Here is a 113,520-nt window from a genome sequence, read left to right on the forward strand (position 1 = left end):
CGATGATCGCCAGCAGGCGAAGTGTTCTTTGCATTGGTTCTCTCCCTAGACGCATCGCAGCCGCTTTTGCATGACGCGGCGCATTCGAGAATCATGATGAGCGGCCGCGCCGGATTTCGCAATCGCGTTTGCAGTCCGGCATTCCGTCGCGCGGCAGGTCGGAGCCGCTTCGAAACAAAAAACGCGAAAACAACCCCATGCACAGTAGCCGACACCTGCGAGAACAAGGACTTGCGCGGACAGGGATTTGCACGAACGAGGATTGCGCGCTTCGCAATCTTCGTTTGACTCGTCGGGCAAAACACCGGCAGAATGCCATCATCGCAAAAATCGCCAGCGTCCACGCCGCCCGACCACGGGCGCCGCGCGGCGATTGCGCGTAAACCCTTCATCGACATCTCGAAAATCCCACAGGCGCGCAGCGAGCGATCGATGTCGCGCGCAATGAGCCCGCACGGGTTAGAGGACACAGCACATGACGACATCTGCGAAACGCCACAGCACGCCCCCGGTTGCGGCAAACGATCGCAGCGGCTCCGCCGCGAGCCCGCGGGTCAAGCTCTACAAGCGGGGGATTGCGATCCTCCATGCCGACCCGCAAGCCGGCGAACGGCTGCTGGCCGAGGCGCTCGGCGCCGCTGATTGCGACGCGCTCCATGGTCTCCTCAGGCAATTGGTGAAGGCCAGCATGACCGGACGGAAACCCGATGAAGCCAATCTCGCCTTCCTGATCTCGCTGGTGAAGAGCATCGCGCCGAAGGACTCGATCGAGGCCATGCTCGCGGTGCAGATGGTGTCCGTTCACGCCGCAGCGATGCGCTCTGCCTGCCGCCTCGCTCTCACCGATGACATTCCGCAGCAGGAGAGCCTCACACGCGCACTGGCCCGGCTGGCCCGCACCTTCGCAAGCCAGATCGAGGCACTCAGCCGCCACCGCAACAACGGCGAGCGCGCGATCACGGTCCGGAATTTGTCGGTGCAGGATGGCGGCAGGGCGATCGTGGGTAACGTCACGCAACACGCGAGCCTGATCGTCGCGGAGCCGAACGTTGACGTAGAGGACGGCGCCATCGCATGAGCAGCGATCACGTTCGCAATACCAGCCCGATGCAAGCGAGCCGCCGCTGCGGCGCAAGGGCTCGTAGTGGTACCCCCTGTTGCGCGCCGGCGATGCGCGGCAAGAGTCGATGTCGCATGCATGGCGGCGCCGCAAGGACGGGCGCGCCGCCCGGCAACCGCAATGCGCGGAAGCATGGGATGTTCACGGGGGAAGCGGTCGCGGAGCGGAACAACGTCCGGACGCTGCTGGATCAGGCAGGCGAACTGCTTCACGAACTAAGCCGCCCCAGTCCGTCGGTGGAATGACAGCGGACGGCTGTTGCGCGTAGCGTCGATCACGACCATGGATATCCGGAGGTCACGGCGACCATCGATCGTGCTCCTCGCGATAGGCATGCTCGTTGAGACGCTCGGCGATCTCCTCCGCCACCGGCTCGCTTTCGGCGTCCGCAAGCGGTTCGCCCTTGTTGGTCTTGACGGTCGTTTTGCTGGTCTCAACCGGGAAGTCATCTGGATGGATCGCGGGCTTTTTCATGGCTCGTCTTTCCGTGGGGGTTCGTCAACCAATTCAAACATCGGCTCGAGATCATCTCTCGCCTGCCTCAAGACGCTGGCCGCGCGCTGCGCATCGGCACCGCCGCTGTCGACGAGATTCGCGTGCCAAGTCATTCCGGCGCCGGTGATCTCAACCGGCGTGATCGCGATCTCCTTCACGAACTCGCAGCCAGGATGCGCATGGACAATGGCAAGCACCCTGGCCGTGAGCTCTCGAACGGTGATCGCGGTTCCGGACATCGACGTATTGCTCTCCGATCAATCGCTGCGGCAAGCCTGGCTCTCGGCGGTATCCGCCCCGGCCCATCCTTCAATCGTGGTGCTGCTACTCAATCGAGCACGCTGGCGCCTGTTCCGTGAAGTTTCCATGACTTGCGGCGCCCTTAATCGCCGGCCGCGTTGAAATCCTCGCAGCATGGGAACTTCCCGCGGGGGCGCCACTTTGAATGGGCAACTGAAAGATCCAGCCATGAATGCAGAAACGGAACTGAAATTCCGGATTTCACCGCAAAAACTGTCGTCGGTGTTGCGGGGCGGCGCGGCGGGCCAGCGCCGCGACAAATCCGAGCAGACGCTGGTGTCGACCTACTACGATACGAACGGGTACAAGCTCAGGCGCCACGGCCTGACGCTGCGCGTTCGCAAGATCGAGGACCGCTACGTGCAAACCGTCAAAGCAGGCGGCGCGGGCGGCGTAAGGCGCGGAGAATGGGAGCACGAGGTCTCCGGCGCAAATCCCGATCTTGCCAAGACCAGCCATACACCGCTCCGGCGCCTTGCGACGGGGAAACTTCCCCGCAAGCTGAAGCCGGTATTCCAGACCGACATCCGTCGGATGGCGCAGGCCCGCCGCGTACGAAAGAGCCAGATCGAACTCGCCGTCGACCGGGGCCGCATCAGCGCCGGGCGGCGGTCACGGCCCGTTGCCGAACTGGAGCTGGAACTCAAATCCGGACATGTCGCGGACCTGTTCCGCCTCGCGCGCGATCTCGAACGCCGAACGGGGGCCGAGCTTGATCTGCGCTCCAAGGCCGAGCGCGGTTACCAGCTCGTCGCGGACAGCGGCGGCGGCGCGCAACATGCCGAGGCGATCGAGCTCATTCCCGAGCAATCGCCCCACGAGGCATTCCGCGTGATCGCGCATTCGACGCTGCGTCACATCACGGCGAACGCCGATCCGGTGCGTGACCTCGATGCCGAGGGCGTTCATCAGATGCGCGTTGGGCTGCGGCGCCTGCGCGCGGCGATTTCGCTGTTCGGCGACATCCTGCCGCGAGCGAGCACGGCGCGGATCAAGGCCGAGCTGAAATGGCTCACCGACGAACTGGCGCCTGCGCGTGAAATCGACGTGTTTCTGAAGGAGAGCATACAGCCGATCACCAGGCATGGCGTCCCGGCACGCGGGGCACGGGCGATCCGCGAGAGGTTCTCAAGGCAAAGGATGGCGGCTTTCAAGCGCGCCCGCGACGCGGTCGCGGCGGCGCGTTACCGCCGCCTGCTGATCGATACGATCGAGTGGATCGAAGCCGGACGGCCTCGCGTCGATGACGACCGCTCGATCGCCGCCTACGCCGCGGAGGTGCTGGATCGGCGCATCAGGAAGGCGCGAAAGCAAGGCAAGCGACTGAATGATCTCGATCCGGTGCAACGCCACAAGCTGCGGATCAAGATCAAGAAGGTTCGCTATGCAACCGACTTCTTCAGCAGCCTTTACGGCGATCGCGGCCGGAGGGAGCTTGCAGCTCTTTCCGGTCGGCTGAAGCAGATTCAATCGGCCCTGGGATCGCTGAACGACTTCATGACACACCGCAAACTGGCGACCGAGGCTGCGCTGACGGCGCCGCCTGCGCACCGCCGCGCCCAGGCTTTCACATCGGGGGTCATCGTCGGCCAGGAACGCGAGGCCGCCGATGGGCTGATGAAGGACGCGGCAAAGGAGCTGCACCGGTTGCGCCGGCTGCGCGCCGTGCCCAGCGGCTGAGCTGAGGCTCCCATGGATTTCCTGATCCGCCGGGATCATCGCTGACAGACTGACCGCCGAGCTATCCCCATGTCCGATCTCGCACTCAACGATGCACGTCCGGTCGCGCAAGCCGCCGCCAAACCCGACCTCCACAAGAAACCCCATGTCAGCATGGTGGCGGTCTTCCTGCTCTTCCTCGTCAGCGGCATCGGCTATGCTGCCTACGGCATCTTCACCGATACGCAAAGCGTCGGCGAGCCGCTCGCGATCAGTGCGCTGCTGCTCCTCGGCGTTGCCCTCATGATCGCACTCGGCTTCGAATTCGTGAACGGCTTCCATGACACCGCCAACGCGGTCGCAACCGTCATCTACACCCACAGCCTGCCGCCGCTGACCGCGGTGATTTGGTCGGGCGTGTTCAACTTCCTCGGCGTGCTGGTTTCCACCGGCGCGGTGGCCTACAGCGTGATCACGCTGTTGCCGGTCGACCTGATCCTCCAGGTCGGCAGCACCGCCGGCTACGCCATGATCTTCGCCCTGCTGATCGCGGCAATCATCTGGAATCTCGCGACCTGGTCGATGGGCATCCCGAACAGCTCGTCGCACTGCCTGATCGGATCGATCATGGGCGTCGGGCTTACCAACGAGCTTCTCGCCCCCACCGGGCAGGCCACGTCGGGGGTCGACTGGACCCAGGCCATGAGCGTGGGCAAGGCGCTGCTGTTCAGTCCGGTCGTTGGCTTCGCGTTGTCGGCCTTGCTGCTGCTGTTGCTGAAGGCCGTCGTTCCCGTGCCGAAGCTGTACCAGGAGCCCAAGGGCAAGACGCCGTGGTGGATCCGCGGCATCCTGATCCTGACCTGCACCGGCGTGTCCTTTGCGCATGGCGGCAATGACGGGCAGAAGGGCATGGGCCTCATCATGCTGATCCTGATCGGCGTGGCGCCGACCGCCTACGCTCTGAACCGGACCATGCCGGATTCGAGCACGCCGGCGTTCGTCGACATCACCAGCAAGGCGAAGTCGGTGTTCGCGGCGCGTGCACAAGGCGCTCAGCAGGTCAGTCCGAACGATGCACGCGGCCTGGTTGGGACCGCGCTCAAGACCCGGGACCTGAACCGGCCGGACGTGTTCGCAGCGCTCGCAAGCCTGTCCGACGAGGTCGCCAATGGCGTGAAGAGCTACGGATCGATCAGCCGGGTTCCGGCGGCGGCGACGCCCAACATGCGCAACGACATGTACCTGGCGGCCGACGCCATCCGTCTGCTGCCCGACGCGGGCGCCAAGCTCGAGCCGGGCGACGCCGCTGTCCTGAAAAGCTATCGCACCAGCCTGGAAGACGGCACGCGCTTCATTCCCACCTGGGTCAAGGTCTCGGTCGCGATCGCGCTTGGCCTCGGCACCATGGTCGGCTGGCGCAGGATCGTCGTGACGGTCGGCGAGCGTATCGGAAAGCAGCACCTGACCTACGCGCAAGGTGCTTCGGCCGAGTTGGTAGCGGCCGGCACCATCCTCGGCGCTGAGTTTTACGGCATGCCGGTGTCGACCACGCATATCTTGTCCAGCGGAGTCGCCGGCACCATGGCGGCTAACGGCTCGGGGCTGCAGACGGGGACGATCAGGAACATCGTATTGGCATGGGTTCTGACATTGCCCGCGGCCATGCTGATCGCCGGCCTGCTGTACATGATTTTCCACGCTGTGATCTGACCCGTTCGCCATCTGCAACGATGGTCTGTCGGCGCGCCATTTGCGCACGGGCCGTCCGATCGTGTAACGCCACCGAAAAACTGATCGGGACGGGAGGTTGATGGGGACCGCCGCCACCAACGACGCGGGCGGTGCCCGCGCGCTGATCCTTGCGTTGCTCGCACTGGAAGCGAGATCAAAATAGCTGTCGTCTCACCCGCAGTGCACGGCAAATCCCGCTCATGCACGGCGGAGCACGGAAGTCTGTGATGGCTTTGGTCGGCTACGCCGTCATGAGCGGACAAGCTCGGCGCCAGCCCGGAGGTCGGTTAAGGGCAAGCTAGGCCAAAGAAGCAGCTGCACTGACCTTTAGTTGAAACGTTGTCGTGTTTGAACCTTCGCTCGAATTGCCGGACTCACGTCAGTGGGCGATGGCAATGACCTGTCCCATCACAGCATCGAGCGATTGTGGCTATCGTCACTCATCAGCGGCAGTTGCAACAGACTTGGTTTCCGGGTTGCCAGCCTAAGCCGCAGCAAGCCAGCGGATCGGCCGGCGAATATCGCGGAGGCAAACAGATGTTTCCAGCGAAACTTGCGGCATCGTTGTTGGGTTCAGCGTTGCTACTGACGCCGGTACTTGCACGCGACGATGGCCGATACGACCATTCTCCGCTGAAGTCGTGGTTTGAAAGCTTGCAGAGCGAATTTGGAAAGTGCTGTACCGATGCCGATGGATACATCGTGTCCGATGCCGATTGGGAGTCCAGTCGGGGCCGTTACCGCGTCCTCATTGACGGCGAATGGGTGCTCGTACCTGACGGTGCGGTTGTCACAGAACCAAACCGCTTCGGCCGTACAATGGTCTGGAGGCATTACATAGACGGCCATCCGCGCGTCCGATGCTTCATGCCTGGCATCATGACTTGAATTCACTTTCAAGGTGCTCGGCTTCGGGTCATTCGCGTCGATTTGCCCGCGTATTCTCGATGCCCGCTATGGCCCTAGTTGCCGGCGTGCCGGACACTTCGCTTTCGGACCACAAGCAGACATCGGCACCCGATCGATCGCCTCGCTAGCAGCAGGAACGACCCGAGCGCGTCGTTGACGATGTAAAGTGCATCCGCGCGACCAGCGACGGTGAAGCCCCGCTCGCCCGCGGGTGCGGCAACTCCTGCTAACCACTCAACGGGAATTCACTGGTGCCTGCGCCCGCTCGGCTTCGGCGGTCGCGGTGCCCATGTATTTCGATTGGAAATGAGCAACCCGCTCGCGCCACATTCCGACGAACGCCTCCGACGTCAGCTTCTCCACGGATTTCCACGCCTCTTTGACGGCCGGAAGAGTATTGCCCCAGATCGCGCGCCTGCACCATTTTTCGCCCTTCTCCCTGCCTTCGCTGGTGGCGCACATCGATTTCCAGGCGATGCGATTGGGTTGGCTGAGGTGCTCCGCGGCGCCTTCCCAGCCCTGCTGATGGATCAGGTAAAGATCGTTCAAGTCCGGCTTCCGGTGCGTCACCCACTGGAATAGAATGCCTTCCGTGATGACCTTGTAGGCTGCCGCAACGGCATTATCGCGGGGATTAAGAATGTCTCCGGAGCCGAATTTTCTGAACTCGTATTTGCTCAGCTGGAACAGCCCGATATACGACCCGGTGCGTTGCTTGGGGTCGAACCCGGACTCGACCTTGGCCACCGCCTTCATGAAAGCGAAATCCAGACCGAAAGCGTCGGACGCGCGCTTGATCTCTTCCACCGGCGTTCCGACCGGGATGTCCTTGAACGAACGCAAGACGATCGCAGCCGGCTTCTCGGCAGGCGGCAGTTCGGACCAGACATAACAAATGAGATACCGGAAATCCTGCGGCCCCGTGCTGGAGGCACCGCCGGATGCACCGCACGTGGTCGGCGCCAGCTGGGCGACATCATGGTGGGCCAAGTCCACCGAGTCCTGCGCAGGCGGTAAATCGGCCGACAACGTTTGCGACGGATCGGGCAACGCGGCCACGACGATCGATTCCGATTTATCCGAGGCCGCCGTCGTGTCGGTGGCCGTCCCCGCCGCGGGCTCAGCGGCCGTCGCCACTTCGGCGCTAGCGACAGCGGCGTTCGCGGGTCCGGTGTTGCCCATTGCGATTGCCTGCGGTTCATCCGCGAGCCTCGCGTTGGCGGCGAGAGATGCTGCGCGCTCCTGGATTGTCACTGCGCGGGCGTTTTCGGTGCCGGCCGGACCGAAGCCAGCCAGCCAGCCAACGATCCACCCCGCGAGAACGACCGTTCCGCAAAACGTCGGCACCACTATCGTAAATCGCCGCGGGTTCATGATGCCGTCCCCCCATGGGCTCCACCGGAGCCGTGTAGAAAAGCCAAGCATGCGAAGAGGCTCATTCTTGGGTTCAATGTGGGTCGCGCAATGGCGCGAACGGCCGCTCGTCAATTTTTCCGAAACGTGTTGCCCGATTGCAACGCGTCGATCACAAGCAATCGCGCCCGTCTCAGCGGCAACTCCCACGGCAATTGTGAGTACGGTCCAATTTTCGACCCACTGCGACCAGATTTGGAGGAGAGGCTTGGTGCGCTGTCAGGATGACGCATCAGGCTTCGGCTTCGCGCATCGTCTCGAAACGATGGAATGGCGCCTACGGGGACCGGGCGATGTTCGTTAAGGAATTGCCAGCAATGCAGCGCGCGATAACAACCGCTGTATTCGCCATTTTCATGCTCCCTGCGGGGATCGCACACGCTCAATTTCTGCTTGGACCCCAACACACGTTCTGGCGAAGCCAATACGCTCCGTACAAAGACAAGCACCACCACCGGCAGACAAACTCTGAAACGGCGAAGAGCGTTCGGCCCGAGCCCCTTCCGAAGGGCCCGCTCCAGATCATCATCTCGATAGCAGACCAACGGATCTCGCTTTTTGACAACGGGGCCCTGATTGCACGCTCTTCGGTGTCCACGGGAATGGAGGGGCATCCGACGCCCCTCGGCGTGTTCAGCGTCATCAGCAAAGAACGATGGCACCGTTCAAATATTTATAGCGCCGCCCCCATGCCCTACATGCAACGCATCACCTGGTCAGGGATAGCGTTGCACGCCGGTGTCGTGCCCGGGCATCCAGCGTCACACGGCTGCATCCGTTTGAAGAATGATTTTGCCGTTCGACTCTGGCATCTCACGAAGCGCGGCACGCGCGTGATCATTGCGCATGGTGATGTCCAGCCGGTCGAGATAGCCAATCCGCAGCTTTTTCAACCGAAAGCCGCGTCCGGTTCGTCCGAATTCCAGAGTGCCACCGTCGCAACCAAGAGCATCGGTGCAGCCGCGGCAAAGCAGGGATCACTGGTGTCAAACGCCGAGACTCCAGAAGCCGCCAGTCTCCAGGAGCCGGGCTCGGCTCCCGCTGCAAGCGTGCCTAAAAAGATCGTCCCGATCTCCATCTTCGTCAGTCGTAAGTTGAGCAAGCTGTTCGTGCGTCAGGGCTTCACGCCGTTGTTTGATGTCCCGGTCAAGATCGAAAATCCGGAGGAGCCGCTGGGAACGCACGTGTTTACCGCAATGGAATTCCAGAACGAGGGAACGGCTATTCGCTGGAGCGTCGTGTCGATTCCAGAGGGATTGCCCCGTATGTCCGAAGCTGCCACGAAACGGCGAGAAGCGCCCGCGCAGCAAACCGCGCCGGGACCGTTACCCGACAAAGCCAACGCTGCGCTCAACCGCATCGAAATGCCCCGGGATACGGTTGAGAAGATCTCTGAACTCCTGACGCCGGCCTCTTCGTTGATTGTTTCCGACAACGGAATTAGCCAGGAGACGGGAAAAGACACGGATTTCATCGTGGTAACGCATTGACGCGCCGGCGCAACCCACCAACGCACGATGCCGCTGCGCAACCCGCTGGAATTGTCCAACCGCAATTCTGGGCCAACAACGGACTCACTCACAAACGGCACGGCGCCGACGGACGATGAGGAAAAGGAGGCGTTGGCGTTACCCAATCCCCTGGCTCGCTGGCGGGACTACGTACAGCGTCAGCGCAAAGACCGCGTAGATGAAGATAAGCAGGGCGCCGACGAACCAGGCCGAGCGCCCGCTGCTCGTAATGAAGCTCGCGGTCACGGTCGCAATCATAACCATGGTGACGGCGCCCGGCCAGAACTGCAGGCTCATTGGCGACGGCCCGACGACATAGCTGAGCAGCACCAGTGCGGGTGCGACGAACAGCGCGATCTGGGAAGCGCTGCCGAGCGCGATGCTGACGCTCATGTCGAGGCGGTCCTTGCGCGCCGCAGAAAATGCCACGGCAAACTCGGCGGCGGCGCCGACCATTGAGACGATGATAAAGCCGACAAAGGCTGGGCTCATTCCAAACGTTTCCGCCGCCTTCTGTACGGACTCGACAAAAATCTCACTCACTAGTGCAACCAACAAAGTGACGACCAGCAGCGTGCCGACCGCAAGGCCAATCGGCCAATGTTCCTCACCCTCGCTATGGTCGGCACTTGCGAACAATTCCTTGTGGGTCTTCAGTGAGAACAGCAGGCCGAGCGCGTAAGCGACGATGAGCAGTATGGCGAGACCGACGCTGAGCTTCCGCATGACAGCGTCGCCTTGTACGAGATCGAGGTCGGCGACCGCCGACGGGGCGAGCAGGGCGACGGTGGCCATCAGCAAGAGACCGGAGTAGAGCCGCGCGCCGGCACGATTATATTCCTGGACGTGATAGCGCAGGCCGCCGAGCAATAGACAGGCACCTAGCATGAACAGGGCGTTGGTGACAATCGCGCCGGCAATCGACGCTTTCACGAGCATATACTGGCCGGCCTGAAGCGCGGTGATCGCGATGATCAGCTCCGTTAAGTTTCCCAGCGTCGCATTGAGCAGCCCCCCGACTGCATCGCCAGTCTTGGCGGCGACCGCTTCGGTCGCGTGGCTGAGCAGGGCGGCTAGCGGCACGATGGCGAGTACCGAAAGCACGAAGAGCAGCGTATGGGAATGCGGTGCAACCGCTTCCGCCACCAGCACGGCCGGAACGAAGATCAGCATCCAGAGCAGCGGGCTGTGCAGGATTTGCTTGAGCAGGGGTTTCATAGCGGGCGCCCTATCCATACTGAGTGCGACGGCGGAAATTCGGCCTCGTCGCGGGATCGGCATTGATCTGGCTCAACACGGGCCCGAAGGCCGGGAAAGGCGCGCTGGCCGTTGTCCGCCAGCCCCGCAAAAAAAGTGTCGTCGTGGGGTCATTCGCGTCGGTTGGCCGGATCATGGCGACTTCCGGTCTACCCCGGTGAACGGACATTTTCAGAATAGGCGGGCATGTCTCAAACGGGCCAATAGCCGCCCTGAAGAAAAATGAGGTCACCCAACTGAGAGATGGCCTTACTCCGCTTTCTCTGGGGGCAGATACCACGGGCGAGCCGGAGGCCTCTTTTTTGCGCGGCTGATCCATAGTCCGAGCAACATCGCGACCAAAATCGGTGGGGAGTACATCAGCAATTCTTCTTCATGAAACCTGGCCGACTGATTTGGAGCGATTATCTCGGAGGCCGCAAACCCCAGAAGGGCTGATCCAGCAACCAACAATGCTCCGCACACCCCTGTGGGACACGGAATTTTCCCAACCAGCCAGCCAACAATGGCGCCCGGAATGAAGGTGACCATGAGTATTGTGCCCCACACAAAAAGGATCATGGCGTTCTCCTAGAGGATATTAAGGCGTGAACGTCTACGGCTTGGTGCCGATCACTCAAAACACCTGCAAGTTAATCCCGCGTTTCGTGGAGGGCCAAGGTCCGCTTGGGGTCACAGCTGAACTCTTGCATTGAAACTCAGGGGGCCGCTTGGTGTCGAAAAGCGGACGTCGGCTGGTCGAGCCTGCGAATATGATGAGAGACGAGATTGAACCTGTGACCACAAGACCATGAGCCTAACGAGAGCGCGGCCGACCCGGTCAACCGCTGCACGCCCAGCTAGCACCACGCCACGCGAGCCGACCAGCGCCGCACCCGACGCCGGCCGTCTTCCGCCTGCTACTGCGAGCGGTCCGAGGTCCAGCCCTTGTACTCGCCGACATTGTCGCGCGTCACGAGTTTCGACGGCAGCAGCTCGACTGTGGACGCCGGCTTCTGGCCGTTGAGAATGTTGACGCCGACCTGCACGGCGCGGCGGGCCATGAAGAACGGGTCCTGCGAGGCGGAGGCCTGGATCTGCTGCGACTGCGGGTCCTTGAGGGCTGCTTCGATGTCGGGTGCCCCGTCGACCGCGGTGATGACGATGCCGGTGCGCTGCTGCTGGCGCGCCGCAAGGTCGGTGCCGATCGCCTGAGGATCGTTGATGGCGAAGATGGCGTCGATCTTGGCGAAGCGGGTCAGATAGCCCTGCGCCACCGTGAGGCCGCCTTCGCGCGAGCCCTTGCCGTCCTGGTCGTTGGACAGGACCTTGATGCCGGGGTTCTTGCCGAGCACGTTCTTGCAACCGACGACGCGATCGATCACCGCGGAGACCTGCGGGCCGTTCTCGATGATGACGTCGCCCTTGCCGCCGAGCTTGTCGACGATGTACTGGCAGGAGATCTCGCCGGCCTGGACGTTGTTGGTGGTCACCGTGGCGTCGGCGCCTTCGGCCGCGGTGTCGACGGCGACGACGACGATGCCGGCGGCCTGCGCCTTCTTGATCGCCGGGCCGACCGCCTTGGGATCGCCGGGGTTGAGCAGGATCAGGTCGACGCCGGCAGCGATGAAATTGTCGATCTGGGTGACCTGCTTGCCGAGATCATATTCGAACCCGACGGTGGTGATCTTCACGTTGGGGTTGGTTTTCTTGGCCTCAAACTCGGCGCCCTTCGACAACGCGACGAAGAACGGATTGCCGAGCGAACCCAAGGAAACGCCGATCGACTTGAGCTCCTTGGCGAAGCACGGCGCAGAGCTCAAGACGAGCGCCATCGCGGCGCCGGCAAACGAGATCGACTTCAACATTGGCTTCCTCCCTGGTCTGTTCGAAGCTCCGGCACGGCGACCAGTTGCCGTGACGAAATGGACATGACGGCGCGGCGCCCGCTGCATTTCTATCTTGCTCAGGTCCGCGCCGAGCCCTGCAGCCGATAACGGTCGAGTGCCACCGCGCCGATGATCACCAGGCCCTTGATCACATATTGCCAGACGTCGGACACGCCGATCAGGATCAGGCCGTTCGACAGCACCGCAATGATCAGCGCGCCCACCAGCGTTCCCCAGATCGAGCCGATGCCGCCGACAAAGGAGGTGCCGCCCAGGATCACGGCGGTGATGGCGTCGAGCTCGTAGGACTGGCCGAGCTGCAGGCCGTTGGCGGCGTAGAGGCGCGCCGCCTGCATCGCGCCGCCGAGGCCCGCCAGCAGGCCGGACACGCCATAGACGAAAATCAGCACGGCCCAGACCTTGATGCCGGCGAGCCGCGCCGCGCTCTCGTTGCCGCCAACCGCGTAGATGTGCACCCCGAGCACGGTGCGCTTGAGCACCAGCCACGATACCAGGATGACCAGCAACGCGATCACCCAGAGCCAGGGAATCGACAGGACGCCGGGAATGAGGGTCAAGGCGCCGTTGCCGATGAAGGCATAGGGGATCGACGGATTGAACACCGTGGTGTCGGCGCCGAGCAGCCGCGCCGCGCCGCGCACGGCGGTCAACGACCCCAGCGTGACGATGAAGGGCGGCAGGCGCAACAGCGCAATCAAGCCGCCGTTGAGAATGCCGAAGACCGCGCCGGTGAGCACCGCGGCCGGCAACCACAGCACCCCGAGATCAGGGAATTTGGAGATGATCAGCCCGGCCATCGCCGACGCCGCCAGGATCGAGCCGACCGAGAGGTCAATGCCGCCGGTGAGGATGACGAAGGTCATGCCCGCGGCCAGCACGGTATTGACCGCGGACTGCTGCACCACGATGCCGATGTTCTGGCCGGTGAAGAAGCGCCCGTCCGACAGCACATGAAAGCCGATGCACAGCAACAGCAGCACCGGCAGCATGCCGACCGCGCGAATGATCATCCGCGTCCGCTGCCGCTTCGTCTCCTGCGCGGCGGCTAGACCGGGCGCGACGGGGGCGGTGCTGGACGAGGCGCCGTTCTCAGGCATCGAGCTGCTCCGTTCCGGTGGCGAGGGCCATGATCTCCTCCTGACTGAGCGGCGATGTCGCGTTGCGCCGGATCTGGCCCGCGATATGTCCTGCGCGCATCACGATGACGCGGTCGCAGATGCCGATGATCTCGGGCAGGTCGGACGAAATGACGAGAACCGCGGTGCCCGACTTCGCGAGATTGTCGATGATCGAATAGATCTCGGACTTGGCGCCGACGTCGACGCCGCGCGTCGGCTCGTCGAGGATCAGGATTTTCGGGCCGATCGCGAGCAGCCGCGACAGCAGCACTTTCTGCTGGTTGCCGCCGGAGAGCCCGCCGGCGGGAACACCGATATTGGCAGCGCGGATGCCGAGCCCCGCAAACGCGCGCTTGGCGCGGTCGCGGGCCTTGTTGCGGTCGAGGATGCCGCCGAATTTCGCATCCCGGCCGAGCACCGCGAGATTGATGTTGTCGAGGCAGGACATGTCGAGAAACAGGCCGAGCGCCTTCCTGTCCTCGGTGAGATAGGCAATGCCGGCGTCCAGCGCCTCACCGGGCGTGCGGATGGAGACCGCGCGGCCCTCGATCTCGACATGGCCCGCGGCCATCGGCGCGGCGCCGATGATGAGATGCGCAAGCTCGGTGCGGCCGGCGCCGACCAGGCCGGCAAGGCCGACGACCTCGCCCGCATGCACCGTCAGCGAACATCCCTTGACGCGCCTGCCGTCGGCAATGTCGATGGCCGCAAGCACGGGAGCGCCCGACTGTGCGTTGGGATCGTTTCTGGGATCATGCTCCTTCTTGTAAAAGGACGAGACGTCGCGTCCCACCATCATCCGGACGATGGTGTCGGCGCGGATGTCGCCCTTGTCGAGCGAACCGACCAGCGTGCCGTCGCGCAGCACCGTGACCCGGTCACCGAGCGCGTAGACCTCGTCCATGCGATGCGAGATGTAGATGATGGCGAGACCTTCGGCGCGCAGCTGGCGGATCAGCGCGAACAGCCTTTCACTTTCACCGGCCGACAGCGCGGTGGTCGGCTCGTCCATGATGAGGATCCTGGAGCGAGCGTGCAGCGCGCGCGCGATCTCGACCAGTTGGCGCTGGCCCATCGAGAGATTGGCGACCTGCGTCTGCGGCGTGAAATCCGCGCCGAGCCGCGCCAGGATCGGACCGACGCCGGCCTGCATCGCCTCGCGCGCCAGCAAGCCGCCGCGGGAGAGCTCGCGACCGAGATAGATGTTCTCCGCAACGCTCAGATTGGGGGCGAGCGAGAGTTCCTGATAGATGATCGCGATGCCGGCCGCGCGGCCGCCGAGCGGCCCGCTGATCTGCACGGGTTGACCGTCGATGCGGATTTCGCTGCCTGGGTCCGGCCGGTAGGCGCCCGACAAGATCTTCATCAGGGTGGATTTGCCGGCGCCGTTCTCGCCCATCAAGGCGTGGATCTCGCCCGCGTAGACGGTGAGGTCGACGTCGCGCAGCGCCTTGATGCTGAAGAATGATTTGGAGACCCGGCGCATCTCGAGGATGGGCTCGCTCATCACACCTCTCCGACGCGCCGATAGCGGCATCGCAATCTCACCCGCGTCTCGTTGGTCCCTGGCGCGGGTGCGCGCATTAAACAAAAGGTTGTGGCGCAGGGCAATACCTCCCGCATGCGGACGAACGCTCCGGCGCTGCTTTTATCTTTTGCAGACGGAACCGATCTCGCGTGCGATGCCTTTTCTTCGCCACATCATCGCGTATCGCGATCAGCCCCGCGGCCGGTACAGGCGGCGCCATTCCACAAGCCGCTCGGCATAGGCGTGCGCGAGCGCCGGCTCAGGCTCGAACGTCTCGACGCGCCGTGGCGCGGTGCAGACGGTCTCGATTGCCTCACCGGTGACGGCGAGGCGGCCGAGCCGCGCGGCGCCAAACGCCGCGCCGGTCTCGCCGTCGGCAAAGCGATGCACCGGCACGTTCAGGACATTGGCCAGCACCGCAAGCCAGAACCGCGACCGCGAGCCGCCGCCGATGACATCCGCCTCCGCGATCGCCAGTCCGGTCTCGGCGAGAACGTCCCGGCAATCCGCAAGCGCGAAGGCGACGCCTTCGAGCACGGCTTGCACGATCGCGTCGCGATTGGTGGCGTGACTGAGGCCATCGAGCATGCCGCGCACATCCGGATCATCGTGCGGGGTGCGTTCGCCGGAGAGGTACGGCAGGAAGCTGACCGGCGACGGCGCCATCGGGCGCAAGCCCAGCGGCGCCAGCAGGTCGGCCTCGGATGTCCCCAACAGCCGCGCGATCCAGGCCAGGCACGATGCCGCCGAGAGGATCGCGCCGGCTTGAATCCACCTGCCCGGGACGGCATGACAGAACGTGTGCACGACCCGCTCCGGGTTAGCCGCGATCGTCTCGGTCGGCACCAGTAATGCGCCGGAGGTTCCGAGCGAAATGAAGGCTGCGCCGGGATTGATCGCGCCGATGCCGACGGCTCCCGCCGGATTGTCGCCAGCCCCGCCGGCGAGCATCGGTCGCCCGGTCATGCCCCACCGCTGCGCCAACTCGCTCCGCAGCCGTGCCGCCGGCGCGCAGCCCTCGACTAGAAGCGGCATCTGTCGGCGCGAGAGAGAAGTCGCGGCGAGCCCCTCGTCAGACCAATCGCGGCTGGCAACATCGAGCCACAGCGAACCCGAGGCGTCCGAGACATCCTCGATCGCCTCGCCCGTCAGCACCAGGCGCAGATAGGCCTTTGGTTGCAGCACGAGTTTTGTCGCCGCGAAGATCTCCGGTTCGTGCCTGGCGACCCACAGCAGTTTTGGCGCGGTGAATCCCGGCATCGCCTTGTTGCCTGTCGTCGTCCGCAAGGCGGGCCAGCGCCGCTCAAGTTCGGCGCATTCCGCAAAGGACCGTCCGTCATTCCAGAGAATGCAGGGCCGCAACGGCGTGTGACCGGCATCGAGCAGCGTCGCGCCGTGCATCTGGCCGGACAGGCCGATGCCCTCGACCTCGGCCAGTTCGCGCGCGTGATCCGCCTTCAAGGCGTCCAGCGTCGCGAACGTAGCTTCGATCCATTGCGCCGGGTCCTGCTCGCAATGGCCGGGACGCGGCGAAGAGACCGTCAGCGACCGGCTCCGGCTCGCCACCACGCGCTGCGCGTCGTCGACCAGAACGATTTTGACGGCAGAGGTGCCGAGGTCGATGCCGAGATACATGATGTCACTTGCCTTGTGCATCCATGACTTTGCGGGCATGGCGTTCCGATGTTGGCATGCACCCGCCAATCATGTAACCCCACCCGAAACCTTCCCGGGACGCAACGCCCATGACCACCGCCGCCACCAACGGCGCGGGAGCCACCCGCGCGCTGATCCTTGCGCTGCTTGCGCTCGCCTGCGGGCACATGCTCTCGACCTTGCTGCGCACCATTCCGGCGGTCAGCCTCGATTTGATGGCGGCGGACTTCGGCATCGAGCCACAGGCGCTGGCGAGCCTCACCTCGGTCTACCCATTCGCGTTTGCGGCCGCGCAGATCCCGGTCGGTGCGGCGATGGACCGCTTTGGCGTCCGGCCGGTGTCGCTGAGCCTGCTCGCGGGAACCGTGGTCGGCGCCATCGCGTCCGCGTTCGCGACGGGGCCCGAAAGCTTCGCGGTCGGCCAGGTGCTGCTGGGCGTCGCCACCTCCGGCATGCTGATGTGCCCGATGACCTTGGCGGCCAAGCAATTGTCGGTCGCGCGCTTCGGGCTGTGGTCGGGCGCGATCCTCTCGATCGGCAATATCGGCATGCTGTTGTCGTCGAGCCCGCTCGCCTTCGTGGTCGACACCTACGGCTGGCGCGCCGGGTTCTGGATCTCGGCGCTCGGCGGCGTCGCCGTGGCGTTCGCGGTGTTCCTGCTGGTGCCGAACCAGCCGGCCGAGCACAAGGACGAATCCTCGCCGCTGTCGCAGATGATCGAGGTGCTCAGGCTCGGATTGTCGCGGCCCTTGCGCGGCCTGATCGCGCTGGCGCTGGTGTCGCTTGCGACCTCGCTGGTGCTGCGCGGCCTGTGGGGCGGGCCATGGCTGATGCAGGTCAAGGGATTGTCGCGGGTCGAGGCCGGCAACCAGCTCGGCGCGTTCACGCTGGCGATGATTGCGGGTCCGCTTGTCATCGGCATGATCGACCGCAGGATCGGCCGCCGCCGCGCGCTGGTGGCGGGAACGCACCTGGCCGGCGCATTGCTGCTGGCGCTGATGGCGTTAGGGGCGCCGCACTATGCCGTCTCGATGCTGCTCGGCCTTCCCGTGATGCCGCCGCAATACGACCTCGTGCTGTTCGTGCTCATTGGCCTGGCGACCTCGGCGCAGCCGCTGCTGTTCGGCATGTCGCGGCAGTTGGTCGACGCGCAAGTGGCAGGCAAGGCGCTCGCGGCGATCAACCTCGCCTTCTTCCTCGGCGCGGCGCTGATGCAGTCGATCACCGGCGCGGTGGCGGCGTTCGCGGGACTGCCGGCGGTGCTGCTGTTCATGGCAGCCATGCTTGGCATCGGCTCGCTGATCTTTTTGACTTATGCATCGTCGCGTTCGTAGTTCGTCGGGTGGGTCGAGCGGAAGGGAAAGCCATCGTATCGACCAGGTCGCGGACCACCGGAAGCCGCCCCATCGAACGGCTTCCGGATTTCGCATCAGCCCGAAGATCGTTCGCGCGCCGCAAAACGAATGGCGCGGGCCTTCGCGCTCTTTCCCGCCGCGCGCGCGGCGATCATGCTGCGTGCCTTGCCGTGGGTGCTCTTCCGGATCAGGGACGCAAGCCGCTTGCGTGCGCGGCTGGTCGTCAGCCGGGCTGCCAATTGCTCGGCCTTGCGAATGATGGTCGTGACAGAGGGCGTCAGGTTCACCGGAACCCAGGCGACATCTTTCGTCTTGGACAGGCTGCCGATGCCCTCGCAGGGCGCCTCGCGCGGCAGGTCGATCCGGATCGCGAGGGCTTCCGCGCGCTCGGTCCAGTCCTCGGCCTTGGTGCCGGTGATGATGCGGACATAGTCGCGTGTCTCACGCGGCAGTTCGCTCTCTTTGGCGAGCCATTTCTGGATCCGGCCGGGGCCTGCGTTGTAGGCGGCTGCGGCAAGTCCGAGATTGCCGAAATCGTCGCGCAGCTTGCGCAGGAATTTGGCCGACGCCGGCAGCGCCTTCATCGCATCGAACGGATCATCCAGCCCGACCTCCGCTGCCGTTTCCGGCATGAACTGTGCGACGCCTTGCGCGCCGGCCTGGCTCACTTCGTTCGACTTGAAGCGGCTCTCCTGCCAGATCAGGCGCGCGAAGAACGGCACCGGAATGCCGCTGGCTTCGGCGGCTCCACGGAGCGCGTGGCAGAAGCGCTCCGTCGGCGAAGCCGGCGCCTGCGCGACGGGTTCGACCGCGCGCGGCGGCTCGGGTGTCTCCTCATGGGACGCGCGTGCATTGGCGAGCTCGAGGGCCTGCACGCTTGCAAGGAACAGCTCGACCACGGGAACAAGTGGCGAGGCCTGAGTGTTTTGAAGAACGGCACGGTCGAAAGCTGATGTTTGGCGGGACGCCGACGGATCGAAGTCGCACATCAGAATCATGAACGCGGCGCAAGCCGCGACGACAAATCGCATTGCTGGAGCAACCTCGAACTGTGGGTGAACGGCCAGCGGTGCGCCGGCGATAAGGAGTTCTTAACCCTGCGATTGCGGCAAAGCTGCGGTCTCGCAGGTTCCGCAGGTGTTACTACGGTGTTCCCGCCGGGAAACACTTCTCTCCGCGATTTTGCGGGCATTGCGAATTGGACGAGCGAGATGATGCGGTGGATGCTTGGCGCGGTGATTTCGCTGTCGGTGATTTCTCCGGTGCTTGCGGGCAATCTCGATGCAGCAGCGGTGAACGATGCTTCGCGTCCCGCAAAGAAAATTGCCAGCGACAAGCTCAACGCCGCGATCGTGAAGCTTCAAATTCTGCTCGACCGTGCGCGGTTCTCGCCCGGGGAGATCGACGGCAAGCTCGGCGAGAATGCGCAGAAGGCGCTCAAGGCATTCGCCGAGCAGAACGGCGTTGCATCCGACAAAACGATCGTACCGGAGCTTTGGGACAAGTTGAATGCCGCGAGCGAAGGCCCTGTCCTCGTCGAATACAAGATCACGGACGCGGATGTGAAGGGCCCGTTTCTGAAGGAGCTGCCCGGCAAGCTCGACGACATGAAGCCGCTGAAGGCGCTGAGCTACACCAGTCCGCTCGAAGGCCTTGCCGAGAAATTCCACATGAGCGCCGATCTGCTCAGGACGCTCAACCCGGACAAGGCCTTCGACCAGGTCGGAGAGACCATCGTCGTTGCAAACGTTCCGGCGAGGCGTGAGTTGTCGCAGATCGCGCGGCTCGACGTCGACAAGAAGAACGGCACGTTGAAAGCATTCGATGGGGGCGGCACCCTGATTGCATTCTTTCCCGCGTCGATCGGAAGTCCGGATCGTCCGACGCCGAGCGGTACGCTCAAGGTCACCAGCACCCACGAGAATCCAGTCTATCACTACAACCCTGACTACAAGTTCAAAAGCGTCAAATCGAAACAGCCGTTCGATGTTCAGCCGGGCCCGAACAATCCGGTGGGAGCATACTGGATCGGCTTGTCCGCGCAGGGTTACGGCATCCACGGAACGGCGGAGCCCGACAGGGTCAGCAAGTCCGCGTCGCATGGCTGCGTCAGGCTGACCAATTGGGATGTGCGCGCGCTGGGCGAACACGTCAAGCGCGGCACGCCGGTGGTCTTCCTGGATGCGCCGACGGACTCCTCGTCCAGGCAGCAGGGGAAGTCCGGCGGCAGGCGCGCCTCGAATTAGTCTTTGGGAAAGTCCTTGCGCATCGCGATCTCGGCGGCATCGCCGGGCGACAGCACGGTCTGATCGAACGCTGCTTGCGGCCTCGTCATGATATCGTAGAGCGAGATGCCCTTGATCGGCTTGCCCATGAGCTCGCGGACGCAGTCGGCGAGCGTGCCGTTGTAGACGAGATAGGGCGGACCTCGATCCTTCTGCCTCTCGCCTTTGAGCGACGGCCACTTCTTCAGTTCGGCCGGCGCGTCATAGGCGATCGGCGATTTCTCTTTGAACATGCGCTTGGCCCCTGAAGGCGCGGGTAACCCAGAAGCCTAGGGCGGCCCGGTAAACGCTTGTTAAAGAATTAGTTCAAATCAGCCGGCAACAAAGGCGAGCAGGGTACCGTTCGCCTTGGCCGGCGGCACGCAGATCGCAGACCCGCTGCGCACCGCTGCCGAACCAAGCGCCTTCTCGGTGGCCGCAAGATCGCCACTCACGAGCACCAGGGCAGCGCCACCGCGTTCGGAAAGACCCGCGAGCGGCACCCCGGGATAGCGTTTGCCGAGCTGCTCCAGCGTCAAGTAAACGAAATCGGCACGATTGCCACCGGACGCCACGGTCACTGCGCCGTCGGCATCAGCCTTTGGCTCGCGGTCGATCAGCCGTCCCAGATGCCCGGCTTCCTTCGCGGGCTCGGGGGTCGCGATCAATGTCTGCTTGATGCGCTTGGCCGCATTGGCGTGCTTCATCAGCTCGGGAATCCACACCGTCTCGCGCGTCTTGTGCTGGCAGGCGAAAATGCGCACGCCGCCGGGCGCTTCCGCGGTCGGCCACATGAAGGTGCGGAATTTCGCCGCCGAGATCGTGCCATCAGGCAGCGTCACGGGCCTTTCGAAATCGGTCGGGCCGATCGGCTCCAGGCCACGTGCGCGGATTTCCTCCGCGCCGGCGGTGGAGTCGACCGCGGTGAAGGCGATGCGCTCGATGCCTTCGCCGCGCTTGTCGAGGAAGGCACGCGCCGGCGCGTTGTGCTCGGTCGCCGCGAGCACGCCGAGCAGCTCCATATAATCCGGGTCGAACATGATGGTGTAGTTGCCGGTGCCCATATGTGCGCTGTGAGTGCCGCGCGGCGAGATGGTGAAGCCGAGCTGCCGGTAATTTTCGGCGGCTTTGTCGAGGTCCTGAACCATGACCACGGCGTGGTCGATACCGATAACGTTCTTGAGGGCCACTGTTCTTTCCCCGAATGCAAACTGACTGGGCCGCCGTCGGCGGCCGCAAATCCTGTCTACGCCGGATAGGCGGCCAAGTCATTTTCAAATCGGCGGGACATGCGGAAATTTCATTCCGCGAAACGCGATATCGACGCGCGATGGCGTCAGCGCGCCTGCTCGATATAGGCGGCGAGGATGGCGCGCTCCTCGCTGGTCATTTCGGTGATGTTGCCCGGCGGCATCGCATTGGACCAGGCGGCGACGCGGCCGATCAGGCGGATGTTGCGATGGATGTGCTCGGGCGCGTCGAGCAATATGCCCTTCGGCGCGGTGACGATGCCGGCCCAGACCGGCTCGGCCGCGTGGCACATGCTGCAGCGGGACATCACGATCTCCTCGACATTGGCAAGCGTCGGCTGCGCCGACAGCGCGCTTGTCTTGACTTCGCGCGGGCCGGCCGCGGAGAGGAAGAGAATTGCGATCACGCCCGCCGCTGCGATGCCCCACACCCACCACGGCGATTTGCGCCCGGCATGCCGCTCGTTGAAGAAGTGGCGGATCACGGGGCCGAGCGCCAGGATGATCGCGACGATGATCCAGTTGAAGCGGGTGGCGTAGAGCAGGGGATAGTGGTTGCTGATCATCAGCACGACGACAGGCAGCGTCAGATAGTTGTTGTGGACCGAGCGCTCCTTGCTGGTCTTGCCGAGCTTCGGATCGGGCGCCTGTCCTGCGAGAAGGGCGGTTACGATCTTCTTCTGGTTCGGGATGATCAGCGTGAAGACGTTGGCGACCATGATGGTGCCGATGATCGCCCCGATCTGGTTGAAGGCGCCGCGGCCGCTCAGCACGTGGGTGAAAGCATAGGTCAATGCGACCAGGAACAGATAGCCGCCGATGGCGAAGGGCAGTTCGCGCTGCGCCAGCCCGGTGCGGCAGGCGCCTTCATAGAGCAGCCATGCCAGCGCGAGGCTGCAGAGGCTGAACAAGCCGGCCTGGAATGGCGTGAGGTCGAGGATCGACTTGTCGACCAGGAACAGATCGGCCTCGAGATAATACACCACCACCATCAGCGCGAAGCCGGACAGCCAGGTGGTGTAGGCCTCCCATTTGAACCAGGTCAGCTCATCCGGCATCTGGGCGGGCGCGACCAGATATTTCATGATCCGGTAGAACCCGCCGCCATGGACCTGCCAGGCCTCGCCCTGCACGCCGTCCGGTAGATCGCTCCTGGGCTTAAGGCTGAGATCGAGGGCGATGAAATAGAAGGAACTGCCGATCCAGGCGATCGCGGCGACCACGTGCAGCCAGCGGAGCAGCAGGCTCGCCCATTCCGATATGATGGATCCCCACATGATCACCCCAACAGATGCGACACCAATGCCGCAGCTTGATGACCGCGACCGGCGGTCCCGCCCTTACAATGTGTCGCACCGATCAGCCGCATTTTCCAGTACGATGGGCTGCGGCTGATGCACATCGTGCGGGCATGAGCTGACGTGGGATTCGGCAGGCATTTGACCTGTCGCAGAACGTTTGCGTGTTGATCGGCGTTGATACGCCAGACGTAACGGCCGGGAGGGAACGACGTGAAGAACAGGATTTCGTTCGTGGCGATGTCCGCGGGATGGCTGGTCGCTGTCGCGACCTGCGCACAGGCGGAGCCGGTGCTGCAAGGCAAGGACGCCTACGGCGATTGGCAGGCCGACAAGCCCGGCACGGTCAGGTTGATCCGGCCGCGGGATCTGGTCAGACCCGGGGCCACGCGGTCGGTTGCGAGTTCATCGCGCGTGGTGCCGCGCCCGGCGGAGGGGGCGCTTCAGGTGCCGGCCGGCTTCAAGATCGAGCTGTTCGCCGAGGGTCTGCGCGCCCCGCGCATCGTGCGCGTGGCGCCGAACGGCGATGTCTTCGTCGCCGAGACGCGCGCGGGCAACATCCGCGTGTTGCGCGCCGGCGAAGGAGGCAAGGTCGCGACCAACGAGGTGTTCGCTGCCGGACTGAGGCAGCCGTTCGGCATCGCCTTTTTCCCGAACGGCGACAATCCGCAGTGGGTCTACGTCGCCAACACCGACAGCGTCGTCCGCTTTCCCTATCAGGCCGGCGATCTAAAGGCGCGCGGCAAGGCGGAGGCGATCGTGGCGAGCCTGCCGCACGACGGCGGCCACTCTACCCGCGACATCGTGTTCACGCCGGACAACAAGCGCATGCTGGTATCGGTCGGCTCGCTCAGCAATGTTGCCGAGGGCATGGGCTCGCCGCCGGGTGGCGTGGAAGCCTGGTCGAAAGCGCAGCCGCTCGGTGCGGCCTGGGCGAGCGAGACCGAACGCGCCACCGTGCTCGCCTTTACCCCCGAGGGCAAGGAGCGGAAGATCTACGCCACCGGGATCCGCAACTGCGTCGGTCTTGCGATCCAGCCGCAGACCGGGCTGCCCTGGTGCTCGACCAACGAGCGCGACGGCCTCGGCGACGATCTCGTGCCTGACTATGTGACCAGCGTGAAGGAAGGCGCGTTCTACGGCTGGCCGTGGTTCTATATCGGCGGCAATGAAGACCCCCGCCACGCCGGCGCGCGGCCGGACCTCAAGGACAAGGTGACAGTGCCCGACGTGCTGGTGCAGCCGCACTCGGCCTCGCTCGGCATGACTTTTTATCAGGGCACGCAGTTTCCATCCGAATACCAGGGCGATGCCTTTGCCGCTGAGCACGGCTCCTGGAACAGGTCGAAGCGCACCGGCTACAAGGTGATCCGCATCCGGATGAAGCACGGCAAGCCGACCGGCGAGTACGAGGATTTCGTCACGGGATTCGTGGTGAGCGACACCGAGGTGTGGGGGCGGCCGGTCGGAGTTGCGGTGGCGAAAGATGGATCGCTGCTGGTGTCGGAGGATGGCAACGGGACGATCTGGCGGGTGACAGGCGTGCGCTGAGCCGCGGCGCAGGTGCACCCTCGCCCCTTGCGGGAGAGGGTGGCTCGCCGCGCAGCGGCGAGACGGGTGAGGGGTTCTATCCGCGAGTCCCTTTGCCAGTTGAGTTCATGGATGCAACCCCTCATCCGGCGCTTCGCGCCACCTTCTCCCGCAAGGGGAGAAGGAAGAGCAGCGTGCTTGGGATGTCTACCCCCTCCGCACACTCGCTCCGCCATCCACCGGCAACGTCACACCGGTGATGAAATTGGCCTCGTCCGATGCCAGGAACAGCGCGGCATTCGCGACGTCCCAACCCGTGCCCATCTTCTTGCGCAGCGGCACCTTGCTGTCGCGTTCGGCTTCGACTTCGGCGCGGGTCTTGTGCCATTCGCGGGCGCGGGTGTCGACGGCCATCGGCGTGTTCATCAGGCCCGGCAGGATGACGTTGGCGCGGATGCCGTATTCGGCGTTCTGGTAGGCGAGCTGTTCGGTGAAGGCGATCATCGCCGACTTCGTCGCCTTGTAGGCGACATAAGGGTAGGTGGTGATCGCCGCCATCGAGGAGATGTTGATGATCGCGCCGCTTCCTTGCGCACGCATGATCGGGATCACCTCTTTCGCCGCCCAAATGCAGCTCTTCAGATTGATGGCGACGACGCGGTCGAACGCCTCCTCGGTGATTTGCAGCAGCTCGGCGTCGCCGCCGGACAGGCTGACGCCGACATTGTTGTGCAGCACGTCGATCCGGCCCCAGCGCGCCTGTGCCTCCGCGACCATCGCCTTGATGTCGGCGGACTTGGTCACGTCGGCCTTGAACGCCGCGGCGGTGCCGTTTTTCTCGGCGATCAGGCTGACGGTTTCCTGCGCCGATTCCAGATGATGATCGACGCACAACACCTTGGCGCCCTCGCGCGCGAAGGTCAGCGCAGTGGCGCGGCCGTTGCCCATGCCTTCGCCGGGGCTTTGCCCGGCCCCGACCACGATGGCGACCTTGTCGTTCAGACGCATGACGTTTTTCTCCCTGCTTTTCCATTACGATAGCACGGGCTGTCAGCGGTCAAAGGCCGATCATGCCGCCTGATGGTCGCATCGGATGCACGCTGTCCCGCCGAACATGCATGGCTGCGTCGTCAGCGCGAAAGCACATGCACGCCAATGGCTTGCTGCTGCGCAGGAACCGACCTCGCACGATCGCGTTTGTTGCGGAGCCTTTCCCGCGCTAGGCTCTGTCCCGGGGCTTCCCAACCGCCAGTGGCTTGCCGATGAATCTGCTCGATCCACAAGGGCCTGTGGCTGCGGCCAACAGCACTATCCTGGTCGATTCCGTCTTCATCATGCTCGCGATCGTGGTGCCGACCATCATCGCCATCCTGGCCTTCGCGTTCTGGTTTCGCGCCTCCAATCCCAAAGCAAAATTTCAGCCCGACTTCGTTTATTCCGGGCGGGTGGAGATGGTGGTGTGGGCGATCCCCGCGCTCACCGTGATCCTGCTCGGTGGCGTCGCCTGGATCGGCTCGCACCAGCTCGATCCCGCAGCGCCGGTGCCCGGCACCGGCAGCCCGGTCCGCATTCAGGCCGTCTCGCTCGACTGGAAATGGCTGTTCATCTATCCGGACCAGCGCATTGCCACCATCAACACGCTGACGGTGCCGGCTGGCGCCGAACTGAATTTCCAGCTGACGTCGTCGAGCGTGATGAACACCTTCTTTATCCCGCAGCTCGGCAGCATGATCTACACCATGAACGGCATGGTGACGAAGCTGAACCTGCGCGCCGACAACGAAGGCAAGCTGCAGGGCCTGTCGGCGCATTTCTCCGGCGACGGCTTTCCGGACATGATGTTCGACGTCAACGTGGTCTCGCCGCTCGCCTTTCCGGAATGGGTCGCGACCACGGCGAAGAGCGATGCTGTCCTCAATGAGGATAGCTACAAGAAGTTGATGCAGCAGGGCATCGAAAAGGGCAGGCCGACCTACCGGCTCGACGATCCCCGGCTGTTCGACCTGATCGCGACCCAGCACATTCCGCCAGGACCGGGTCCGGAGCTCGCATCCGAAGCAGGCCGGTCGCACAGTGGAGGCCATGATGCTCGGTAAGCTCGATTGGTCGGCCATTCCGTTCGACCAGCCGATACCGCTGATCGCAGGCGGCGTGGTGTTGGTCGGCATTCTCGCCGTGCTGGCCTGGGTCGTGGTGAAGGGGCATCTGCCCTATCTCTGGCACGAATGGATCACAAGCGTCGACCACAAGCGGATCGGCGAAATGTACATCCTGCTGGCGTCGGTGATGCTGCTGCGTGGCGGCAGCGACGCCATCATGATGCGGATCCAGCAGGCGGTCGCCTATCAGTCCCAGGGCTATCTGCCGCCGGAGCACTACAACCAGATATTCTCCGCGCACGGCACCATCATGATCTTCTTCGTGGCGATGCCGTTCGTCATCGGGCTGATGAATCTCATCGTGCCGCTTCAGCTTGGCGTACGGGATGTGGCTTTCCCGACGCTCAATTCGGTCGGCTTCTGGCTGACCGCGACCGGTGCGCTGCTGGTCAATCTCTCGCTCGTGATCGGCGAGTTCGCCCGCACCGGCTGGCTCGCGTTTCCGCCGCTGTCGGAGCTGTCCTACTCGCCGGGTGTCGGTGTCGACTATTACGCGTGGTCGCTGCAGATCTCCGGCGTCGGCACGCTGGTGGCCGGCATCAATCTCGTGACGACGGTGCTGAAGCTGCGCACCAAAGGCATGAACTATCTGCGCATGCCGATGTTCTGCTGGACCACGCTGGCCTCGAACCTCCTCATCGTCGCGGCCTTCCCGATTCTGACCGCCACCCTCGCGATGTTGCTGCTCGACCGCTATCTCGGCTTCCACTTCTTCACCAACGAGGCCGGCGGCAATGTCATGATGTTCATGAACCTGATCTGGGCCTGGGGGCATCCCGAGGTCTACATCCTTGTGCTGCCGGCCTTCGGCATCTTCTCCGAGGTGGTCTCCACCTTCTCGGGCAAGGCGCTATTCGGCTATCGCTCGATGGTGCTGGCGACCATGGCGATCTGCGTCATCTCCTTCATGGTCTGGCTGCATCACTTCTTCACGATGGGCGCGGGCCCCGACGTCAACGCCATCTTCGGCATCGCCAGCATGATCATCGCGATACCGACCGGGGTGAAGATCTACAACTGGCTGTTCACGATGTACGGCGGACGCATCCGCTTCGAGACGCCGATGCTGTGGTCGATAGGCTTCATGGTCACCTTCATCATCGGCGGATTGACGGGCGTGCTGGTCGCGGTGCCGCCGGCCGATTTCATCCTCCACAACAGCATGTTTCTGGTCGCGCATTTCCACAACGTCATCATCGGCGGCGTGCTTTTCGGCGCCTTCGCCGGATTCGAGTACTGGTTCCCGAAGGCGTTCGGCTTTCGCCTCAACGACCGCTGGGGCAAGCTCGCGTTCTGGTTCACTTTCCTCGGCTTCTACGTCACCTTCATCCCGCTCTACGTCGCTGGCATGCTCGGCATGACACGGCGCATGCAGCACTATGACGTCGCGGCGTGGCGGCCCTGGATGCTGGTCGCAGCCGTCGGCATGGCCGTGCTGACGATTGGCGTGATCTGCCAGATCGTGCAGATCGTGGTCAGCATCCGCAACCGCGAGGCCCTGCGGGATCGCACCGGCGATCCCTGGGACGGCCGCTCACTGGAATGGGCGACGTCGTCGCCGCCGCCGGTTTTCAACTTCGCTTTCAATCCCGATGTGCGCGGCGAGGATGCCTATTGGGACATGAAGGCTCATGCCAAGCAGCAATCGCTCGATCATGATGCGCCCGAGTATCAGGACATCGAGATGCCCAGGAACTCGCCGACCGGATTCGTCTGCGCGTTCTTCGCCACCGTCATGGGGTTTGCGCTGATCTGGCACATCTGGTGGATGGTGATTTTGGGCGGCATCGGAGCGTTCGCGACCTTCGTCGTGTTCGCCTGGCGCGACCATGACGAATACGTCATTCCGGCCGACGAAGTCGCGGCGATAGACCGCGTCAATCTCGAGGAGCGGCGCAATCTTGTCAGCATGGCGGGGACAGTCTGATGTCAATGACCGCGACCGCCGGCCGTGCGCACGCCGATCCCCATCACATCGGGCTCGTCATCGAGCATCCCGGCCCGGCGCCGAAGCGCATCGTGACCGCCTATGGCTTCTGGATATTTCTGCTCTCAGACATCGTGATGTTCTCCTGCTTCTTTGCGGCCTACGCGGTGCTGGCCGACCAGACCGCCGGCGGCCCGAAGGGTTCGGAGATATTCGAGCAGCGAAACGTCGCGATCGAGACGGTCTGTCTGCTGCTGTCGAGCTTCACCTGTGGCATGGCGAGTATCGCGGCCGATGTGCGCAACCGGTTCTGGTTCTATCTCGGGATGGCGGTGACGTGTTTGCTCGGCCTCATCTTCCTGGTCATTGAGTTTCGCGAGTTCGCCGATCTCGTCGCGCGAGGCTATGGCCCGTCGCGCAGCGCCTTCCTCACAGCGTTCTTCTCGCTGGTCGGCTGCCACGGCCTCCACGTCTCGGCCGGCATCTTGTGGCTCCTCACCATGATGGCCCAGGTCTTCGCAAAGGGTTTTCGTGCCGACGTGCTGCGCCGGATGATGTGCTTTGCGTTGTTCTGGCATGCGCTAGACATCGTCTGGGTCGGGGTCTTCTCCGTCGTCTATTTGCTTGGGAGTGGCGTATGAGCGATCAGGCACATATGCGGACCGAACACGACCTCGCGCCGGGCGAGGAAGAACAACACAGTGTCGGCACCAGGATCCTCGGCTATGTGGTCGGCCTCGTGCTTGCGCTGCTGCTCACGGCGACCTCGTTCTTCATCGCCGGCACCGATCTGGTCTGGCAGCCTTCCATTCCCGTCGCGCTGATCGTGCTGGCCATCGCGCAGATGGGCGTGCACCTCGTGTTCTTCCTGCACATCACCACCGGCCCCGACAACACCAATAACGTGCTGGCGCTGGCGTTCGGGCTGCTGGTCGTGTTCCTGGTGGTCGGCGGCACCGTCTGGATCATGGCGCATCTGAATGCGAACATGCCGGCGATGGATCAGATCATGCCGATGCGCCGCTAGGAGCGCACAAAAAAGAAGAGCCGCTTGTTGTGACAAGCGGCCCAAGTCTAGGGAGGAAACGCCCAAGCAAAGCAATCGGACCGAAGCCGGATTGCCGCCAAGGAAACGCTCGCGCAAAGCGCTTGCGTACGCTTACAAATGCAGCAACTCCCGATAGAGTTCAATTCCGGATGAATACTGTCTCCGGCTGCCGCTCACGGCTGCGTGATGGGCTTCGTTATTTCGGCCGCCGGCAATTGTAGGCCTTGCGGAAGCCCGCAGCCTGGGCGTCATCCTCCGAGCAGAACCAACGGTCCGGCTTGGTGGTCGCGGGGTAGCTCGGGCAGCCCCGCAAATGGTAGATGCCGATATTGCCGGTGACGCGCGCGCGCACCGCAAGCTTGCCCTTGATGCCACAGCTCGGCGGCATCGTCAGATCCTCGGGAAACAACACCGCGCGAATCTCCTTGTCGCGGTCGGCGCGGCAGGCGGCGCCCAGGAGCGCGCCGTCCTTCTTGCCGGTGCGGAATTCCTGCGGTGCAACAAAGCAGCCCTTCCAGATTCCGGCCGAGGTTGATTTCGCGTCGGCCGCGGCCGACTTGACGTTCGCCTTGACCGGCTCGCGGGCAATGGCATAGCCGAGCTTGACCAGCTGCTCGTTCAAGCTGGTCTTATCGCCCTCGGCCGTGCAGATCGCGCGGTGCCGCTTGCCAAAGCTCTTTTCCGGTCCGACATCGTCGCAGCGCACGGATCGCTTGCCAATCAGCTTGGCGAGCTGGTCGCGGGCCTCGATGCCGCAGGTCCAGGGATCGGCGTGATCGTCGATGCAGACCTGGTCCAGCTCGGGTGCGTCGACGCCGTCGAGGCGGTAGGTGACGTCGCCGAGCTGGATGGCGTTGCCGTCGCGGACCGTCGCGGCGGCGGTCAGCGCGGAGGCGGGGCCGGAGGTGCCCAGAAATCCGGACAGGGCAAGAAAGGAGACGAGCGCAAAAGCGCGGGCGCTGGCAAAGGATTTTCGGAAGGACATAAGGTCTCGCTATCGATGGCTCGTGCGCCTTGTTCCTAGCATCCGGATGTGGCGATACCAATGGTCTGCGCCCCGGGAAGTGCGACATTCCGGCCTCGTGGCTTTACTCGGCCGTAGCTCTGATCCTATCGTTCGCCGGCCTTGCGGAGCGGAGGCCGAATCGCCCGGGAAGCGGCGAAGGGAGGAAAATTTCGCGATGAAAGACCCCGTGGACGTCCTGATCATCGGCGCCGGCGCTTCAGGCGCGGCGGTGGCGTGGTCGTTGGCAGAGACCAAAATGCATATTCTCTGCCTGGAGCAGGGCGGCTGGATGAACCCGGCGGAATATCCCAGCACGGGCCGGGACTGGGAGGCCAAGTTCTACGGCGAGTGGTCGTCCAGCCCCAACGTCCGCGGCCGGCCCGAGGACTATCCGATCAACGACGACAATTCGCCGATCAAGGTCGTCAACTACAATGCGGTCGGCGGCTCGACGGTGATGTACACCGCGCACTGGCCGCGGCTGCATCCCTCCGATTTCAAGGTGAGGACGCTCGACGGCGTCGCCGAAGACTGGCCCATCGACTACGACGCGCTGACCCCGTTCTTCGAAGAGAACGACCGGATGATGGGCACGTCTGGCCTCTCGGGTGACCCGCTCTCACCGCTGACGCATCCGCCGATGCCGCCACAGCCGATGGGATTGTCGGGCGCGATCATCGGCAAGACCATGAACAAGCTCGGCTGGCACTGGTGGCCGTCGGATACGACGGTCGCGACCATGGACTACGAGGGCCGCGCGCGCTGCATCAATCTCGGCCATTGCACGCCGGCCTGCGCGCAGGGTGCGAAGTCCTCGACCGACATCACCTATTGGCCGCATGCGGTCCGCGCCGGCGTCGAACTGCGTACGCACTGCCGGGTGCGCGAGATCACCACCGACGAGAACGGCATGGCCACGGGCGTGGTCTATTACGACAAGGACGGCGTCGAGCAGTTCCAGCCGGCGCATGTCGTCATCATCGCCTGCAATGGCGTCGGCACGCCGCGGCTGCTGCTGAACTCAGCGTCGAACCGCTTTCCGAACGGGCTTGCCAATTCGTCCGGCCTCGTCGGCAAGAACCTGATGTTCCATCCCTATGCGCAGATCTACGGCTATGTGAAGGAGCCGACCGATAGCAACCGCGCGCCGCCGACCTGCCTGTGGAGCAAGGAATGGTACGACACGGACCTGTCGCGCGGCTTCGTCCGCGGCTACGGCGTTCAGTTCGTGCGCGGCGCTGGGCCGGTGTTCGAGGCTGTCGTCAGCGAGCAGAAGGGGATCCTGCCGTGGGGCGCCGATCATCACCGCGTCTTCCGCAAGCTCAACGGCCACCGGCTCGGGTTTTCCGCGATCTGCGAGGACCTGCCAGAGGAGCATAACCGGGTCACGCTCGATCCGGTCTTGAAGGACGGCCACGGCATTCCCGCGCCGAGGATCGACTACACGATCAGCGAGAACAGCCGCAAGATGATGGAGCATGCGCTGGCGCGCGGGCGGGAGATTCTCGAAACCGCGGGGGCGAGCGACATCTGCGTCAACTCGCCGATCCCGTGGGGCGGCTGGCACTTGCTCGGCACGGCACGCATGGGCACCGACCCGGAACGCTCCGTCGTCAACGAATGGGGCCGCTCGCACGACGTGAAGAATCTCTTCATCGTCGACGGCAGCATCTTCGTCACGTCGGGCGGGGTGAACCCGACGTCCACCATTCAGGCCCTCGCGCTCTACATCGCCGATCAGATGAAGCAGCGCCTCGCCAATTTGTTCGATTGAGGCCGCCATGTCCGCAGACAATCAACTGACACGCAACCAGCGCGACGACCTCCGCGCTATCGCCGCGATGATCGTTCCCGCCAGCGATGAGTACAAGGTGCCCGGCGCCGACGACCCCGCGATCCAGGCCGACATGCTGGCGACGCTCGGGCGTGACGCCAAACTGGTGGCGGCGGCGCTGGACCATCTGGCGCGGCTCGCGGGCCGACCGTTCGCCGAGCTCGATGCTGCCCGGCGCGATGCGGTGGCGCGGGAGTTTCGCAGTTCCGGAGGTGCGGCTGCGGCCACGCTCGTCCGCGTGGTGCTGCAATGCTATTACCGCGACGATCGGGTGCTGCGCTCGCTCGGGCTCGAACTACGCGCGCCATTTCCCAAGGGCTATGTGCTCCCGGAGGGAGACTGGTCGCTGCTCGATCCGGTCAAGGCAAGGGCAGGCACGCTGCGACGGGCGCCCTAGCCACCTGGGCAGTCCAGCCTTGCGCCCCGGGCGGGTCCCTTGCGCCTCGCGGAGCAGGCCACCATCTGTGTGAGCCTCAAGGACTCCTATCATGCTGGATTTCACCTCAGATACCGTCGATGACGCCGCGTCATCGCGAACGGAAACGGCCGCTCCGGTCGATGACCGGGCCCTGCTGGACGCCTATTCCAATGCCGTGATCGACGTGACCGACCGCGTCGGTCCTGCCGTCGTGCGCGTCGAGACCGGACCGAAGGTGCCGAACGGCCGCGAGCGCGGCGGGCTCGGCTCGGGCATCGTGATCTCGCCGGACGGGCTCGTGCTCACCAACAGCCACGTGGTCGGCTCCTCAAAGGAGATCCGGCTGCGCGACGTCGAGGGCCATGTCGGCGACGCCCGGGTGCTCGGCGTCGATCCCGATACTGACCTTGCGCTGCTGCGCGCCAACGGTGTGCGGGACTTGCCCTATGCGGCGCTCGGCAATTCCAAGACCTTGCGGCGCGGCCAGCTCGTGATCGCGATCGGCAATCCGCTCGGCTTTGAATCGACCGTCACCGCCGGCGTGGTCTCGGCGCTCGGGCGCTCGATCCGCTCGGTCAGCGGCCGTACCATCGAGGACGTGATCCAGACCGATGCTGCGCTCAACCCCGGCAATTCCGGCGGCCCGCTGGTATCGTCGAATGCCGAGGTGATCGGCATCAACACGGCGATCATCAATGGCGCGCAAGGGATCTGCTTTGCGGTCGCCAGCAACACCGCGCAATTCGTGCTGTCGGAGATCATCCGCCACGGCTATGTCCGTCGCGCCTATATCGGCGTGGCCGGCCAGACGGCGCCGATCCCGCGGCGGCACGCGGTGCTGGCCGGCGTCGAGAACAAGATGGGCGCGCTGCTGGCGCAAATCGAGCCGGACGGACCGGCGGCGAAGGCGGGCCTGTTGTCCGGTGATGTCGTGATCGGCCTCGACGGCGTCGAGATCAACGGCGTGGACGATCTGATCCGCGTGCTCGACCGCGACCGGATCGGCCGGCGGCTGGCCATGGACGTGCTGCGGCTCGGCCGCCTGCGGGCGATCGATATCGACCCGGTCGAGCGCAAGCCGGCGCGCTAGCGTGTGGCCGCCCAAGCGGAGTATGACGGTGTCATGCCTCGCCTCGGGAACCCCGCCGCATGATGCCGGCGCATGAGACCTACGATGTCATCGTCGTCGGCGCCGGCGCCGGTGGCATGACGGCCGCGGCCGTCGCCGCCGCTGAAGGCCTGCGCGTGCTGGTGATCGAAAAGACCGCTTTCGTCGGCGGCACCACCGCATGGTCCGTCGGCATGGTCTGGATTCCCGCCAATGCCAAGATGAAAGAGGCGGGGCTCTCCGACAGCGTCACGGACGCCGTGCAATATTTGTCGAACACGGTGCCCGAGCCCGCCAATGCGGGCCTTCGCGCCGCCTTCCTCGCGCGCGGACCGGAGGCGGTCGCCTATCTCGAAGCCAACACGCAAGTGCGCCTCCAGCCGGTGAAGGCCTGTCCGGACTATTATCCGGAGCGATTGGGCGCGACGCCGGGCGGGCGCGTGCTCGAGCCGGTCGTCTTCGACGGCACGCGGCTGGGCGCGCATTTCGCGCGGCTGCGCGCGCCGCTGCCGGAGTTCACGCGGTTCGGCGGGATGATGGTCAACCGCCGCGACATCCCGCATCTGCACCGGGTTGGAAAATCACTGGGCTCGACTGTTCGCGCGGCGCGGCTGGTTTCGGAGTATGCGTGGCAGCGGCTGCGGAGCCCGCGCGGCACGACGCTGCATCTCGGCAATGCGCTCGCCGCGCGGCTGTATGCCTCGCTGCTGGCCCGCCAGGTCGAGATCCTCTTCAGCGCGGACGTCGAGGATTTGTCGATGCAGGGCGAGCGCGTCGGCGGCGTGGTCATCCGTCACGGCGCGCGCGATCGGCTGATTGCCGCGCGACGCGGTGTGGTGCTCGCGACCGGAGGCTTTTCGCACGACGCCACCTTGCGCAAACGCTTCTTCCCACCCGCGGCCGGCTTCATCTCGGCGACCCACACGTCCGCTACGGGCGACGGGCTCCGCCTTGCGACTGCAACCGGCGCAGCGCTCAATACGGATGCGACGAGCCCGGCCTATTGGGTGCCGGCCTCGCTGTTCCGGCGCGCCGATGGAAGCCGAGGCGTTTTCCCGCACACCGTGACCGACCGCGCCAAGCCCGGCGTGATCGCGGTCAATGCGGCCGGCCGGCGCTTCGTCAACGAGGCGCTGTCCTACCATGAGTTTGTGCTCGCGATGCTGCGCGATGGGGACGGCGAACCGGACCGGCCGTTCTATCTGGTCTGCGACCGCCCGTTCCTGTGGAGCTACGGACTTGGCCGCATCAAGCCGTTCACGCGCAGTGTCCGGCGTTATGTGGCGAGTGGGGAGTTGGTCGAGGCCGCTGATATCGCGCAGCTCGCAGCGAAGATCGGCATCAAGCCGTCTACACTCGCGGCGACGATCGCGAGCTACAATTCCGATGCGAAGGAGGGCCGTGATCCGGAATTCGGTCGCGGCAGCACCATCTATCAGCGACATCTCGGTGATATCAGCCACAAGCCGAACCCCTGCGTCGCGCCCATCCTCTGCGCGCCGTTCTTTGCGATGCGGATTTATCCGGCGGATCTCGGCACGGCGATCGGCATGAAGGTGGATGCCCAGGCGCGCGTGTTGCGCGAGGACGGCACGCCGGTTGCGGGGCTTTACGCCTGCGGCAACGACATGGGCTCGATCATGAACGGCAATTGTCCCGGGCCGGGCATCACGCTCGGTCCGGCACTGACGTTCGGGTACATCGCGGGGCGGCATCTGGCGGAGGGGAGTGTGGCCGGGGCGAGTACGGCCACAGCGTTGGTCTAGCCGTCACCACTGCCGTCATTGCGAGCGCAGCGAAGCAATCCAGATTTTTTCCGCGGTGGCGGTCTGGATTGCTTCGTCGCAAGGGCTCCTCGCAATGACGCGGAGAGAGCTTGCACCTCCGACAGCTACTCCGCTGCCGCTGCAAACCGGCTGTTCTCCAGTTCCGCTTCCAGCCGCGCCTTCTCCGCCGCCGCCAGCTTGATGTTGGCTTCCTTGACATGACCGAAGCCGCGGATCGTCTCCGGCAGCCGCGCGAGCCTCGTCAGCAGCGGGATCTGCTCCGCCTTCAGCCCGGAGATCCGCTGATCGATCATGCCGAGATAATCCGCGACCAGCTTCCGCTCGGTCCGACGCTCCTCGGTACGGCCGAACGGATCGAACGCGCCGCCGCGCAGGAATTTCAGCCTGGCGAGGACGCGGAAGGCATGGATAATCCAGCCGCCGAATTCCTTCTTCTGGAGATGTCCGGTGGTCTTGTCGCGCTGTGCGAAGATCGGCGGGGCCAGATAGAACTTCAGCTTGAAGTCGCCGTCGAATTTCTCCGAGACCTTCTTGGAGAAGCTGCCATCGGTATAGAGCCGCGCGACCTCGTACTCGTCCTTGTAGGACATCAGCTTGAACAGGTTTTTCGCGACGGCCTCGGCCAGCTCCGTGGACGCGGGCGAGGCAGCTGCTTCCGCCTTGCGCACCTTGGCGACGGCGGCGAGGTAACGGTCGGCGTAGTCCTTGTCCTGATAGCCGGTCAGAAACTCCGCGCGCGTCGCGATGATGTCGTCGAGCGACTTCGTCGGCGCGGATGCCCGGCTCCTGAATTGCAGCACGCTGCGCACCCGCGACATGTCGTGGGCGGCGAGGCGTCCCCAGGTGAAGGCGAGCTTGTTCATTTCAATCGCGGCGCCGTTGATCTCGATGGCGCGGAGCAACGCGTCCAGCGATAGCGGGATCGCGCCCTTCTGGAAGGCGAAGCCGAGCATGAAAGGATTTGTCGCAATCGAATCGCCCATTAGCGCGGAGGCAATGCCGGTGGCATCGATGATGTCGAGGTTCTTATCGCCGACGGCATCGCGCAGCACCGTCTGCATCGCGCCCATCTCGAAATCGAGATCGGGGTTTTGCACGAAGCTCGCAGTCGGCTGCAGGTCGGCGTTGACATAGGCCTTGGTCACGCCGCGCTCGGCGCGGCTGAGTGCGGAGGGACCGGCCGAGACGATCATGTCGCAGCCGAGGATGACGTCGGCACCGCCGGTGGTGATCCGGACCGCGGAGATGTCCTCCGGCTTCGCGGCGATGCGTACATGGCTCATCACGGCGCCGTTCTTCTGCGACAGGCCGGTGAAGTCCAGCGCCGAGCAGCCGCGGCCGTCGACATGGGCGGCCATGCCGAGCAGCGCGCCGATGGTGATGACACCGGTGCCGCCGATGCCGGTGACGAGGATGTTGTAGGGCGCATCCAGCTCACGCGCGGGTGGCAGCGGCAGGTCGGCAAACAACTGGCCTGAGTCCACCGCCGAGGTCTTGATCCGCTTGAGCGTGCCGCCGTGCACGGTGACAAAACTCGGGCAAAACCCCTCGACGCAGGAAAAGTCCTTGTTGCAGTTCGACTGGTCGATCTGGCGCTTGCGGCCGAACTCGGTCTCCAGCGGCTGCACCGAGACGCAGTTGGACGCTTGCGAGCAGTCGCCGCAGCCTTCGCAGACGAGCTCGTTGATGAAGGCGCGCTTGGCGGGATCCGGATACAGCCCACGCTTGCGGCGGCGGCGCTTTTCCGCGGCGCAGGTCTGGTCGTAGACGATGACCGTAAGGCCCTTGATGTCTCGCAGCTCGCGCTGCACGGCGTCGAGCTCGCGGCGGTGATGGACGGTCGCGCCTTGCGGGAAGTAGTTGGCTTCAGGGTATTTGGTGGGATCGTCTGAGACGATCGCGAGGCGCTTGACGCCCTCGGCCCAGACCTGGTGCGCGATCTGGGCGACGTTGAAGGCGCCCTCGGCCGGCTGGCCGCCGGTCATCGCGACGGCGTCGTTGTAGAGGATCTTGTAGGTGATGCTGATGCCGGCGGCCGATGCCGCGCGAAGGGCAAGTAGTCCGGAATGGGTGTAGGTGCCGTCGCCGAGATTCTGGAAGATGTGCTGCTCGGTGGTGAAGGGCGCTTGTCCGATCCAGTTCACGCCCTCGGCGCCCATATGCGAGATCAGATCGGTGCGGCGGGTCGGCATGCTCAAAGCCATGCCGTGGCAGCCGATGCCTGCCATGGCGCGGCTTCCCTCGGGCACGCGCGTCGAGGTGTTGTGCGGGCAACCCGAGCAGAAGAACGGCGTGCGCGCGAGCTTGATTTGCGCGGAGGCCGGAACAGGAGTGTCGAACGCTTCGAGCCGGGCGAGGCGCTGCTCCAGCACCGGGCTGTGGTGGCCGAGCTTGCGCAGCCGCGCCACCAGCGCGGATGCAACGAGGGTCGGCGTCAGCTCGCCCTCGCTCGGCAATAGCGGTGCGCCGCGCTCGTCGCGTTTTCCCGTCACGGTCGGGCGCTTGGACGCATCGATATTATAGAGGATGCGCATCAGCTGGTCTTCGATGAAGCCGCGCTTCTCCTCGACGACCAGCACGTCCTGAAGTCCTTCGGCGAAGCGCTTGGCCCCGCTTTCCTCAAGTGGCCAGGTCAGTGCGACCTTGTAGATGCGCAAGCCCAAATCCTGCGCGTCCTTGTCGGTAATGCCCAGATCGGCCAGCGCCTGCCGCAGATCGAGATAAGCCTTGCCGGTCGCGACGATGCCGAGGCGTGCCGGTCTGGAGTCGAGCACGATGCGGTCGAGCTGGTTGGCGCGCGCAAAGGCCTGCACCGCCGCCATCTTCGGGCCGAACAGGCGCCTCTCCGCGTCGAGCGGCGGATCGGGCCAGCGGATGTTGAGGCCGCCGGGCGGCATCTCGAAATCGTCGGGGAGCCTGATCCGAATGCGTTCGGGATCGCTGTAGATCGAGGCCGAACTCTCCACCGTCTCGCTGATCGCCTTGAAGCCGACCCAGCAGCCGGAGAAGCGCGACAGCGCAAAGCCGTAGAGGCCGAGATCGAGATAGTCCTGGAGCGTCGCCGGATTGATGACAGGGATCAGCGCCGCCGCGAACACCTGTTCGCTCTGGTGCGCCAGTGTTGAGGATTGGCAGCCGTGGTCGTCGCCGGCAAGCGCGAGCACGCCGCCATTGAGCGAGGTGCCGGCGGCATTCGCATGCTTGAGCGCGTCGACCGAGCGATCGACGCCGGGCCCCTTACCGTACCAGATGCCGAACACGCCATCGACCTTGGCGCCGGGAAACAGGCCGACCTGCTGGCTACCCCAGACGGCGGTCGCCGCCAGGTCCTCGTTCAGACCGGGGACGAAGGCGATGTCGTGCTGCTGGAGGTGTGACTTCGCGCGCCACAGTGCGTGGTCGTACATGCCGAGCGGGGAACCGCGATAGCCCGAAATGAAACCGCCGGTGTTGAGGCCCTGAAGTCGGTCGCGTTCGCGCTGCAACATGGGCAACCGGACCAGGGCCTGCGTGCCGGACAGGAAGATCCGCTTCGATTCGAGCCGGTATTTGTCGTCCAGCTCGACCTGCATCAGCGTCATTTCAGAAGTCCTCGTCTTTTGTTTCGGCTCTTATTCGACTTGGGGTTTGCGCTGCGGGAGGGAGGAGCGGCTGCGCGACGCGAATTGTGACAGTCAAAGGCATGCGCAGACGAAGTCAATATCGCTCACCGCATCCGTGGCGCTCCTGCTGGTCATGGCTTGCTCACGGAGAACACGATGGCTGCAAGCGCGTTCAATACCGAAATCACGGAGACGGCTGAGGCGCTGATCGGGCCATGGCACCACCCGCGACTGATGCTCCACGCAGATGTATTGCGCGGCATGGCCGATATCGTTGGTGCGCCGACAGCCCTCGACAGACATCTTCGCGAACTCAAGCCGCTGGTCGACCCCGTGATCCTCAAGACCTGAAGGTCGCTTTACATGGCGACGCTGAAGGCCTCTTGCGCGCCTTATGGGGAGCAGAATCGGCAGCTGTGAAGCGGGTCGCTAACGCCACGTTCGTCACTCCGGGGCGCATGTAGCGCGAGCCCGGAAATCCATTTCACCGCGTGTTTAGCCGCCCGATGGCTTCCAGGTTCGACGCTTACGCGTCGCCCCGGAATGACGACGGAGAGCGCTCATCCTTTGGGCAAATGCACGTCGCAAAGCCGCCGCACAGCGAATAAGCAGACCCCGGCTTTTCCAATAACGTTCTGACAGTGCAGTGAATTTTCCTGCGCCGTCGGCTCAACTCCAATTGTACACAATGGCATGGCGCTTGCAGAACTCCTGAAGAGAGAGTTCTCGCGGGGGCCTTGAGTCATGTTGAGCTCAACCAAGCCGACACTGGGTGTCATCAGCGCCGAGCCGGAGCCGGTCAAGCTCGACTGGCCCGCCACCGCGCTCCTCATCATCGACATGCAGCGCGACTTCATGGAGCCCGGTGGCTTCGGCGAGACGCTGGGCAACGACGTCAGCCAGCTCGCGCGCGCGGTGAAGCCGATCGGTGCGGTGCTGAAGGCTGCGCGGGATACCGGCATGCTGGTGATCCACACGCGCGAGGGCCATCTGCCCGATCTCTCCGACGCGCCGCCGGCGAAAGTCGAGCGCGGCGCGCCATCCTTGCGCATCGGCGACCCCGGTCCGATGGGACGCATTCTCATTCGCGGCGAGGCCGGCCACGACATCATCCCGGAGCTCTATCCGCTCGACAGCGAGATCGTGATCGACAAGCCCGGCAAGGGCGCGTTCTACGCCACCGAGCTCACCGACGTGCTGGAGAAATACGGCATCGAGAATCTGCTGGTGTGCGGCGTTACCACCGAAGTGTGCGTCAACACCACCGTGCGCGAGGCCAACGACCGCGGCTATCGCTGCGTCGTCATCTCCGACGGCTGCGCGTCCTACTTTCCTGAGTTTCACGAGATGGGCCTGAAGATGATCAAGGCCCAGGGCGGCATCTTCGGCTGGGTCGCAAGCTCAGCCGCGGTTCTGGAGGCGATGAAGATTTCCACATCAGCGTAGGGGCATCACGATGAGCACAGGCACGACGGGGACGGCCGGCACCTCCGAGTTCAAGCCGGCACTATGGACACCGGGCGACTGGAACGCGTTTTTCGGCTTCGGCACCAACATCCTCGTCAACATGCTGGTGCTCACGGGCCTGTTGCGCTTCGTGCTGAAGATGCCTGACAGTCTCGTGTTCGGCCGTATCCTGCCCGCGCTCGGGTTGATGATGTGTCTCTCCACCTTCTACTACGCATACCTCGCCTATCGTCTGGCGCAGAAGACCGGCCGCAACGACGTCTGCGCGCTGCCTTCGGGCGTCAGCGTGCCGCACATGTTCATTGTCACCTTCGTGATCATGCTGCCGATCACGATCAAGACCGGTGATCCGCTCAAGGGCTGGTCGGCGGGCCTGGTCTGGGTGTTCTTCCAGAGCTTCATCCTGATGATCGGCGGCTTCATCGCGCCCTTCATTCGAAAGATCACGCCGCGCGCGGCGCTGCTTGGCACGCTCGCCGGCGTCTCCGTCACTTTCATCTCGATGCGGCCGGCGCTCGAAATGTACATGACGCCACAGATTGGCCTGGTCTGCTTCGCCATCATCCTGGTGAGCTGGTTCGGAGGCGTGAAATATTGGCGCGGCATTCCCGCCGGTCTCGTTGCGATCGCGGTGGGCATGGTCATCGCCTGGGGCTCGAACCTGTTCGGCCTCGGTCTCGGCGGTCTCAGCGTCAAGGGCGTCGGCGATGCCTTCGCAAACTTCGGCTTCTCGGTGCCGATCCCGGCGGTAGGCTATGTCTTCTCCGGCTTCGAATTCCTCGGAATCATCCTGGTCACCGCCATTCCGTTCGGCATCTATGATCTCGTCGAGGCCATGGACAATGTCGAGAGCGCGGAAGCGGCCGGCGACGAATATCCGACCACGCGCGTGCTCACCGCCGATGGCGTCGTCAGTCTGATCGGCTGCCTGATGGGCAATCCCTTCATCAACGCCGTCTATATCGGCCATCCCGGCTGGAAGGCGATGGGCGGGCGCATCGGTTACTCGGCCGCGACCGGCATCATGGTGGTGGTGCTGGCCTGGTTCGGCATCATCTCGGTGCTGCTGGCGCTGGTGCCGGTGGTCGCGATCTCGCCGATCCTGCTCTATATCGGCATGCTCATTGGCGCGCAGGCGTTCCAGACCACGCCGGTCAAGCACGCGCCCGCGATCGTGCTGGCGCTGACCCCGCATCTGGCGGCGTGGGCCAAGCTCCAGATCGACACGATGCTGGGCTCGACCATGAACGCGGCTGCGAGCGTCGGCGGAATGGCCGCCGACAAGGCCGACGCTGTCAAGGCTGCCGCGATCGCCGCGTTGCCGCAGCATGGCGTGTTCTATCACGGACTCGAAGTGATGGGCGGCGGCTCCATCCTCGGCGGCCTGATCCTGGGTGCGATCGGCGTCTTCATCATCGAGCGCGACTTCGAGAAAGCCTCGGCATTCGCGCTGGTTGGTGCGGTCCTGACCTACTTCGGCTTCATGCACGGCGAAGCCGTCGGCATCGGTGGCGGCTTTGGCGTCACGCCCGCGGTCGCGTTCGCCTATGCCGTGATGGCGGCAGGGCTGTTTGCAGCCAGCAAGCTCGGTGCGAGCGAGCCCTACATGCCGCATGCGGACATGCATGCGGCACCGGCGGAGTAGCTACCCGCCCTTGACGGCACCAGCGGTGAGCCCGGCGACGATCTGTCGCTGGGCGAACACCGTGAGCAGCAGCACCGGGAGGGTGACGATCAGCGCGGCGGCGGCGAGCGGCCCCCAGCTCAACTGGTCGAACGAGATCATGTTGTAGACAGCGACCGGCAGGGTCCGTGTCTCGCGTCCGGCCAGCACGATGCCGAAGACAAAGTTGTTCCAGGAGAAGATCACGGCCAGGATGAAGGCGACCGCGATGCCGGGCTTGGCGATCGGCAGCGCGACATGGCGGAAGACCTGCCAGCGCGTGGCGCCGTCGATGAGGGCTGCTTCTTCCAGCTCCATCGGCGTCGTCTCGAAATAGCCGATCATGATCCAGATCACGATCGGCACCGTGACCACCAGGTGGATGATGATCTGCGGCACCAGCGTGCCGAGCAGTCCCAGCCACTGGAACATGAGAAACAGCGGGATCAGATAGGATAGGCCCGGCGTGATGCGGGCGATTAGGATCACGATCGCGGATTTGTGCGCGGCCATCCGCGCGATGCCGTAGCCGGCGGGGACACCGACAAGCAGCGCAAGCAACGTCGCACTGCCGGTCACGATCAGGCTGTTGATGAAATAGGTCAGGAAGCGATTGGAGGCGAGCACGTCGGCATAGTTCTTCCAGGCGACATGCTCGGGGAAGAACACGGGCGGGTAGGCGGCGTTGTCGATCTCGAATTTGAGCGACAGCGACAGCATCCAGAGGAAGAACAGGATTGCCGGGGACACGATGACGAACACCGAGAACCACAGGCCGATCTTGCCGATGATCTGACGTGGGGTCATGTGCCGCTCGCGATCTCGGTCCACAGCATGCGCTGGCGGGCGTAGAGCATCACCGCGGCAAGCAGAACGATCAGCAGGAAGAACACGACCGCAATCGCCGAGCCGTAGCCGAGGTCGTAATAGGAGAAGGCGACGCTGTAGAGATAGATGTTGATCGTCTCCGACGCCGATCCCGGTCCGCCCTGGGTGATTGCGAAAATGATGTCGAAGCTCTTCACGGCGTCGATCATGCGGATCATGCCGGCGATGAACAGGAACGGCATGATCAGCGGCAGGGTGATGAAGCGGAACACCTGCCAGATGCTGGCGCCGTCGATCTGTGCACTTTCGTAAGGCTCGGTCGGGATCGCAGCGAGGCCGCCGAGCACGATCAGCATGACCAGCGGCGTCCATTGCCAGGTCTCGACCAGCACCAGCGAGGGAATGACGGTCGCGGGATGAAACACCCAGAGCTGCGCTGGGATTCCGACCAGTGACAGCAGATAGTTCAGCACGCCGAGTTGCGGGTGGAACATCATGGTCCAGACCAGCGCGATCGCCACCGGCGTCGCCATCATGGGCATGATGAAAACGCCGCGCAGAAAGCCGCGGCCGGGGAATTTCTGGTGAAACACCACGGCCGCAAACGTGCCGAGCACGAGCGGCAGCAGCACGGAGAGTGCGGTGTAGACCACTGTATGTCCGATCGCCTCAATGAAGCGGGGATCGCTCGTCAACCGCAGATAGTTGGACAGTCCAACGAAGGTGGTCGCCGAGCCGACCTTCCACTCGTTCAGGCTCATCCAGATCGTGAAGACCCACGGGAAGATGATGATGGCGAGCACGACGATGAGCGCCGGCACCACGAACGGCCAGTACGACGGCGGCCGCAACTCCTTCTCCGGCGCGGCATCTGACGGTGCCGCTGCCGGATTAGCCTGTATGATCGCACTCACGCCTTTTCGCTGCGCTCCAGGATTGGCCGGTACTGCTCGTGGGCCTTTTTCAACTCTGTCGCGGGATCGGCGCCGGCAAGGGTCGCGGTGATCGCCGCGCCAACGAGATCGCGGAATTCGGCGACCGGAATCACGACGGGCAGGCCCAGCTTGCTGACCTTGGCGGAATCGATCACCGACTGCAGCCACTCCTTGGGCATCTTCACGCCGTTCTGGACCTCGGCATCGTTCAGGATCGAGTTGCGGAACGGCACGCCGCCGCCGGCTTGCAACAGCCGGGCGCCTTGCGTTTTCGACACAACCCATTGGCAAAGCAGATAGGCGGCTTCCTTGTTCTTGCTCGCCGCGGCGATGCCGATGCCGTCGCCATAGGTCGCTGAATATTGTCCCTTCGGACCGGCCGGCACGACGGTGTAGCCGACCTTGCCGACCACGCGCGAGGCCGCCGGGTCTTCCAGCGGCGGCGCCCAGCCGACGCCGTCGATCCACATCGCCGAACGTCCTTGCGTGAACGAGGCCATCGACTCCATCCAGTTGAAGCCGGCGACGCCGGGCGGAGCGACTTTAGTCAACAATGTCTGATAGAGCTTGGTTGCAGCAATGGCTTCCGGACCGTCGGTCAGGATGTTGCCCTTCGCATCGAGGAATTCGCCGCCATAGTCGAGAAAGAAGTTGGTCCACAACGTCATGTTGGCGTTGCGCAGGCCGCGTCCGACAAAGCCGTAGGTGCCTTCCTTGGCATCGGTGAGCTTCTCGGCGGCCGCGACCATCTCGTCGAGGGTCTTGGGGACGGCGACGCCCTTCTTCTGGAACAGCTCCTTGTTGTAATACAGGATGAAATAATCGACCGACCACGGCAACGACAGCATCTGGCCCTTGTCGTTCCTGGCGTATTGCAGGCCGGCGGCCGAGAAATCGCTTTCCACGAGATCGGGCGCGGTCAGCGTCGGGTCTTTCATGTAAGGCGTGAGGTCGGCGAGCCAGCCGCCTTTCTCGAATTGCCGTTTCTGCACGTGATAGCTGAGATGGACGACGTCGAAGCTCGGCCGGCCCGAGGTGAGCTCGATCACGACCTTCTGGCGCTGCTGTTGCTCGGGAATCTGCTCCGCCTCGACCTGGATGCCGGTGAGCTCGGTAAACTCCTTGACGTATTTTTGCAGGTTGTCGCCGCGCGGGCCCTTGGCGAGGATCACCTCTAGCTTGGTCCCGGCGTATTTCTTCCAGTTCACCTCCGCGCGGGCTGGCAGTCCCGTCAGGCTGAGCGCGCCAGCTGCGGCAGTGCCCGTCAAGAGCGTACGACGCGAAATCTGATGGTCAGCCACTATATCCCTCCCGGATGACTCGTTTTGTTTGGGAGGGATACTAGCGGCCGTGCCGCGCGTGCCTAGCCCTAATCTGACGGATCACGGCCGCACGGCCGGCGTCTCCATCGGCAGGCCATGCGCTCGCGACATCAGATAGAGTTCGAGCGCGACCAGCTCGGGCGCGCCGAAATCATAGGCCTGGGCGCGGACACCCGTCATGCAACTGCGTAGCCGGCGCTCCAGCGATCCCAGCATCTGCCATTCCAGGCGATAAAGCGGATAGCCGGTCGGCTGTCCCTGCGTGATCGGCGCGCCGGCAAGTCGCTTGTTGAAATTGTCGTCGTGGCAATTGGTGCAGGCAAGGTTGAGCTGGCCCTCGCGCTGCATGAAGATGTCGCGGCCCTGTTGGACGAATGGTTTCAGCTGCGGATCGTCCCCGGCCGTGATCGCGATGCCGCGCGATTGATGCGCGACGAAGGCGGACAGGGCGAGCAGGTCGCGGCTCTCGTAGGGTAACACCGGTGCCTGCTGATGATTGCTGCGGCAGAGATTGATGCGCTGGTCGAGCGTGACGGGGCGCGCCAGCGCCTTGTCGAAGGCCGGATAGCGCGCCGCGACGCCTTTCATGCTGCCGCGTGCATCGCCATGGCAATCCGCACAGGCCTTGTCGGCGCTGCCCGTCCTCTTCGTCCACAACGCCTCACCGTCGAGCACGAACAGCATGCCGGGATTTGAGGTGTCGTCATCCTGCATCGCGCGCGTGTCGGGTCCCATGAACGAATAGCCGGAGCGGCGCGCGTCCGGCGGAATCTCGCCGGCGAGCAGGGCAGGGGCGGTGGCGAGAAGCGCCGCGACCGCTATCGCGCGCCAGAAACTCATTCGACCGTGATCGACGCCGATGCGCTGGACGAATAGCCGTTGTCGCCGATCCATTCGAACTCGAACTTGCCGCTCTCCTTCGCGACCGTGAAGAACGACAGATAGGGATTGGCCGCGATCGCCGGAAAGAGATCGGCGCGAAAAATCTCGGTGCCGTTGTAGCGGCACGTAAAGCTCGTGATGATGTCGCGCGGCACCAGCGCGCCGTCCGCGGTATGGCGGAATCCGGTCTCCATGATGTGCGAGGTCAACGTGCGGATCTCGATGACATCGCCGCGCCTGGCTTTTGCCGGAACGTTGATGAGCGCGGCCATCAATTCATCTCCTCGGTGCAGGCGGCCAGCGTCACGACGATTTCGGTCGTGACCTGCCAGAACGTGTCGTCGGAAAGGCGCGCGATCGCCACCACCTTCTGGGTGTCGGCGAGCCGAATCCGGGTCGAGACCTGGGCGCGGCCGGAGGAGGGGCCGAGATGGAAGTTGCCGATGTTCGGCTGGGGATTCTTTTCGTTGAAGACGTGGATGCTCTTGACGTAGTCGTCCGCCGTCATCGGGCTCGCGACGCTCACGGTCATCGGCACCGTGTTGCCGTTCTCGACCAGCGGCGGAATGTCGAGCTTCACCTTGCCGGTGCGGACAGGTGCTTCGCCGACGACGTTGCGGATCGCGGCGCTGAGCATCGCCGGTGTCGCCTCGATCGGCCGCAGCGTGACGATCGGGATCGTCCCGGCGACCGTCGCGCTTCCGGCGAGATTTAGGAATTGTCGTCGCGTGGTCGGCATGAACAGTCCTAGTCCCGAAGCGTTGCAAGAAAAGCCACGATGTCCTCGATCTCGGCGGCGGACAAGATCGGTTTGCCGGCGAAATTGCGCCCGACCCGCACGAGGTGGCCGTTGCGATAATAGGATGGCATGATGGTTTCAGGGTTGAAGCGCGCTGCATCGATCAGTCGAAGCCGCAACTGGCTCACCGTCCAGCGGTTCCCTGCACCCGAGAGGTCAGGCGCGAGGTCGCCCTGGAACCGGGTCTCCGGGAAGGGACCGGAATGGCAGAGGATGCAGGTGGTGGTGCGCGCGAGCACGAGCGCGCGTCCGCGCGCGGCATCGCCGGGCGCGCCGGTGAGCGATTCCGCAATGCCGTCGCCGGCGATGTTGTAGGGCAGGAGCTCCTCGGCTCCCGCATGGCAGGCGAAGGCGACACTGGCGGCGATCAGCGCTGCGATATGGACCGATGTTCTAGCCAAAGGTGTCCGCCGTGATGGTTTGAAACCAGCGCTCGGCTTCAGCCGCCTCGCGGGCGCGCAATTCGCGCGGCGCATCGACCGGGCTGGTCGCGCCGCCCTCGACCTCGGCGAAGATGTCGCCCTTGGGCTGGTAATTGCCCGCGAGTGAAAAGCCGTAGCCGGGTGCGACGATGTTGTAGCAGACGCCTGTCAGTCGCTGCGTTTCTGGTGCGCGGCCGGCAAGGAGGTTCACGATCGCGGCAGCACAGGCCTTGCCCTGTGCGCTTGCCGCGGATGCCGATTTGGGAATGCCCCCGCCGAGGCAGGCGTCGCCGATGACGTGGATGTTCTGGACAAGTTTCGATTCGAAGGTGACGGGATCGATTGGGCACCAGCCGGTCGCATCCGCAGCGCCCGCGACCTCAGCGATGTGTCCGGCACGCTGCGGCGGGATGACGTTGGCGACATCAGGCGTGTAGTTGCCGAATTCGGTGACGATGGTCCTTGTCGCAGGATCGACCGAGGTCACGCGGCCGCCTTGCGACAACCCGATGCGTTCGACCATGTCGCCGTACAGCTCCTTCCACGCCCTCTCGAACAGTCGCTGCTGGGAGAAATTGTCCTTGGCGTCGAGGATCAAGACCTTTGAGCGCGGCTTCTTCGTTTTCAGGTAATGCGCGATCAGGCTGGCGCGCTCGTAAGGCGCCGGCGGACAGCGCGAGGGATTGGCGGGGATCGCAATCGCGACGGTGCCGCCGTCCGGCATGGCCTCCAATTGCCGACGCAGCAGCAGCGTCTGCGCACCGGCCTTCCAGGCATGCGGCATCTTTTCTGATGCCGCGTCGTCATAGCCAGGCAGGGGGTCGAAATGGAAGTCGATGCCGGGAGAGAGGACGAGACGATCATAGGGCAGCGCAACGCCATCGGCCGTCACGACGCTGCGCAGCTTCGGCTCGATTGTGGTTACGGCTTGGCTGATCACCGTGATGCCCTCGGCACCGAGCCTGTCATAGCCAAATTGCTGGCCTTCGATATCGCGCAGGCCGGCAATCACCTCGTTGCTGAAGGGGCAGGAGGTGAAGACCGCATTGGGTTCGATCAGGATGACTTGCAAGTTTACCTGCGCGCGCTTCAGCGCGCGGGCGCACGCCGCGCCGCCAAAGCCGCCGCCGACCACGACGACGCGGCCCGCCGATTGCGCGCGCAGGATCGAAGGGACGGCGAATGATGTGGCCGCGGCGGCGATGCTAAGGAGGGCATCCCGCCGTGTCACCGGCGCATTCATGAGTCTTGTCCGGAAAGTGTGCCGCGACGGCCGTTTCGGCCGCCGCGGCGTTTCTCAGGCGAAGGTGATGTTCTGGTCGCGCAACGGCACCGAACGGATGCGCTTGCCCGTCGCCGCGAAGTACGCATTGAGCACCGCCGGCGCCGCGACGCCGATGGTTGGCTCGCCGACGCCGCCCCAGAACCCGCCGCTCGGCACCATCACCGACTCCACCTTCGGCATCTCGTTGATGCGCATCGAATTGTAGGTGTCGAAGTTGGTCTGCTCGATCTTGCCGTCCTTGACGGTGCAGCCCCCGTAGAACAGCGCGGAGAGGCCATAGACGAAGGAGCCCGCGATCTGCCGCTCCACCTGGGCCGGATTGACGACGTAGCCGGGATCGGTGGACGCGACGATACGATGCACCTTGATCTTGTTGCCGTCGGTTACCGAGATTTCGGCGGCTCCGGCGACATAGCTGCCGTAGCCCATCACCTGCGCGATGCCGCGATAGATGCCCTTCGGCGCCGGGGTGCTCCAGCCGATCTTCTCGGCCACGGCATTGAGCACCGCCAGATGCTTGGGGTGATTGCCCATCAGCTTGCGGCGGAATTCGAGCGGGTCCTGGCCTGCGGCCTGGGCCAGCTCGTCCATGAAGCATTCCATGTAGATCGCGTTGTGATTGACGTTGACGCCGCGCCAGAAGCCCGGCGGAACATGCGGGTTGCGCATCGCATGCTCGACCAGGAGGTTTGGCACGGAGTAACCGAACGCGGCTTCGCCGGACTGGGCGACGCCCTGGAATGCGGCCGGATCCATGCCGTTCTGCAGCGCTTCCGGGCGGAGCGAGAACAGGATCGATTGCCCGGACAGGCGGTAGTGCAGCGCGACCAGATTGTTGTCGGCATCGAATGCGCCGGTCATCTTGCACTGGGTGATCGGGTGATATCTGCCGTGCGCCATGTCCTCTTCGCGCGACCATAACAGCTTGATCGGCGTGCCCGGCATCTGCTTGGCGATCAGGACGGCCTGACGGACATAGTCGGTCTGGCCGCGCCGGCCGAAGCCGCCGCCCGGCATCACCTTGTGCACGTCGCACTTCTCCGCCGGCAGGCCCGACGCTTCCAAGGTGGCCGCGAAGGCCGCCTCGCCATTCTGCGTGCCGCACCAGACCTCGCACGTCTCCGCCGTGTAGACCGCCGTGGCGTTCATCGGCTCCATGGTGGCGTGGTTCTGGTAGGGATAGCTGTAGACCGCCTCGATCTTCTTGGCGGCACCGGCAATCGCCGCCTTCGCGTCGCCGTTCTTGTTGCCGACATAGGCCGGCTGCGCGTTGTCGAGACCCTCCGTCAGCCATTTCGCGATCGACTCGCTGGAGACCTTGGCGTTGTCGCCCTCGTCCCAGACGATCGGCAGCGCCTCCAGCGCGGTCTTGGCCTGCCACCAGGTGTCGGCAACGACCGCGACCGCGGTATCGCCGACCTTGACGACCTTCTTGACGCCCTTCATGCCGGTGATCTTGGCTTCGTCATAGCTCTTCAGCTTGCCGCCGAACACCGGGCAATCCTTGATCGCGGCGTTCAGCATGCCCGGCAGCTTGACGTCGATGCCGTAGATCATGGCGCCGGTGGTCTTCTCGGCGGTGTCCAGCCGCTTCACGCCCTTGCCGATCAGCTTCCAGTCCTTGGGATCCTTCAGCTTGACGTCGGCCGGCGGCGCAAGCTTGGCCGCGGCCTCGGCGACCTTGCCGTAGGTCGTGGTCTTGCCGGACGGCGTGTGGGTGATGACGCTGTTGGCGGCGGTGCATTCGGGCGCCGGCACTTTCCACGCCTCGGCGGCGGCCTGGATCAGCATCACGCGTGCGGTGGCACCGCCCTTGCGGACATAGTCTTGCGAAGAGCGGATGCCGCGGCTGCCGCCGGTCGAGAAATCGCCCCAGACGCGCTTGCGGGCGACGCTCTGGCCCGGTGTCGGATATTCGGTCGAGACCTTCGACCAGTCGCATTCGAGTTCCTCGGCAACGAGCTGGGCGAGGCCGGTCAGCGAGCCCTGGCCCATCTCGGAGCGGGCGACGCGGATGACGACGGTGTCGTCGGGCCTGACCACGACCCAGGCGCCGATCTCGGGGGAGCCGTCGGCCGCGCGGACCACGGCGGGGCCGCCGAAGGGGATATCGAGGCCGATTGCGAGACCCGCGCCGACCGCGGCGGTGCCGACGACGAAGGCACGGCGGTTCATCCTGGGAGAGACATGCTTGTTCATGTGGCGGCTCCTTACGCGCTTGCGATCGTGTGGATCGCTTCGCGCACCTGCTGGAAGGTGCCGCAGCGGCAGATATTGGTGATGGCTTCGTCGATGTCGGCGTCGGTCGGCTTCGGCTTCTCGCTCAGCAGCGCCGCGACCGCCATGATCATGCCGCTCTGGCAATAGCCGCATTGCGGAACATCCTGGGCAATCCAGGCTTCCTGCACCTTGTGCAGTGCGTTGCCGGAGGCGAGCCCTTCGATGGTCGTGATCTTCTTGCCTACGGCCTCGCTGACCGAAACGCCGCAGGAGCGGGTGGCGACGCCGTCGATGTGAACGGTGCAGGCGCCGCATTGTGCAATGCCGCAGCCGTATTTCGTGCCGGTCAGGCCGGCATTCTCGCGGATTGCCCACAGCAGCGGCGTATCCGGCTCGACGTCGAGCGTCAAAGTTTTTCCGTTGATTGTTAGGTTTGCCATCGCAGTCCCCTGATTGGCCCAATCCACCGATTGGACGCAGGGGCGCAATGTGTCCGGCAAATTGGAAAGGTTCAAATCAATAGTCCGAGGGGTAACCGCCGGAGATTCCCCCCCCGGGCGGCTCGCGGCACGGCTTGGGGCGACGTCTACCGGCTCCCGCGCCGTCGCGCCCCTGGAACCGAGAGCGACAGTTTGTCCCTTTTGCCGGGGTGCAAGTCGACGATGCTCTGCTACAGTGGAATCAGCCAAAAAGAGGTTCCATGAACGTACCGCAGCCTTGCAAAGTCCTGATGCTCTATCCGCTGTTCTCGGCAGAGTCCTTCTGGAGCTTTGGCGAATCCTGCAAAGTGTTGGGCGTGAAGCGGCCCGCGGCCCCTTTGGGGCTGATCACGGTTGCCGCGATGTTGCCCGAGAGCTGGACGGTCCGGCTGATCGATTGCAACACGGAATCCTTCAGCGAAGAGGATCTTTCCTGGGCCGACGTCGTCTTCACCGGCGGAATGATGCCGCAGCAGGCCGACACGCTGCACCTGATCGAAATTTGCCGTGCCGCGGGCAAGCCGGTGGTCGTCGGCGGTCCCGATCCCACCTCGAGCCCCCACATCTATGAGAGGGCCGACTTCAAGGTGCTCGGCGAGGCCGAAAGCGTTCTCCACGAATTCGTCGCGGCCTGGGACAGTGGCGCACGATCCGGCGTCTTCATCGCGCCGAAATTCCAGGCCGACGTCACCAAGACGCCGGTGCCGCGCTTCGACCTGCTCAAATTCGAGGACTACCTTTATCTCGGTGTGCAGTATTCCCGCGGTTGCCCGTTCACCTGCGAGTTCTGCGACATCATCGAGCTCTATGGCCGGGTGCCGCGAACCAAGACGAATGAGCAAATGCTGGTCGAGCTCGACAGGCTCTACGCCATGGGCTACCGCGGCCATCTCGACTTCGTCGACGACAACTTCATCGGCAACAAGAAGTCGCTGCGGTTGTTCCTGCCGCAGCTCGCCGAATGGCAGCGTGCTCACGGCTATCCCTTCGAATTGTCGACGGAAGCCTCGGTCAATCTGGCCGACGATCCCGAGCTATTGGACCTGATGGGCCAGGCGAATTTCTTCGCCATCTTCGTCGGCATTGAAAGTCCGGATCCGGCGACGCTTGTCGCGATGCGGAAGAAGCAGAACACGCGGCGCAACATCGCCGAGAGCATCCACAAGATCTACGCCGCGGGCATGCTCGTCACCGCGGGTTTCATCGTCGGCTTCGACAATGAGAAGCTCTCGATGGCGGATGCCATGATCGACTTCATCGAAGAGGCGGCGATCCCGGTCAGCATGGTCGGCCTGCTCTATGCCTTGCCGAACACGCAGCTGACGCGCCGCCTCGAGCGCGAAGGCCGGTTGCATCCGGGCCACGATTTGGCGCCGACCATCGGCGCCGATCAGTGCACCGCCGGGATCAACTTCGATCCGGTGCGCCCGTTGCGCGACATCCTGACGGACTACAAGCGCGTGCTGGAGCACATCTACAGCCCGGAGGCCTATGCAAGGCGCATCGACCGTCTGATGACGCTGCTCGACCGCTCTCGCCAGCGCCAGGAGCTCGCGGAAGGCGATATCCGCGCCCGGATCGGCGCGATGGAAACGGTGCACAAGGTGGTCACAGCCCTTCCCGAGGCGCGCGGTCCGCTGTGGCAGACCTTCATGAACTGCGCCAAGCGCGACACCACATCGGCGCGGATCGCTGTGCAAATGATCGCGGCCTATGCCCATCTCGGGCCGTTCTCGCGCAAGGTCATCGCTGCCATCGATGAGCGCCTAGCTGCGCTCGACGAGGAGACTGTAATTCCGGTCGCGACTGTCGAGGTAACGGCGGCCCGACATCTGGCTTGACGGTCTACTCCACCGCCAGCCGCAAAAAGCTCATCACGCTGCCGAGCGCGGCAAAGCCCGCGCCAAGCGCCAATGCCGCGACTGCGCCATCGTGACCGGCCAGCGAGAAGCAGAGGGCGGCGAGCGCCGCCCCCATCGTCTGCCCCGTCAGGCGCGCGGTGGCGACGATGCCCGAGGCGCTGCCGCTGCGATGCGGCGGCGCGCTCGACATCACCGCCTTCATGTTCGGCGCCTGGAAGAAGCCGAACCCCATACCGCAGATCACCATCCGCCAGATGATATCGGGGATCGCAGGATTGGCCGGCAGCATCGCGAGCAGCGCCATGCCGAGACCGAGCAGCACGAGGCCGATGCCGCCGAGCAATCCGACCGCGTGCCGGTCGGAGAGACGCCCCGCGATCGGCGCCATGATGCCGACCACCAGCGGCCACGGCGTCATGAAGAAGCCGGTCTCGACCTGCGAACGCCCCAGCACGTCCTCGAAATAGAACGGCAGCGAGACGAAGGCGAGGCCCTGCACCGCGAACGAGCACACCGCGGTCGCCGCCGACAGCGCGAACATCGGCCGACTGAACAGGTCGATCGGCAGCATCGGCGCCGGATGGTCGGCATGGCGGCGCGTCAGGATGAAGCCGAGCACCAACGCCGTGACCAGCTCGATGCCAACGACCACCGGTGAGAGATTATGCGCGGCACTGCCGATGCCCGTGATGAACAAGCCGAGACAGGCCGACGCGAGGGCCGCGCCGAGAAAGTCAAAGCCGTGATCGGCGCGCGGCGTCTTCGGCAGCATCGCAAATCCGATGCCGATCGCGACGAGGCCGAACGGGATATTGACGGCGAACAGCCATGGCCACGGGCCGACCGCGAGGATGGCGGATGCGATCGAGGGACCGAAGGTGAAGGCGGTCGCGACCACCAGCGCGTTGTGGCCGAAGCCGCGGCCGAGCATCCGGCCGGGATAGACGAAGCGCACCAGCGCCGTGTTGACGCTCATGATGCCGCTCGCACCCAGCCCTTGCAGCGTGCGCGCAACCAGCAGGCTGTCCAGCGACCAGGCCACCGCGCAGAACAGCGAGGCGATGGTGAACAGGATCAGGCCGCCGAGATAGATGCGCTGGTGCCCGACGATCTCGCCGAGTGCTCCCAACGGCAGCAACGTCGCTACCAGCGCGATCTGGTAGACGTTGACCACCCAGACCGATTGCTCCGGGCTGACATGCAAGTCGCCGGCAATGGCGGGCAGCGCGATGTTTGCGATCGCGGTGTCGAGCGAGGCCATCGCCAGCGCGGTGAAGATCGCGGCAATGGCCCAGCGCCGCTGTGCGGCTGGAAGGCCGTCGGAAATGGTGTGGTCGGCCTCGCGCGCGCCGGCGGGTAACGTGATTGTCATTGCGTTAGCGCGTTGCTCCGGCGGCCGGCTACAGGGGACTTGGCATGTACTACGGCGCGGCCGCCTTCCACAGGCATATGCTTGCATGCAGTGTATGCGCGAAGGCTGGGCGATGAACCTGCGCGCCGGCGTATGATCGCGCGAGCTGCTGCAATTTCGGGGGATCGCCATGCACATCGTCGTTTTGCCCGGTGACGGCATCGGGCCCGAGATCACGACTGCGACATCAGGCGTGCTGCGCGCGGCCTCCGAACGCTTCCAGCTCAATCTGCGACTGGAGGAGCACGCAGTCGGCCATGCGAGCCTCAAACAATTTGGCACGACGGTACGCCCCGAGCTGCTCGACATCGTCCGCGCCGCCGACGGGCTGATCCTCGGGCCGACCGCGACCTTCGACTTCAAGGACGAGGCCCATGGCGAGATCAACCCGTCGCGGCACTTTCGCAAGAACCTCGACCTCTACGCCAATGTCAGGCCCGCACGCACCTATGCGGGGCTGTCCGGCCGGGGAGGCGATTTCGATCTCGTCGTGGTGCGCGAGAACACGGAAGGGTTTTACGCCGACCGCAACATGGAGCAGGGTAATGGCGAGATGCTGGTCACATCGGATGTCGTGATCTCGCTGCGTCGGATCACGCGCCATTGCTGCGAGCGCATCGCGCATGCGGCGTGCCGGCTGGCGATGAAGCGGCGCAAGCATCTCACCATCGTGCACAAGGCCAATGTGCTCAAGCTCGGCGACGGCATGTTCCTCGAGATCTGCCGCGAGGCGGCGAACGCCTATCCACCTCGCCGTCGACGACATCCTCGTCGACGCCATGATGGCGCATGTGGTGCGCAACCCCGACCGCTTCGACGTCATCGTCGCCACCAACATGTTCGGCGACATCCTGTCCGATCTCACGGCCGAGCTCTCCGGCAGCCTCGGCCTCGGCGGCTCGCTCAATGTCGGTCACAGCCACGCCATGGCGCAGGCCGCGCACGGCTCGGCGCCCGACATCGCAGGCCAGGACGTTGCCAATCCGGTCTCCCTGATCCTGTCGACGGCCCTGCTGCTCGGATGGCACGGCGAGAACAGCGGCGCGGTGCGGTACGAGGAAGCCGCACGTGCGATCGAGGCGGCGGTGGCGAAAGCGATCGGCGAGGGCAGGGCAACGCGCGATGTCGGCGGCGAGCTCGGCACGATCGCGGCGGGGGCGGCGATCGCGGAGATCTTGCAGGCCGGGTGAGTGGTCATGTGCATGTTTTTTTTAAGGGCTCAAAACAAAAAACGCGAAAACAACCCCATGCACAGTAGAAGGCCCCTTGATTAATAAGGGATTTCCGAAACGTGCAGCGATGACATTCGCGGCGGCCCTGACGTTGACGCGTCGGGCAAAACATTGGCAAAATGCGATCGTGGCGGAGATCGCGGCGTGTATGCATTGGTGGTGGACGCGGGCAATTTCAGTGAGCTGACCTATGAAGTCTGAGAGGGATGGCATCAATCTCGCGGCCAAGCCAAGCGGAACGGGGTGCGTGGAATGCTCGGCTGCGGGCGGGTGGTGGTTTCACCTTCGCAGATGTGTCGAATGCGGTCACATCGGCTGCTGTGATGCGTCACCAAATCAGCACGCAACGAAACACAGCGCGGCGACAGGTCATCCGATCATCACGAGCTTCGAGCCGGGCGAACGATGGTTTTACGACTATCGCACCGGAGAGGCTTTCGCCGGCCCGACGCTTCAAGGTCCTCACGCGCATCCGTTGGATCAGCCGGTGCCCGGACCGGACGGCGCGGTGCCTCCAGACTGGCAAACGCTGCTGCATGAGTAAGGCGGTAGGCCGTAGGATGGGTAGAGCACTTGCGAAACCCATCAGGTTTCACGTCGTATGCTGTCGATGGGTTTCGCTGCGCTCTACCCATCCTACGAAGGCCAATCGGTTCTAGAACTGATACCTCCGCAACCCCCCATCCACCGGGATCACCGTGCCCGTGATGTAGCGCGCCACGGGTGATGCCAGAAACACCGCGAGCGCGGCGAGATCTTCCGGCTCGCCCCAATAGCCGACGGGAATCTCTTCCTCCGCAAAGCGCTCGCGATAATCAGGCGCGTAGTTGCGGCGGATCTGTTCGCTCATGATGCGTCCGGGCGGGATGCAGTTGATGGTGATGCCATGCTCGCCGATCTCGCGCGACAGGCCCTTGGCCCAGGCGTGCACGGCGGCTTTGGCGGCGAACGCGGCGTTGAGGCCTTCCGGCTCGGACTTGCCGGTGATGTTGACGATGCGGCCCCATTTGCGTTCGATCATCTGCGGCAGCAGCGCATGCGCGATGCGGCGGTAGCTGGTGAAATTCAGCGCGATCGCCTCGTCCCATTGGCTGTCGGGCGCATCGACCGGCAGCGGGCGACTGCCGCCGGCATTGTTGATGAGAATGTCGACATGGCCGAGCTCGCTCACGGCGAAGGCCGAAATGTTCTCCGCCGCGTCCTTGGCCATCACGTCCTGCTCGAACGGGGTGATCAGGCCGGAGCCGACTTCCGTCACCAGCTCGGCGAGCAGGTCGGTGCGCCGTGCCACGCCGACGACGCGCACGCCTTCGGCAGCCAAGCCCTTGGCGATGGCGCGGCCAATGCCGACGCTCGCTCCGGTGACGACGGCGGTTTTCGATTTGAGCCCGAGGTCCATGGTCACACGCTCTCTTGTTAGCTTTTCGCTTCTTGCTGTTCGTTTCCTGCCCCGTCCGCCCGGCTTGCGAATTGCCTGAGCGGGACGAGCAGTGGTAACCAAGAGCAACGGTGAAGGAAACACGAAAAAGAAAAGGCGTCGGCAATGGTCTGGGACCCGCAGCAATATCTAAAGTTCTCCGGTCACCGGCTTCGGCCCGCCATCGATCTGTTGATGCGGATTCCGGATTTCGCCCCGCGTGCGGTCGCCGATCTCGGCGCCGGCGCCGGCAACGTCACCAAGCTGATCAAGGAGCGTTGGCCGGACGCGACGGTGACCGGTGTCGAGGGCTCGGCCGAGATGGTTGCCGCCGGCCGCAAGGCGGCGCCGGACGTGGAATGGTCCCACGAGGACCTCGGCCACTGGCGCCCGACGAAACAATATGACGTGGTCTATTCCAATGCCGCGCTGCACTGGCTGCCCAATCATGCGGCACTGTTTCCATCTATCATGGAGAAGGTAACGCCCGGCGGAATGCTTGCTGTGCAGATGCCGCGCAACTTTCTGGCGCCCTCGCATGTGCTGATCGGCGAGACCGTGCTGGACGGTCCCTGGCGGTCCAAGGTGGAGCATCTCGTCACGCCGCCGCCGGTCGAGGGGCCGGCCTATTATCACGGTCTTCTTGCTCCGATGTCTGCCAATATCGACATCTGGGAGACGGAATATCTGCAGGTGCTGGAAGGCAAGAATCCCGTGAAGGAGTGGACCAAGGGCACCTGGCTGACGCGCTATCTCGACATCTTGCAGGGCGACGAGAAGGCCGCGTTCGAAGCCGCCTATGGGATGCGGGTCGCGAAAGCCTATCCGAAGAACGCCGCGGGACAGACGCTGTTTCCGTTCCGGCGTCTGTTCATGGTCGCCCAGCGCAGCGGCTGATCGCACTGCCGCAATGCGACATAAGCGCTCGCTTCCGGGAACGGCAGCGGGTGCCGGGTTGCGCAAGATAGCTTGGCTGCGGCAAATTGGGCTTAGGTCTAGTTGTTCGGGTGGCGGATTGCTGCCACTACTGAAACCGGAAAACAAAAAACACCCGGTTTTAGAGGTTGTTGGGAGGTACCTTCATGCGCAAACTGCTTCTTGCGGTCGCCGCCGCAGCACTTCTCGTGGCGCCTGCCTTGTCTCCTGTCTTGTCACCCGTCTTGGCCCAGGCCCAGAGCCCGATCGTCATCAAATTCAGCCACGTCGTCGCCAACGACACTCCCAAGGGCAAGGGCGCGCTGAAGTTCAAGGAGCTCGCGGAGAAGTACACCGACGGCAAGGTCAAGATTGAAATCTACCCGAACTCCACGCTGTACAAGGACAAGGAGGAGATCGAGGCGCTGCAGCTCGGCTCGGTGCAGATGCTCGCGCCCTCGACCGCCAAGTTCGCACCGCTCGGTATCAAGGAATTCGAGGCGCTCGACCTGCCCTGGTTGTTCAAGGACGACCAGACCTATTCGAACGCGATGAAGGGCAAGATTGGCAAGTGGCTGTTCGAGAAGCTCGAGACCAAGGGCATCACCGGGCTCGCTTATTGGGACAACGGCTTCCACATGCTGTCCGCCAACCGTGCCCTGATGAAGCCGGCCGATTTCCAGGGGCTCAAATTCCGCATCTCCGGATCGAAGGTCGCCGACCAATATCTGCGGATCATGGGCTCGATCCCCCAGATCATGGCGTTTTCCGAAGTCTATCAGGCCTTGCAGACGGGCGTGGTCGACGGCTGCGAGAACACCGCGTCCAACTACCTGACGCAGAAGTTTTACGAGGTGCAGAAGGACATCACCGTGTCCTATCACGCGCACCTGCAATATGCCGTCATCGTCAATTCGAAATTCTGGTCCGGCCTGCCACCCGATATCCGCGCCCAGCTCGAGAAGGCGATGAACGAGGCGACCGACTATACCAACCAGATCGCGCACCAGGAAAATGAGGATGCGCTGGCCGAGATCAAGAAGACGGGCAAGACCACGCTGCATTATCTGACTGACGCCGACCGCAAGGCGTGGCAGGAAGCGATGCAGCCGACCTACAAATGGGCGAAGGGGCGGGTCGGGCAGGAAGTGCTCGATCTCGTCGCCAAGGAACTCGACGTCAAGATGAACTGACGCCGGCGCGCTTTAAGAACAACCATGAACGGTCGGGAGTGATCGCACTCCCGGCCGTTGCTCTTGAATGATGAGCCAAGCTGAGGGGACCAAATTGCTGCGTGCATTGAATCGTGTGCTCAATCATCTCGAGGAATGGCTGATCGCGACGATGATCGCGGCCGCGACATCGCTCATCTTCGTTGCCGTGCTGCACCGATATGGCGCCGGGCTGTCGATCGACATCGCCAAATGGGCAGAGGCGCGCAATCTGGCCTTCCTGTCCGTCCCCGCGCGAGCCGCGTTCGTCTGGCTTGCCGCTCTCGACCTGTCCTGGGCGCAGGAACTCTGCATCTACATGTTCATCTGGATGGCGAAGTTCGGTGCGGCCTACGGGGTGCGCACCGGCATCCATGTCGGCGTCGACGTCCTGGTCAATGTCCTCCCCGGCGGATCGCGCCGCCGCGTCATCACGTTCGGCCTGATGTGCGGCGCTCTTTTCACTGCCATCGTTTGCTATTTCGGGGCCGCGTTCGTCGGCCAGATGTGGCAGACCGGCCAGCAATCCAACGATCTCGAAGCGCCGATGTGGCTGGTGTATCTCACCATCCCGCTCGGCTCCGGGCTGATGTGCTTCCGCTTCCTGCAGGTTGCCTGGTCGTTCTATCACACCGGCGAGCTGCCGCATCACGACGTGGCCGGCGTCGAGGGCGTGGAATTAGACCCGGTCCATCCGGCCCCGGTCACGCGCAGTCAGGTCATCCGCGATGAACGCAGCCCGCTCGGCTGGGTCCTGATGTTGTTGCCGGTCCTGATCGTGGCCGTGTGCTTCGCCCATTCCGCGCACGTGATCACGCTGCCGCAGGGCCTGCGTGTCGCCGTGGTTTTCGGCCTTCTGCTGTCGTTGATGCTCACGGGCATGCCGATCTCGATCGCGCTCGGCCTCACCGTGCTCAGCTTCATGTTCACGCTGACCGACGTGCGAACGGAATCGGTGGCGCTGAAGCTGTTCACCGGCATCGAAAGCTTCGAGATCATGGCGATCCCGTTCTTCATCCTTGCCGGCAACTTCCTGACCCATGGCGGCGTGGCGCGCCGGATGATCGCGTTCGCGACTTCGCTGGTCGGGCATTGGTACGGCGGCCTCGCGCTCTCGGGCGTGGTCGCCTGCGCGCTGTTCGCCGCGATTTCCGGCTCGTCGCCGGCCACCGTGGTAGCGATCGGATCGGTGATCCTGCCCGCGATGGTCGCGCAGGGATTCCCGAAGAGGTTCGGGGCGGGCGTGATCACGACCTCGGGCTCGCTGGGAATTCTCATTCCACCCTCGATTCCGATGGTGCTTTTTGCCGTCTCTACCAACACCTCCGTCGGCAAGCTGTTCATCGCCGGCATCGTGCCGGGGCTCGTGCTCGCCATGCTGCTCGGCGCCACGACGTTCTATCGGGCCTGGCGTAACGACTATCCGAGGATGCCGAAAGCAACCTTCTACGAACGCTTCGACGCGTTCCGCAAGTCGATCTGGGGTATCCTGCTGATCGTGATCGTGATCGGCGGCATCTACAGTGGCCTGTTCACACCGACCGAAGCTGCCGCCGTCAGTGCGGTGTACGCCTTCATCGTCGCAGTGTTCATCTACAAGGATCTGAAGCTGCGAGACGTGCCGCGCGTGCTGCTGTCGTCGGCAAATCTTTCGGCGATGCTGCTCTACATCATCACCAACGCAGTCTTGTTCTCGTTCCTGATGACCTACGAGAACGTGCCGCAAGCGCTGGCGCAATGGATGATCGACCAGGGCCTCGGCTGGATTGGATTCTTGCTCCTCGTCAATCTCCTGCTGCTGGTGGCGGGCAACGTGATGGAGCCGTCCTCGATCATCCTGATCATGGCGCCAATCCTGTTTCCGGTTGCGATCAAGCTCGGCATCGATCCGATCCATTTCGGCATCCTGATGACGGTCAACATGGAGGTCGGGCTCTGCCATCCCCCGGTCGGCCTCAATCTCTACGTCGCCTCAGGCATCGCCAAGATGGGCATCACCGAGCTCACGGTCGCGGTGTGGCCATGGCTGCTGACGATGCTGGCATTCCTCGTGGTCGTGACATATTGGCCGGGTCTGTCGCTGTGGCTGCCGCGATTGCTGGGCATGTAGCTACGAACACGCTGCTTCTCTCCACCTGTGGGCGCGGGGCTACGCATTGCTGCGTCCTCCCGCCATGGCAATCGGCCGCGAGATGCGGTTAGATGCCGCGCAACAGGCGGGGAGGAGATCGAGATGACGGACACGTCCAGCAACGAGCCGAAGGGCGCAACGCCGTCCGTCATCGCGCAGCAGACGGCGATGCTGAACGCGTTGCCGTTTTCCGACACGCGGGATTTCGACGACGCCGCGCGCGGCTTTCTCGGCACCATCGAGAACGCGGAGATCACCAATCCGCAAGGGCGGACGGTCTGGAGCCTCGAGCCTTACGGCTTTCTCTCCGCCGAGCAGGCGCCGGCCACGGTCAATCCGAGCCTGTGGCGCCAGTCGCGGCTCAACATGCAGCACGGCCTGTTCGAGGTCGTGCCCGGCGTCTACCAGGTGCGTGGGCTCGACATCGCCAACATGACGCTGATCGAAGGCGACGGTGGCGTCATCGTCGTCGACACACTGACCTCGATCGAGGGCGCGCGCGCCGCGCTCGATCTCTACTACAGGCATCGCGGCCAGCGACCGGTCGCGGCCGTGATCTTCACCCATACCCACACCGACCATTGGGGCGGCGCGCGCGGCGTGCTGGAGGAGGACGCGCTCGCGAGCGGCCGCGTCCCGATCATCGCGCCGAACTTGTTCATGGAGCATGCCGTCTCCGAGAACATCATCGCGGGACCTGCGATGCTGCGCCGGGCGCAGTACCAGTTCGGACCTCTCCTCGCCAAGGGTGCGCGCGGGCAGGTCGATTGCGGCCTTGGCAAGTCGATGGCGGCAGGTTCGGTGGCGCTGCTGCGGCCGACCGATTTGATCATGGCGACCGGCGATCGGCGCGTGATCGACGGCGTCGAGTTCGAATTCCAGATGGCGCCGAACAGCGAAGCGCCGGCCGAGATGCATTTCTTCATCCCGCGCTACAAGCTGTTGAACCTCGCCGAGAACTGCACCCACAATTTCCACAATCTGCTGCCGTTCCGCGGCGCCGACGTGCGCGACGCGCTGGCCTGGTCGAAATATCTGGGCGAGGCCCTCCAGCTCTGGGACGGCAAGGCGGAGGCGATGTGCGGCCAGCATCACTGGCCGGTGTGGGGACGCGAACGCATCCGCACCATGATCCGCCAGCAGCGCGATCTCTATAAATTCGCGCATGACCAGACCATCCGCCTGATGAACCACGGTCTCACCGCGGCCGAGATCGCCGAAACGATCCAGCTGCCCAAGAGCCTGGAGGGCGCCTGGCACGGCCGCGGCTATTACGGCCACATCCGGCACAATGTGAAGGCGATCTATCAAAAATATCTGGGCTGGTACGACGCCAATCCGGTCAATCTCGATCCGTTGCCCCCGGTTGAGTCGGGCAAGAAATTCGTCGAGTACATGGGCGGCGCCGGCGCGATCCTCGCGCGGGCGCGGGTCGATTTCGATAAGGGCGAATTCCGCTTCGTGGCGCAGGCGCTCGGCCATCTCGTCTTTGCCGAGCCGGACAATCAGGCGGCGCGTGCGTTGCTGGCGGATACGCTGGAGCAGCTCGGCTACGCCGCCGAAAGCGCGACCTGGCGCAATGCCTATCTGTTCGGCGCGCAGGAAATGCCTATCTGTTCGGCGCGCAGGAATTGCGCCAGGGCATGCCGAAGGTGCCGGCACGCCCGCCGATGCCGCGCGAGACGCTGGCGGCGCTGCGCACCTCACAGCTCTGGGACGTGCTCGGCATCCGCCTCAATGGACCGAAGGCGGAAGGAAAGCACATCGTGCTGAACTGGAGCTTTTCCGACACCGGCGAGACGTTCGTGCTCAATCTGGAGAACTGCGCGCTCACCTACACAGCGGGCATGCAGGCGGACAATGCAGATGCCAGCTTCACGCTCGCGCGGTCGACGCTCGATGAGGTGATCGCAAAACTCACCAGCTTCCCGGAGGCGGTGGCCGCCGGCAAGGTCAAATTCGCCGGCAATCCGATGCGCCTCGCCGAGCTGATGGGCCTGATGGACGAATTCCCGCGCATGTTCGAGATCGTCGAGCCGAAGCGGGCGGTGGTGAGATAGGCTACCGCATTCTTCCGTCATTGCGAGCGCAGCGAAGCAATCCAGAATCTCTCCGCCGGGACGGCCTGGATTGCTTCGCTGCGCTCGCAATGAGGTTGATAGAGAGGAGCGCGCCCCACGCAAATGTCGATGGCCGGGACATGCCCGGCCATGACGGTCGCGATGGGATGGGCGCGTGCTCCTGCTACTCCGCGCTGCTTACCAGCTTGATCCGCGGCGCCTGTTCCTCGCCGAGGCTGCGATAGGCCGCGAGATAATCCAGCGCCATCCGCCGCGCCGTGAAGCGCGTCTCGAACTGCTTGCGGATGAGGGAGCGATCGAGTTGCGGCAGGCGACCGACGACGCCGGCTGCGCTGAGGACGTCCTCGACGACGAAGCCAGTGAGGCCATCGTCGATGATCTCGGGCACCGAGCCGCGGTTGAAGGCGATGACCGGCGTGCCGCAGGCCATGGCTTCGATCATCACCAGGCCAAACGGCTCGGGCCAGTCGATCGGCAACAAGAGGCCAAGTGCGCCGCTCAGGAAGTCCGACTTCTCGTGATCGCTGATCTCGCCGATGAATTCCACCAGCGGATTGTTCTCGATCATCGGCCGGATCAGCTCGTCATAGTAATCCTGGTCGGCCCGATCGACCTTGGCGGCGATCTTGAGCGGAATGCCGCAATGCGTCGCGATCTTGATGGCGCGGTCGACGCCCTTTTCCGGCGCGATGCGGCCGAGCACGGCGAGATATTCCTGTTTCGCCGGCTTCGGCGTCAGCAGGTTCTCCGGCAGGCCGTGGTGAATCGTCCTCACCCAGTTTGCCTGCGGCACCGGCCGGCGCTGCGCGTTCGAGATCGAGATGACGGGGACCTTCGAGAAGGTGTTGAAGACCGGTTGATGCTCCGGCAGGTCGAGCCGGCCGTGCAGCGTGGTCAGGAACGGTGTCGGCTGCCGGTAGAACAGCGACCACGGATAATAATCGAGGTGGAAGTGGAGGAAGTCGAACTCCTCGTCGTCACATTTCTGCCGCACCCGCTCCAGCATCACCATATGCAGCGCATTGGGATCGCGCACGGAACCGTCGAGACGGAGTGCCCGCGGCCACAGCGCATCCAGCTTTGCCGAGGTTTGCGAGTCGCCGCTCGCGAACAGCGTCACATCGTGCCCAAGGGCCACCAGCTCTTCCGTCAACCAATGCACCACCCGCTCGGTGCCGCCATACAGCTTGGGTGGAACAGCCTCCGTCAACGGAGCTACCTGCGCGATGCGCATCTCACCATCTCCTCTGTGCGATCATGATTGTAGAAAGCCCCCGCCTGTTCAGCACCGGCACGCCAGTCAAGGGAACGTTCCCGCACTTGCGAAGTTCCTTCTCCAGAACGTTACTTATTCGACACGTCGGATGCTCGTCGCGATGCTGCCATCACATCTTCGCAGAACGCCCGCATCCGCATGTCGTGATGAGTGTGCCCGGGAACCGAGGCAAGTGGCCGATGTTCAGTCGGCTAACAACAAAAGTTTGAATCATCACGACGGGGTCGATAGTCACATGGATCATCTTTCTGGATACGCGCACCGGCCGTTTGCCTTTGTTTTGCGCTATCTTCGGCGTCGCCTTGCGTCGCATCTCGTGATCCTGACCGCTGTGGTGGCGGCAGTTGCCTGCTCCGTAGGCACGCAGTATGGCGTCAAGTCCCTCGTCGACAGCTTGTCGGCCGGCGCTTCGCATGGTGGGAACGTATGGCTGGCATTCATTTTCCTCATGACGCTGATCGCCGCCGACAATTTCCTTTGGCGGGTCGCGAGCTGGACGGCCAGCTTCACCTTCGTCCGTGTCACGGGGGATTTACGCCGTGACATATTTCGTCATCTGACCGGCCACGCGCCGAGCTACTTCTCCGATCGCATGCCGGGCATGCTGACCAGCCGCATCACGGCGACGTCGAATGCGGTGTTCACCGTCGAGAACATGTTCGTCTGGAATGTGTTGCCGCCGTGCATCGCAACGGTTGCGGCAATCGCGCTGATTGGAACCGTCAGCCCTTACATGGCACTCGGCCTCATGGTGATTGCCGGCGGCATGGTGCTTGCGATGTTCCGCCTCGCTGCCGCGGGGAAACCGCTGCATGACGATTTCGCCGACAAGGCCGCCGTCGTCGACGGCGAGATGATCGACGTCATCAGCAACATGCCGCTGGTGCGCGCCTTCTGCGGCATCGGGCACGAGCATGAGCGCTTCGACGCGACTGTGAACCGGGAGCTCACCGCGCGCGGCCGCAGCCTGCGCTATCTGGAGAAGCTGCGGCTTATCCATGCCGGCGTCACTGTCGTGCTCACGATCGCCCTGATGGCCTGGGCGATCATGCTCTGGCAGGAGGGCCGGGCGACCACGGGCGACGTCGTGCTGGTCTGCACCCTCGGTCTCTCCATTCTGAACGCGACGCGCGATCTCGCGGTGGCGCTGGTCGACGTCACCCAGCACGTTGCGCGGCTGACCGAGGCGATCGCCACGCTGCTGGTGCCGCATGAATTGCGCGACCACCCCGAGGCCGAGCCACTGGTGAAGAGCGGCGCCGCGATCGCGTTCAACAATGTCACTTTCGGCTATCCCGGGGCTGCGAAGATCTTCGAGCGCTTCAGCCTGCGCCTGCAACCCGGCCAGCGCGTCGGCTTGGTCGGCCAGTCCGGCGGCGGCAAGTCGACGCTGTTCACGCTGCTCCAGCGCTTCTACGATACCGACGAGGGCAGCATCACCATCGACGGTCAGGACATTTCCAAGGTGACGCAGCTGAGCCTGCGCGAGGCGATCTCTGTCGTGCCGCAGGACATCTCGCTGTTCCACCGCTCGATTCGCGAAAACATCCGCTATGGTCGCCCGAACGCGACCGACGACGAGGTGCTGCGTGCGGCGATTGCGGCGCGCTGCGATTTCGTCGAAAGCCTGCCTGGTGGTCTCGACACCATGGTCGGCGACCGCGGCGTCAAGATGTCCGGCGGTCAGCGCCAGCGCATCGCGATCGCGCGCGCCTTCCTGAAGGACGCGCCGATCCTGCTGCTGGACGAGGCGACCGCCGCGCTCGACAGCGAATCCGAAGAGGCGATCCGCGAGGCGTTGTCGCGGCTGATGCGCGGCCGCACGGTCATCGCGATCGCCCATCGTCTCGCGACCCTGCGCAATTTCGATCGCGTGGTCGTGTTGAGGGGTGGTAAGATCATCGAGGACGGGTCGCCCGAGCGTCTGATGCAGGGCCACGGGCCCTATCGTGAGCTGGTCACGCAGGAAATGAGCCGGCTCGCCCAAGCCGCCGCGTAAACCAACAGTCGCGTTCGAGTCGGTTGCGTGTCGAAACAAGCGCAGGGGAGCTGCTGATGTCGGCTGAAGCCGTTACCCAATTCGTCTCCGTGACGCGGACCGTGGACCAGGTCGCGGAACAGCCTTTCTATATTCCGATGACGGGACCGTCGGCGCGGCCGCGGCGTTCGCTCAAGCACGACGACACCTTTATCGTGCTCGACAGCCATGGCGACATCGGCGCGTCGGCCGGCGGGCCCGATGGCCTGTTCCATCACGACACGCGCTATCTTGCCAGGCTCGAGCTCGTGCTCGACGATCTCCAGCCGCTGCTGCTGGGCTCGAACCTGCGCGACGACAATTCGGCCCTGACCGTCGATCTCACCAATCCGGACATCTACCGGCAGGGCAGCCTCGTGCTGCAAAAGGACCTGCTGCACATCGTGCGCACGATCTTCCTGTGGCGCGGCACCGCCTATCAGCGCATCGGCGTGCAAAACCACGGCGACCGCCCGGCCAGCTTCGCGCTGACACTGCTGTTCGACAACGACTTCGCCGATCTGTTCGAAGTCCGCGGCGAGCGGCGCCCGCGCCGCGGAATCGGCTCGAGCCGGCTGTTGGGACCGACCGACGTGCTGTTCGACTACCGCGGTCTCGATGACGCCGAGCGCTCCACCAGCCTGCATTTCGATCCGCGCCCGACGAAGTTGTCGGTGAATGCCGCGACCTGGCAGCTCGAACTCGACCCGCATGAGTCGAAATCCCTGTTCGTGGCCGTGTCCTGCAATCGGCCGATCGCGGAGAAGCCGGCGCGCTTTTTCAGAAGCCTGCTCGCCCACCGCCGCGAGATGCGCCGATCGACGATGGGGGCCGCCAGCATCGAGACCTCCAACAACATCTTCAACGAGGTGCTGTGCCAGGCCATGGCCGACCTCAACATGCTGATGACGGAGACGCCGCAGGGCCGCTATCCCTATGCGGGGATTCCCTGGTACTCGACGACGTTCGGCCGCGACGGGCTGATCACCGCGCTGCAGATGCTGTGGGTCGATCCGCGGATCGCCAAGGGCGTGCTGCGGCGGCTCGCCCATTTCCAGGCCAAAGCGGTCGATCCGCTCGCCGATGCCGCGCCCGGCAAGATCCTGCATGAGATGCGCGGCGGCGAGATGGCGGCGCTGCGCGAGGTGCCGTTCGCGCAATATTACGGCAGCGTCGATTCCACGGCCTTGTTCGTCCTGCTGGCAGGAAGCTATTTCGAGCGCACCGGCGACGAGAAGACCTTGACAGAGCTGTGGCCGGCCATCGAAGCGGGGTTGGCCTGGATCGACGGCCCCGGTGATCCCGACAAGGACGGCTTCGTCGAATATCAGCGCGCCACGGAAAAGGGCCTCGCCAACCAGGGCTGGAAGGATTCCTACGACGCGATCTTCCATGCCGATGGCCAGCTTGCGGAAGGCAATCTCGCGCTCGCCGAGGTGCAAGGTTACGTCTTTGCCGCCAAGCGGCTCGCCGCGCGTTGCGCGCTTCGGCTCGGCAAGCCTGATCTCGCCAGGAAGCTCGAGGCCGAGGCCAAGACGCTGGCCGAGCGTTTCGAGGCCGCGTTCTGGTGCGAGGAGCTCGGCACCTATGCGCTTGCGCTCGACGGCAAGAAGCGGCCGTGCAAGGTGCGGACCTCGAACGCCGGCCAGATCCTGTTCAGCGGCATGATCCGCGAGGATCGCGCGCGGCTCGTCGCCGCCGATTTGATGCGGCCGCATTTCTTTTCGGGGTGGGGCATCCGCACCGTCGCTGTCGGCGAGGTGCGTTACAACCCGATGTCCTATCATGACGGGTCGATCTGGCCGCACGACAATGCGCTGATCGCGCTCGGGCTCGCGCGCTACGGGCTCAAGCATTCGGTCGCGCATGTCTTCAAGGGACTGTTCGACGCCGCGACCTACATGGACCTGCGCCGGTTGCCCGAATTGTTCTGCGGTTTCCGGCGCGAGAAGCGGCGCGGACCGACGCTCTATCCGGTCGCCTGCGCGCCGCAGGCCTGGGCCAGCGCCACGGCGTTCACGCTGCTGGAGGCGGCGCTGGGCATTGAGTTCGACGTGGCGCGCGGTGAGATCCGGCTGCGCAATCCGCATCTGCCGGCGTTTCTGCACGAGGTGATCTTGCGCGATCTGCGTCTGGGCGAGTCCAGCGTGGACCTGCGCGTCAGCCGCCATGGCGACGACGTGGCGCTGGAGGTGCTGCGCACGCGTGGCCAGATTCAAGTCTCGATCGTGCTGGCGCGCTAGCGGCGCGCCAGGAGGAGGGTGCATGCGTACCGCCGGATGGTTGGCCCTGGGCGTCGTTATGGTCGTCGGGATGACGCTCGCCGTGTCACGCGCCGCGGAGCAGGCGCCCGCACCCGCGACTGAAGCGAATGCACCGCCGACGGTGCAGCCGCCGGCGTCATCCGTCCCCGTCACGCCAAAGAATGCCGCGCCACCGCCGTCGGTCACGATCATCGGCGCGAGCGACGCGCACGGTGTGCTTGGACGTGACGTGCTCAGCGCGGCGAACGAGGACATGGGCCGCATCGTCGACGTCATCGTCGATCGGAGTGGGCACGTGCGCGCTGCCGTGATCGATTTCGGCGGCTTCCTCGGCGTCGGCAGCCGCAAGATCGTGGTGGACTGGAACGCGATGCGGTTCGGCAAGATCGTCAACAAGAAGGACAGCATCACGCTGGAATTGACCAAGGCACAGGTCGCAGCCGCGCCGGAATACAAGGAGGACACGCCGATGGTGGTGCTCGGCGCGTCCGGCAGCCTGCAGCCACTGCAAGCTGTTCAGTGAGGCGCGGGGAGGAATGGCCGCCGGTGCTGTTGTCGAGAAAGCCGAATCATGCGGATCGCGAGGGCCGCGTTGAGCAGGACAAATTCTCGGTGCCGTCGCCTGCCGGCATCCCGGCGCCGTCGCGCCAGAGCCTGCGCGGCCTCGACTGGTTCATCTTCTTCCTCGCCGACGTGCAGACCGGATTCGGGCCGTTCATCGCAGTTTATCTGACGACCCAGAAATGGACCCAGGTCGAGATCGGCCTCGTGCTGTCGATCGGCGGCATCGTTGCCCTGATCGGCCAGATGCCGGGCGGCGCCATCATCGATGCCGCGAAATCCGAGCGGCTGGTCGCAGGCCTCGCGATCGCCACCATCGGCTGCTGCGCGCTTGCCTATGCGGCAATGCCGATCTTCCCCGTGGTGGTGGCTGCGGCCACCTTGCACGCGGCAGCAAGCTGCGTGCTCGGACCGGCGATCGCGGCGATCAGCCTCGGTCTGGTCGGCCCGCTCGCGATAGGCGAGCGTCTCGGCCGGAACGCGCGCTTCGCTTCGCTTGGCAACGGCGTTGCGGCTGCGGTGATGGGAACGGCCGGCTATCTGCTGTCGAGCCGCTCGGTATTCCTGGTCACCTTTCTGCTCGCGATTCCGACTTTGATCGCACTCTCTCGCATCCGGGAGCATGAGGTCGACATCGCCCGCTGTCACGGCGAGATGCCGCGCGAGGCGAAGGAACGCGGCGACACCAATATCTGGCATCTGATCCGGCAGCGGCCGCTCATTGTCTTTGCGCTCAGCGTGCTCTTGTTGCAGCTCGCGAACGCCTCGATGATGCCGCTGATGGCAAGCGCGGTGACGGCGCGATCGAGCGAGTGGGCGACGGTGCTCGTCGCTTTTTGCATCGTCGTGCCGCAGGCGATCGTGGCGCTGCTGTCGCCGAGCGTCGGGCGCAAGGCGCAAGCGTGGGGCCGCAGGCCGCTGCTGCTGATCGGATTCGCGGCGCTGACGATTCGCGGTCTGCTGTTCGCGACCGTGCGCGATCCGTATCTGCTGGTGCTGGTGCAGGTGTTCGACGGTCTCACCGCGGCGGTGTTCGCGGTGATGATCCCGCTGATCGTGGCCGACGTCGCCTTCGGCAGCGGCCATTTCAACCTCGCGCAGGGCATCGTCGGCACGGCAATGGGCATCGGCGCGTCGCTGAGCACCGCGCTTGGCGGCTATGTCAGCGACAAGTTCGGCAATGCCACGGCGTTCATGGGGCTATCTGGCGTCGCCGCGACGGGACTTCTGCTTATTCTGCTTGTGATGCCGGAGACGCGGCGCAAGGGCATGATCGCAGCAAAAGAAATGGCCGGCTAATTCAGCCGGCCATGAGCGGGTGGAAGAGGGGAGATCAGGCGTCGAGATTGTGCAGGCGTGCCCGGTTGCGCAGCACGATCTGGCGGGCGCCCGAGAAGCCGAGAATGCCCTGGGCATGAAGCTGCGACAGCGCGCGCGAGACGGTCTCGAGCGTGAGACCGAGATAGTCGCCGATGTCGCGGCGGCACATCGGCAGCGCCATCATGCCGGCAACCGCGAGGCGGCGGTCCATTTCGAGCAGGAAGGTTGCGACGCGCTCCATCGCGGTCTTGCGGCCCAGCAGCAGCATGTGGTCTTCGGCGTGGCGAAGCTCGCCAGCGGTCATGGCCCAGAGCTTGCGGGCGACCTGGACGTCGGTGGCTGCGGCCTTCTCGAGGCTCGCGCGCTTCACGAGGCGCACCGTGGTGTCGATGATAGCTTCAGCAGCAAGGCGGTGGGTGGTGCCGGATTCGAGGCCGAATACGTCGCCGGGAAGGTGGAAGGAGCCGATCTGGCGGCGGCCGTCGGAGAGAAGCTTGTAGCTGCGCACCGCGCCGGTGACGACCTGATAGACATACTCGGCCGGCTCGTCCTCACCATAGATCTCCTCTTCCTTGCGGTAGGAGAACTCAGTGGCAACGAGGCCGACATGGCCGGCAATCGCGCCGAACTGGTCTGAGACGGGATGGGCGGGTGCGATCTTGCCACCGATCTGGGTGGTAATCGCCGGGGTGTTGAAGGTCTGGGTCAGCATCTGCGCCATCTCCGTTGTGATGACGCTTTGGTACGCGGTATCGGGTGCCTCGAAAATTTCGCGAGATATCTTAAGGAGGTTGCCTTACGTAGAATCCCGTAGGTCAGCTATGGACCCGGTTCTGGATGGCGTGGCGAATGCGCTTGACCAGGTTTTCGTCCAGAAGCGGCTTCAGAATCACTTCATTTACGCCTGCGGCCGCCGCCCGGGCCGAGATATTCGGGTCGGGATAGCCGGTGATCAGGATCACCGGGGTATCGCCCTCGGACTGGCGCAGTCGCCCGGCCAGCTCGATGCCGTTGATGTCGGGCATTTTGTAGTCGATCACGTAACAGTCTGCACCGGACGGGCTCGCCGCATTGAGCAGCGCCGTGGCGTTCCTGAAGGTCCGCACGGCAAAACCGTCGGTTTCCAGCAAAAACCTCAGCGAGCCGAGCACAGCGGCATCGTCGTCGACCACATAGATGCTTGGCTTTGCGGGTGACGACATCGGGAGCCGCTCAGGATGGGAGCTGATCGCAATCATTCCGATCTGGTAGCACAGCGCGAGCGACCGGTTTTGACTTGCCTCAATCCTGGTGACTTCAATCGTTGAGCATTCCGGCCCGCATGGCCAGCCGCACCAGTTCCGACAGGCTGTTGGCCTGCATCTTGGTCATCACATTGGCCCGGTAGACCTCGATGGTGCGCGGGCTGATGTCGTACTCGCGGGCGATCAGCTTGTTGGATAGGCCCGCGATCAGCCCTTCCATGACCTGGCGTTCCCTGGGGCTCAGGGAAGCGACGCGAGCGGCGACGTCCTGGGCCATGGCCTCGTTCCTGGCCGCCGGCTCGCCCTCGCGGATCGCGGATTCGATCATGGCGATGAGGCGGTCATCTTCGAACGGCTTTTCCAGGAAATCCATGGCACCGAGTTTCATCGCCTCGACCGCGAGCGGCACGTCGCCATGGCCGGTCATGATCAGGATTGGAAACCGGCTGCGCTGCGCCTTCAGGCGCTTGAGAAGCTCGATCCCATCGATGCCGGGCATCCGCACATCGGAGACGACGCAGCCGAAGGCGAGGCCAGGCAGGGCGTCGAGAAAACTCTGCGCGTTGTCGAACAGTGTGACGCCGAAGCCAGCTGAATCCAGCAGGAAATTCAGCGAATCCCGCATCGCCTCGTCGTCGTCAATGACGTAGATGATTCCCTTGGTCGTCATGGATCAGTTCTCGTCGGCTGCCGGCAACGTGAAGCGGAATGTCGCCCCACCCGATGCGTTGCTCTCGGCCCACATCCGGCCGCCGTGAGCCTCGACGATCGAGCGGCTGATGGACAGTCCCACGCCCATGCCGGTGTCCTTGGTGGTGAAAAAAGTCTGAAACAGGTTTGGCATGACGTCGTCCTGGAAGCCGGAGCCGGTATCGGAGACCTCGATCTCGATCATGTCGTCGGCGACGCGGGTGTTGGTGACGACGAGCTCGCGCCGTGGCGACTGCGCCATCGCTTCCAGCGCGTTGCGGAAGAGGTTGACCAGCACCTGCTGGATTTGCACCCGGTCGGCGAGCACGAGATCGGCATTTGGATTGAGGCCGAAACGGAGCTGTACGTTCTGCTCGCGCGCGCCGGCGAGCCCGAGCGCGCCAGCCTCCTCGATCAGCTTGGACAGGCTCTCGACCCTTTTCTCGGATTCGCCGCGGGAGACAAAGTCGCGCAAGCGGCGGATGATCTGGCCGGCGCGCAGCGCCTGCTCGGCGGCGCGGTCCAGCGCGCTCTCGATCTTCGGCGTATTCGGATCCTGGCTTCCGGCGAGCAGCCGCCGCGACCCCTTCATGTAGTTGCTGATCGCTGCCAGCGGCTGGTTGAGTTCGTGAGCGAGCGCGGACGCCATTTCGCCCATCGCGCTCAACCGAGAGACGTGGACGAGCTCGGACTGCAATTCCTGGAGCCGCGCCTGGGTTTTCTGATGCTCGGTAAGATCGCGGACGAAACCGGTGAAATAGGGCTCGCCGCCCGACTGCATCTCGCCGATCGACAGGTGCATCGGGAAGGTCGTGCTGTCGCGACGCTTTCCGGTCACGATGCGGCCGATGCCGATGATGTGCGGGTCGCTGGTGGTGCGGTAGCGCGCGATGTAGCCGTCGTGACGGGAGCTGTCGGGCTCCGGCATCAGGATGCGCACGTTCTGGCCGATCACCTCCGGCTCGGCCCAGCCGAACAGGCGCTCGGCCGCCGAGCTGAACAGCTGGATGATGCCGTGGCCGTCGATGACGATCATGGCGTCGGGAATCGTCTGCAGGATCGAGCGGAGGTGATTCTCGCGGGTGCGAAGGGCCTCCTCGACCTGCTTCTCCTCGTCGACATCGAGAAAGATGCCGCTGAGATGCCGGGCGGCGCCGGCTTCGTCCCGAATCAGCCCCGCGCGGGCGCGGATCCACTGCGCTCTGCCCGACGCGCCCGCGACCTTGAACGACACGTCGAAGCTGCCGCCCCGTTCGGAGACGTGTCGGATCGCACTCTCGATCCGCCCGCGGTCGTTCGGCTCCAGTCGGGACAGGAACAGCGTGTAACTCACCGTTTGGTCAGGTTCGATCCCGAACAGGATTCTGGCCGTCTCCGACCACTCCAATTCCAGTGTGTTGAGATCGAGATCCCAGGTCCCGACGCCAAATCCTTCGATTCGAACGCGGAAATGTTCGCCCCGGCCGTCATCTTGCGGATGAATCACACGGGTCGGCGCCAAACGATCACTCCCATTCTGATGCGGGGAACCGCACAGCGTTACCGTCGGCAATGTACCCAAGGAGGGGCCGGAGGCAAGTTCCGATGTCTTATACCATTGGCAGATTTCCCTCTCGGCGCGGTGATCCAAGGTTTTGATCTATCTCATCCTGCCAGGCGGCGGCGGGCTTACGATCTGATAGCAGCTCATTGCGCCGGAGAATCCCGATGACATACGCGACCGTGATGGTCAGCCTGGCGCTCGATCAGCCCAACGAGGCGCGTCTTCAGGTCGTGGGCGAGCTTGCCGAACGATTTGAAGCGTCGATCATCGGCGTTGCTGCGGCGCAGTTCGCTCCGCCGCTCTATTTCAGCGATGGCGCCGCAGCGCAGGGACTGATCGATGAGGGAGAAGCCTCGGTCAAGCGACGTCTGGGCGAGCTCGAGGCGCAATTCCGCGCCGCGATCAGGAATCGCGGCGGGCATGTGGAATGGCGCAGCGCCATGGATTTCCCGGCGCGCTTTACGTTCGCCCAGGCGCGTTGCGCCGACATCGTCGTCACCGGCGGGCAGAGCCCGGCCTTTTCCGACGCCTTCGCGCTCGCGAGCCCAAAGGATCTGGTGATGCAAGCCGGCCGGCCGATCCTGGTCGTGCCTGACGGGGTCAACTGGCTCGATCTGCGCAGCGTCCTGGTGGCGTGGAAGGATACGCCGGAAGCCCGGCGGGCGCTGGCCGATGCGCTGCCGATACTGCGCAAGGCCAGGGATGTCACCGTCCTCGCAATTCCCGAAGGCGACGACGACCGCCCTGCCGCGGTCGCTGGCGTGACCGACGTGACGGCGTGGCTTGCCCGTCATGGCGTGACCGCGATCGCGCGCGTTTCCGAAGCGGCCCGGAACGAAACCGTCGCCGGGCAACTGGAGAAAATTGCCGGCGATGTCGGCGCCAGCCTGATCGTCGCCGGTGCCTACGGCCATTCGCGCTTCCGCGAACTGATCCTCGGCGGCGTCACCCAATATCTGGTCACTCAATCTGCCCGCTGCGTGCTGCTGTCGCACTGACGCTGGAGACGAATCAAAGAGGACGCGCCGTGTACAGATTCCTTGAACAGACCGTCGACGGCCACATGACGCACGACGTCAAGACGGTGAGGCGCGACCTCGACCTGCTCGCGCTCAGCGAGATGTTCGAACGCGACGATTTCAATTCCTATCCCGTCGAGGACGACGGGCAGGTCGTCGGCATCGTCACCAAGTTCGACATCCTGAAGTGCTTCGCCTTCACGCCGAGCCAGATGCTGCCGCGCTATCACGACCTGATGAGCCGTAAAATCGGCGACGTCATGACGCCCGACTTTATCTATGTCAGCCCCGACACGCGGCTGACGCGCGTGCTCCAGATCATGGTCGAGCACCGCATCCGGAGCATCATCGTGCTCAATGGCGCGCAGAAGCTGGTCGGAATCGTCGCCCGCGAGGACGTCATCGCAGCGCTCAAGGCGACGGCACGGGAGTGAGAAGGCGGCTGCGTGATCCTACGGAGGATTCTTTTTCTTCCCTTCTCCCCTTGCGGGAGAAGGTGGCGCGAAGCGCCGGATGAGGGGTTCTATCCGCGGAAAAACTTTTGATGCGGCGCCAACCCCTCACCCAAATGAGATTGCCGCGCCGTCCTCGCTGCCCTCTCCCGCAAGGGGAGAGGGCACTGCAACTGGCGCCGCATCGCCCACATTAACAGAAATCCATCTCCCTTGATTTCAATCAATTCCCCGCGAGGGTGAATGTGGTTTCTGGCCCTGTGTTCTTTCAGAGAGAATCCGCATGAGCCAGCCCTCCATCTCCAAGTCCATGACATCAGGTGAAAGCGGCCTGGCTGTCGTGTTCGCGGTCACCGCCTTCCTCTGCGTGATTGCCTCGGCCAAGGCGCTCGATGCGCCCTTCGCCTTCCACGCCGCGCTGAGCGCGGCGGCGAGCCTGGCCGCGGTCTTCTGCATCATCAACCGCTACCTCGACCGGCCGGCGGCGCTGCCGCCTGCGGAGATCAACGGCCGGCCCAATTACAACATGGGGCCCATCAAGTTCTCCTCCGTCATGGCGATGTTCTGGGGCATTGCCGGCTTTCTCGTCGGCCTCATCATCGCCTCGCAACTGGCGTGGCCGGCGCTGAACTTCGATCTGCCCTGGACCAGCTTCGGCCGCCTGCGTCCGCTGCACACGTCCGCGGTGATCTTCGCCTTCGGCGGCAACGTCCTGATCGCGACTTCCTTCTATGTCGTCCAGAAGAGCTGCCGCGTTCGCCTTGCCGGCGATCTCGCGCCCTGGTTCGTCGTCGTCGGCTACAACTTCTTCATCCTGATCGCCGGTACCGGCTATCTGCTCGGCGTCACCCAGTCGAAGGAATATGCCGAGCCGGAATGGTACTCCGACCTGTGGCTGACCATTGTCTGGGTCACCTATCTGCTGGTCTTCCTTGCCACGATCATCAAGCGCAAGGAGCCGCACATCTTCGTCGCGAACTGGTTCTATCTCGCCTTCATCGTGACGATTGCGGTTCTGCATCTCGGCAACAACCCGGCGCTGCCGGTCTCGGTGTTCGGCTCGAAGTCCTACATCGCCTGGGGCGGCATCCAGGACGCCATGTTCCAGTGGTGGTATGGCCACAACGCGGTCGGCTTCTTCCTGACCGCCGGCTTCCTCGCCATCATGTACTACTTCATCCCGAAGCGCGCCGAGCGGCCGATCTATTCCTACCGTCTCTCGATCATCCACTTCTGGGCGCTGATCTTCCTCTACATCTGGGCCGGCCCGCACCATCTGCACTACACGGCGCTGCCGGACTGGACCCAGACGCTCGGCATGACCTTCTCGATCATGCTGTGGATGCCGTCCTGGGGCGGCATGATCAACGGCCTGATGACGCTGTCGGGCGCCTGGGACAAGCTGCGCACCGATCCCGTGCTGCGCATGCTCGTCGTCTCCGTCGCATTCTACGGCATGTCGACCTTCGAAGGCCCGATGATGTCGATCAAGGTGGTCAACTCGCTTAGCCACTACACCGACTGGACCATCGGCCACGTGCACTCCGGCGCGCTCGGCTGGGTCGGTTTCGTCTCCTTTGGCGCGCTCTACTGCCTGGTACCCTGGATCTGGAATCGCAAGGGCCTCTACAGCCTCAAGCTCGTCAACTGGCACTTCTGGATCGCGACGCTCGGCATCGTCCTCTACATCTCGGCGATGTGGGTGTCCGGCATCCTCCAGGGCCTGATGTGGCGCGCCTACACCTCGCTCGGCTTCCTCGAATATTCCTTCATCGAGACCGTCGAGGCGATGCATCCCTTCTACATCATCCGCGCTGCCGGCGGCGGGCTGTTCCTGATCGGCGCGCTGATCATGGCCTATAATCTCTGGATGACGGTTCGCGTCGGCGAACAGGAAGTCCAGATGCCCGTCGCTCTTCAGCCGGCGGAATGAGGAGTTTTCCATGTCGTTCTGGACACGCCACCAAATCTTCGAAAAGAACTCGATCATCCTGATCGTCGGCATCCTGCTGGTGATCGCCATCGGCGGTCTCGTCGAGATCACCCCGCTGTTCTACCTCAAGAGCACGATTGAGGCGGTCGACGGGATCAGGCCGTATACGCCGCTGGAGCTCGCCGGGCGCAACGTCTACATCCGCGAGGGTTGCTATCTCTGCCATTCGCAGATGATCCGCCCGTTGCGCGACGAGGTCGAGCGCTACGGTCATTTCTCGCTGGCCGCCGAGAGCATGTACGACCATCCGTTCCAGTGGGGCTCGAAGCGCACCGGCCCCGATCTTGCCCGCGTCGGCGCCAAATATTCCGACGACTGGCACGTCACCCATCTGACCAACCCGCGCGCAATCGTGCCGCAGTCGGTGATGCCCGGCTATCCGTTCCTCAGCAAGACCGAGGTCGATCCGGACACGATCGCCGACCACATGCGCACGCTGCGGACCGTCGGCACGCCCTACACCGACGACCAGATCGCCAACGCGGGCGATGACATGAAGGCCCAGGCCGATCCTGACAATGCCGGCTCCGACGCTTTCACCAAGCGCTACGCCAAGGCCGTGGTGCGCAACTTCGACGGCAAGACCGGCACGCCGACCGAGATGGACGCGCTGATCGCCTATCTCCAGATGCTCGGCACGCTGGTCGACTTCAAGATCTACAACGAGAAAGCCAATCTTCGCTGAGAAGGCACCAACGATGAAAGCCATCCTGACACTCGACAATCTCGCGTCCGGTCTCGTGACCACGATCTGGACGCCGGTGTTCGTCGCGATCTTTCTCGCGATCATCGCCTACGCATTCTGGCCCCGTAACAAGGCAGCTTTCGACGAAGCGGCACACCTGCCGTTGCGGGAGGAGTAAGAGATCATGACCGATCATCATAGCGACATCGATCCCGTCTCCGGGAGGACCACGACCGGACACGAGTGGGACGGCATCAAGGAGCTCAACACGCCGCTGCCGCGCTGGTGGGTAATCACCTTCTACCTCACCATCGTCTGGGCGATCGGCTACTGGATCGTGTATCCGGCCTGGCCGCTGGTCTCCAGCAATACAACGGGCCTGTTCGGCTACTCGACGCGCGCCGACGTCGCGGTCGAGCTCGCCAACCTCGAGAAGATCCGCGGAGCCAAGATGGTTGCGCTGGGCGCGGCCTCGCTCGCCGACATCGAGAAGGATCCGGCGCTGCTCGCGCTCGCGCGCGCCAAGGGCAAGACCGTGTTCGGCGACAATTGCGCGCCATGTCACGGCTCAGGCGGCGCCGGTGCCAAGGGCTATCCGAACCTGAACGACGACGACTGGCTGTGGGGCGGATCGCTCGATCAGATCATGCAGACCATCCAGTTCGGCGCACGTTCCGGGCACGCCAAGACGCATGAAGGCCAGATGCTCGCATTCGGCAAGGACGGCGTGCTGAAGCCGGACGAGATCGTCACGGCCGCCAACTATGTGCGTGCATTGTCGGGCCTTCCGACCCGCAAGGGCTATGACGCGGCCAAGGGCGAGAAGATCTTCGCGGAGAATTGCGTCGCCTGCCATGGCGACGGCGGCAAGGGCAACCCGGAGATGGGCGCCCCCAACCTGACCGACAAGATCTGGCTCTATGGTTCGGACGAGGCGTCGCTGATCGAGACCATCAGCCAGGGCCGCGCTGGCGTGATGCCGGCCTGGGAGGGACGGCTCGATCCCGCCACCATCAAGGCGATGGCAGTTTACGTCCACTCGCTGGGCGGCGGAAAATAGCCAACCGGCAGCAAACGGGGGCGAACAAAAGTGCCCCCGCTTGCGCTGGATCAACTGACGCGGCGGCGTCGGGTTTAGGTTCAATCGCACCTCTTGAAAAGCTGCAGGCGATGAACAGGCCCGTGAACCCAAAAGCCATCCCATTAGACGATGACAACGGGCCGCTCTATGTGGCCCAGAAGAAAGTCTATCCCCAGAGCATCTCCGGCACCTTCCGCCGGATCAAATGGGGCCTGATGGCGTTCTGCCTCGGCGTTTACTACTTCCTGCCGTTCGTGCGCTGGAACCGCGGCCTCGGTGCCCCCAACCAGGCGGTGCTGATCGATCTTCCCAACAGCCGCTTCTATTTCTTCTTCATCGAGCTGTGGCCGCAGGAGGTCTACTACTTCACCGGCCTGCTGATCGTCGCCGCGGTGGCGCTATTCCTGATGAACTCGGTCGGCGGCCGCATCTGGTGCGGCTATCTCTGTCCGCAGACAGTGTGGACCGACCTGTTCTATGCGGTCGAGCGTCTGATCGAGGGCGACCGGCGCGAGCGGATGAAGAAGGACAAATCGTCCGACCCGATGAAGCTGGAGCGCATCTCCGAGATCGTGCTCAAGCATTCGATCTGGCTCCTGATCGGATGGTGGACCGGCGGCGCCTGGGTGCTCTATTTCAACGACGCACCGACGCTGGTTAGGGAACTCGTCACCTTCCAGGCGCCGATGATCGCCTATATCTGGATCGGCATCCTCACCGCGACGACTTACGTGCTCGCGGGCTTCATGCGCGAGCAGGTCTGCACCTATATGTGCCCGTGGCCGCGGATCCAGGCCGCGCTCACCGACGAATGGGCGCTCAACGTCACCTATCGTTACGATCGCGGCGAGAAGCGTACGTCGGTGAAGAAGGCGGCCGAGCTGCGCGCGCTCGGCGAGCAAGTCGGCGATTGCGTCGACTGCTATCAATGCGTCGCCGTGTGTCCGACCGGCATCGACATCCGCAATGGACCGCAGCTCGAATGCATCCAGTGCGGGCTCTGCATCGACGCTTGCGACAACGTGATGACGAAGATCGGCCGGCCGAAGCGGCTGATCGGCTATGACAACGACGTCAACATCCAGCGCCGCCAGGAAGGCAAGGCGCCGATCTACCGCATCGTCCGGGCCCGCACCGTCGCCTACAGCGCGATCATCGCGGCGGTCGGCGGCATCATGATCTATACGCTCGCGACCCGCAGCCTGCTCGACGTCAACGTGCTGCACGACCGCAACCCGGTCGCGGTCAGGCTCAGCGACGGCTCGATCCGCAACGCCTACACGGTGCGGCTGCTCAACAAGAGCGGTTACGACCGCGTCATTGCGATCGACGCTAACGGTCCGGTCAATGCTACGATCCATGTCATTGGGATCGATTCAGTGACGCAGGACCGGCCGATGATCGTGGTTCCGCGCGACTCCACCAGCGAGCTGCGGGTGCTCGTGACCGCGCCGGTGGAGGGCAATCCGGAAAAGTCGATCCCGGTTCGCTTTCACGTCACCGATATCGGCCTCGGCGAAGTCGCCAGCGCCATCGACAATTTCGTCGCGCCCTAGGATCAGGAGTTCGCCATGGCAACCAAGCCGCTGACCGGAACCAAAGTGTTTCTGATGCTGGTCGCCTTCTTCGGCGTCGTGATCGGCGTCAACGTGACCATGATGAAGCTCGCGATCGCGACGCTGCCGGGCACGGACGTCGACAGCCCCTATGCCGCGGGCCTCACCTATGACCGCGAGATATCGGCGGCCCAGGACCAGACCGCGCGAAAATGGAAGGTCAACGCCCATGTCGAGCGCCGCGCCGATGGCGCCGCCGTGCTTCAGGTCGAGGCGCGCGACGCGAGCGGACAGCCGATCGCCGGGCTGAAATTCGGCGGCCGCCTGGAGCGGCCGACCGACAAGCGCGCCGATCTCGCCGTCGAGCTCTCGGAAGCCGGCATCGGCCTCTATCGCGGCAATGCCGCATCGGTCGCGCCGGGCCAGTGGGATCTGGTGATCGAGGGCGAGGCGCGGGGAACGCGCGTGTTCATGTCGCGCAACCGCGTGATCCTGAACTGAAGGATTTTGCCATGCACGTCTCGCGGGACTTTTCGCATTACGTCCGGACTGCGGGCGAGGGCGTCCAGCACATCGATCTCGCGGTCGAGGGCGTTCACTGTGCCGGCTGCATGGCCAAGATCGAGCGCGGGCTATCCGCGATTCCCGACGTCACGCTGGCCCGCGTGAACCTCACCGACCGGCGCGTTGCGCTGGAATGGAAGGCGGGCACGCTCGATCCGGCCCGCTTCATCGATCGCCTCGAAGAGCTCGGCTACAGGGCCTATCCTTACGAGACCGAGAGCGCGGAAGCGACCGAGGTCGCCGAATCGCGCTTCCTGCTGCGCTGCCTCGGCATCGCCGCATTCGCCACCATGAACGTGATGATGCTGTCGATCCCGGTGTGGTCCGGCAACGTCTCGGACATGCTGCCGGAGCAGCGCGATTTCTTCCACTGGCTGTCGGCGCTGATCGCGCTGCCGGCGGCGGCCTATGCCGGCCAGCCGTTCTTCCGCTCGGCCTGGCGCGCGCTGTCGGCCAGGACCACCAATATGGACGTGCCGATCTCGATCGGCGTGACGCTGGCGCTGGGCATGTCCGTGGTCGAGACCATCAACCACGCCGAGCACGCCTATTTCGACGCGGCGATCATGCTGCTCACTTTCCTCCTGGTCGGCCGCTTTCTCGACCAGAACATGCGGCGGCGGACCCGCGCGGTCGCGGGCAATCTCGCCGCGCTCAAGGCGGAGACCGCGGCCAAGTTCGTCGGGCCTGGCGAGATATCTCAAGTGCCGGTGGCCGCGATCTATCCCGGCGACATCGTGCTGCTGCGACCCGGCGAGCGCTGCGCGGTCGACGGCACCGTGATCGAGGGCCGTTCCGAAATCGACCAGAGCCTGATCACCGGCGAGACGCTCTATGTCACGGCCGAGCAGGGCACGCCGGTCTATGCGGGATCGATGAACATCTCAGGCAGCCTGCGGGTGCGGGTCTCGGCGGCCTCCGAGGCGACGCTGCTCGCCGAGATCACGCGGCTGCTCGACAATGCGCTGCAAGCGCGCTCGCGCTACATGCGGCTCGCAGACCGCGCCTCGCGACTCTATGCGCCCGTGGTGCATGCCACCGCGCTCATCACTATCCTCGGCTGGGTCATTGCGGGCGCCGGCTGGCATGATGCGATCGTGACCGGCGTCGCGGTGCTGATCATCACCTGTCCCTGCGCGCTCGGACTCGCCATCCCGACGGTGCAGACGGTGGCCTCGGGCGCGATGTTCAAGGCGGGTGTCCTGCTGAACTCCGGCGATGCCATAGAGCGTCTCGCAGAAGCCGACCACGTGATCTTCGACAAGACCGGCACGCTGACGCTGCCCGATCTCGAAGTGATGAATGCGGCCGATATCCCCGCTGATGTCTTCGAGCTTGCCGGGCGGCTCGCGCTGTCGAGCCATCATCCGGTCGCCGCCGCGGTCGCGCAGGCCTCCGACGCCAGATCGCCGATCGTCGGCGCGATCGAGGAGTCCGGCCAGGGGGTGCGCGCTGTGGTCGATGGCATCGAGATTCGCCTCGGCCGTCCGTCCTTCTGCGGCGCCGAGACGCTGGTTTCCGACGTGACAAATCTCGATCCCGAAGCTTCCGTCGTGGCTTTCAGCAAGGGCAGCGAAAGATTCATCCTATCTGTGCGCCAGGGCCTCCGTCCCGATGCGCAGGCTGTGATCGCGGCGCTCAAGGCGCGCAATATCGGCATCGAGATTCTCTCCGGCGACCGTGAACCGGCGGTGATCGCCGCGGCCCATGCGCTGAGCATCTCCGAATGGCGGGCCGGGGTGACGCCGGCCGACAAGATCGCGCGAATCGAGGTCTTGAAGCAGCGGGGCATGAAGGTCCTGATGGTCGGCGACGGCATGAACGATGCGCCGTCGCTGGCGGCGGCCCACGTCTCGATGTCGCCGATCTCGGCCGCGCATCTGAGCCAGGCGACCGCCGATCTCGTCTTCCTCGGCCGGCCGCTGGCCCCGGTCGTCGCCGCCATCGACGCTTCACGCAAGGCGCTGCGCTTGATGCGGCAAAATCTCTGGCTCGCGATCGGCTACAATGTCCTCGCGGTGCCGGTCGCGATCAGCGGCGTCGTGACACCCCTGATCGCGGCTGCCGCCATGAGCGGATCGTCGATCCTGGTGATGCTGAACTCGCTGCGTGCGCGCGGCGCCTCGCGGGAGATCGTGTGATGGAAATCCTGGTCATCCTGGTGCCGCTGGCGCTGATGCTCGGTCTCGCCGGTCTCGCCGCCTTCCTCTGGTCGCTTCGAAGCGGCCAGTACGACGATCTCGACGGCGCCGCCTGGCGCGCCATCGCCGACGACGAGCCGCCGCAGGAGGCGCCGGCCAAGCGCTAGCGCCTCAAGGCGAGCGTCAGCAGGGCCGCGACCGCAAGCGCCACGCCTACCCCGGCCACGCAGGCATCCCAGCCAAACGCGTCGAACAGTCGGCCGAGGACGGCCGTGCCGATGAGCCCGCCACAGAAATAGCAGGCGAGATAGGTGCCGCTGGCGATGCCGCGGTTTTCAGCCGCAGCCTGTCCTACGAATCCTGTCGCAGCGGCTTGCGCGCAAAAGGTGCCGATGCCGACCAGAACCATCCCGGCGAGGACCGCGCCCAGGTGTGCGACCAGCATCAACGGCAGGCCGATCCCGGCGATGGCGAGCGAGCCCCAGATCGTCGGACGCGTTCCGAGGCGTGATGCCACTCTGCCCGCCAGCAGCGTCGTGACCACCGACGGCAGGAAGACGAAGTAAACGAGGCCGAGGTCCATCATGCCCAGCGACAGCGGTGGTCGAACCAGAACGAAATTGATGAATGTGAAGGTACCGATGAATGCGAACAGGATGCAGAAGCCGATGCCATAGGCGGCTCGCAGCCGTGGATCCCGCCACTGCGCGATCGTCGCGGCAAACGCCGATGCCGTCGGCGTCGTTGCCCGCATCGGCTGTACGCGCGCAATGGTGAAATAGACCAGTGCGGCGCCGGCCAGATTGAGCGCCGCGAAGAAGTAGAAATTCCATGCCAGGCCAAGGCTATCGGCGATCGCGGCCGAGATCAGCCGGCCGACGAGATTGCTGGCGACGTTTCCCGTGATGTAGGCGGCAAAGGCGCCGCCGGAATCCATTGCGCTGCATTGTTCGCCGAGATGAGCCAATGTCAACGCGAAGGCGGATGCCATGCAGAGGCCCTGTGCTACCCGCAGGCCGGTGAAGACGGCAAGATTGGGCGCAGTCGCCAGCAGGCTCGTCGGAATCGCGAGCAGGGTCAGGCTGAGCAGGATGCCGGTTCGCCTGTCGATGTGCGGGCTGAGAAAGCCGACAACGAGGCCTGCGACCGCCATACCGAACGTGCTGGCGTTGACGGCCAGGCTCATCGCGGCCGGGGTGACGCCGTAGTGGCGGGTCAGCGAGGGCAGGATTGCCTGTGTCGCGAAGAGATCGACGACGGTCAGGAATGCGATCAATCCAATGACGAGCGTGCGGAGTATGGGTCGCGCGGAATGCTCATCCGTTGCCATCGCGCTCGGCTTGATGGGCGCGGAAAGATCGGTCATGGCGTCGCGTCTCCTGTGAAAGATGTGGCACCCGGCATGCCGGCGGCATGAAGATCCGGGTGCCACATCGGCAACGATCAGGCTGGGGCCGGGGCGCCCGTTACATGTTGTGTGTTGTGGTCGTGCGGATCCTTGCGGACGTCGCCGACGTAGAGGATGACCGTTTCCTTGCCGAGGTTCTTCCACCAATGCGAGGTGCCGGATACTTCCGGGCGGATGTCGCCGGCCTTGTGCACGATCGGATCGACACAGTTGGAAGCGTGTTCGACGATCTCGCCTTGCTGCACGAAGATCAAAGCAGGGCGGTCGTCATGGCTGTGCCAGGGCACGACGCCGCCGGGCTCGATGGTGAGCTTGCGGAAGCGCAGCTCGCGGCCTTCAATGTGTGCCGGCTGCTTGCCGAGGTCGATGGCGCCGAGCGTGACGTCGGTGACGCCGACCGGCTTGTAATCGACCATCTGGTGCGCGTTTGGCTTGACCTTGTCGGCCGGGCATTCGCCGGCGAAGACTGGCTGTGCCGAGAATGTCAATACGCCGAGGATGGCAAGGCCGGGCCAGACCGCGCGCGACAATGTGTGATGCTTGAACATCGGGACGTCTCCTGTGTTGGCCGCAACCGCAACGGTCGCCGGCTATGTCGGGACTTTCGTCGAGAGGGCGCTCGTTCTGAAATGCTCTTTCGCTCTCGCTGCGATAGACCGGCGCTATCGGCCCCGATACGCGCTCGCTATCGAACCGATTGGGGATCGGCATTTCCGCTTCCCGCGCGATTGGCGTTCGATGGCAGGGCGCCCAATTGGCGGGCGTTCACGTCAATCCGGAGGAGCATCTCATGACGAAATTGTCCAAGACCTTGATTGCCACGGCCGCGTTCGCGGTCATCGCCACATCGGCTTTCTCGGAGGCGACATGGGACTTCAAGGCCGGTATGGCCTACATGTATGGCGGACCCGGCAAGATGTCGGCAATGGCCATGGCCCCGGCCGAGAAGAACCACGAGGCCATGATGAAGAGCGCCAAGAAGGTCCCCGACAACACCGTCTTCTTCATGGACAACGGATCGCTTTATTCCACCTCGGGGCGGCTGGATCCGACCGGCAATTTCTACGTGAACTGATCGCGCGCGCATGACGGCCGCCCCTTGCGGGCGGCCGGATCGGGCACCTAATATTCGTCCTCTGAACGCTGGAGCGCAAGATGACCTCTCTCTCGCCGGCCGATGCCGAGCGGCTCAAACTCGCCTTCCAGCGCTGCCGTGACATGGATGGCACGCTGAACGAGCAGCTCCGCGCCTATGCCGACGCCAGCCGCGACGTGTTCCCGGCCTATGGCGAGGCCGTCGATCATCTGGTGACGAGATTGAATGGAAGCGGCGGCGGCGAGACCGCGCCGCGTCCGGGCGAGGCGATGCCGCCGTTCATGTTGCCGGACGAGAGCGGGCGTCTCGTTGCGCTGTCCTCACTGATCGAGAGCGGGCCGGTCGCCGTGATGTTTTTCCGCGGCCATTGGTGCCCTTATTGTCGGCTCAATGTCCGTGCGGTGGTCCAAGCGCTGGATCGCATCGAGTCCATGGGCGCGCGCATCGTCGCGGTCATGCCGGAGACGCAGGAATACACCCAGCAGCTCAAAGCGGAAGCTGATGCGCCATTTCCGATCCTGACCGACCTCGACAACGGCTATGCGCTGTCGCTCAATCTCGCGATCTGGCTCGGTGCCGAGATCCAGAGCCTGTTGTCCTACCAGGACATGGCGAAATTCCACGGCAATGATGGCTGGATGCTGCCGATCCCGGCCGTGTTCGTCGTTGGTCGCGACGGTCTCGTGAAAGCCCGCTTCGTCGATCCGGACTTCCGCAAGCGAATGGAGATCGATGATCTGCTTGAAGCATTGGAAGGCGCGAGCAGGGAGGCCTAAAGGGCTGGCAGCGAGCGTCGCTGCTAGCCTGCAATCTCCCGCCAATCCGCACCGCGCAGCATGCGCATCACGGCATTGGCCACTGCCGTGCGCTGTCGGCCGGCCACCCCGTAGAGGCTGACGGTGCGACGGGCGTCCAGCCCGGCGACCGCAGCGCGCGTCAGCGTCTCCGGAACGGGCGAGGTGTGCGGCACCATGGCGACGCCGATGTCGGCCTCGACCAGCTCTATCAGGTCGCGCTCGTTCGAAATTTCGTGACCCTGTTCGACGGCGATGCCGTGCTCGCGCAGGCTCGCGGAGATGCGGCGGGAATGCTCGCAAAACGTCCGGCTCAACAGCTGCTCTGCGCGCAAATCGTCCAGTTCGATGCTGCTGCGGCCGGCGAGGCGGTGTCCGTCGCTGACCACGAGCTCGAAGTTCTCGGTGAACAGCGGCCAGACATCGAGCCGCTCCCAGGCCTCGTCGATGTCGGCGGCAATCCCGAGCTCGGCCTCGCCCTTCTTCAGCAAGTCGGCCACTTCACGACTCGAGCCGCGCAGGAAGCGGAATTCGAGCCGGTTGAACTGCCGTTTGATCTGGTTGAGATGCGGGATGAGGAGCGAAAGATCAATCGAATGCGTCAGCGCGACGCGAAGCGCGCCGATCTCGCCGCTGCGGAAAGAGGAGGCCAGCGAGCGTGCGCCGGTGGCCGCATCAAAACACTGCTTCAGCAGCGGATGCATGCGCTGGCCAAGCTCGGTCAATTGCGCTGCGGGTCGTTCGCGGCGAAACAGATCGCCGCCGAGCTCGGCCTCGAGCTGCTTGATCGCGCGCGTCAGCGAAGGCTGGGTCACGTTGCAGTCCTCGGCGGCACGCGTGAAGTTCAAGAGTTGCGCCACCGCGAGGAAATAGCGGACCTGATGCATTTCCATGGATCGGCTCTCCAGCAAGACCGGTCGGAGGCTAGCCGATCGGGGCGGAGAATGACATCCCGGCCGCAATAGCGCACGGGCATGGTTTCGGAAGCCAACGGGCATTTCCGTCAAACCGGGCGATGCTTCACAGTCGGCTCAACACCAGTCGTCATGTCGGAGGATTTTGCCAGTGAATATGTCCGTCAAGCCGCAGACGTCCGCCGCCCGGGCGCTCGCGGGCAAGGTTGCGCTGGTCACGGGCTCAACCAGTGGCATCGGCCTCGGTATCGCGCGGGCACTTGCCGCGGCCGGCGCCGACATCGTGCTGAACGGCCTTGGTGTGGCGGCCGAGCTCGACAGGACGCCCGAGCAGATCGCGGCGGAGTTCGGCGTCAAAGCAAGATTTTCGCCGGCCGACATGACCAGGCCGAATTCGATCGCCGAGATGATCGCGGCGACGGTTGCGCAGGCCGGCCGCCTGGATATCTTGATCAATAATGCCGGTATCCAGCACGTTGCGCCGCTGGAGCAGTTTCCGGTCGAGAAATGGGACCAGATCCTCGCGATCAATCTGTCGTCGGCCTTCCACACCACGCGGCTCGCGCTGCCCGCAATGCGACAGAACGGGTTCGGCCGGATTATCAACATTGCTTCCGCTCATGGTCTCGTCGGCTCGCCGTTCAAGGCGGCCTACGTCGCCGCCAAGCACGGCATCGTCGGGCTCACCAAGGTGACCGCGCTGGAGACGGCAGAAGAGGGCATTACCTGCAACGCGATCTGTCCCGGCTACGTCTATACGCCCCTGGTCGAGGCGCAGATCGATGGGCAGGCCAAGGCGCACGGAATCTCGCGCGACCAGGTGATCCGCGACGTGCTGCTGGCCCAACAGCCCAACAAGCGCTTTGCCACGGTCGAGGAGCTCGGCGCGCTCGCGGTATTCCTCTCGACTGACGCGGCGGTTTCGATCACCGGCGTCGCGCTGCCGGTCGACGGCGGCTGGACCGCGCATTAACATGAGCCGGCGTAACAAGTCGCGGCCGGCAGCGAATCTCGGAGCAGTGCAGGCTGATCAGGAGCGAACCATGAACGGCACGCAGAATAACATTCAGCGCAAGGACCTGCCCGGGCAGGTCGTCCTCGTGCTTCAAGGCGGCGGTGCGTTAGGCTCCTACCAGGCGGGCGTCTACCAGGCGCTGCACGAGGCCGGCATCGAGCCGGACTGGATCATCGGCACCTCGATCGGTGCCATCAATGCCAGTCTTATTGCGGGTAATGCGCCGGAGCACCGGCTCGCGCGCTTGAGGGAGTTCTGGAAGCGGATGGAACAGAAGCCGGTCTGGGAGTGGCCCACCTCATTTCCCGGCTTCAACGAGAAGCTTGCCTATTGGTCGGCCGTGACCCACGGCATTCCAGGGTTCTTCCGGCCCAATCCGCTGGCGCATGCCGGCGATTCCTATCCGCTCGGCGCCGATCACGCCGGATTCTATTCCACTGGGCCTCTAGAGGAGACGCTGCGCGAGCTGGTCGATTTCGATCTGGCCAATCGCTGCGCGCCGCGGCTGACGGTGGGTGCGGCGCATGTCGGCACCAGCCAGATGCGCTATTTCGACAGCCGCGACGGTGAGCTGACGGTGAAGCATGTCATGGCTTCGGGCGCATTGCCCCCGGCATTCCCGGCAGTGCGGATCGATGGCGAACTCTATTGGGACGGAGGCATCCTCTCGAATACGCCGACGGAAGCGGTGTTCGACGACAATCCGCGCAAGAATTCGCTGATCTTCTCCGTGCATCTGTGGAATCCCGTCGGCGCCGAGCCGACCACGATGGCGGAGGTGCTGAACCGGCACAAGGATGTGATGTATTCGAGTCGGATCGCGAGCCAGATCGAACGCCAGCAGCAGGCCCATCGCCTGCGCCATGTCATCAACCAGCTTGCGGAACGCCTGCCTGAGAGCGAGCGCGGCGATGCCGCGGTGAGGGAGCTGATGAGCTACGGCTGTCCGACCCGTATGCATGTCGTGCGGCTGCTGGCGCCGCAACTCGATCGCGAGACCCACACCAAGGATATCGACTTCAGCCCGTCGGGGATCACGCGGCGCTGGCATGCCGGCTATGCCCACACGAGGTCGGTGCTCGCGCGAAAACCGTGGATCGGCGAATTCGATCCGCTTGCCGGCGTGGTGCTGCACGAGCATATGGACGAGATGCCGATGGCGGCGGAGTAGGGCCGCAAGCGATCGTCCGCCATCATCGAAATGCCACAGGCCTTGCGGATCGTCGATCTTCGTCCGCAGCTGAAAGGCCATGTAAGTGGTGTCGGGAAGCGATCTGGAACTGGCGCTTGATCACGTCCGTGCTGATATGGCGGGACCGGTTGCCGGCGTGTTCGGTCCTGATACGGTGACCTGGCAGATCGACCGCGAGGCCGTGATCTTCCTCGGCGCGGGGCGGGCGCTGCTCCTTCAACTCGCGCATCCCTGGGTCGCCGCCGCCATCGCCGAGCATTCGAAAACCTTGGCTGATCCGATTGGCCGCTTCCATCGCACCTTCGATATTGTCTTTGCCATGGTGTTCGGCTCGCTTGACCGCGCGCTGTTGTCGTCGCGGCAATTGCACCGGCGCCACAGCATGATCGTCGGCGAGATGCCGGAGACTGTCGGTCCGTTCGCGGCAGGCTCGCGCTACTGTGCCAACGACATCCCGTCGCTGCGCTGGGTTCATGCCACGCTGGTCGAGACCGCGCTGATGGCGCATGATCTGGTTTTGCCGCCGCTCTCGGCGGAGAATCGCGAACGCTATTGGACCGAGAGTCGGACGTTCGGCGCGTTGTTCGGATTGACCGGCGATGATCTGGCGGCGGACTGGGCTGACTTTGCGGCCTATACGGCGGCGATGGCGCAGTCAGACACGCTGACCGCCAGCCCGGCCGCGCGCGAGATCGCCGCGCAGATCTTTGGTGGCGCGCGCCCGTGGTTGCGTCCGCCGCGCTGGTATCGCGCGCTCACGGCAAGCCTGCTGCCGGAACGCCTGCGTGTTGGGTTTCGGTTCGAACTTGATGAGCGCGATGAGAGGGCAGCCGAAAATGCGCTCCGATGGATACGGCGCGTCTACCCCAAATTGCCAGACCGGTTGCGCTATGTCGGTCCCTACCAGGAAGCGCAAGCGCGGTTGCGCGGCGAGCCGCAGCCGGACTGGATGACACGGTGCCTCAACAGAGTCTGGATCGGACAGTGTTTCCTCGTCATTGCGAGCGTAGCGAAGCAATCCAGACTGTTTCCATGGCAGCAGCCTGGATTGCTTCGTCGCAAGGGCTCCTCGCAATGACAGTGGTTTGTGGCAGCCGCGGAGGACTTCACCCCTTCCCGCGCTGATCCATTTGCGACCCCGCTTCTCACACCGCCGCCAACTTCCGGTACAGTGCGTTGTAGCTGCCGGCCGGGATGCTCCAGGAGAACGAGCGTCCCATCGCACTGCGACGCATGGTGTCGAGCTGGTCCTGCGCCATGAAGGCGGAGAACGCGCGGCGGACGCCCCCGAGGAAGGATTCGTGCGAAGGTTTTGAGAACAGGAAGCCGGTTTCGCCGTCGGTAATGGTCTCGGCGAGGCCGCCGGTCTGATGGCCGATCGGCAGCGAGCCGAAGCGCTGGGCGTACATCTGGCTGAGCCCGCAGGGCTCGAAGCGCGACGGCATCAATGTGAAGTCGCTGCCGGCGAAGATGCGGCGCGCCTGGGCGTCGTTGAAGCCGATCACGACCCCGATCGCGTCAGGGCGTCGGCGATGCGCGTCGATCAGCGCCTGTTCGAGCGCCGGCTCGCCGGAGCCGGTGACCACGATCTGCCCGCCGGCATCGACGATCTCGTCGGCTGCCGCCAGCACGAGGTCGATACCCTTCTGGTGCACCAGCCGGGCGACGATGCCGAACATCGGGCCGCGCGACACCGCAAGCCCGAACTGCTTGCGAACATAGTCCGCGTTGGCCTTCTTGCCGATCCAGTCGCCGGCGCCGAACTGCTGGGCAAGCTGAGCGCAGGAGCGGGGGTCCCAGCTCTCGTCGATGCCGTTGAGGATGCCGGTGAGCTCGGCCGCGTCGGAGCGGACTCGAAGCAGGCCTTCGAGCCCGCAGCCGAATTCATCCGTGGTGATCTCCCGCGCATAGGTGCCGCTGACTGTGGTGAGATGCGAGGCGTAGACCAGTCCGGCCTTGAGAAAGGAGAGCTGGTCGTAGAACTCGACGCCGTCGATGTGGAAGGAGCTCTCCGGTGCGCCGATCCGCCGCAGCGAGTCCTTCGGGAAGAGGCCCTGATAGGCGAGGTTGTGAATGGTCAGGATCGACGGCAGCTTGGAGCCGCGCCAGGCGAGGTAGGCCGGCACGAGCGAAGCCTGCCAGTCATTGGCATGGATCAGGTCTGCTGCCCAATCCTTGTCCAGCGTGCCCATCGCGAGCTCAGCGGCGGCCGAGGCAAAGCGCGCGAAACGGATGTCGTTGTCGGGCCAGTCGCGCCCGGACTCGTCGCCATAGGGGTTGCCGGGCCGGTCGTAAAGTTGCGAGCACAGCAGCACATAGACCGGCAGGCCGTCCTTGGTCGCGGCGCGGCCGAGCGAGCAGGCCGGCATCTCCGCGAACGCCGGACAGCGGCCAACGATCTGAATATGCGTGAGTTGTTCGATGATGTCGCGATAGCCGGGCAGCATGACCCGGATGTCGGCGAAGGGACGAAGGGCTCGGGGGAGTGCAGCGGAAACGGCTCCGAGTCCGCCAACGCGGACAAAGTCGTCCATCTCCGTTGTAACGAACAAGACCCTCAAGAACTGCTGCCCTCTGCCGGAGCCCGATTGCTGCTGTGCAAGAACGGGTCCAGTTGCCCCGGATTTCCCAAGCCCGCCCGTGAGACGTGTCTCTTCGGTAAAGACTTTCCTACTCAGGCGCCGCGCTCTAGGGTCGGCGCACCAACAACAGAGAACTTCGATAAGTTCCTAGTGACCCGAGGGCGCAAGCAGGCATGCAGCTATCAGATAAGCATGAGGGGACGACGACAAAGGCCTTTGCCGGCCTCAGGGTCCTGGATTTTTCGACCACCATCGCCGGCCCCCACTGTGCGCGCATGCTCGCCGACATGGGCGCCGAGGTCATCAAGATCGAGACCGACGGCGGCGAGACGATGCGGACCCGGCCGCCGCTGCGCAAGGGCTGCAGCACCGTGTTCGGCCAGCTCAATGTCGGCAAGAAGAGCGTCGTGCTCGACCTCAAGTCCGAGGACGGCAAGGAGGCGGTCCGCCGGCTGGCCGCGACCGCCGACATCCTGGTCGAGAACTTCCGCCCCGGCGTGATGCACCGGCTGCGGCTCGACTACGACAGAATGCGCGCCATCAACCCGAAGCTGATCTACTGCTCGATCTCCGGCTACGGCCAGAGCGGCCCGTCGGCCGAACTGCCGGCCTATGCGCCGGTGATCCATGCAGCCTCCGGCTACGACATGGCGCATCTCGCCTACCAGCCCGGCCGCAGCCGCCCGGATTATTGCGGCATCTACCATGCCGACGTCGTCACCGGCACCTACGGGTTCGGCGCGATCGCGTCGGCGCTCTACCAGCGAACGGTCACCGGGCTCGGCCAGCACATCGACGTTTCCATGCTCGAATCGATGCTGACGCTGACGGTGATCGAGTTGCAGAACTCGCAGTTCACCGTGAAGCCGCCGCCGCGCCCGATGTTTGGGCCGACTGAGACCGCGAGCGGTTATGTCATGATCACGGTTGCCAGCGAGAAGACGTTTCAGGGACTGATGGGGGTGATCGGCCGCCCCGAATGGATCTCCGATCCGCGCTTCGCCACCTACGCCGCGCGTCGCGACCATTGGGCCGACTTGATGGACGGTGTCGAGGCCTGGTCGCGGCAGCTCTCGACCGAGGCCTGTCTTGTCGCGCTAGGTGCGGCGGGCGTGCCGGCTTCGGCCTACCGCACCGTGTCCGAGGCGCTGGCCGATCCGCAACTCGCGCATCGTGAGGCGCTCTCGTCTGTAGAAGACGGAGGCGGCTCGTTCCAGGTCCTCAATCTGCCGTTCCGGATGACCGGTGCCGACACGGCACCGGGCAAGACGATGGCCGTGCTTGGCGAGCACACGGACCGGCTGCGCGCGGAGATCGGGCTCCCCGACGATGGACCAATTCCGTCAGGCAAAACAGCCGCGCAAAGCTGACGGACAGCTTCGTGCAGCGAGCAATGCGGCTTTGCGTGTGGTCGGCTTGCCATCATCCGTCGGCCTAAACTAGACAGGTCCGAGTTTGTCTCGTTCTGCCGCCCATGCGATGGTGGCGGCGATAAGAAAAGTATCCGGGAGGACACCGATGAAAAGTTTCAAGGTCGCCGATTTCAAGGCACCGCTGCAGGAGTTCGACGAAGCGACGCCGCAGCCGTCCGGCACGCAGGTGCTCATCAAGGTCAAGGCCGCCGGCGTCTGCCACAGCGACCTCCACATCTGGGAAGGCGGCTACGATCTCGGCCACGGTCGCAAGCCGCTGTCGCTGAAGGACCGCGGCATCAACCTGCCGCTGACCATGGGGCACGAGACCGTCGGCGAGGTCCTTGCCTTCGGCCCGGACGTGAAGTCGTCGGACCAGGGCGATGTGAAGATCGGCGATGTCGGGCTGGTCTATCCCTGGATCGGTTGCGGCAAATGCGCGACCTGCCTCGCCGGCGATGAGAATATGTGCCTGACGCCACGCTCGCTCGGTGTCTATTGCGACGGTGGCTATTCCGACCACATGCTGGTGCCGCATCCGCGCTATCTGCTCAATCTTAGAGGCCTCGATCCCGCGTCGGCTGCGCCCTACGCCTGCTCGGGCGTCACGACCTACAGCGCGCTGAAGAAGCTCGAGCAGCACTTCGACACGCCGATCGTGATGTTCGGCGCCGGCGGACTCGGCCTGATGGCACTGTCGCTGCTGAAGGCGATGGGTGGCAAGGGCGCGATCATGATCGATATCGACACGAAGAAACGCGAAGCTGCGGAGCAAGCCGGCGCGCTCGCGACCGTCGATCCCAAGGCGCCCGACGCGCTGGAGCAGCTTGCCAAGAAAGCCGGTGGTCCCATCCGCGCCGTGCTTGATCTCGTCGGCAACGCCGCCACCACGCAACTCGGCTTCGACTGTCTGACCAAGGGCGGCAAGCTCGTCATCGTCGGCCTGTTCGGCGGCGGAGCGACCTGGGCGCTGCCGCTGATTCCGATCAAGGCGGTGACGATCCAGGGCAGCTACGTCGGCAATCTACGCGAGACGCAGGAACTGCTCGACCTCGTGCGAGCGAAGAACATAGCGCCGATCCCCGTGACGCGGCAGCCGCTCGCCAAGGCCAACGACGCGCTGGTGCAGTTGCAGCAGGGCGCGGTGGTTGGCCGCACGGTGCTGACGCCGTAACCAACGCTCCATCCTCCGTCATTGCGAGGAGCGAAGCGACGAAGCAATCCAGATTGTCTCCGCAGATGCAGTTCTGGATTGCTTCGCTTCGCTCGCAATGACGACTTAGCTCGCTCCTCCTGAGGCTTTCCATGTCCGCAAATAACGCCTTCCACATTGCCGTGCTCGCCGGTGACGGCATCGGTCCCGAAGTCATGGCGCCGGCCATCGAAGTCTTGCGCAAGATCGAGACGAAATCCGGCCTGAGCTTCCGCCTCACCGAGGCGCCGGCGGGCGCCACCAACTATCTCGCCACCGGCAAATCGATGCCCGATACCACGATCAAGCTGTGCGAGGAGGCGGACGCGATCCTGCTCGGCGCATGCGGCCTGCCGTCGGTGCGCTATCCTGATAACACTGAGATCGCGCCGCAGATCGAGCTGCGCTTCATCTTCGATCTCTATGCCGGTGTGCGCCCGGCGCGGCTCATTCCGGGCGTGCCGAGCCCGATCGTCGGCGCCGACCAGCGTGGAATCGATCTCGTCGTGATCAGGGAGTCCACCGAGGGCCTGTTCGCCTCGATGGGCAAGGGCGTCGTCACCCACGAGGACGCGCGCGAAACCATGGTGATCACGCGCAAGACGTCCGAGCGCCTGTTCGAGTTCTCGTTTCGCCTCGCCGAGCGGCGCAAGGCGCGCGGCAAGCCGGGGATGCTGGCTTGCGTCGACAAGGCGAACGTGTTCAAGGCCTTTGCGTTCTTCCGCGGTATTTTCGACGAGATCGCCAAGCGTCATCCGGAGGTGAAGACCGACCGGCTCTATGTCGATGCCTGCTCGGCGATGCTGGTGAAGCGCCCCTGGGACTTCGACGTGATGGTGATGGAGAACATGTTCGGCGACATCGTCTCCGACATCACCGCGAGCCTGATCGGCGGCCTCGGCATGGCGCCGTCGGCCGACATCGGGGACAAATATGCCGTGTTCCAGCCGTGCCACGGCACCGCGCCCGACATCATGGGGCAGGGCAAGGCCAATCCCACCGGGATGATCCTGTCGGCTGCAATGATGCTGGACTGGCTCGCCGACAAGCACGGCGTCGAAGGCGCCGCTGAGGCCGGCGAGCAAATTGAGCGCGCCGTGGACAAGGTCTACGCCGGCGGCCTCAAGCCGATGGAGTTCGGCGGCAGCAACGGCACCGCCGACATCACGAAGGCGGTGCTCGAGGCGCTATAGTCAAGGAAGAGGGGCCTCCCGGCCCCTCGCAATTCACCAGCGACGCCAGTGGCGGTGACCGCCCCAGCCCCACGGACGTGGACCGTAGAAGCGTCGCGGGCCGCCGTAATAGCCGTAGGCCCCATAATAGTTCGGACGCCAGAAGCAGCGGCCCCACGGGTTACACACCCAACGAACCTGATCGACTTCGGCTGCCGGGCCGCTCGCGATACGGTCGGCCTGCGGAATGCCGTTCGGCATCGCCGCGAGTGCCTGTCCTGACGCGAGCGCTGCGCCGCCCAGGGCAGCCAGCCCGAGAACAGCAAATTTCAGTTTCATCGCAATCTCCCTCGTTTGATGGCGAGAGAACTTCCAGCAAATCAGCTGGTTGCTATGGTGTTGCAGGGGCGTGGGAATTTAATCTTCCTGAATGCATGTTCACGTTGCCTGCCGTCATCGCGACGAGCCAAGCGACGAAGCAGGCAAAGGCACTCTGGATTGTTTCATTTTGCTCGCGACGGAGTCACCGTCCCTGGAACTGCGGCTTGCGCTTCTGCATGAAGGCCTGCCGGCCCTCGCGAAAATCGCCACTGTCCATGCAGGCGTTGCCGACCGCCCTGATCGCCTCCATGTCGCGCGCGCTTTCGTCCTTCAGCACCTGCGCGATGGTGAGCTTGGCGGCCTTGATCGCGAGCGGCGCATTTTGCGAGATCGTCTCGGCGATCGCCATGGTCTCACCCCAGAGCTGATCCTCCGGAACCACCCGCTCGACCAGCCCGATGCGCAGCGCTTCGGTGGAATCGATGCGCATGCCCGTGTACATCAGGAGCCGGGCCCAGGACGGTCCGACCAGCGACACCAGGTGCTTCAATCCATCATAACCGTAGGCGATGCCGAGTTTCGCCGCGGGAATGCCGAACTGGCTTCCATGGGAGGCGATGCGGATGTCGGCGAGCATTGCCACCTGCATGCCGCCGCCGAGACAGAAACCCTGGATACAGGCAATCGTCGGCTTGGGATAATCGGCAAGCAGCGCGCGCTGGGCGGCGCTGCGTTTTGCGTATTCCTCGGAGGCAGCTGCGTTGTGGCGCGTCTTCTCGAACTGGCTGATGTCGGCGCCCGACACGAAGGCCTTGCCGCCGGCGCCGCGCAGGATCACGACCCGCACGGCAGCGTCGTCGCGCAAGGCTGTCAACGCCTCGCCAAATCCCTCCCACATCTCCAGCGACATCGCATTGCGCTTGTCGGGATTGTTAAAGGTGATCACGCCGACGCCACCGGCTGTGTGCTTGAGGATCTTGCCGTCGGCGTAGGGAATTTCGGTCGTGCTTGATATGTCGGACATCGCGCTCGCTTTCGTTGGCGAGGCGCAATGTTCGGCCGGGGCGAGGCCAGGGTCAACCGCGGCAACGGAGGTGGCTTTGCAGCCGCCTGTGCCGCGATTGCATGGCGCGGTCTATCTCGTCATGTGCGCCGTTAACGGATGGCTGCCGGCACTGCTGAAGAATGCCGCCTCTTCGGCGGTGGCCTCCAGCAGCTGCTCGTCCTGGTGATAGACGTCGTTGCGGAACTGGACGGTCTGGTCTTTGGTCATCCACGCCGTGAGGTAGATCCAGGCCACCGGCACTTTCTTCGCCATAGCGACCTCGAGATGCTGGCCGCTGGCGATGCCCGCGTCGATCGCGGCGCGGCTCCATTTCGGCTGGTCCTTCAAGAGCCAGGCGGCGAGATCGCGCACATTATCGACGCGCGAGCAGCCATGAGAATCGAAGCGGTAATCGTCGCTGAACAGATTGCGCTGGTTGGTGTCGTGCATGTAGACCGAATAGGAATTCGGCATGTCGATCTTGACCGCGCCGAGCGCGTTGAACGTGCCGTTGTGCTGGCGCACGGTGAAATTCGGCGTATGCGTGCCCGACCAGTCGACCGAATTTGGGTCGATCGGATTGTCGTGGGCGTCGAGCACCTCCATGTGCATGCGCGACAGATAGGTGGGGTCCTTACGCATATGCGCGGAGATCTCGGTCTTGGCGATCGAGGCGGGCACCGTCCAGGTCGGATTGAGAACGACGCTGCTGATCTGGGTCGTCAGCGTCGGCGAGGGCTTTTCGGTCTTGCCGACGATCACGCGATAGCGCCTCACCACGACGTCGTTCTCGATCGCTTCGGCGAAGGCGGCGGGGATGTTGACGACGACATAGCGCTGGCCGAAGCCGAAATTCATGTTCTCGAGCCGCTGCAGCGAAGCCTCCAGCTGTCGGATGCGCTTCTGCACCGGCACGTTCATCGCCGCGATCGTGCGGGGCGTCATCGTTCCGGTCGGCGCGAGGCCGTGGCGGGCCTGGAAGCGTTTCACGGCGTCGGCGAGATCCTGGTCGAAGGCGCCGCTCGCCTTGTCGGCGGCAAGATCGCCGGAGACGATCAGCCGCTTGCGCAGGAGATCGTCATTGGTGCCCTGGGCGCCGGGCGCGAATTTGGCGTCTGCCGGGATCGCCGGCCAGCCGCCGCGCACGGCGAGATCAGAATAGCTCAGCGCCGTATCCTTGATGCGCTGGGCGGAGCCCTCGTCATAGGTCGGCTCGTGCGTCAGCGCGAGCGCGGCGGCCGAGCGGCTCTCTGCCGTCGAAGCGGACGCCGGCGCTGCAGTTTTCGGTGCGGCTGCGTGGGCCGGATTGGCGGTGGCCGGCACCGTGCCAGCCGCAGTCGCCGGCTTGGGCCCGGCCTGTCCAATGGTCTCGGTCTGAGCAAGCGCGGAGGCGCTCGCAAGCATGCCGACGGCAATGATCATCGCATGGCGTTTCGACATGTGTCCCATCTTTCCCATGAGAACGAGGCCCGGACGGGGGCTCGCATCGGCAATTCCCGGTCGTCGCGCTGATTCGAGAAATCGGCGGGAGGCTAGCGCCTCCCGGTTGCGGCTCCCTTAAGCACGGCGCATCGCGAGCTCCGGACGCCGGGCGGCGGTCTCTGGATTGGGTCGCGACAGGGCCGGAATGGGTTCGCGCAAACTGCGGGCGACGGCGGGAAAAATGGTCAACAAAAAGGGGCGGTCATGCCGCCCCGAGAAGTCCGCGCAAGCACGCGGGCCGGATAGATCTCGTCCGGGTCTCGTCCAATCCAGCCGCGCCCCGTGACGCGGCGGATTGAACATCGGGCGGAAAGGCGCGGGCGCCGATCGGCTCAGGCTTCGTTCGCTGCGATCGATTCCATCAGCGAGACGAGCTGACGCTGCACCGTCTGGTCCTTGATCTTGCTATAGGCGCGCAGCAGGCGGAGGCTGAAGGCCGAGTCCAGGAAGAGCAGGCTCTCGACTTCGCGCGCCTTGTTGTCGCCGTCATAGAAGAAGGTCACGGGCACATCGAGGGCGGTGGCGATCTGCTGAAGCCGGGCTGCGCCGACGCGATTGACGCCCTTCTCGTACTTCTGGACCTGCTGGAAGCTGACGCCGAGCTTCTCGCCGAGCTCGGCCTGCGAGACCTTCATCTCGACGCGCCGCAGACGGATCCGCTTGCCCAGCTCAATGTCCGGCTTGCCGGCACTGCGCTGCTTCATTCTCTTCGCCGCTGTCTTCATCTTTTTTCTCATCGGTCTTCGGTTGAAAACCCCCCGAAGAGCTGGGTCAGGGGTTCGCCCATATACTCGTCCTTGAATTCATGCGGGTGCACGAACTCTTCCTTAAACCACGGGAAACGCGCCGGATTGAAGGCTTCGATCAGCCAGTCAATCATGTGCCGCACGCGCGGAATCCGGCCGCTACCAGGGTGGTAGGACAACCAGATATCCAGCGATCTGTTCAGCTCGATCTCCAGTGGAATCAACTTCCCGCCAAGCGCAACGGCGTAGCTCGGGAATACGCCGATTCCGGCGCCATTCGCGACCGCCCAGTAATTGGCGCTCGAGACGTTGGTCTTCATGACCAGAAGGTCACGCTCCGGAACGCCGGGGAAGAAGCTCTCGAAAGTTTGCTTGGCGTCGAGCTGGTCGGCGAACTGCAGCACCAGGCGGTGCTTGATCAACTCCATCGCCGAGCGCGGCGCGCCATGTTTTGAAATGTATTTCTCAGAGGCCCAGAACATCAGATGCATGCGGCCGAGCCGCACCAGCTTGACGTCGAGCGCGGAAGGCCGCGACAGGTGAATGGCGACGTCGGCCTCGTGGCGGGAGACGTCGGCCGAGCGCATCGCGCAGTGCAGGTCGACCAGGATCTTCGGATAGGCCTGCTGGAATTCGACCAGTCGCGGGGCGAGCCAGAATGTGCCAAGTCCCTCGGTGACTGCGACGCGGACTTCGCCGGACAGGGCGTTCGCTGTCGAATCGCTGGTGCGCAGCACGTCGAAGGCAGCCGCCTCCATTTTCTCGACGGCGGAGACCACCAGCGCGCCTTCGTCGGTCAGACGGGTGCCGTGGACGTCGCGGGTGAACAGGGTGGTGCCGGTCTGGCGTTCGAAATCATCGATCCGGCGGCGGACGGCGTTGATCGACAGCGACAGGCGCTCGGCCGCCGAGCGGAAACTTCCGCATCGGACGACTTCCAGGAAAATGCGCGCCGCATCCCAGTCCGACAGGCCGCTGATGTTTGTCTTTGGGCGTTCCTCCAGTGGAACGCCCCTTTCCGCCAAGGAGTGCATACAAGTCCCTTCGGGTCGCTAAACTGGCAGAATCTTGGGCAAACCACAACCACGGCGGGTTGGGGAACGACGAGTTTTGAACGTCATCCTTACTGCGCCGCAGTGGTATTCTGGTGCTGCCAGGACTGGGAACAAGGGTTGGAAATCGGGCAAACCATCGCCCGCATGAGGGGTGTGGCGTGAGTTCCGTTGTGAGCCGTGACATGGCTGCGGGATCGTCGGCGCTGTCCGCAATGAACGTCCTTGCGCGCGAGCCGGTGCCGCCTTCCGAGATGGATCAATTGCAGTACGCCAAGCGTTTTACCACCGAGCGTTTTACCACCGAGTGTTTTACGATCGAGCGTTCGACGACTGAGCGCTTCGACGACGGCCGGCGGGGCGAAGCGGCACGCGCCGGAACCGCGGTTTCAAGGCAGAAACACACTGAAATCATGTTCGGGGGCGCAGTGGCCTCGTGTTATCCTCGACGCTCCATGGGGGCCAAAGAGGTCGTCACAACCACGTCTCACAGGCCGAATTAGCGGAAAGAACGCCGGTGTCGCATTCAGACGAACAATTGCAGTCGGTGCTGGAAACGCTCGAAGAGTGCCGCCGGGTGCTCAACGAGAGCAACAGCCGCGAGTCGGCCGAGCTGCTGTCCATTGTCATCCTGGACGTGCGGATGAAACTCAAAGGAATTGACAGTGCCGATCTCAAGGCACTGTGCGACGAAATGTTGCGGAGCGCGACCAGCGAACCGCAGCCCCCCTCCAAGCAGACGCAGGACCAGCCCCGGCGTCCGCTGCTCCGCGTGGTGAAGTAGCCGCGCCGCCGAGCCTCGCTTTTTGGCGAGATTTGTGCGTGTCCCGATGCCGCATCTGTGATCACAGACGGCATCGGGAGGAGCCCTGGTTTTGAGCGCCTCAGTTGCGCATTCGCTCGCATCGGCTACACCAGAGCCGGTTCGGCTCCGGGCCGCGCGCATTCCCCGCGCGCCGCATCGGCGCCTGAGATGGCTCCGACTGCATCATGCAAAATGTTTCGATCCCGGCGGCGCTGATTGCCGGCCTCGTCAGCTTCCTCTCCCCTTGCGTCCTGCCGCTGGTCCCGCCCTACCTGATCTATTTGACGGGCGCGACGATCGAGCATGTCGAAAGCGACGAGCCCGCATCAGTCTCCAAACGCGCGATCATGATGTCGGCGCTCCTGTTCGTGCTCGGCTTCTCCACGGTGTTCGTGGCGCTCGGCGCCAGCGCCTCGCTGATCGGCGGGCTGATCCGCGCCTGGTCGGCCGAACTCTCGATCCTCGCCGGCATCGTCATCATCGTCATGGGCCTGCACTTCCTGGGCCTGACGCGAATCGGTCTGTTGATGCGCGAGGGACGCTTGACCGCGCCCAAGCCCGTCGGCCTCTGGGGCGCTTATGTGATGGGGCTCGCCTTCGCCTTCGGCTGGACGCCCTGCATCGGCCCGATCCTCGCCGCGATCCTCTCGGTCGCCGCGGCCGAAGCGACGGTGGCCAAGGGCGCCGGCCTGCTCGCGGTCTATTCGGCCGGCCTCGGCATTCCCTTCCTGATCGCCGCCCTGATGATCGAGCAGTTTTCCACCCTGTTCGCGCGCATGAAGGGCCATCTCGTCAATGTCGAGCGCGCCATGGGCGTCCTGATGGTGATCACCGGCATTGGATTTCTCACCGGCGCGGTCTCGAATGTGAGCATCTGGCTGCTGGAGACGTTTCCGGCGTTGCAGACGTTCGGTTAGGGCGCAGCGGACGCACCAGCGGGAGACCGGGTTTTCACGGATGAAACCTGAAAGGAACCGTTGAGGACCTCCGGCCATGCTCGCACTGCGGAGCCCAACGAAATCAAACCTTTTCCATCCCGAGACGTTGGAGGAGCGGAAACCGCATCGTGGAGATCTCGTGACCAAGACACTGCTCTTAGAATCCTTGTCGAACAACGTCGCTTTGGTTGCCTGGCAATTTGTAGGTCAACCGTTGCCGGAGTGGCCGAATTGGGTCCAGTCAACCTGCTCGCTCCAAAGGGATGACGAAGGAAAGTTCGAGCTCCGGCACGAGCGGCGCAGCGGCGCTCAAATTGTCTATCTCGGCGAGTGGCTCGTGAGAGATCTGGATGGCGGCGTCGACTTTTACACCGACGCCGAGATCTGGGCGCGGTTCGCCGCGAAGCGCTAGGCGATCAACTGAGCGGGTCCGGGTGGGGCAAAACGCCTCGCCCGCAAGGACACACTTCGGATGCAATCTGAGGTAATATTTCATTCTACTGCACCCAGAGGGGCAAATTTCAAAAGCGTATACTGAAACGAGAATTTTTGACCAATCGACAATCCCGGCGCCCCTCTTCCTCACAGCATTTTGCGCAGGAGCAATCGATGGGAACCGAAGTCAACGTTCAACCCGGTCATGGCAAAGCCGGACGTCACCCGACGCGGCAATTTCTGGATACGCTTTCCGGACACGAAGATCCGGGCATGTTTGGTCGGATGTTTCCGACTCTCGAACCGCTGGCCGTCGACGACGGTCCGCTCCATGCACTCGCCGATGCGATGAAGGATCCCACCCCAGGCGATCCCACGGGAAACAGTGCCAACGTACCTGCCGGCTTTACCTATCTCGGGCAATTCATCGATCATGACATCACACTGGATCTGACCTCCTTTGGCGACAAGGAGGCCGATCCAACGGCCGTCGAGAATTTTCGTACACCGGCGCTCGATCTCGACAGCGTCTACGGTCTGGGACCGGACGGAAGTCGCCATTTGTACGCGCGCAATTCGGCGAGCGACAATGGCAAGAGCCCGGGTCCCAAGCTGCTGATCGGCAAAACCGTCAACGTCGGTGCCGGTAACATCACGGGAGATCATCGTAACGACCTTCCGCGCAGTCCCGAAGGGTTTGCCCTGATCGGCGACCATCGCAATGACGAGAATCTGCTGGTTGCGCAAACTCACCTTGCGATGCTGAAGTTTCACAACAAGGTCTGCGATCAGCTCGCTGCGTCAGGCAAGCCGCAGGGCGAGATCTTCGAAGAAGCGCGCCGGATGGTCACCTGGCACTATCAATGGATGGTCTTGCACGATTTTGTGGAGCGGATCACCGAAAAAGGCATGGTGGCGAAGATCCTCGAGCAGGGACGGCGCTTCTACCGCTTCAAGAAGACACCCTACATGCCTGTTGAGTTTTCCGCCGCGGTCTACCGTCTCGGCCACAGCATGGTCCGCGAGGTCTATAGCCACAACAGAATCTTCACGCCTGGCGGCGTCGTTCCTGCGACGCTCGATCTGCTGTTCAAGTTTACAGGGCTTTCGGGAGGAATCATCGGAGATCTCGCGCCCAATCCGATTCAACCGCCGCTCCCGCTTCCGGTGCTCTCAAGCAACTGGATTATTGACTGGCGCCGCTTCCACGAGATTCTGCCGTCCAATCCGCCAGGTGTTGCATTCAATCCGTCTCGCAAGATCGACCCCTTTGTCGTGCCGCAACTCCACACCTTGCCTGGTGACGGCAGCAGCCTGCCGTTCCGAAATCTCAAGCGCGGGGTGCTGTTGGGATTGCCGTCCGGGCAGGACATCGCCAAGGCCATGAAAATCAAAAATCCTCTGACGCCGGCCGAAATCTCGAAGGGGACCGACGGTGCGGTAGCGAAGACGCATGGTCTGCACGAACACACCCCGCTCTGGTACTACATCCTCAAGGAGGCGGAGCAGCGGGGCGGCGGCGAAAGGCTCGGACCGGTTGGAGCGACGCTTCTTGCCGAGGTTTTTGTCGGCCTCGTCCATGGCGATCGTCAATCGTACCTTTGGCTCAAGGGCAAGAGCTGGAAGCCAACACTTCCATCAAAAGTGCCGGGCGAATTCACGATGGCCGACCTGCTGCGCTTTGTCGGGGATATCAGCCCGATCGACGGCATCTCGACCGTCTAGAGGTTTGGCGATCCGGCGGACACACGAACTGGGCCGCGAGGCGGCCCAGTTCGGCGCCGGCGAGGCAAGTCCATGCGTTAATTCGCCGCAAATCGCGCAAACGCCCCGCGATCGATCTCGATGCCAAGTCCCGGGCCGTCCGGGACTCGCACGATGCCCTTCGCGTGCTCGATCGGCTCCTTTAAAATCGCCTGCCGGATCGGATGTTCGGTGCGGTCGAATTCCAGCATCGGCTCGAGCGGTGACAGCGAAGTCGGCGTGTGCGAGGGCAGCACGGCGAGGAGCTGGAGCGAGGCGGCGATCGCGATGCCGGTGCCCCAGACGTGCGGATTGTAGCGGATGCCGAACGCCTCGCTCATGTCGGCAATCTTCTTGCATTCGCTCAAACCACCTGCCGCGCAGGTGTCGGGCTGGGCGATGTCAAGCGCGTGCGAGACGAACAGTTCGCGGAAGCCGAAGCGCGTGAATTCGCATTCGCCGCCAGCGACCGGAATCGTGAGCGCGGATTTCACCGCGCGATAGCCCGCTATGTCCTCAGGCGGCACCGGCTCCTCGAACCATCCGATGTCATGGCGCTCGATCAGGCGGCCGAGCCGGATCGCCGCGACCGCGTCATAGGCGTGGTTCGCATCGACCATCAGCGCGACATCGGGGCCGATCGCTTCGCGCACCGCGCGGGTGACTGCGGCATCCTCGACGATTCCGAAGCCGACTTTCAGCTTCACGGCGCGGAATCCCTCGGCGGCATAACCCGCCGCTTCTTCCGGCAGATATTCGAGCGGATCGCCTGACCTGCGCCGGTAGAGACCGGTTGCATAGGCCGCAACCTGCTTGCGCGCGGCGCCGCCAAGAAGCTGATGCACGGGTACGCCAAAATGCTTGCCCTTGATGTCCCAGAGCGCGATGTCGATACCGCTCATCCCCTGGATCACGACGCCCTTCTGGCCGTGATCGCGCAAGCGCGCGTAGACCATCTGCCACAGTACGTCCGTGCGCAACGGATCCTCGCCGATCAGCCACGGCGCGACACTTTGCACCACCGCCGCCGTGATGCGGGCAGGCCCATAGCATTCGCCCCAGCCGACAAGGCCGTTATCGGTCTCGATCTCGACGAGCATCGCGGTGCGTGTGTCGTACCAGGCGCGCGAATAGGCAAAGGGCTGCGACAGCTTTGCTTCGAGGATGTGCGTGCGAATGCTTGCAATCTTCATCGCCGATGTCTCCGTTCACCGCGCCTCGTCCAGCGTGCAAATCACCGTGCAGACCACGCCGCGGGGCAGAAAGTCGACCGTTGCCTCGCCGCCGAGCTGGTCGCGAGCGCTGCGCTCGATCAGGCGTGAGCCGAAGCCGCGCTGCACCGGCGCCGTCACCGGCGGTCCGCCGATCTCGGTCCAGATCAGGCGCAGCCGCGGCTTTGGCGCCTCAGCAAGGACCTCCCACTCCAGCGTCACCCGGCCGGTCTCGTTGGACAGCGCACCGTATTTCGCGGCATTGGTGGCGATCTCGTGCACGATCATCGACAGCACCACGGCGAGCCGCGGCGACAGCGGCACCGCGGGGCCTGCCATGCGGATGCGCTCTGGATTGTTTAGCAGGAACGGCTGTAGCGCGCGGGTGATCACCTCCCGCAGCTCGGAGCCCGCCCATTTCTCCTGGCTCAGCAAATTGTGCGCTTCGGCCAGCGCGCCCAGCCGACCCTCGAATTTCGTCCGCTCGTCCCGGCTGGCACTGCGGAAAGTCTGCACTGCGATCGCCTGCATCAAGGCGAGCGTGTTCTTGACGCGATGGTTGAGCTCGTCGATCAGGAGATTGTGCAGCATCTCGCCGCGCGCGATCGTGGTTGCCATCCTGACCGCGAAGGTCAGGCCGGTCAGCAGCAGGATGCCGCCGATCAGGCTGGTGATCGCGATGTTGCGCCAGAGCGGCGCGATCAGCGAGCTCTCGGCGACGCCGGCCACGATGGTCCAGCCGGTCAGCCGTGACCTCGTATAGACGGTGGACAACGCAACACCGTCGAGCGAAACCGTCGAGAGTGCGGCTTCCGGCGTGCGCAACATACTCTCATACAGTGTGCCCGTAGCCCGTTTGCCGAACGTCTCCGTCGGATTTGGCGTGCGCGCGAATACGAAGGCCTTGGTGTCGAGCAGGGAAACCGTCCAATCCCGGTCGGGCCGTTGCTTCTCGACCAGGTCCTGAAAGATGCTGACGGGCGGGCTGAAGCAGAGGTCGTAGATCACTTCGCCGTCGCGGAGCACCGGAACCTCGACCGTAAGAACCTGCCGGCCGTTGATCGCGCCGGTGAACAGGTCGGAATATTGCGGCGATCTGGTCGCAAACACCTTCTCGATGACCTCGAGATGACCGCGTGGCGGCAGGCTCGCGGTGTCCTCGGTCGCGGAGGAAAACAACAGCCGGCCCTTGCGATCGGAAATCAACACGAGGCCGCCCTTGCCGTACTGATCGACGAAGCCGAGCGCGATGCGGCGGAAATTCTGGAAGTCGTCATTGCGCAGCGAATTCGTCAGCGCAAGCACCTGCAGGCCGCCGGTCATCCGCTGCACCTCGGAGTCCAGCACGAGGCGCATGCTGCGCACGTTCTCCAGCACGCGGCGGGTCGCGTCGTTGCGGTCCTGCTTGTAATTGTAGACGGCAATACCGACCGCGAAGACGATCAGCGGCAACATCGTTCCCGTGACCAGAAGAGCGAGCCGGACCGGCAAAGTGAGCTTTGACAAACGCAGGCGTCCCGGTTCCAGCGCAGGCGAGCGCCGGATTTATGATTTTGGGAGACCATAGGGGCGGGATTTGCGCTGCGCCATATTTTTTTGCGCAGCTGGACGAACCGTCTAGAGGCGACACTTACAGCGCAGTTGGGATGCCTGCGCCTCAGCTCATGCTGACTGCGGTCAGTAGTAGACACATGGCGTAGACGGCCGCCAGGCTGAGCCCGGCGATCCGGGCCTCGCGATGCGATTTCATAACTTCAACTCCCAGAGAGGGCGGCCGCCTCCACGGCAGCCGCCCCAACACCTGGATCAATCAATTTCCTGAACGACGGTGCGCGTGCCGGGATCGACGAGCATCACGCGTTCGCCGGAGTAGACGTAGCGATATTTCGTGAGGGACGGGCCCCAGTCGGCCGGAACGGCCTCGAGCTCGACGTCGCTCGGCACCGCCGCACCGACAACGATCTTTTCCTTCGTCGTCACCGGACGGATACGGTGCTCGGTGACGTAGGATTTGATCTTGGTTCGGTACTGCGGCTCGATCTGAACGGCCGCCGCATGGCCGGTCCCGGTCGTCGTCACGACGGTGGATTGCGCGAAGGCACCGGTCGAAATCAGAGCCGCCGCGGCGGAAAGCAGGAACAACTTCTTCATCTCGTTCTCCTCGTTTGAAGATGCGCCGCAACAACCCCTCATCGCGGACGGCGTTCCCGGCCCCTGGAACTAATTGCCGGCTTTTCCCGTTTGTAGATGACCGGGCGAAACGGCTCGGGCTCTGGAGGAGGACTACAGATGAAGCTAAAAATTGCCACTGCAGCACTGATGCTTGCTGCTATATCCCTGCCGGCGTTCGCGGCCGACGAGTTCTACGTCGTGCAGGACGTCAAGACCAAGAAGTGCACGATCGTCGACAAGAAGCCGACGGACACGTCCATGACCGTCGTCAGCCCGTCAGGCACGATCTACAAGTCGCGCACCGAAGCTGAAAGCGGCATGAAGACCGTCAAGGTCTGCACGTCCAACTGAGGAGGATGACAAATGCCAGTTCTGATTCTCTGGGCCGTGCCGGCCGTTCTGGTGATCGGCGGCGGCATCTATCTGATTGGCCATTTGCATTAAAGCGCACTGGAAGGCGAGCGGGTCTGCGCGTGCAGCGCACAGGTCCGCAAGCCGTCTGCCTGCTACGAGTGCAGGAGGCCGCCCCTCAGCCTGCCAAGGCATCGGCTGGACGCAAGTTGCAGTGCAACAGTTCGCGAAAGTGGTGGCCCTGCGACGAAGAGGACCTCCCGCGCACACGAAATGACTTCCGTCGCGCCGACGTTTTTCATACGCTTCCCACTCGCAAGCTGCATACCGGCTGCGCTCACGGCCCGGCGACAGGGCCGGAGCATCAAAAGGAGGGGAGACGATGAAGCGAAGATCATTTCTCGCTGGGATTGGCGCGACCACTGCGGCGGCTGCGATTGGCATGCCGTCGATCATCCGGGCGCAGTCGCCGATCACGCTGAACGGCGCGGTCCAGTTCAACGACGACCACGCCTTCAACCGGGCACTGCTCCGGTTCGAAGAGCTGGTCAAGAAGTACTACGGCAAGCCCGTCAACTTCACGCTGCACAGGAATTCCTCGCTGGGCCTCGAAAAGCAGTATTTCGAGTACATGTCGCAGGGCAAAGCCGTCGATTACGGCATCGTCTCGCCGGCTCACATGTCAACCTTCGCCAAGGCGGCCCCGTTCATCGATGCGCCCTTCGTGTTCAAGGGCATCGAACACATGAACAAGGTCGTCGAAGCCAATATCCTGGCGCCGATCGCCGACGAAGTCGCGGCCAAGGCCGAGGTCGTTCTGATCGGCTATTCCGGCGGTGGCATCCGCAACATTTTCGCCAACAAGCCGCTCAAGAACCTCGCCGACCTCAAGAGCCTCAAGGTGCGCGTACAAGGCGCGCCGATCTGGTCGAAGACCTTTGCCGCCGTGGGCATGAGCCCGACGGTGATCGCTTATAACGAGATCTACAACGCGATCCAGAACGGCGTGATATCGGCCGGCGAGAACGAGGCGGCAGGCGTCGAGGCGATGAAGTTCTACGAAGTGGCCCCGCATCTCAACCTGACCCAGCACGCCGTGTCGATCCGGCCGATCTGCTTCTCGGTGAAAACATTGAAGACCCTGCCGAAGGAGTTGCAGGACGCGATCATGAAGGCCGGCAAGGAGGCCGGCGACTACGGCCGGCAACTGGAGTCGAGCGAAGAGGTCGTCAAGCTCGACACGCTCGAGAAGGCCGGCAAGCTCAAGCGCGTTCCTTTCGAAGAGCGGGACGCCATGAAGAAGCTCGCCGATCCCGTGATGGCCACCTACGCCAAGGAAATCGGCGCGGAAGGCATTTTCGAGAAGATCAACGTCGTCTGAGAACTGTCGCCGCCCACGTGACAGGACGTCGGGGCAAGCCGGACGGCTTGCCCCATTGCGTGATCGTGATCCCCCGGAGTCGTAATGACCGAAATATCGATGCCACCGAACCCGTCGCCATGGCGCCGAGCAACGGCGGCCTATGCAAAACTGCTGGAAATTCTGCTCGCCGCCTCTGTCGGCATTCTGGTCATTCCGGTCACGTTGCAGATCATCTCGCGCTACACGCCATTGATTCCGTCCTACATCTGGACCGAGGAGATGGCGCGGTTCATGTTCATCTGGACAATCATGATCGGTGCCATGGTCGGCATCAGAGAGTCGCAGCATTTTGAAGTCGACGTCTGGCCTAACCTGTCACGCCGAAGCGAGGCCATGGTGCGGATTCTTGCGCGACTCGGCGTGCTGGCGCTGGCGCTGGTGTTCGTATCCGCCGGACTCGAGTTCACCCGCTTTGCCTGGAACAGAACGTCGGAGCTGGCCGATCTGCCGCTTTGGATGATCCACGTCGCCTGGCCGGTTGCCGGCGTGACCTGGATCGTGTTCGCCGGTGAACAGATTATCGACGAGATGCGGATTCTGGTTGGGGCAAATCAATGAGCGGCAATATACTTTCTGCCGGACAGGCCGCGATGGTCCTGTTCGGTACTTTCGTTGGCCTGCTCATCATACGCGTGCCGGTCGCCTTCGCGCTCGGCCTTGCCTGCGTGCCGATCCTGCTGATCGAGCCGCATCTGTCACTGATGACGCTCGCGCAGGAAACCTTCAACGCCTATAATTCATTCATCCTGCTGGCGGTGCCGTTCTTCCTGCTCACCGCCAATTTGATGAGCATCGGCGGCATCACCGACCGGCTGGTCGCGCTGTCCCGCTCGATGGTCGGGCACTGGCCGGGGTCGCTGGCGCAGATCAACGTCGTGCTGTCGGTGTTCTTTGCCGGCATCTCCGGCTCCTCCACCGCGGACGCGGCGAGCCAGTCCAAGATCTTCATCGATGCCCAGACCAAGGAGGGCTACGACCTCTCGTTCTCGATCGCCATCACCGCCGTCTCGGCCGTGCTCGCCGTCATCATCCCGCCCTCGATCCTGATGATCGTCTGGGGCGGGCTGATCTCGACCTCGATCGCCGCGATGTACCTGGCCGGCATCGTGCCGGGTCTGCTGATCGCGGGCGCACAGATGGCGACCGTGCATGTCTACGCGACGCGTCGCGGTTATCCGACCTATCCGAAAGCAAGCTGGGCCGAGATGCGCTGCGCCGTCTGGCGGTCGATACCAGCGCTGATGACGCCGTTCATCATCGTCGGCGGCATTCTGCTCGGATGGTTCACGGCGACCGAATCCGCCTGCGTTGCGGTGCTTTATTCCGTGGCGCTGTCGACGTTCTTCTACCGTGAAACCGGCGCGCGCGAACTCTACAAGGCGTTGCTCGACACCGGGCGTCTGGCCGGGGTCGCGCTGTTCTGCGTGGGCACCGCAAGCGCGTTCGGCTGGCTGCTGGCCTACTACAAGATTCCGCAGGAACTGCTGGCCAACGTCTCGACCTGGGGCATGGGCGCGATCGGGGCGGGCTTCTTCATCGCGCTCTGCTTTCTGGTGGTGGGCTGCTTCCTCGACGCCATTCCGGCGATCATCATCGTCGGCACTGTGCTGGAGCCGCTCGCCAGGTCCGTAGACCTCCATCCCGTCCAGTTCGCGATCATTTCCATCATATCGCTCGCCTTCGGGCTGGTGACCCCACCCTATGGCTTATGTCTGATGATCGCCTGTTCGATCGCCGGGGTACGGCTGCGCTATGCCCTGAAGGACACGGTAATCATGCTGATTCCGATGCTGCTTGTGCTGGCGGCCGTCATCGTCTGGCCAAGCGTGTCGCTGTTCCTGCCGCGTCTGATCGTGCCGGAGATGTTGAAATGAGCGGGGGGTGATCCCGCGGCTCTGACGCCGCGGGATCAGTGCATTTGCCTAGAGATTGCTCTCGGTGATCGCGGCGTAGACCATGCTGCGCAGCTCGCGCCGAAGCGGGTAGGCGCTGGATGGCAGCACCTGCGTCATGAAGATGGTGACCAACTCCTCGGCCGGATCGATCCAGAACGACGTCGTGGCCGCGCCGCCCCAGTTGTATTCACCGGGGCTGCCGGCGACCAGTGTTTCGGCCGGGCGCATGGTCACGGCGAAGCCGAGGCCGAAGCCGATGCCGTTATAGGTCGCTTCGGAGAACAGCGAGCGCGACACCTCGGGGAGAGAGCGGCCGCCCGGAATGTGGTTGGTCGTCATCAGCGCCAGCGTCTTCGGCCCGATCAACCTGACGCCGCCGAGCTCGCCGCCGTTGAGAAGCGCACGGCAGAAGGTGAGATAGTCGGCCATCGTCGAGCACAGCCCGCCGCCTCCCGAGATCAAGGACGGCGGCGACAGGAACGAGCTCGTCGTGGGGTCGTCCTGCAATGTCAGTCCCTCGCGCCGCTGGCCGGCATGGAAGGTCATGCCGCCACCCGGGTCGGCCGAGTAACAGGCGGCGAAGCGGTGGGCCTTGGAAGCCGGAACGTGGAAATCAGTGTCGGACATGCCGAGTGGATCGAGGATGCGTTGCTTCAGGAACTGCTCGAAGGGGATGCCGGAGATCTTGCCAATGAGGTAGCCGAGCACGTCGGTCGAAACCGAGTAGTTCCAGGCCTCGCCCGGCGAGAACTCCAGCGGGATTTTCGCGAGGCTCTCGATCATGGTCTGCAGCGTGCCTGATTTCTCGACCTCGCCGATCTTTTCAGCGCGGTAGGCGGCATCGACGTTCGAGCGTTGCTGGAAGCCATAGGTGAGGCCGGAGGTGTGGCGCAGGAGGTCGACGATCAGCATCGGCCGCGAGGGCGGACGGGTCAGGAAGGCCGGCGCGGTGCCGGCGACGAACACGCCGAGATCCTTCCATTC

At 64.0% G+C, this 113,520-nt stretch carries 103 protein-coding genes and 3 pseudogenes (2 of these 106 running past the window's edge); 59 read left to right on the forward strand and 47 right to left on the reverse strand.

Annotated features, from left to right (window positions below; all coding sequences use genetic code 11):
• On the reverse strand, positions 1-34 hold the 5' end (the start) of the coding sequence (locus ABIB66_RS00575) for a Bug family tripartite tricarboxylate transporter substrate binding protein (RefSeq protein ID WP_354211193.1). 941 nt of this gene lie to the left of the window's left edge; 34 of the gene's 975 nt are visible here — the first part of the coding sequence; it begins with the start codon at positions 32-34; the stop codon falls past the left edge of the window.
• 441 nt (positions 35-475) lie between these two features.
• On the opposite strand from ABIB66_RS00575, the gene ABIB66_RS00580 reads away from it, so the two are divergent.
• On the forward strand, positions 476-1,078 hold the full coding sequence (locus ABIB66_RS00580) for a hypothetical protein (protein ID WP_354211192.1): 603 nt from the start codon (positions 476-478) through the stop codon (positions 1,076-1,078).
• A 29-nt stretch (positions 1,079-1,107) separates the two neighbouring features.
• Positions 1,108-1,365 carry an HGGxSTG domain-containing protein gene (locus tag ABIB66_RS00585; protein ID WP_275170673.1) on the forward strand — a complete coding sequence of 86 codons (258 nt, stop codon included), beginning with the start codon at positions 1,108-1,110 and terminating at the stop codon, positions 1,363-1,365.
• Between the two features lie 52 nt (positions 1,366-1,417).
• Here ABIB66_RS00585 and ABIB66_RS00590 read toward each other — a convergent pair whose 3' ends face one another.
• Both ABIB66_RS00590 and ABIB66_RS00595 read right to left on the reverse strand, forming a co-directional pair.
• Positions 1,418-1,594: a hypothetical protein gene (locus tag ABIB66_RS00590; protein ID WP_275170352.1), complete on the reverse strand. Its 177-nt coding sequence runs from the start codon at positions 1,592-1,594 to the stop codon at positions 1,418-1,420.
• Positions 1,591-1,854: a hypothetical protein gene (locus tag ABIB66_RS00595; RefSeq protein WP_354254007.1), complete on the reverse strand. Its 264-nt coding sequence runs from the start codon at positions 1,852-1,854 to the stop codon at positions 1,591-1,593. Before ABIB66_RS00595 ends, ABIB66_RS00590 begins: the two co-directional genes overlap by 4 nt.
• A 229-nt stretch (positions 1,855-2,083) precedes the next feature.
• Here ABIB66_RS00595 and ABIB66_RS00600 point away from each other — a divergent pair, with 229 nt between their 5' ends.
• From ABIB66_RS00600 to ABIB66_RS00610, 3 genes are all read left to right on the forward strand, one after another.
• A complete protein-coding gene (locus tag ABIB66_RS00600; protein WP_354211189.1) occupies positions 2,084-3,595 on the forward strand; it encodes a CYTH and CHAD domain-containing protein in 1,512 nt (503 codons plus the stop codon).
• 69 nt (positions 3,596-3,664) lie between these two features.
• Entirely contained in the window at positions 3,665-5,284 is a 1,620-nt protein-coding gene (locus ABIB66_RS00605) for an inorganic phosphate transporter (protein WP_354254009.1), read from the forward strand.
• 558 nt (positions 5,285-5,842) lie between these two features.
• Positions 5,843-6,193 carry a hypothetical protein gene (locus ABIB66_RS00610; protein ID WP_081747933.1) on the forward strand — a complete coding sequence of 117 codons (351 nt, stop codon included), beginning with the start codon at positions 5,843-5,845 and terminating at the stop codon, positions 6,191-6,193.
• A gap of 255 nt (positions 6,194-6,448) precedes the next feature.
• On the opposite strand, the gene ABIB66_RS00615 is transcribed toward ABIB66_RS00610, so the two are convergent.
• A complete protein-coding gene (locus tag ABIB66_RS00615; protein WP_354254011.1) occupies positions 6,449-7,777 on the reverse strand; it encodes a lysozyme family protein in 1,329 nt (442 codons plus the stop codon).
• A gap of 143 nt (positions 7,778-7,920) precedes the next feature.
• On the opposite strand from ABIB66_RS00615, the gene ABIB66_RS00620 reads away from it, so the two are divergent.
• On the forward strand, positions 7,921-9,117 hold the full coding sequence (locus ABIB66_RS00620) for a L,D-transpeptidase (protein ID WP_354211187.1): 1,197 nt from the start codon (positions 7,921-7,923) through the stop codon (positions 9,115-9,117).
• A 138-nt stretch (positions 9,118-9,255) separates the two neighbouring features.
• Here the strand turns inward: ABIB66_RS00620 and cax are convergent, their stop codons facing one another.
• From cax to xylB, 6 genes are all read right to left on the reverse strand, one after another.
• Positions 9,256-10,356, reverse strand: coding sequence for a calcium/proton exchanger (gene cax / locus ABIB66_RS00625; protein WP_354211186.1), 1,101 nt, complete (start codon positions 10,354-10,356; stop codon positions 9,256-9,258).
• Between the two features lie 288 nt (positions 10,357-10,644).
• A complete protein-coding gene (locus ABIB66_RS00630) occupies positions 10,645-10,956 on the reverse strand; it encodes a hypothetical protein (protein WP_354056747.1) in 312 nt (103 codons plus the stop codon).
• Positions 10,957-11,294: 338 nt separating this feature from the next.
• A complete protein-coding gene (locus ABIB66_RS00635; protein WP_354207325.1) occupies positions 11,295-12,242 on the reverse strand; it encodes an ABC transporter substrate-binding protein in 948 nt (315 codons plus the stop codon).
• 98 nt (positions 12,243-12,340) lie between these two features.
• Positions 12,341-13,381, reverse strand: a complete 1,041-nt coding sequence (locus ABIB66_RS00640; RefSeq protein ID WP_354207323.1) for an ABC transporter permease subunit — start codon at positions 13,379-13,381, stop codon at positions 12,341-12,343.
• On the reverse strand, positions 13,374-14,909 hold the full coding sequence (locus ABIB66_RS00645) for a sugar ABC transporter ATP-binding protein (protein WP_354254013.1): 1,536 nt from the start codon (positions 14,907-14,909) through the stop codon (positions 13,374-13,376). Before ABIB66_RS00645 ends, ABIB66_RS00640 begins: the two co-directional genes overlap by 8 nt.
• A 210-nt stretch (positions 14,910-15,119) precedes the next feature.
• Positions 15,120-16,565: a xylulokinase gene (gene xylB / locus ABIB66_RS00650; protein ID WP_354207359.1), complete on the reverse strand. Its 1,446-nt coding sequence runs from the start codon at positions 16,563-16,565 to the stop codon at positions 15,120-15,122.
• A gap of 110 nt (positions 16,566-16,675) precedes the next feature.
• On the opposite strand from xylB, the gene ABIB66_RS00655 reads away from it, so the two are divergent.
• Positions 16,676-17,920 (forward strand): MFS transporter, encoded by a 1,245-nt coding sequence (locus ABIB66_RS00655; protein ID WP_354207319.1) that lies wholly within the window; start codon positions 16,676-16,678, stop codon positions 17,918-17,920.
• A gap of 95 nt (positions 17,921-18,015) precedes the next feature.
• On the opposite strand, the gene ABIB66_RS00660 is transcribed toward ABIB66_RS00655, so the two are convergent.
• On the reverse strand, positions 18,016-18,972 hold the full coding sequence (locus ABIB66_RS00660; RefSeq protein WP_354207317.1) for a lytic transglycosylase domain-containing protein: 957 nt from the start codon (positions 18,970-18,972) through the stop codon (positions 18,016-18,018).
• A gap of 180 nt (positions 18,973-19,152) precedes the next feature.
• Here ABIB66_RS00660 and ABIB66_RS00665 point away from each other — a divergent pair, with 180 nt between their 5' ends.
• Positions 19,153-20,187: a L,D-transpeptidase family protein gene (locus ABIB66_RS00665; RefSeq protein ID WP_354254015.1), complete on the forward strand. Its 1,035-nt coding sequence runs from the start codon at positions 19,153-19,155 to the stop codon at positions 20,185-20,187.
• Here the strand turns inward: ABIB66_RS00665 and ABIB66_RS00670 are convergent.
• The 3 genes from ABIB66_RS00670 to ABIB66_RS00680 all read right to left on the reverse strand — a co-directional run bounded on the left by ABIB66_RS00670 (position 20,184) and on the right by ABIB66_RS00680 (position 22,732).
• Entirely contained in the window at positions 20,184-20,459 is a 276-nt protein-coding gene (locus ABIB66_RS00670; RefSeq protein ID WP_027516602.1) for a hypothetical protein, read from the reverse strand. The genes ABIB66_RS00665 and ABIB66_RS00670 overlap by 4 nt on opposite strands.
• A 78-nt stretch (positions 20,460-20,537) precedes the next feature.
• Complete coding sequence (locus ABIB66_RS00675) at positions 20,538-21,395, reverse strand: VOC family protein (RefSeq protein WP_275170367.1); 858 nt, start codon at positions 21,393-21,395, stop codon at positions 20,538-20,540.
• Positions 21,396-21,541: 146 nt separating this feature from the next.
• Positions 21,542-22,732, reverse strand: coding sequence for a urate hydroxylase PuuD (locus ABIB66_RS00680; protein ID WP_354207312.1), 1,191 nt, complete (start codon positions 22,730-22,732; stop codon positions 21,542-21,544).
• A 234-nt stretch (positions 22,733-22,966) separates the two neighbouring features.
• Between ABIB66_RS00680 and ABIB66_RS00685 the strand changes: the two genes are divergently transcribed.
• The gene (locus tag ABIB66_RS00685; RefSeq protein WP_354207310.1) at positions 22,967-24,304 is read left to right on the forward strand and encodes a PQQ-dependent sugar dehydrogenase; all 1,338 of its coding nucleotides are present in this window, start codon (positions 22,967-22,969) and stop codon (positions 24,302-24,304) included.
• A 186-nt stretch (positions 24,305-24,490) separates the two neighbouring features.
• Here ABIB66_RS00685 and ABIB66_RS00690 read toward each other — a convergent pair whose 3' ends face one another.
• Entirely contained in the window at positions 24,491-25,291 is an 801-nt protein-coding gene (locus ABIB66_RS00690) for an SDR family NAD(P)-dependent oxidoreductase (protein ID WP_354207308.1), read from the reverse strand.
• Between the two features lie 254 nt (positions 25,292-25,545).
• Between ABIB66_RS00690 and ABIB66_RS00695 the strand changes: the two genes are divergently transcribed.
• The 4 genes from ABIB66_RS00695 to cyoD are packed head-to-tail and all read left to right on the forward strand — an operon-like array spanning position 25,546 to position 29,396.
• Complete coding sequence (locus ABIB66_RS00695; protein WP_354056725.1) at positions 25,546-26,379, forward strand: cytochrome ubiquinol oxidase subunit II family protein; 834 nt, start codon at positions 25,546-25,548, stop codon at positions 26,377-26,379.
• Positions 26,369-28,369, forward strand: coding sequence for a cytochrome o ubiquinol oxidase subunit I (cyoB, locus tag ABIB66_RS00700; protein ID WP_354207306.1), 2,001 nt, complete (start codon positions 26,369-26,371; stop codon positions 28,367-28,369). The genes ABIB66_RS00695 and cyoB overlap by 11 nt, the downstream gene beginning before the upstream one ends.
• Positions 28,369-29,010: a cytochrome (ubi)quinol oxidase subunit III gene (locus ABIB66_RS00705; protein WP_275170372.1), complete on the forward strand. Its 642-nt coding sequence runs from the start codon at positions 28,369-28,371 to the stop codon at positions 29,008-29,010. The genes cyoB and ABIB66_RS00705 overlap by 1 nt, the downstream gene beginning before the upstream one ends.
• On the forward strand, positions 29,007-29,396 hold the full coding sequence (cyoD, locus tag ABIB66_RS00710) for a cytochrome o ubiquinol oxidase subunit IV (protein WP_007594086.1): 390 nt from the start codon (positions 29,007-29,009) through the stop codon (positions 29,394-29,396). Before ABIB66_RS00705 ends, cyoD begins: the two co-directional genes overlap by 4 nt.
• 217 nt (positions 29,397-29,613) lie before the next feature.
• Here the strand turns inward: cyoD and ABIB66_RS00715 are convergent, their stop codons facing one another.
• Positions 29,614-30,402: a thermonuclease family protein gene (locus ABIB66_RS00715; protein ID WP_354056721.1), complete on the reverse strand. Its 789-nt coding sequence runs from the start codon at positions 30,400-30,402 to the stop codon at positions 29,614-29,616.
• Between the two features lie 196 nt (positions 30,403-30,598).
• On the opposite strand from ABIB66_RS00715, the gene ABIB66_RS00720 reads away from it, so the two are divergent.
• The 4 genes from ABIB66_RS00720 (at position 30,599) to ABIB66_RS00735 (ending at position 35,549) form a co-directional block, all read left to right on the forward strand.
• Complete coding sequence (locus ABIB66_RS00720) at positions 30,599-32,197, forward strand: GMC family oxidoreductase (RefSeq protein ID WP_354207301.1); 1,599 nt, start codon at positions 30,599-30,601, stop codon at positions 32,195-32,197.
• A gap of 7 nt (positions 32,198-32,204) precedes the next feature.
• Positions 32,205-32,654: a gluconate 2-dehydrogenase subunit 3 family protein gene (locus ABIB66_RS00725; RefSeq protein ID WP_354207299.1), complete on the forward strand. Its 450-nt coding sequence runs from the start codon at positions 32,205-32,207 to the stop codon at positions 32,652-32,654.
• Between the two features lie 91 nt (positions 32,655-32,745).
• Entirely contained in the window at positions 32,746-33,765 is a 1,020-nt protein-coding gene (locus tag ABIB66_RS00730) for a S1C family serine protease (protein ID WP_354207297.1), read from the forward strand.
• Positions 33,766-33,824: 59 nt separating this feature from the next.
• Positions 33,825-35,549 carry an FAD-dependent oxidoreductase gene (locus tag ABIB66_RS00735; RefSeq protein ID WP_354207295.1) on the forward strand — a complete coding sequence of 575 codons (1,725 nt, stop codon included), beginning with the start codon at positions 33,825-33,827 and terminating at the stop codon, positions 35,547-35,549.
• A 125-nt stretch (positions 35,550-35,674) separates the two neighbouring features.
• On the opposite strand, the gene ABIB66_RS00740 is transcribed toward ABIB66_RS00735, so the two are convergent.
• The gene (locus ABIB66_RS00740; protein WP_354254017.1) at positions 35,675-39,151 is read right to left on the reverse strand and encodes an indolepyruvate ferredoxin oxidoreductase family protein; all 3,477 of its coding nucleotides are present in this window, start codon (positions 39,149-39,151) and stop codon (positions 35,675-35,677) included.
• Between the two features lie 177 nt (positions 39,152-39,328).
• Between ABIB66_RS00740 and ABIB66_RS00745 the strand changes: the two genes are divergently transcribed.
• The 3 genes from ABIB66_RS00745 to ABIB66_RS00755 all read left to right on the forward strand — a co-directional run bounded on the left by ABIB66_RS00745 (position 39,329) and on the right by ABIB66_RS00755 (position 42,284).
• Positions 39,329-39,523 (forward strand): hypothetical protein, encoded by a 195-nt coding sequence (locus ABIB66_RS00745; protein ID WP_354207291.1) that lies wholly within the window; start codon positions 39,329-39,331, stop codon positions 39,521-39,523.
• Positions 39,524-39,916: 393 nt separating this feature from the next.
• Entirely contained in the window at positions 39,917-40,618 is a 702-nt protein-coding gene (locus ABIB66_RS00750; RefSeq protein ID WP_354207289.1) for a cysteine hydrolase family protein, read from the forward strand.
• Between the two features lie 10 nt (positions 40,619-40,628).
• Entirely contained in the window at positions 40,629-42,284 is a 1,656-nt protein-coding gene (locus tag ABIB66_RS00755; RefSeq protein WP_354254019.1) for a regulator, read from the forward strand.
• Here ABIB66_RS00755 and ABIB66_RS00760 read toward each other — a convergent pair whose 3' ends face one another.
• The 10 genes from ABIB66_RS00760 to ABIB66_RS00805 all read right to left on the reverse strand — a co-directional run bounded on the left by ABIB66_RS00760 (position 42,285) and on the right by ABIB66_RS00805 (position 51,435).
• Positions 42,285-43,109, reverse strand: coding sequence for a carbohydrate ABC transporter permease (locus ABIB66_RS00760; RefSeq protein WP_018457162.1), 825 nt, complete (start codon positions 43,107-43,109; stop codon positions 42,285-42,287). It abuts the gene before it with no gap.
• The gene (locus tag ABIB66_RS00765) at positions 43,106-44,035 is read right to left on the reverse strand and encodes a carbohydrate ABC transporter permease (protein ID WP_502917388.1); all 930 of its coding nucleotides are present in this window, start codon (positions 44,033-44,035) and stop codon (positions 43,106-43,108) included. Before ABIB66_RS00765 ends, ABIB66_RS00760 begins: the two co-directional genes overlap by 4 nt.
• Positions 44,036-44,040: 5 nt before the next feature.
• Positions 44,041-45,366 (reverse strand): ABC transporter substrate-binding protein, encoded by a 1,326-nt coding sequence (locus ABIB66_RS00770; protein ID WP_354056709.1) that lies wholly within the window; start codon positions 45,364-45,366, stop codon positions 44,041-44,043.
• Positions 45,367-45,447: 81 nt separating this feature from the next.
• Positions 45,448-46,227, reverse strand: coding sequence for a sulfur oxidation c-type cytochrome SoxA (gene soxA, locus ABIB66_RS00775; protein ID WP_354207283.1), 780 nt, complete (start codon positions 46,225-46,227; stop codon positions 45,448-45,450).
• Entirely contained in the window at positions 46,224-46,541 is a 318-nt protein-coding gene (gene soxZ / locus ABIB66_RS00780) for a thiosulfate oxidation carrier complex protein SoxZ (RefSeq protein WP_354207281.1), read from the reverse strand. Before soxZ ends, soxA begins: the two co-directional genes overlap by 4 nt.
• Positions 46,541-47,008 (reverse strand): SoxY-related AACIE arm protein, encoded by a 468-nt coding sequence (locus ABIB66_RS00785; protein ID WP_354207279.1) that lies wholly within the window; start codon positions 47,006-47,008, stop codon positions 46,541-46,543. The genes soxZ and ABIB66_RS00785 overlap by 1 nt, the downstream gene beginning before the upstream one ends.
• Before the next feature lie 8 nt (positions 47,009-47,016).
• On the reverse strand, positions 47,017-47,469 hold the full coding sequence (gene soxX / locus ABIB66_RS00790; RefSeq protein WP_275170387.1) for a sulfur oxidation c-type cytochrome SoxX: 453 nt from the start codon (positions 47,467-47,469) through the stop codon (positions 47,017-47,019).
• Positions 47,462-48,733, reverse strand: coding sequence for an FCSD flavin-binding domain-containing protein (locus ABIB66_RS00795; RefSeq protein WP_354207277.1), 1,272 nt, complete (start codon positions 48,731-48,733; stop codon positions 47,462-47,464). Before ABIB66_RS00795 ends, soxX begins: the two co-directional genes overlap by 8 nt.
• A 54-nt stretch (positions 48,734-48,787) precedes the next feature.
• On the reverse strand, positions 48,788-50,974 hold the full coding sequence (locus ABIB66_RS00800; protein WP_354207275.1) for a xanthine dehydrogenase family protein molybdopterin-binding subunit: 2,187 nt from the start codon (positions 50,972-50,974) through the stop codon (positions 48,788-48,790).
• 11 nt (positions 50,975-50,985) lie between these two features.
• On the reverse strand, positions 50,986-51,435 hold the full coding sequence (locus ABIB66_RS00805; RefSeq protein ID WP_354207273.1) for a (2Fe-2S)-binding protein: 450 nt from the start codon (positions 51,433-51,435) through the stop codon (positions 50,986-50,988).
• Between the two features lie 260 nt (positions 51,436-51,695).
• Between ABIB66_RS00805 and ABIB66_RS00810 the strand changes: the two genes are divergently transcribed.
• Positions 51,696-53,315, forward strand: a complete 1,620-nt coding sequence (locus ABIB66_RS00810) for a B12-binding domain-containing radical SAM protein (RefSeq protein ID WP_354207271.1) — start codon at positions 51,696-51,698, stop codon at positions 53,313-53,315.
• 4 nt (positions 53,316-53,319) lie between these two features.
• Here the strand turns inward: ABIB66_RS00810 and ABIB66_RS00815 are convergent, their stop codons facing one another.
• The gene (locus tag ABIB66_RS00815; protein WP_354207269.1) at positions 53,320-54,708 is read right to left on the reverse strand and encodes an MFS transporter; all 1,389 of its coding nucleotides are present in this window, start codon (positions 54,706-54,708) and stop codon (positions 53,320-53,322) included.
• 169 nt (positions 54,709-54,877) lie between these two features.
• On the opposite strand from ABIB66_RS00815, the pseudogene ABIB66_RS00820 reads away from it, so the two are divergent.
• A pseudogene (locus tag ABIB66_RS00820) lies at positions 54,878-55,937 on the forward strand (isocitrate/isopropylmalate dehydrogenase family protein).
• A 232-nt stretch (positions 55,938-56,169) separates the two neighbouring features.
• A complete protein-coding gene (locus ABIB66_RS00825) occupies positions 56,170-56,523 on the forward strand; it encodes a UBP-type zinc finger domain-containing protein (RefSeq protein WP_354207265.1) in 354 nt (117 codons plus the stop codon).
• A gap of 111 nt (positions 56,524-56,634) precedes the next feature.
• Here the strand turns inward: ABIB66_RS00825 and ABIB66_RS00830 are convergent, their stop codons facing one another.
• Positions 56,635-57,378, reverse strand: coding sequence for an SDR family NAD(P)-dependent oxidoreductase (locus ABIB66_RS00830; protein WP_354207357.1), 744 nt, complete (start codon positions 57,376-57,378; stop codon positions 56,635-56,637).
• Between the two features lie 144 nt (positions 57,379-57,522).
• Between ABIB66_RS00830 and ABIB66_RS00835 the strand changes: the two genes are divergently transcribed.
• The 5 genes and pseudogenes from ABIB66_RS00835 (at position 57,523) to ABIB66_RS00855 (ending at position 63,713) form a co-directional block, all read left to right on the forward strand.
• A complete protein-coding gene (locus ABIB66_RS00835; protein WP_354207263.1) occupies positions 57,523-58,293 on the forward strand; it encodes a methyltransferase domain-containing protein in 771 nt (256 codons plus the stop codon).
• Between the two features lie 185 nt (positions 58,294-58,478).
• Positions 58,479-59,504, forward strand: a complete 1,026-nt coding sequence (locus ABIB66_RS00840; RefSeq protein WP_354207261.1) for a DctP family TRAP transporter solute-binding subunit — start codon at positions 58,479-58,481, stop codon at positions 59,502-59,504.
• A 151-nt stretch (positions 59,505-59,655) separates the two neighbouring features.
• Positions 59,656-60,129, forward strand: a pseudogene (locus ABIB66_RS00845) (TRAP transporter small permease); the annotation flags it as partial.
• 222 nt (positions 60,130-60,351) lie between these two features.
• The gene (locus ABIB66_RS00850) at positions 60,352-61,632 is read left to right on the forward strand and encodes a TRAP transporter large permease (protein ID WP_342761046.1); all 1,281 of its coding nucleotides are present in this window, start codon (positions 60,352-60,354) and stop codon (positions 61,630-61,632) included.
• Positions 61,633-61,755: 123 nt separating this feature from the next.
• Positions 61,756-63,713 (forward strand): annotated as a pseudogene (locus ABIB66_RS00855) (alkyl/aryl-sulfatase).
• Positions 63,714-63,897: 184 nt separating this feature from the next.
• On the opposite strand, the gene ABIB66_RS00860 reads toward ABIB66_RS00855, so the two are convergent.
• A complete protein-coding gene (locus ABIB66_RS00860; RefSeq protein WP_275170399.1) occupies positions 63,898-64,968 on the reverse strand; it encodes a glycosyltransferase family 4 protein in 1,071 nt (356 codons plus the stop codon).
• A gap of 277 nt (positions 64,969-65,245) precedes the next feature.
• Here ABIB66_RS00860 and ABIB66_RS00865 point away from each other — a divergent pair, with 277 nt between their 5' ends.
• Genes ABIB66_RS00865 through ABIB66_RS00880 form a run of 4 tightly spaced genes read left to right on the forward strand, consistent with a single transcriptional unit; the run spans position 65,246 to position 71,151 of the window.
• The gene (locus tag ABIB66_RS00865; protein ID WP_354207256.1) at positions 65,246-67,009 is read left to right on the forward strand and encodes an ABC transporter ATP-binding protein; all 1,764 of its coding nucleotides are present in this window, start codon (positions 65,246-65,248) and stop codon (positions 67,007-67,009) included.
• A 56-nt stretch (positions 67,010-67,065) separates the two neighbouring features.
• Positions 67,066-69,270 carry an amylo-alpha-1,6-glucosidase gene (locus ABIB66_RS00870; protein WP_275170401.1) on the forward strand — a complete coding sequence of 735 codons (2,205 nt, stop codon included), beginning with the start codon at positions 67,066-67,068 and terminating at the stop codon, positions 69,268-69,270.
• 22 nt (positions 69,271-69,292) lie between these two features.
• Complete coding sequence (locus ABIB66_RS00875) at positions 69,293-69,814, forward strand: PRC-barrel domain-containing protein (RefSeq protein ID WP_275170402.1); 522 nt, start codon at positions 69,293-69,295, stop codon at positions 69,812-69,814.
• Positions 69,815-69,837: 23 nt separating this feature from the next.
• Complete coding sequence (locus tag ABIB66_RS00880) at positions 69,838-71,151, forward strand: MFS transporter (protein WP_275170403.1); 1,314 nt, start codon at positions 69,838-69,840, stop codon at positions 71,149-71,151.
• 34 nt (positions 71,152-71,185) lie between these two features.
• On the opposite strand, the gene ABIB66_RS00885 is transcribed toward ABIB66_RS00880, so the two are convergent.
• The 4 genes from ABIB66_RS00885 to fixL all read right to left on the reverse strand — a co-directional run bounded on the left by ABIB66_RS00885 (position 71,186) and on the right by fixL (position 74,607).
• Positions 71,186-71,884, reverse strand: coding sequence for a helix-turn-helix domain-containing protein (locus tag ABIB66_RS00885; protein WP_275170404.1), 699 nt, complete (start codon positions 71,882-71,884; stop codon positions 71,186-71,188).
• Between the two features lie 103 nt (positions 71,885-71,987).
• Complete coding sequence (locus ABIB66_RS00890) at positions 71,988-72,410, reverse strand: response regulator (RefSeq protein WP_275170405.1); 423 nt, start codon at positions 72,408-72,410, stop codon at positions 71,988-71,990.
• A 58-nt stretch (positions 72,411-72,468) separates the two neighbouring features.
• Positions 72,469-73,086, reverse strand: coding sequence for a response regulator FixJ (fixJ, locus tag ABIB66_RS00895; RefSeq protein ID WP_275170406.1), 618 nt, complete (start codon positions 73,084-73,086; stop codon positions 72,469-72,471).
• A 3-nt stretch (positions 73,087-73,089) separates the two neighbouring features.
• Complete coding sequence (fixL, locus tag ABIB66_RS00900; RefSeq protein ID WP_354207251.1) at positions 73,090-74,607, reverse strand: sensor protein FixL; 1,518 nt, start codon at positions 74,605-74,607, stop codon at positions 73,090-73,092.
• Positions 74,608-74,813: 206 nt separating this feature from the next.
• Here fixL and ABIB66_RS00905 point away from each other — a divergent pair, with 206 nt between their 5' ends.
• From ABIB66_RS00905 to ccoS, 10 genes are all read left to right on the forward strand, one after another.
• Positions 74,814-75,647, forward strand: a complete 834-nt coding sequence (locus ABIB66_RS00905) for a universal stress protein (RefSeq protein WP_354207249.1) — start codon at positions 74,814-74,816, stop codon at positions 75,645-75,647.
• A 29-nt stretch (positions 75,648-75,676) separates the two neighbouring features.
• Positions 75,677-76,102 carry a CBS domain-containing protein gene (locus ABIB66_RS00910; RefSeq protein ID WP_275170409.1) on the forward strand — a complete coding sequence of 142 codons (426 nt, stop codon included), beginning with the start codon at positions 75,677-75,679 and terminating at the stop codon, positions 76,100-76,102.
• A 301-nt stretch (positions 76,103-76,403) separates the two neighbouring features.
• Positions 76,404-78,053, forward strand: coding sequence for a cytochrome-c oxidase, cbb3-type subunit I (ccoN, locus tag ABIB66_RS00915; protein WP_275170410.1), 1,650 nt, complete (start codon positions 76,404-76,406; stop codon positions 78,051-78,053).
• 10 nt (positions 78,054-78,063) lie between these two features.
• Positions 78,064-78,798, forward strand: a complete 735-nt coding sequence (gene ccoO / locus ABIB66_RS00920) for a cytochrome-c oxidase, cbb3-type subunit II (protein ID WP_275170411.1) — start codon at positions 78,064-78,066, stop codon at positions 78,796-78,798.
• A 13-nt stretch (positions 78,799-78,811) separates the two neighbouring features.
• A complete protein-coding gene (locus ABIB66_RS00925) occupies positions 78,812-78,976 on the forward strand; it encodes a CcoQ/FixQ family Cbb3-type cytochrome c oxidase assembly chaperone (protein ID WP_015687703.1) in 165 nt (54 codons plus the stop codon).
• A 6-nt stretch (positions 78,977-78,982) separates the two neighbouring features.
• Positions 78,983-79,858: a cytochrome-c oxidase, cbb3-type subunit III gene (gene ccoP, locus ABIB66_RS00930; RefSeq protein WP_354207245.1), complete on the forward strand. Its 876-nt coding sequence runs from the start codon at positions 78,983-78,985 to the stop codon at positions 79,856-79,858.
• A 110-nt stretch (positions 79,859-79,968) separates the two neighbouring features.
• Positions 79,969-81,435: a cytochrome c oxidase accessory protein CcoG gene (gene ccoG, locus ABIB66_RS00935; protein WP_354207243.1), complete on the forward strand. Its 1,467-nt coding sequence runs from the start codon at positions 79,969-79,971 to the stop codon at positions 81,433-81,435.
• Positions 81,436-81,450: 15 nt separating this feature from the next.
• Positions 81,451-81,936, forward strand: a complete 486-nt coding sequence (locus tag ABIB66_RS00940) for a FixH family protein (RefSeq protein ID WP_354207240.1) — start codon at positions 81,451-81,453, stop codon at positions 81,934-81,936.
• Positions 81,937-81,947: 11 nt separating this feature from the next.
• Positions 81,948-84,140: a cation-translocating P-type ATPase gene (locus ABIB66_RS00945; RefSeq protein ID WP_354207238.1), complete on the forward strand. Its 2,193-nt coding sequence runs from the start codon at positions 81,948-81,950 to the stop codon at positions 84,138-84,140.
• Complete coding sequence (ccoS, locus tag ABIB66_RS00950; protein WP_007594007.1) at positions 84,140-84,307, forward strand: cbb3-type cytochrome oxidase assembly protein CcoS; 168 nt, start codon at positions 84,140-84,142, stop codon at positions 84,305-84,307. The genes ABIB66_RS00945 and ccoS overlap by 1 nt, the downstream gene beginning before the upstream one ends.
• Here the strand turns inward: ccoS and ABIB66_RS00955 are convergent.
• Together ABIB66_RS00955 and ABIB66_RS00960 are read right to left on the reverse strand one after the other, a co-directional pair.
• The gene (locus ABIB66_RS00955) at positions 84,304-85,506 is read right to left on the reverse strand and encodes an MFS transporter (protein WP_354254022.1); all 1,203 of its coding nucleotides are present in this window, start codon (positions 85,504-85,506) and stop codon (positions 84,304-84,306) included. The genes ccoS and ABIB66_RS00955 overlap by 4 nt on opposite strands.
• A gap of 77 nt (positions 85,507-85,583) precedes the next feature.
• Positions 85,584-86,096 (reverse strand): cupin domain-containing protein, encoded by a 513-nt coding sequence (locus tag ABIB66_RS00960; RefSeq protein ID WP_354254024.1) that lies wholly within the window; start codon positions 86,094-86,096, stop codon positions 85,584-85,586.
• 242 nt (positions 86,097-86,338) lie between these two features.
• Here ABIB66_RS00960 and ABIB66_RS00965 point away from each other — a divergent pair, with 242 nt between their 5' ends.
• Positions 86,339-86,623, forward strand: a complete 285-nt coding sequence (locus ABIB66_RS00965) for a hypothetical protein (protein WP_211397066.1) — start codon at positions 86,339-86,341, stop codon at positions 86,621-86,623.
• An 80-nt stretch (positions 86,624-86,703) separates the two neighbouring features.
• A complete protein-coding gene (locus ABIB66_RS00970) occupies positions 86,704-87,420 on the forward strand; it encodes a peroxiredoxin-like family protein (RefSeq protein WP_354207232.1) in 717 nt (238 codons plus the stop codon).
• A gap of 23 nt (positions 87,421-87,443) precedes the next feature.
• Here ABIB66_RS00970 and ABIB66_RS00975 read toward each other — a convergent pair whose 3' ends face one another.
• On the reverse strand, positions 87,444-88,331 hold the full coding sequence (locus ABIB66_RS00975; protein ID WP_354207230.1) for a LysR family transcriptional regulator: 888 nt from the start codon (positions 88,329-88,331) through the stop codon (positions 87,444-87,446).
• A gap of 178 nt (positions 88,332-88,509) precedes the next feature.
• On the opposite strand from ABIB66_RS00975, the gene ABIB66_RS00980 reads away from it, so the two are divergent.
• The 3 genes from ABIB66_RS00980 to ABIB66_RS00990 all read left to right on the forward strand — a co-directional run bounded on the left by ABIB66_RS00980 (position 88,510) and on the right by ABIB66_RS00990 (position 91,637).
• Complete coding sequence (locus ABIB66_RS00980) at positions 88,510-89,325, forward strand: 3-hydroxybutyrate dehydrogenase (protein ID WP_275170680.1); 816 nt, start codon at positions 88,510-88,512, stop codon at positions 89,323-89,325.
• A 70-nt stretch (positions 89,326-89,395) separates the two neighbouring features.
• Positions 89,396-90,538, forward strand: a complete 1,143-nt coding sequence (locus tag ABIB66_RS00985) for a patatin-like phospholipase family protein (RefSeq protein ID WP_275170421.1) — start codon at positions 89,396-89,398, stop codon at positions 90,536-90,538.
• Positions 90,539-90,623: 85 nt separating this feature from the next.
• Positions 90,624-91,637 (forward strand): oxygenase MpaB family protein, encoded by a 1,014-nt coding sequence (locus ABIB66_RS00990; RefSeq protein ID WP_354254026.1) that lies wholly within the window; start codon positions 90,624-90,626, stop codon positions 91,635-91,637.
• A gap of 67 nt (positions 91,638-91,704) precedes the next feature.
• On the opposite strand, the gene glgA is transcribed toward ABIB66_RS00990, so the two are convergent.
• The gene (gene glgA, locus ABIB66_RS00995) at positions 91,705-93,120 is read right to left on the reverse strand and encodes a glycogen synthase GlgA (RefSeq protein ID WP_275170423.1); all 1,416 of its coding nucleotides are present in this window, start codon (positions 93,118-93,120) and stop codon (positions 91,705-91,707) included.
• Positions 93,121-93,314: 194 nt separating this feature from the next.
• Here glgA and ABIB66_RS01000 point away from each other — a divergent pair, with 194 nt between their 5' ends.
• The 3 genes from ABIB66_RS01000 to ABIB66_RS01010 all read left to right on the forward strand — a co-directional run bounded on the left by ABIB66_RS01000 (position 93,315) and on the right by ABIB66_RS01010 (position 96,938).
• Entirely contained in the window at positions 93,315-94,511 is a 1,197-nt protein-coding gene (locus tag ABIB66_RS01000) for a CaiB/BaiF CoA transferase family protein (RefSeq protein WP_275170424.1), read from the forward strand.
• A gap of 148 nt (positions 94,512-94,659) precedes the next feature.
• On the forward strand, positions 94,660-95,727 hold the full coding sequence (locus ABIB66_RS01005; RefSeq protein ID WP_354056638.1) for an alcohol dehydrogenase: 1,068 nt from the start codon (positions 94,660-94,662) through the stop codon (positions 95,725-95,727).
• Positions 95,728-95,858: 131 nt separating this feature from the next.
• On the forward strand, positions 95,859-96,938 hold the full coding sequence (locus ABIB66_RS01010; protein ID WP_354056636.1) for an isocitrate/isopropylmalate dehydrogenase family protein: 1,080 nt from the start codon (positions 95,859-95,861) through the stop codon (positions 96,936-96,938).
• 33 nt (positions 96,939-96,971) lie between these two features.
• Here ABIB66_RS01010 and ABIB66_RS01015 read toward each other — a convergent pair whose 3' ends face one another.
• From ABIB66_RS01015 to ABIB66_RS01035, 5 genes are all read right to left on the reverse strand, one after another.
• Positions 96,972-97,256: a hypothetical protein gene (locus tag ABIB66_RS01015; protein WP_354056634.1), complete on the reverse strand. Its 285-nt coding sequence runs from the start codon at positions 97,254-97,256 to the stop codon at positions 96,972-96,974.
• 184 nt (positions 97,257-97,440) lie between these two features.
• Positions 97,441-98,262: an enoyl-CoA hydratase gene (locus ABIB66_RS01020; RefSeq protein ID WP_354056632.1), complete on the reverse strand. Its 822-nt coding sequence runs from the start codon at positions 98,260-98,262 to the stop codon at positions 97,441-97,443.
• Between the two features lie 111 nt (positions 98,263-98,373).
• The gene (locus ABIB66_RS01025) at positions 98,374-99,723 is read right to left on the reverse strand and encodes a L,D-transpeptidase family protein (RefSeq protein ID WP_354207225.1); all 1,350 of its coding nucleotides are present in this window, start codon (positions 99,721-99,723) and stop codon (positions 98,374-98,376) included.
• A gap of 374 nt (positions 99,724-100,097) precedes the next feature.
• Entirely contained in the window at positions 100,098-100,469 is a 372-nt protein-coding gene (locus ABIB66_RS01030) for a helix-turn-helix domain-containing protein (RefSeq protein ID WP_026233304.1), read from the reverse strand.
• Between the two features lie 29 nt (positions 100,470-100,498).
• Positions 100,499-101,545, reverse strand: a complete 1,047-nt coding sequence (locus ABIB66_RS01035; RefSeq protein WP_275170430.1) for a LysR family transcriptional regulator — start codon at positions 101,543-101,545, stop codon at positions 100,499-100,501.
• Between the two features lie 203 nt (positions 101,546-101,748).
• On the opposite strand from ABIB66_RS01035, the gene ABIB66_RS01040 reads away from it, so the two are divergent.
• The 5 genes from ABIB66_RS01040 (at position 101,749) to ABIB66_RS01060 (ending at position 105,466) form a co-directional block, all read left to right on the forward strand.
• On the forward strand, positions 101,749-102,066 hold the full coding sequence (locus tag ABIB66_RS01040; protein WP_354207223.1) for a hypothetical protein: 318 nt from the start codon (positions 101,749-101,751) through the stop codon (positions 102,064-102,066).
• Between the two features lie 14 nt (positions 102,067-102,080).
• Positions 102,081-102,347 (forward strand): hypothetical protein, encoded by a 267-nt coding sequence (locus tag ABIB66_RS01045; RefSeq protein WP_106942703.1) that lies wholly within the window; start codon positions 102,081-102,083, stop codon positions 102,345-102,347.
• Between the two features lie 206 nt (positions 102,348-102,553).
• Positions 102,554-103,285: a cytochrome c biogenesis CcdA family protein gene (locus ABIB66_RS01050; protein WP_354056625.1), complete on the forward strand. Its 732-nt coding sequence runs from the start codon at positions 102,554-102,556 to the stop codon at positions 103,283-103,285.
• Between the two features lie 160 nt (positions 103,286-103,445).
• On the forward strand, positions 103,446-103,718 hold the full coding sequence (locus ABIB66_RS01055) for a hypothetical protein (protein ID WP_354207220.1): 273 nt from the start codon (positions 103,446-103,448) through the stop codon (positions 103,716-103,718).
• A gap of 197 nt (positions 103,719-103,915) precedes the next feature.
• Positions 103,916-105,466, forward strand: a complete 1,551-nt coding sequence (locus ABIB66_RS01060) for a peroxidase family protein (protein WP_354056623.1) — start codon at positions 103,916-103,918, stop codon at positions 105,464-105,466.
• A gap of 77 nt (positions 105,467-105,543) precedes the next feature.
• Here the strand turns inward: ABIB66_RS01060 and ABIB66_RS01065 are convergent, their stop codons facing one another.
• The 3 genes from ABIB66_RS01065 to ABIB66_RS01075 form a co-directional block, all read right to left on the reverse strand.
• Positions 105,544-106,677 (reverse strand): mandelate racemase/muconate lactonizing enzyme family protein, encoded by a 1,134-nt coding sequence (locus ABIB66_RS01065; RefSeq protein WP_354207217.1) that lies wholly within the window; start codon positions 106,675-106,677, stop codon positions 105,544-105,546.
• Positions 106,678-106,692: 15 nt separating this feature from the next.
• Entirely contained in the window at positions 106,693-108,150 is a 1,458-nt protein-coding gene (locus tag ABIB66_RS01070) for a sensor histidine kinase (RefSeq protein ID WP_354207354.1), read from the reverse strand.
• A gap of 351 nt (positions 108,151-108,501) precedes the next feature.
• A complete protein-coding gene (locus ABIB66_RS01075) occupies positions 108,502-108,846 on the reverse strand; it encodes a DUF1236 domain-containing protein (RefSeq protein WP_354254028.1) in 345 nt (114 codons plus the stop codon).
• 138 nt (positions 108,847-108,984) lie between these two features.
• On the opposite strand from ABIB66_RS01075, the gene ABIB66_RS01080 reads away from it, so the two are divergent.
• The 4 genes from ABIB66_RS01080 (at position 108,985) to ABIB66_RS01095 (ending at position 112,515) form a co-directional block, all read left to right on the forward strand.
• Entirely contained in the window at positions 108,985-109,218 is a 234-nt protein-coding gene (locus tag ABIB66_RS01080; RefSeq protein ID WP_354207215.1) for a hypothetical protein, read from the forward strand.
• Between the two features lie 382 nt (positions 109,219-109,600).
• The gene (locus ABIB66_RS01085; RefSeq protein ID WP_275170438.1) at positions 109,601-110,599 is read left to right on the forward strand and encodes a TRAP transporter substrate-binding protein; all 999 of its coding nucleotides are present in this window, start codon (positions 109,601-109,603) and stop codon (positions 110,597-110,599) included.
• Positions 110,600-110,683: 84 nt separating this feature from the next.
• Positions 110,684-111,199 carry a TRAP transporter small permease gene (locus ABIB66_RS01090; RefSeq protein WP_354056619.1) on the forward strand — a complete coding sequence of 172 codons (516 nt, stop codon included), beginning with the start codon at positions 110,684-110,686 and terminating at the stop codon, positions 111,197-111,199.
• Positions 111,196-112,515 (forward strand): TRAP transporter large permease, encoded by a 1,320-nt coding sequence (locus ABIB66_RS01095; RefSeq protein ID WP_354254031.1) that lies wholly within the window; start codon positions 111,196-111,198, stop codon positions 112,513-112,515. Before ABIB66_RS01090 ends, ABIB66_RS01095 begins: the two co-directional genes overlap by 4 nt.
• A 48-nt stretch (positions 112,516-112,563) precedes the next feature.
• Here the strand turns inward: ABIB66_RS01095 and ABIB66_RS01100 are convergent, their stop codons facing one another.
• Positions 112,564-113,520, reverse strand: partial view of a serine hydrolase domain-containing protein gene (locus ABIB66_RS01100; RefSeq protein WP_354207208.1) — the 3' portion only. It continues 318 nt past the right edge of the window; only the last 957 of its 1,275 coding nucleotides appear in the window; its start codon lies beyond the right edge, outside the window — the gene reads right to left on this strand; the stop codon is at positions 112,564-112,566.

The organism is Bradyrhizobium sp. F1.13.3 (genome assembly GCF_040548265.1).
In the GTDB taxonomy this organism is placed as follows: domain Bacteria; phylum Pseudomonadota; class Alphaproteobacteria; order Rhizobiales; family Xanthobacteraceae; genus Bradyrhizobium.

What these genes read in the sequence shown, in the direction of transcription:
- ABIB66_RS00580 (WP_354211192.1), top strand. Translation starts at nt 476, where the DNA reads ATGACGACATCTGCGAAACGCCACAGCACGCCCCCGGTTGCGGCAAAC.
- ABIB66_RS00585 (WP_275170673.1), top strand. Translation starts at nt 1,108, where the DNA reads ATGCAAGCGAGCCGCCGCTGCGGCGCAAGGGCTCGTAGTGGTACCCCC.
- ABIB66_RS00590 (WP_275170352.1), bottom strand. Translation starts at nt 1,594, where the DNA reads ATGAAAAAGCCCGCGATCCATCCAGATGACTTCCCGGTTGAGACCAGC.
- ABIB66_RS00595 (WP_354254007.1), bottom strand. Translation starts at nt 1,854, where the DNA reads ATGTCCGGAACCGCGATCACCGTTCGAGAGCTCACGGCCAGGGTGCTT.
- ABIB66_RS00600 (WP_354211189.1), top strand. Translation starts at nt 2,084, where the DNA reads ATGAATGCAGAAACGGAACTGAAATTCCGGATTTCACCGCAAAAACTG.
- ABIB66_RS00605 (WP_354254009.1), top strand. Translation starts at nt 3,665, where the DNA reads ATGTCCGATCTCGCACTCAACGATGCACGTCCGGTCGCGCAAGCCGCC.
- ABIB66_RS00610 (WP_081747933.1), top strand. Translation starts at nt 5,843, where the DNA reads ATGTTTCCAGCGAAACTTGCGGCATCGTTGTTGGGTTCAGCGTTGCTA.
- ABIB66_RS00620 (WP_354211187.1), top strand. Translation starts at nt 7,921, where the DNA reads ATGTTCGTTAAGGAATTGCCAGCAATGCAGCGCGCGATAACAACCGCT.
- cax (WP_354211186.1), bottom strand. Translation starts at nt 10,356, where the DNA reads ATGAAACCCCTGCTCAAGCAAATCCTGCACAGCCCGCTGCTCTGGATG.
- ABIB66_RS00630 (WP_354056747.1), bottom strand. Translation starts at nt 10,956, where the DNA reads ATGATCCTTTTTGTGTGGGGCACAATACTCATGGTCACCTTCATTCCG.
- ABIB66_RS00635 (WP_354207325.1), bottom strand. Translation starts at nt 12,242, where the DNA reads ATGTTGAAGTCGATCTCGTTTGCCGGCGCCGCGATGGCGCTCGTCTTG.
- ABIB66_RS00640 (WP_354207323.1), bottom strand. Translation starts at nt 13,381, where the DNA reads ATGCCTGAGAACGGCGCCTCGTCCAGCACCGCCCCCGTCGCGCCCGGT.
- ABIB66_RS00645 (WP_354254013.1), bottom strand. Translation starts at nt 14,909, where the DNA reads ATGAGCGAGCCCATCCTCGAGATGCGCCGGGTCTCCAAATCATTCTTC.
- xylB (WP_354207359.1), bottom strand. Translation starts at nt 16,565, where the DNA reads ATGTATCTCGGCATCGACCTCGGCACCTCTGCCGTCAAAATCGTTCTG.
- ABIB66_RS00655 (WP_354207319.1), top strand. Translation starts at nt 16,676, where the DNA reads ATGACCACCGCCGCCACCAACGGCGCGGGAGCCACCCGCGCGCTGATC.
- ABIB66_RS00660 (WP_354207317.1), bottom strand. Translation starts at nt 18,972, where the DNA reads ATGCGATTTGTCGTCGCGGCTTGCGCCGCGTTCATGATTCTGATGTGC.
- ABIB66_RS00665 (WP_354254015.1), top strand. Translation starts at nt 19,153, where the DNA reads ATGATGCGGTGGATGCTTGGCGCGGTGATTTCGCTGTCGGTGATTTCT.
- ABIB66_RS00670 (WP_027516602.1), bottom strand. Translation starts at nt 20,459, where the DNA reads ATGTTCAAAGAGAAATCGCCGATCGCCTATGACGCGCCGGCCGAACTG.
- ABIB66_RS00680 (WP_354207312.1), bottom strand. Translation starts at nt 22,732, where the DNA reads ATGTGGGGATCCATCATATCGGAATGGGCGAGCCTGCTGCTCCGCTGG.
- ABIB66_RS00690 (WP_354207308.1), bottom strand. Translation starts at nt 25,291, where the DNA reads ATGCGTCTGAACGACAAGGTCGCCATCGTGGTCGGGGCCGGGCAAAGC.
- ABIB66_RS00695 (WP_354056725.1), top strand. Translation starts at nt 25,546, where the DNA reads ATGAATCTGCTCGATCCACAAGGGCCTGTGGCTGCGGCCAACAGCACT.
- cyoB (WP_354207306.1), top strand. Translation starts at nt 26,369, where the DNA reads ATGCTCGGTAAGCTCGATTGGTCGGCCATTCCGTTCGACCAGCCGATA.
- ABIB66_RS00705 (WP_275170372.1), top strand. Translation starts at nt 28,369, where the DNA reads ATGTCAATGACCGCGACCGCCGGCCGTGCGCACGCCGATCCCCATCAC.
- cyoD (WP_007594086.1), top strand. Translation starts at nt 29,007, where the DNA reads ATGAGCGATCAGGCACATATGCGGACCGAACACGACCTCGCGCCGGGC.
- ABIB66_RS00715 (WP_354056721.1), bottom strand. Translation starts at nt 30,402, where the DNA reads ATGTCCTTCCGAAAATCCTTTGCCAGCGCCCGCGCTTTTGCGCTCGTC.
- ABIB66_RS00720 (WP_354207301.1), top strand. Translation starts at nt 30,599, where the DNA reads ATGAAAGACCCCGTGGACGTCCTGATCATCGGCGCCGGCGCTTCAGGC.
- ABIB66_RS00725 (WP_354207299.1), top strand. Translation starts at nt 32,205, where the DNA reads ATGTCCGCAGACAATCAACTGACACGCAACCAGCGCGACGACCTCCGC.
- ABIB66_RS00730 (WP_354207297.1), top strand. Translation starts at nt 32,746, where the DNA reads ATGCTGGATTTCACCTCAGATACCGTCGATGACGCCGCGTCATCGCGA.
- ABIB66_RS00735 (WP_354207295.1), top strand. Translation starts at nt 33,825, where the DNA reads ATGATGCCGGCGCATGAGACCTACGATGTCATCGTCGTCGGCGCCGGC.
- ABIB66_RS00740 (WP_354254017.1), bottom strand. Translation starts at nt 39,151, where the DNA reads ATGACGCTGATGCAGGTCGAGCTGGACGACAAATACCGGCTCGAATCG.
- ABIB66_RS00745 (WP_354207291.1), top strand. Translation starts at nt 39,329, where the DNA reads ATGGCTGCAAGCGCGTTCAATACCGAAATCACGGAGACGGCTGAGGCG.
- ABIB66_RS00750 (WP_354207289.1), top strand. Translation starts at nt 39,917, where the DNA reads ATGTTGAGCTCAACCAAGCCGACACTGGGTGTCATCAGCGCCGAGCCG.
- ABIB66_RS00755 (WP_354254019.1), top strand. Translation starts at nt 40,629, where the DNA reads ATGAGCACAGGCACGACGGGGACGGCCGGCACCTCCGAGTTCAAGCCG.
- ABIB66_RS00760 (WP_018457162.1), bottom strand. Translation starts at nt 43,109, where the DNA reads ATGACCCCACGTCAGATCATCGGCAAGATCGGCCTGTGGTTCTCGGTG.
- soxA (WP_354207283.1), bottom strand. Translation starts at nt 46,227, where the DNA reads ATGAGTTTCTGGCGCGCGATAGCGGTCGCGGCGCTTCTCGCCACCGCC.
- soxZ (WP_354207281.1), bottom strand. Translation starts at nt 46,541, where the DNA reads ATGGCCGCGCTCATCAACGTTCCGGCAAAAGCCAGGCGCGGCGATGTC.
- ABIB66_RS00785 (WP_354207279.1), bottom strand. Translation starts at nt 47,008, where the DNA reads ATGCCGACCACGCGACGACAATTCCTAAATCTCGCCGGAAGCGCGACG.
- ABIB66_RS00795 (WP_354207277.1), bottom strand. Translation starts at nt 48,733, where the DNA reads ATGAATGCGCCGGTGACACGGCGGGATGCCCTCCTTAGCATCGCCGCC.
- ABIB66_RS00800 (WP_354207275.1), bottom strand. Translation starts at nt 50,974, where the DNA reads ATGAACAAGCATGTCTCTCCCAGGATGAACCGCCGTGCCTTCGTCGTC.
- ABIB66_RS00805 (WP_354207273.1), bottom strand. Translation starts at nt 51,435, where the DNA reads ATGGCAAACCTAACAATCAACGGAAAAACTTTGACGCTCGACGTCGAG.
- ABIB66_RS00810 (WP_354207271.1), top strand. Translation starts at nt 51,696, where the DNA reads ATGAACGTACCGCAGCCTTGCAAAGTCCTGATGCTCTATCCGCTGTTC.
- ABIB66_RS00815 (WP_354207269.1), bottom strand. Translation starts at nt 54,708, where the DNA reads ATGACAATCACGTTACCCGCCGGCGCGCGCGAGGCCGACCACACCATT.
- ABIB66_RS00825 (WP_354207265.1), top strand. Translation starts at nt 56,170, where the DNA reads ATGAAGTCTGAGAGGGATGGCATCAATCTCGCGGCCAAGCCAAGCGGA.
- ABIB66_RS00830 (WP_354207357.1), bottom strand. Translation starts at nt 57,378, where the DNA reads ATGGACCTCGGGCTCAAATCGAAAACCGCCGTCGTCACCGGAGCGAGC.
- ABIB66_RS00835 (WP_354207263.1), top strand. Translation starts at nt 57,523, where the DNA reads ATGGTCTGGGACCCGCAGCAATATCTAAAGTTCTCCGGTCACCGGCTT.
- ABIB66_RS00840 (WP_354207261.1), top strand. Translation starts at nt 58,479, where the DNA reads ATGCGCAAACTGCTTCTTGCGGTCGCCGCCGCAGCACTTCTCGTGGCG.
- ABIB66_RS00860 (WP_275170399.1), bottom strand. Translation starts at nt 64,968, where the DNA reads ATGCGCATCGCGCAGGTAGCTCCGTTGACGGAGGCTGTTCCACCCAAG.
- ABIB66_RS00865 (WP_354207256.1), top strand. Translation starts at nt 65,246, where the DNA reads ATGGATCATCTTTCTGGATACGCGCACCGGCCGTTTGCCTTTGTTTTG.
- ABIB66_RS00870 (WP_275170401.1), top strand. Translation starts at nt 67,066, where the DNA reads ATGTCGGCTGAAGCCGTTACCCAATTCGTCTCCGTGACGCGGACCGTG.
- ABIB66_RS00875 (WP_275170402.1), top strand. Translation starts at nt 69,293, where the DNA reads ATGCGTACCGCCGGATGGTTGGCCCTGGGCGTCGTTATGGTCGTCGGG.
- ABIB66_RS00885 (WP_275170404.1), bottom strand. Translation starts at nt 71,884, where the DNA reads ATGCTGACCCAGACCTTCAACACCCCGGCGATTACCACCCAGATCGGT.
- ABIB66_RS00890 (WP_275170405.1), bottom strand. Translation starts at nt 72,410, where the DNA reads ATGATTGCGATCAGCTCCCATCCTGAGCGGCTCCCGATGTCGTCACCC.
- fixJ (WP_275170406.1), bottom strand. Translation starts at nt 73,086, where the DNA reads ATGACGACCAAGGGAATCATCTACGTCATTGACGACGACGAGGCGATG.
- ABIB66_RS00905 (WP_354207249.1), top strand. Translation starts at nt 74,814, where the DNA reads ATGACATACGCGACCGTGATGGTCAGCCTGGCGCTCGATCAGCCCAAC.
- ccoN (WP_275170410.1), top strand. Translation starts at nt 76,404, where the DNA reads ATGAGCCAGCCCTCCATCTCCAAGTCCATGACATCAGGTGAAAGCGGC.
- ccoO (WP_275170411.1), top strand. Translation starts at nt 78,064, where the DNA reads ATGTCGTTCTGGACACGCCACCAAATCTTCGAAAAGAACTCGATCATC.
- ABIB66_RS00925 (WP_015687703.1), top strand. Translation starts at nt 78,812, where the DNA reads ATGAAAGCCATCCTGACACTCGACAATCTCGCGTCCGGTCTCGTGACC.
- ccoP (WP_354207245.1), top strand. Translation starts at nt 78,983, where the DNA reads ATGACCGATCATCATAGCGACATCGATCCCGTCTCCGGGAGGACCACG.
- ccoG (WP_354207243.1), top strand. Translation starts at nt 79,969, where the DNA reads ATGAACAGGCCCGTGAACCCAAAAGCCATCCCATTAGACGATGACAAC.
- ABIB66_RS00940 (WP_354207240.1), top strand. Translation starts at nt 81,451, where the DNA reads ATGGCAACCAAGCCGCTGACCGGAACCAAAGTGTTTCTGATGCTGGTC.
- ABIB66_RS00945 (WP_354207238.1), top strand. Translation starts at nt 81,948, where the DNA reads ATGCACGTCTCGCGGGACTTTTCGCATTACGTCCGGACTGCGGGCGAG.
- ccoS (WP_007594007.1), top strand. Translation starts at nt 84,140, where the DNA reads ATGGAAATCCTGGTCATCCTGGTGCCGCTGGCGCTGATGCTCGGTCTC.
- ABIB66_RS00955 (WP_354254022.1), bottom strand. Translation starts at nt 85,506, where the DNA reads ATGACCGATCTTTCCGCGCCCATCAAGCCGAGCGCGATGGCAACGGAT.
- ABIB66_RS00960 (WP_354254024.1), bottom strand. Translation starts at nt 86,096, where the DNA reads ATGTTCAAGCATCACACATTGTCGCGCGCGGTCTGGCCCGGCCTTGCC.
- ABIB66_RS00965 (WP_211397066.1), top strand. Translation starts at nt 86,339, where the DNA reads ATGACGAAATTGTCCAAGACCTTGATTGCCACGGCCGCGTTCGCGGTC.
- ABIB66_RS00970 (WP_354207232.1), top strand. Translation starts at nt 86,704, where the DNA reads ATGACCTCTCTCTCGCCGGCCGATGCCGAGCGGCTCAAACTCGCCTTC.
- ABIB66_RS00975 (WP_354207230.1), bottom strand. Translation starts at nt 88,331, where the DNA reads ATGGAAATGCATCAGGTCCGCTATTTCCTCGCGGTGGCGCAACTCTTG.
- ABIB66_RS00980 (WP_275170680.1), top strand. Translation starts at nt 88,510, where the DNA reads ATGTCCGTCAAGCCGCAGACGTCCGCCGCCCGGGCGCTCGCGGGCAAG.
- ABIB66_RS00985 (WP_275170421.1), top strand. Translation starts at nt 89,396, where the DNA reads ATGAACGGCACGCAGAATAACATTCAGCGCAAGGACCTGCCCGGGCAG.
- ABIB66_RS01000 (WP_275170424.1), top strand. Translation starts at nt 93,315, where the DNA reads ATGCAGCTATCAGATAAGCATGAGGGGACGACGACAAAGGCCTTTGCC.
- ABIB66_RS01005 (WP_354056638.1), top strand. Translation starts at nt 94,660, where the DNA reads ATGAAAAGTTTCAAGGTCGCCGATTTCAAGGCACCGCTGCAGGAGTTC.
- ABIB66_RS01010 (WP_354056636.1), top strand. Translation starts at nt 95,859, where the DNA reads ATGTCCGCAAATAACGCCTTCCACATTGCCGTGCTCGCCGGTGACGGC.
- ABIB66_RS01015 (WP_354056634.1), bottom strand. Translation starts at nt 97,256, where the DNA reads ATGAAACTGAAATTTGCTGTTCTCGGGCTGGCTGCCCTGGGCGGCGCA.
- ABIB66_RS01020 (WP_354056632.1), bottom strand. Translation starts at nt 98,262, where the DNA reads ATGTCCGACATATCAAGCACGACCGAAATTCCCTACGCCGACGGCAAG.
- ABIB66_RS01025 (WP_354207225.1), bottom strand. Translation starts at nt 99,723, where the DNA reads ATGTCGAAACGCCATGCGATGATCATTGCCGTCGGCATGCTTGCGAGC.
- ABIB66_RS01030 (WP_026233304.1), bottom strand. Translation starts at nt 100,469, where the DNA reads ATGAAGCAGCGCAGTGCCGGCAAGCCGGACATTGAGCTGGGCAAGCGG.
- ABIB66_RS01035 (WP_275170430.1), bottom strand. Translation starts at nt 101,545, where the DNA reads ATGCACTCCTTGGCGGAAAGGGGCGTTCCACTGGAGGAACGCCCAAAG.
- ABIB66_RS01040 (WP_354207223.1), top strand. Translation starts at nt 101,749, where the DNA reads ATGGCTGCGGGATCGTCGGCGCTGTCCGCAATGAACGTCCTTGCGCGC.
- ABIB66_RS01050 (WP_354056625.1), top strand. Translation starts at nt 102,554, where the DNA reads ATGCAAAATGTTTCGATCCCGGCGGCGCTGATTGCCGGCCTCGTCAGC.
- ABIB66_RS01060 (WP_354056623.1), top strand. Translation starts at nt 103,916, where the DNA reads ATGGGAACCGAAGTCAACGTTCAACCCGGTCATGGCAAAGCCGGACGT.
- ABIB66_RS01065 (WP_354207217.1), bottom strand. Translation starts at nt 106,677, where the DNA reads ATGAAGATTGCAAGCATTCGCACGCACATCCTCGAAGCAAAGCTGTCG.
- ABIB66_RS01070 (WP_354207354.1), bottom strand. Translation starts at nt 108,150, where the DNA reads ATGTTGCCGCTGATCGTCTTCGCGGTCGGTATTGCCGTCTACAATTAC.
- ABIB66_RS01075 (WP_354254028.1), bottom strand. Translation starts at nt 108,846, where the DNA reads ATGAAGAAGTTGTTCCTGCTTTCCGCCGCGGCGGCTCTGATTTCGACC.
- ABIB66_RS01080 (WP_354207215.1), top strand. Translation starts at nt 108,985, where the DNA reads ATGAAGCTAAAAATTGCCACTGCAGCACTGATGCTTGCTGCTATATCC.
- ABIB66_RS01085 (WP_275170438.1), top strand. Translation starts at nt 109,601, where the DNA reads ATGAAGCGAAGATCATTTCTCGCTGGGATTGGCGCGACCACTGCGGCG.
- ABIB66_RS01090 (WP_354056619.1), top strand. Translation starts at nt 110,684, where the DNA reads ATGACCGAAATATCGATGCCACCGAACCCGTCGCCATGGCGCCGAGCA.
- ABIB66_RS01095 (WP_354254031.1), top strand. Translation starts at nt 111,196, where the DNA reads ATGAGCGGCAATATACTTTCTGCCGGACAGGCCGCGATGGTCCTGTTC.